This window comes from Streptomyces achromogenes (assembly GCF_030816715.1).
GTDB lineage: Bacteria > Actinomycetota > Actinomycetes > Streptomycetales > Streptomycetaceae > Streptomyces > Streptomyces achromogenes_A.
In genome coordinates this window covers 8,650,715-8,766,057 of sequence record NZ_JAUSYH010000001.1, presented here as the reverse complement: position 1 = coordinate 8,766,057, position 115,343 = coordinate 8,650,715, and the positions used below count along the sequence as shown (strand labels likewise).

Here is a 115,343-nt window from a genome sequence, read left to right as displayed (position 1 = left end):
CCACTCTGGCCGTCGCGCTGGCGCACCGCTACGAGCACACGCGGGAGATCGCCGATCTCGACCGTTCCGTCGGCCTGTTCGACACGGTCGCCGAGCTGCGCCCCGAGCGCCCCGGTCCCGCAGACCTCAACAACCGCGCGCGCGGCAGGATCCGGCGCCACCACCGCACCGGGGACCCCGGGGACCTGGCGTTCGCGCTGGACCAGCTGGAAGCGCTGGTGGCGGCCACGCCCGAACGGGCCCCCGGTCTCCCGCTGTACCTGGAGAACCTGGCCGAGGCCCTGCGGCTGCGGCACGAGTCCACCGGGGCGGCCGACGACCTGGAGCGGGCCGTGGCGGCGCTGCGCCGGGCCCTGCGGCTGCTGCCGCCGCGGGCTTCCCGGCGGCCGGACCTGCTGGGCGGTCTGGGCAACGCGCTGCTCGACCGGTTCGGCGTGACGGGCTCGGTCGTGGACCTCGACGAGGCGGTCGCCCTGCACCGCGAGGCAGTCGCCGCACTCCCCGCGGACGCGCCGGGCCGCGCCGGCGCCCTCAACGACCTGGCGAACGCCGTGCGGGAGCGCCATCAGCACCTCGACGCGCCGCACGACCTGGACGAGGCGGTCGCCCTGCTGAACACGGCGGTCGCCCTGGCCGGACGCACTACCCCCGACCGGCCGGTGTTCCTCGACAACCTCGGCAACGCCCTCATGGACCGCTACGAGCGCGACGCCGACCCGGGCGACCTCGAGACGGGCCTCGCCGCCCATGCCGAGGCCCTGGACCTGCTGCCCGCGTCGGCGCCGGAACGCGGCCGGATCGCCGCCAACACCGGGGGCGCGCTGTGGCGCCGCTGGCGGCTGAACGGCGCGCGGGCGGACCTGGACGAGGCGATCGCCCTGCTGCGGGAGGCGGTCGACGCGACGCCCCCGGCGTCCCCGGACCGTCCGCTGCGGCTGAACAACCTCGGCTGCTTCCTGCGCGACCTGCACGGCCTCACCGGGACGGAGGACGACCGGCGGACCGCCGCGGCGGCGCTGGAGGAGGCGTGCCGGTCGGGGGCGGAACGCGGACCGCGCTGGGCCCTTGAGGCGGCGCGCAACTGGGGTAGCTGGGCCACGGCGCGCGGGGCGTGGCCGGAGGCGGCCGCCGCCTACCGATTCGGTCTCGACGCCCTGCGCACGGCGTATCGCGGCCAGGGGATGCGCCTGCACCGGGAGAGCTGGCTGAGGATCGCCGACCGGCTGCCCGCGGACGCGGCCGAGGCGTATCTGCGCGCTGGTGACGTCCCGGGTGCCGTACGGGCCCTGGAGGCGGGCCGGGCGGTGCTGCTCAGCGAGGCGCTGCTGACCGGGGACGCCGCTCTCGAACGGCTGGTGGCCGCAGGACATGGCGCGGTGGCCGACCGCTACCGCCGTCTCGTGGACCGGCTCGCCCGCCTGGAGAACCCGCGCGACGACACCCGTTCACACCCAGCCGGACGCCCACGGTGAGCCGGCCGCCCACGACGGGCCGGACGCCCACGCCGGGTCGGCCGGACGCGGTGGGCCGGGCTGCCGCTGTCGTGCGGCGGCTTCGGGAGTGGCGTCCGGAGCGGCTGATGGACCGCTTCCTGTCCTGCGCGGACTGGGCGGGCGCCGAGCGGCTGGTGGCGTCGCGGCCGTGGCTGACCGGGGACAAGGCCCTGGCCCTGCTCGCCTCATGGGAGGAGGAGGCGCGGTCCGACGCCGACCACACCACAGCGGACACCTACGAGTACCACCGGCTGCTCCTTGAGCGGTGCCGGGGCTCGGGACCGACCCGGGTGTTCGGCGAACTGACGGCGGCCGACCCCGCGCAGGAGCGGTGGGAGGAGCTGGTGCAGGCCGCCCAGGACGCGCTCGACCAGGCGGCCGAATCCGGGCGCCGTGACGACCTCGACACCGCCGTGGACCACTGCGAGCGGGCCGCCGACCGCTGTTTCACCGCGCCGCAGCGCGTGGTGGCGTACGGCCACCTCGGTGTCGCCCTGCTGCGCCGCGCCGACCGCGTGGGCTCGGCGGAGGACGTGGGCCGTGCCGTCGGCCTCCTCGACACGGTGTACGCGCTGACCCCGCCGAGCACCTCCGAACGGCTCGACGCGGTCACCAACCTGGCCTGGGCGCTCGAACTGCGGCACCGGATCGACCGGCGCCCCGCGGCCCTGGACCGGGCGGCGGAGCTGCTGCGCCGGGTGGTGGAGCGCGAGGAGCCCGCGGACCCCGACGGTCCGTGGCCGTCCGGCGCGCGCAACGCCGACATGCTGACCACTCTCGCGTCCGTGCTGCGCACACGGTACTTCGCCACCGGCACCCCCGCCGATCTGGCCGACGCCGTCGTGTGGTTCGAGCGGGCGGTACAACACGACGGCAGGTCCGCGCGGGCGTTGGGCAACCTCGGGGTGGCCCTGTCCGAGTTCTTCGGGTGTACCGGCTCCGTCCGGGATCTGCGCCGTGCGGAGGAGTGTCTGCGGGAGTCGCTCGCCGGTACGGGCGCCCGCTCGCCCGAACGGCCGGCCCGGCTGGCGCACTTGGCTTCGGTGCTCGCCGACCGTTACCTCCACGAGGGCAGGAACGCACTGGACGAGGCCGTGGCGCTGTACACCGAGGCCGAGCGCGCCGCGCCGCCGGGATCGCCGGAGCACGCGGCCCACAGCAGCGGGCTGGGCACCGTCCTGCTGACCCGGCACGAACGCCAAGGCGACCTGGCCGATCTGCGGGAGGCGGTGCGCGCCCACGAGCGGGCGGCGACCTCGCCTGGACCCGAACGGGACGACGAGGCGCTGTACCTGGATCAGTGGGGGACGAGTCTGCGGCTGAGCGCCCGGCGTCTCGACGACGCGGCCGAGGCGCACCGGGCGGTCGGGATGCACGAGCGGGCCGTCGCCCTGACCGGCGACGGCTTGCCCGATCTGCCCCTGCGCCGGGCCAACCTCGCCGCGGCGCTACGGCTGCACGCCGAACTGGCCGGGGATCGCGCCTCCTTGGTGCGGTCGGTGGAGCTTCACGAGCAGGTCCGGCGGACGGTCGGCGAGGAGTCGCCGTACACGGCCACGGTGTTGACCAACCACGCCGCGGCGCTGCGTGCCACGGCGCAGCGGACCGGTCAGCGCGCGCCGCTCGACGAGGCGATCGGGGCACTGCGCCGTGCCCTCCGCGCCACTGCGCCCGACTCTCCCGAACGGGCCGGCAGGCTCAGCGAGTTGGGTCACAACCTCGTCGACCGCGGACAGTCGGGGGACGCAGCGGAGGCCGTGCGCGCCTACCGGGAGAGCTGTCGGCTCGCCGACCCGGACAACGTACCGGTGCGGCTGGTGGCCGGCCGCGCCTGGGGCGCCTGGGCGACGCGCCGGGAGGCCCACGAGGAGGCCGCGAAGGCGTTCGACCACGCGGTGGACGCCGTCGACCTGCTCGTCCGGACACAACTGACCCGCCCCGCCGCGGAGATCTGGCTGGCGCGGGCGACCGAGGTGGCCGCGGAGGCCGCGCACGCCCACGCGGCGGCGGGTGCCCCCGCGCGGGCGGTTCTGCGCCTCGAACGCGGCAGGGCCCGCCTCCTGTCCGCCGCGCTGCGCACCACCGACGCCGATCTGCGGCGGCTCCGCGGCACCGACGCCGACCTGGCCGGACGCTTCCGGCGCGCGGCGGCCCGGCTGCACGGCCTGGAGCACGCCGCCCTGCCCCGCGACCCGGAGCACGGCGGCCCTCCGCCCGCGCGCTGAGCACGGCCGCACCCCGGCCGCTCCTCCTGTCCGGCCTGCGTAACCATCTCGATGCAGGTGCCCGCGAAGGACGCCGACTCGAACCCGGCTCCGCCCTCGAAGGACGCCGAGTCGAACCAGGCGTCGCCCGCGAAGGACGCCGACCCGCACATGGCGTCGCCCTCGAAACACGCTTCTTCGAAGTCTGCGGCGCCGATGCGGGGGCGGCGGGTGGCGGGATCGTCGAGAGCCCAGAGAAGGTCGCTGATGAGATCGGGAGTGAAAGTGGTGCCACGGTGGTCGATGTCCGCGCCGGCTTCCATCAGCGCAGCGGCGCTCATTCAGGCGGTCTCGACACGGTCGGCGTACACCCGGTAGGCCTTGCGTCCGGCCGGGGCCGCCCCTCGGCCCCAAGCGCGGCGCACGCGCGCAGGGCCGCCCGGTGGGCGCTGAGCGGCGCGGCCACCCACAGCGAATACCCCTGGCCTCGCCGGATGGACCACCCGCCTCGCAGCCCATCGCGCACCGCGACCTCGGCGGCGTCCTGGAGATGCTCGGCGAGCAGGCCGGGCACCTCATGCTCACCACCGGATCCGCATCCGCGGCCACCGCGGCCTCCGGCTGCGCCACGCTCGCCCCACCTTCACACCCCCGCCCCGCATGCACCGCAAACGCCCCAGGTCCATCCTGAGAAGGAGGACCGAGACGGCCGCTCCTGCGCTTGAGGAGGCCTCGATGACCGCCACGCACCATCACCACACCCCCGACCTGTTCGCCCTGTCTGACGTGCGCGGCCCGGTGCTGCGCCCGGGGAACGAGGGCTACGACGCCGAGGTCGCCGCCTTCAACCTGGCGGCCCGGCACGCGCCCGACGTCGTCGTGGGTGCGACAGGTGCAGACGACGTCGTCAGAGCTATGCGCTGGGCCGCCGCCACCGGCACCCCCGTCGCCGTCCAGGCCACCGGACACGGCGCCAACTTTCCTGTGGACGGCGGACTGTTGATCAACACCGCCCGGATGACCGACGTACTCATCGACGTCGAGGCGCGCACTGCGACCGTCGGCGCCGGTGTGAAGTGGCGGCTGCTGCTGGAGGCCTCGGTCCCGCACGGCCTCGCCGCGCTCAACGGCTCCGCGACGGACGCCGGGGTGGTTGGATACATCCTGGGGGGCGGGCTGCCGCTGCTCGGCCGGGCCTACGGCTTCGCCTCCGACCTGGTCCACTCCTTCCAGGTCGTCACCCCGGACGGCACCCTGCACGAGACGGACGCCGACCACGAGCCCGACCTGTTCTGGGCGCTGCGCGGCGGCAAGGGGAACGTGGGCGTGGTGACGTCCCTGGTCACCGGGTTGGTACCACTGAGCCGCGTCGTCGGCGGGGGCATCTACTGCGCCGGCGAGCACGCCGAGTCCCTGTTGCGCGCCTACGCGGACTGGGCGCCCACTGTGCCACCCGAGATGTGCACCGGCTTCACCCTGCTGCGGCTGCCCCCGATGCCGATCATCCCCGAAGCGATGCGCGGCCGCTTCCTCGCCCGCGTCGCGGTCGCCTGGACCGGCGACGCGGCCGAGGCGGATGTCCTGCTGGCACCGCTGCGTGCGGCCGCGCCGGTCGAGTTCGACACGGTGGCCGACCTGGACTACCGCAAGGTCGACGAGATCTACCAGGACCCGCAGGACCCCATCCCCGCCCGCGAGTGCTGCGCGCTGCTGCGCGACCTGACCCCCGAGGCCGTGGACACCCTTCTGGAGCAGGCAGGCCCGGACGCGGGTGAGGACTACCCGCTTCTCATGGTCGAACTGCGTCACATGGGCGGCCGACTGGCCGAACCGGCTCCCGTCGAGGACGCGGTCTGCGCCCGCGACGCCGCGTACCTGCTGGAATCGGTCGGCGTCCTGGCAGGCCCGGAGGCCGCCGCCGCGGTGGAGGCGGCCACGGCCGCCCTGTACACCGCGATGACCCCGTACGGCACGGGCCGCACAATGGTCAACCTGCACGGCGCCCCGGGCGACGACACCGACCGCGCCCGTGCCTGGACCCCAGCGATCCACGACCGTCTGCGCCGCACGAAAACGACGTATGACCCACAGAACCTGCTGCGCTACGGCCACACCGTGCCCCTGCGATAGGACCTGGCCGCATGCGTGGTCGCCTTCAGCGTCACCGCCGGCCAGGCAGGCGATGCACCCGCCTTCGAGACCGTGATGTCAGGCATCCGAGTGTCCCGCTCCAGCCCGGGCGGACCCCGGCCCGCCCCTGGCCGTTCTGGCCGACCGCGCCTGTTCCTCACGCCATCCGCAGCCACCCGCGACGCAGGGCATCCGTGCAGTCATCCCGCAGCCGTCCGACCGAGTCGGCCACCGCCTGCGGCGAGGCCGGCTCGGCGGCCGTCCGCCCGGCTTCGACAGCGAGGCTCAAGCAGCGGAACACCGTCGAGCGGTGCGCCAACCGCCTTACGCGGTGGCGCGGCCCGGCCACACGAACCGACAAGCTCGCGATCGTCTACCAGTCGGCACTCCACCTCGGGGCATCCTCATCTGGACCCGACGCTGACCGCCGAAGGACAGAACCTAGCGGTGAACAACAGGGGCTGATGCAAGGCGTGGCCCCCAGTCCGGCGGCAACAAAGCCCATGAACCGTGGTCCAACCACTCCGAGAATTGGACGGGCCGGGCGCCAGTGACGTGGTCCAAAGAGAGCGGGACGATCCGATCACAAGTAGCCCGTCCGTCCCACCACACGGTGCCAGCCAGCGAGCCGGTCAGCGCCAACAGGGTGGAAAAGCCGCAGCCGTGCTCCTGGATGACCACCGCACCGGCCGTCTTCAGGTCCTCGAACCTGTCGGCCTCGTCGGCCCAGGAACGCCAGGCTGTCCCATGCTCGGCGTCGTCATCGAATGATTCAGCCTGTGGCTCACGCCCCATCAGTTCGTCGTCGCTCTCGGCATAGGAGTCGGGATGCGGAAAGGGAACGGCCAGCAGCTCGCGCCGCCACTTCTCATTGCCGGCCCACCACCAACCACGCCCCATCCGCTCAAGCCGGAAGAGCGCCCCGCCCGCGCTCACCTCGCGCAGATACGTCCGGTACTCCTCGGGAAAGGACACACCGAGATCACGTTCGGCCTCGACGATCTCAGCTTCAGTGAGAGGTGGCTCCGTCAGGGGGCGAGCCTAGGGTCCGTCTTCAAACGGATCTTGCCCAGAGCAGGAATGACGCGAGACTGACCGCTGCTTCGTAGGAGGTGGCGGTCTTGTCGTATCTGGTGGCGATGCCACGGAAGCTTTTGAGCTGGTTGAAGCAGCGTTCGACGACGTTGCGTCGGCGGTAGATCTGCCGGTCGAATGCCGGTGGCCTGCCTCCGTGACGGCCGCGGTTGTGGCGGTGTCGCCGCTGGTCGTTCTTCTCCGGGATGGTGCACGTGATGCCGCGTTTGCGCAGGTAGGCGCGGAAGCCGCGGGAACTGTAGGCCTTGTCGGCGACGATCTGGTCGGGTCTGCAGCGGGGCCGGCCCTGGCCGGTTCGCGGTACGCGGATGCGTTCCAGGAGGGGGCGTGCGCAGATGCTGTCGTGGCGTTGGCCTGGGGTCAGCAGAACGGCGAGGGGACGGCCGCGGCCGTCGCAGGCGAGGTGGATTTTGGTGGTCAGTCCGCCTCGGGACCGGCCGAGGGCGTGATCGTCCGGTTCGTCCGGGCTGTGGATCCCCCTTTTGGGCCGGTGGCGGCGGCGTGCTGGTGGGCCCGGACGATGGTGGAGTCGATCTGGACGAGCCAGTCGATGTCGCCGGCCGCGTCAGCGCACGCTTGGATCTGTTGGAGAGCCCGGGTGAACACGCCGTCCAGGGCGTAGCGGCGGAAGCGGGTGTAGACCGTCTGCCACGGCCCATAGCGTTCCGGCAGGTCACGCCAGGAGATCCCGGTCCGGATCTTGTAGACCATCCCGTTGATGACCTGCCGGTCCGACACCCGCGGACGACCTGTCGCGGCCCGCGGTATGAGTGGAGCGAGTAACTCCCACTCCTGATCGGTGAGTTCATGGCGGCGTATCACCCCACCATGATCCATCACATGATGATCTTTGAAGACGGACCCTAGTCCGCGTCATGCAGACCTTCGGTCCGCTCACGCGGCCCTCAGCACCATGGCTGAATCAGGCTGCTCCAAGAGACACGAACTGGAGCCGCCGTGCGGCGGGGCCGGTGACCGGCTCGTATGCGAGGGCTGTGCGGGCGGGTGATGCGCCTGCCGACCGCTCCTTGCGGGCTTCGAAGCCCTGGGCGACGGCCATCACGATTTCCAGCCCGTGCTGTGATGACGCTCTTTGAAATCGGCTCTGACCGCCATTGCGTGAGCTCGGTCCGGGAGCGGCTCAGTTGGGCGGCCGAGGTTCTACGCTGACGAGGTGATGACGTTGGAGGGGGGCCTCGTGCCGCGCCCGAGCGCCCGCGTGGTGCTGGTGGACCGCCGCGGAGTTGGTCGCGACGTCCGATGTTCTGCGACCGGCTGAGTTGCCAGAACTGCTGGCGTCTTTGCTGGTGGATGGCCCACCGGCCCAGCCGGTCACCGTGGACGGCTGAGCCTTGCCGGGCTGTCCGTGATCACGGCTGTGTGAGGATCCGGTTGCGGAGGAGCTGAAAACGAGGCCCGGCCACACATGGCTCTTCTGATGGTTTTCACCCGGTTTACTTGGCCCTCGACCACGCCGGAACTCCAGGACAAGGCGAGGTCGATGGAGTCGGCCACGTCGTCCCCGACGATCAGCCACCGACCCTGCCGTTGCCCGGGCTCGGGGCCGGCCAGACCACGGCTTTTCGCGGCCTGTTCAGGGTCTTCGGGGTCGGCCCGGCGCAGTTCGATGCCGGCCTGCCCGTATCCGCTCACCTGGCTAGATCTACGGGGACCCCGGTCGTCGGTGCCTTCGCCGATGCCCGTCGCACTGACGTCGTCGGCGAAGTGGTCCCCGAACCCGTCTCCCCACTCGCGGCGACCGCGTGTCGATCACAGGCGAGGGCGGTTCAGCAGCCGGGAGAGCACGATGGCGCTCTCGGTCCGCTCGACAGGAGCGGTGGCGCGCACGCGCTGGATGGCCTGCTCCAGGTGGGTGATGTCTCTGGCGAGCATGTGGACGACGGCGTCGGCGGCTCCGGAGACGGTACAGGCTTCGACGACCTCCGGAATATCCTCCATAGCGCGGCGCAGTTCGGCGGGGGTGGGGTTCCCGGTGCAGTAGACCTCGACGAAAGCCTCGGTGTGCCAGGCCAGCGCCTGAGGATCGACGAGAGCGGTGAAACCGCGGATCGCACCCGTGGCCACCAGGCGGTCGAGACGCCGCTTGGCTGCCGGCGCGGACAACCCGGCCGCCCTGCCGATCTGGGCGTACGTGGCGCGGGCGTCGCGCAGCACGCAGCGGACGATTGCTTGGTCGATGGCGTCCATGCCTTCCCTCCCGGTCTCAGAGTGGCCGAACAGGGCGCAAGAATTCGCCACAGCCTCGCCAATCTTGCAAGAAATCGGTGATGGAGAGAAGCAAATGGCGATTGTTTGCACCGGCTGCCGAACATAGTCTCCCGCTGTCCAGATGTCACGAGACGGGATCCTGCGGAGATGACGGCAAGCCTGAGCGATGTGGAAGCCACGGCGCTGGCCGCGGTGGATGAGGCGGCCATCGCCCACTTGCTGCTGGAACTTCTCGCTGTGCCCAGCGTGACGGGAAGCGCCGCGGAGTCCGAGCTCCAGCACGTTCTGGCCCGGCATCTGGAGCGTATGGATCTCGAGGTCGACCTGTGGTCCATGAACCTGCCCGAGCTGCGCGAGCATCCGCGATTTCCGGGCTGCGAGGCCCCCCGCACGGAGGCGTGGGGTCTGGTGGGAGGCACGCCGCAGGTCGGCGACGGGCCGAGCCTGGTCCTCCAGGGGCATGTCGACGTCGTCCCTCCCGGGGACCTGGCGCAATGGCCGGGTGACCCGTTCCAGCCGCGGGTCACCGGGGACGTGGTGCACGCCCGGGGAGCATGTGACATGAAAGCCGGCGTGGTGGCGATACTCGCCGCACTCGCCGCGATACGGGCCGCGGGCGCAAGGCTGCGCGGCCAGGTGTCCGCACACTTCGTCGTCAGCGAGGAGGACGGAGGACTCGGGGCGTTCGGCACCCTCCTGCGCGGCTACACCGGTGACGCCTGCGTCATCACCGAACCGACCAGCGGCGCGCTCATGACCGCGAACGCGGGCGCCCTGACCTTTCGCATCGACGTACCCGGCCGGGCCACCCACGGCAGCACCAGGTACGCCGGAGTGAGTGCCATCGACGCCTACTTGCCCGTCCACCGCGCGCTCGCCCGCCTGGAAGCCCGCCGCAACACCGGCGCCGATCCGCTCATGTCCCGATACCCCATCCCCTACCCGCTGTCCGTCGGCACCGTGCAGGCCGGCGACTGGGCCAGCAGCGTGCCCGATCTGCTGGTGGCCGAAGGAAGACTGGGCGTCCGGCTCGGTGAGGACCCGGCCCGGGCCCGCAACGAACTGGAGGCGTGCGTGGCCGAAGCCTGCGCTGCCGACCCGTGGCTGCGCTCCCGCCCCGCCACGGTGACGTGGCCCGGCGGTCAGTTCGCCAGCGGACGGCTCCCGGCCGGACACCCGCTGGCCTCGCTGGTCGCCGACGCCCACGTCGACGTCACCGGCGGCCCCCGGCCTGCCGAGCAGGGCGCCCCGTACGGCAGTGACCTGCGTCTGTACGCCGGGGCGGGCATCCCCACACTGCAGTACGGCCCCGGCGACGTCACCCTGGCCCATGGTCCGCGGGAAAGCGTTCACGTCAGCGAGGTCGTCACCGTCACTCGGACACTGGTACTCGCCGCACTGCGCATGGTCGGCACCAAGTAGCAGCCACCAGCGCCTCGCCCTCCTGTGCTGCCCGCAGCCGGTTCGGCGAATACGGGAACCTCACTGCAGCCGGCGCCAGGGTGGACGGCCACTGCCAGGACCCGGCCGGGCAAGGTCGCGGGGCCGGTCGAGCGGCATCGGCGAGGGGACGTCCGCCCCGACGGATGCCCTCTCGCTGCGGATGCGGGCACGCTCGCGGCGCGGGGCTGCCAGCACGTCGGAGTGACGGGCATTCGCTCTGCGCCGGCGCAGACAGGCGTGCAGGGCCCGGGTCTGCACGGTGTGGTTGCGGTGGTTGGAGTTGGCGATGGTGAACTGCCGCAGCAGCCCGAAGTGCGCCCCGATCGGGTTGGCCCACGACGCGTAGGCCGGCGAGAGGCAGAGCTCGACGCGGTTATGGGTCTGGCCGGGCTTAGTGGGGCGGGTGGTGGCCGTCTGAACGATCAAGTCCTCGTCGTCAGGACCGAGCGGCCGGCGAGCCTGCCCGCACTTCTCCATTCGGGGCGGGTGTCCGCACCGGAAGGCGTTCTGCCGATCCGAGGGCACCTGGTCGACGAGGAACGGCTCGTCCAGCCGTCCCGAGCGGATCCCCCAGCGCGCCGATGATCGCTTCGGCGATGTCGGCCGGCAGCAGCCCCCGGTCGCGATCGGCCCGCGTGGCCGCCTACTTGACCGCGGCCGGCGCCGTGATCATTCGGGGAACTCGGCGACGGCCGTTCCGGTGATCGCGAGCTTCTCCACGGCCCGCACCGCGTACACGCCGCAGTAGGCGTCGGCGGGAACTTCCTCGTCCCCGGATCAGATCACGCTCGACGCGTGTGACCTGCACCATCAGCTGCTGCTCCTTTTCGCCGCCGCCGGACGTGGGGCGGGCACCGGTGCGGGGCCTCTTGACAGGCCGGTGCTTCCGGCCTCAGTCTTACCGACCAACACGCAGAATGCAATATATTGCATATGGCGGAAGGTCTTTCATGGGCACCACACACACCCGCTCCACCAGCACGGAACTGCCGCTGGCACGACCCTCGGGCTTCGTGCGGCGATGCCTGAAGACGCCGATCGGCATCCAGTCGGTCATCGCCGTCGGACTGGGGGCCCTCATCGGATCCCTCGCCCCCGCCGCGGGCGAACAGATGAAACTCCTCGGAGACGTCTTCCTGAACCTCGTGCAGGTCGTCGTCCTGCCTCTGGTCTTCCCGCTCATCGTGCTGGGCATCGCCCGCATGGAGTCGGTCAAGAAGGTCGGCCGGATCGCCGGCAAGGCCATCCTCTACTTCGAACTCGTCACCACCGTGATCCTGCTAATCGCGGTAGGCCTGGCCAAGCTCACGGACATCGGCAAGGACGCCCCCGTGCACGGCGCCGACGCCGGGGACCTCAACGGTCTGAGCCAGGGCATCGACTTCCACGAACTGGTTCTGCACGCCGTGCCGAAGAACATCTTCGCCGCGTTCGGCGAGGGCAACCTCCTCGGCGCCATCGTCTTCGCCCTCCTCGTGGGCGTTGCCATGGCCGCGATCGGGGAGAAGTCCGCACCCTTCGCCGCCGTCCTGGAGTCCGTCGCCGCGGTGATGTTCCAGGTCGTCGGCTATGTCATCCGGACCGCACCGCTGGGCGTGCTCGGGTTCATCTCCTACGACGTCGCCCACTACGGCTTCGGCAACCTGCGCAGCCTGCTCGGCTTCATCGCCGTGGTCTACGCGGGGCTGGCTGTCGTCATCGGCGTGCTCTTCCCGCTCATCGCCGCCGTCTACCGCATCCGCTACGTCGAGCTGCTCAGGTGCGTCGGCGGACTGGCCGGGATCGCGTTCGTCACCCGCAGCTCCGAGTCGGTGCTGGCCCCGCTGATGGGCAGGCTCGAAGCGTTCGGCGTCAGCCGCTCCACGACCTCCTTCGTCGTCCCTCTCGGCTACTCCTTCAACACCGACGGCTCCGTCCTCTACCAGGCCGCGGCTCTTGTCTTCCTCGCCAACGCCTACGGCGCGGACACCTCACTGCCCGCTCTCCTGCTCATGGTCGGGGTGCTGGTGATCCTCTCCAAGGGCATGGCCGGCGTCGCCTCCGCCTCCATCGTCGTCCTCATCGCCGCCGGCAACTCCGTCGGGCTGCCCGCCGAAGGCATCGCCCTGCTCCTCGGCGTCGACTTCGTGGTCGACATGGCCCGCACCGGCGTGAACGTCATCGGCAACTCGCTGGCAGCCGCCGTCGTCGACAGCTCGGAGAAGCGGCGCGAGGCCAGGCGCGCCGACCACGACAGCACCCGGCCCCCGACCGCCCCCGAGGTCACGGCCCCGCAGAAGGAAACGGCGCGGTGAGGGGCCCCGCACGGTCGGCCGAGGTCATCGGCATCCTGGGCGGTATGGGCCCCGCGGCCACCGCCGACTTCTACGCCAAGCTGGTCGCGACCACCCCCGGCTCCAGCGATCAGGACCACCTGCGGACCGTCATCTGGTCCGACCCGACCATCCCCGACCGCACCGAGGCCCTGCTGGGCGACGGCCCCGACCCCACCCCCTGGCTCCTCGACGGCAGCCGCGTGCTGCGCGAGGCCGGCGCCACCGTCATCGCCATCCCCTGCAACACCGCGCACGCCTTCGTCCCGCGGATCGCCGGCCACGCCGGCCTGCCCATCGTCCACATGATCGGCGAAGTCGCCCGCCACCTCACCGTCCGGCGCCCCGGGATCCACACCGTCGGGCTGCTGGCCACCACGGGCACCGTCCGCGCGGGCCTGTATCAGGAGTGGCTGGACCGCTTCGGGATCCGCCTCGTCCTGCCGGACGGCGACAGTCAGGACCGGGATGTCATGACGGCGGTCCGCGCGGTGAAAGCCGGTGCCCGCGACGGCACGGCGTCCGAGCCGCTCGCCCGCGCCGCGCGGCGGCTGACCGATCGGGGCGCCCAGGCGGTGATCGCCGGCTGCACCGAGATCCCCCTGGGTCTTCCCGCCGACGCCGTGGACGTTCCGCTCGTCGACCCGTCGCTCATCCTGGCCCAGGCCCTGGTCCGCCTGGCCACCAACAGAAGCACCACGGGATAGGGCGTCGGCCGAGCAGCGATGTACTGTACGCAATATGTCACTCGACCGCCCTGTCTCCCGCCGACTTCTCAGCGACGAGGTCTTCCAGCGGCTGCGCGACTCCATCGTGCGCGGCGAACTCGTCCCCGGCGAGAAGGTCAGGGACGGTGAGCTCGCCGAGCGCCTCGGCCTCAGCCGCACCCCGGTGCGCGAGGCGCTCGCACGGCTCGCCGACATCGGCCTGGTGGAGGCCAAGCCCGGCGTCTACACGCGCATCACCACCCTCAACCGCCGCGATGTCGAGAAGACCCTTGCCGTCCTGCGCTCCCTCGACCGGCTCGCGATCGAGACGGCCGTGCCGGTCATGACCGACCAGGCCCTGCGGCTCATGCGCGAAGCCAACCGGGACTTCGAACGGGCCGTCGCCGCCAACGACATCGACGCCGCCCTCGCGGCCGACGACCGCTTCCACGCAGTCCCCCTCGCGGCCGCGGACAACCCCGTGCTCAGCCGGATCGTCGAGCAACTCCACCCGCAGATCCACCGCATCCTCTACCGCAAGTTCTCCACGCTGTTCGGCGGCCGCAACACCATCGAGCACCATGATCAGCTCATCGACGTCTGCGCGGACGGCGACGCGGTCGCCGCCGCCGAACTCTCCGCGCACCACTGGTCCGAACTCGGCGGACACATCAACCAGCTCTTCGACACCAACCAGTTCGCCGAGACGGCTACCGGTCAGCCGAACCGGCACCCGTGACGCGGCGGTCACCCGGGCGGTCACGGCCGGTCTGTCACGGCCGGTCTGTCACGGCCGGTCGGGGCCCCGGCCCGTGACCCGGTGGCGCGCCGGCGCGGGTGCGCCGCATCGGGCAGGACGGTCACGATGGGTGCGACCAGGTCCGCCGGCGTGACCTCGCCGCCCGGCCGCTCGCACCGGTGGAGTCTCCGAAGACGACCGGGGACGGGCCCGACCACCCCATCAGGCGCTGGACCGGGTGACCAGTCCGGTGGGCAGGATCAGCGGGGTCGGGTCCTGACCGTCGAGGAGTGCGATCAGCATGCGGGCCGTCTCCCGGCCGAGAGCCGTGATGGGTTGATGGACGGTGGTGAGCGGCGGGTCGGCGATTTTGGCGATCTCCAGGTCGTCGAAGCCCACCACGGCGACGTCGGCGGGAACCAGCCGGCGGGCTCCGCGCAGGCTGCGCAGGGCCCCCGCGGCCATGTTGTCGTTGGCGGCGAACACCCCGTCCACATCGGGGTGGCTCTCCAGCAGGGCGGCCATGACGGCGGCGCCGCTGGGCTCGGTGAAGTCCCCCTCCAGCGGTGGGAACGGATCGAGACCGGCCGCCAGCACGGCGTCGCGGTATCCGCGGTACCGGGCTCGGCCGGCTTCGGTGTCCAGCCGTCCGCAGATCGCGGCGACACGAGTCCGGCCATGGGAGAGCAGGTACTCGGTGGCCTCGCGCGCTCCCCCGACGTTGTCGACGTCCACGTACCACCGCGGAGCCGGCCCTACCGGGCGGCCGCCGAACACGACGGGTATCTCCGCCTCCTGGGCCATCCGGGCCAGCGGATCGTCCTCGCGCAGCGCCATCAGCATGACGCCGTCGGCGCCCCTGGACCGGAACAGCTCTTCCACCCGCTTGCGCCCCCGGTCGGAAGCGGCCAGGCAGAGCATGAGGTGCAGGTCGGCCTCCTCCAGGGCGGCCGACGCCCCCACGATCACCTGGGCGAAGAACGGGTCCGCGAAGATCGACGGATCCTCGCCGGAGACGACCAGGGCGGCCGCTCCCGTCTGACGGGTGGCCAGGGCACGGGCACGCGGGTTGGGCACGTAACCGAGCTGCCGGACGACCCGTTCGACCGCCTCCCGTTTGGCGCGGCTGACATGCGGAGCGTTGTTGAGGGCGCGGGAGGCCACAGATCGGGAGACGCCGGCGAGTGCGGCCACCTCGTCGAGCGTCGGCTGCCGCCGAGGCGCGGCTTCTGCCATGGACCGTGGGCCTTTCCGTCATGGCCCCGAAAAGCCGGAGAATCCGGTAACCGGAGCCCTTCGAGGTCGGGGCGAGAGCTGGAAGCGCTTCCAGTTCCAGGACTCTAGATCCTCTCCTTCGCCCTGGGAAGGCATCTGACGCTCTGCGGTCGCCCGCACGAGCACGTGACCAGTGCTTCTTGCATGGGCGCTTGACAGTTCTGACGCCCCGCCACACCATACCGACCACACCCCAAGGCTCTCCGCGTTACTGGGAACGCTTCCAGTGGGAGCGCTCCCAGGGGCACCAACCTCCGCACCTCCGCACCTCCGCACCTCCGCACCTCCGCAGCGCGTCGCATGCTCGGGACGAGCGCGTGCGACGCATCCCCGCCAGGAAACCGAGGTTCAGTCATGCGCCGCAGGCTCCGCGCCCTCGTGACAGCGTTCTTCGCTCTGCCGCTGGCACTCGCCGCCGCCCCGTCGGCACACGCCGCCGACCCGACCACCATGACCAGCGGGTTCTACGTCGACCCCGACGCCAGCGCGAAACGGTGGGTCGCCGCCAACCCCGGCGACGGCCGGGCCCCCGCGATCAGTGCCTCCCTCGCCAACACTCCGGCCGCCCGCTGGTTCGGCTCCTGGAGCGGGGCCATCGGCACCGCCGCCGGCTCGTACGCGGGGGCGGCGGACCGCGCGGACAAACTGCCCCTCCTCGTCGCGTACAACATCTACAACCGCGACTACTGCGGCGGCCATTCGGCGGGCGGCGCCGCCTCGCCGGCCGCGTACGCGAACTGGATCGCGCAGTTCGCCGGCAGCATCGCCAACCGCCCGGCGGTAGTGCTTCTCGAACCGGACTCCCTCGGGGACTACGGCTGCATGAACCAGGCCCAGATCAGCGAACGGCAGGGCATGCTCAGCGGCGCCCTGAGCCAGTTCAGCCGACAGGCCCCCAACACCTGGGTCTACCTCGACTCCGGCAACCCGGGCTGGGCCGACGCTGCGACCATGGCCCAGCGGCTGCACAACGCCGGTCTGCGGCAGGCCCACGGCTTCTCGCTCAACATCTCCAACTACTTCACCACGGCGGAGAACACCGCCTACGGCAATGCCGTCAACCGCGAACTGAGCTCCCGGTACGGCTACACCAAGCCGTTCGTCGTGGACACCAGCCGCAACGGCAACGGCTCCAACGGCCAGTGGTGCAACCCCTCCGGCCGCCGCATCGGCACTCCCACCCGGCTGGGCGGAGGCGCCGAGATGCTCCTGTGGATCAAGACCCCGGGTGAGTCCGACGGCAACTGCGGCGTCGGAGGCGGCTCCTCGGCCGGTCAGTTCCTCCCGGAGGTCGCCTACAAGATGATCTACGGCTACTGACCCCCCGCTCCCGTGGCCCGTGGCCCCCGGCCCGCTGTCCGTGGCCCGTTTTCCGGCGAACGGGCCACGGACGGCGGGCGTTCCTCCCCTGTCCCTCCATCCCCCAGATCAGGATCAGCCATGAAAGCACCTCGCCCGCCGCGCCGAGCTGTCGCCGTCGCCGTCGCGGCGGCGCTCACCGCCTGCGCCGCTCTCACCGCGACCCAGGCTCAGGCCCGGCCGGAGCCGCAGCCCCCGTCCCAGTCCCGGGCCGCACCGAGGCAGGACGCGATCACCGCCGGCACGAGGTTCTACGCGGACCCGCACAGCAAGGCAGCACAGCAGGCCCTCGTGGACCTCAAGCACGGCGACCTCGCGAACGCCGCGAACATGGCCCGGCTCGCGAGCTGGCCCCAGGCCGAATGGTTCACCGAGGGCACGCCCGGCGAGGTGCGCGCCAAGGTGCGCCGACTCGTCCACCGGGCCGGGGCCGCGCACCGGACGCCCGTCCTGGTCGCGTACGACGTGCCCGGCCGCGACTGCTCGCAGTACTCCAGCGGTGGAGCGGCGTCCTCCGCCGCCTACCGGCAGTGGATCGACGCCTTCGCCGCCGGCATCGGCCCGGGCCGGGCGTTGGTCGTCGTCGAGCCCGACGGCCTGGCCCTCCTCCCGAAGGACTGCGGCCCCGGCACCGACCCGACCGGCGCGCTCACGGCCGCCCGGATCGCCGACCTCGGGTACGCCGTCAGGACTCTCAAGGCCCTGCCGCACACCGCGGTCTACCTGGACGCGGGGAACGTCCTGTGGCGGCCGGTCGGCGACATGGCCCAGCGGCTCCTGGACGCCGGGGTCCGCTCCGCCGACGGGTTCTCCCTGAACGTCTCCAACACCCTCCCCACCGGCCACAACGCCAGGTACGGCGCCTGGGTGGCGAAGTGCATGTGGTTCGCCACCGAGGGACCGCAGCAGGCACGCGGCCACACCGACTGGTGCGCCAGTCAGTACTACTCCTCGGCCGCCCCCAACGACGGCGTCCCGGGCAACGCCGTCGACTCGACCGATCCCGCCACCTGGCGGTGGACCGACGCCTGGTTCGACCAGAACGCGGGCGCCCCGCCGTCCGGCCGTCTGCAGCACTTCGTGATCGACACGAGCCGCAACGGCCGAGGCGCCTGGACCCCGGAGCCGGGCAAGTACAGCGGGGATCCGGAGGTCTGGTGCAACGCGCCCGGACGGGGGCTCGGGCCGCGTCCCACGGCGGCCACGGGCGTTCCCCTCGTCGACGCCTACCTGTGGATCAAGATCCCCGGCGAGTCCGACGGCAGCTGCACGCGCAACACCGGCGGCACGATCGACCCCGAGTACGGCATCGTCGATCCCCCCGCCGGCGCCTGGTGGCCCGACCAGGCCCATTCGCTGGCCCGCAACGCGGCGCCCCGCCTCGTGTTCAACCGCTGAAGGGCCGGACCGCCCTGCCCGCCCGGCCGCGGGGCGGTCCGCTCACGTACCGGGACGAGGTTCTTCCTCCAGCTTCTCGAGGAAGAACTCGCGTTCGAGGAGGAGACGTCGTTCTCGTGACCGGCCTGGGGCGGCAGCAGCCGGGAGGCCTGGAACAGGCGTCGCCCGCCGCACAGCGCGGCGAGCCCGGCGGCGTAGGACGGCTCGTCGCCGTCACCGGTCGTCGGGCGGGTCCGGCCGGCGCGCTGCCGGCGCCAAGGTCGTCCAGTGGGCCGCCGGCAGCGGCGCAACCAGGAATGGCAGCCCGTCGGAGTCTGATGCCCCGGCCGCGCACGTCAACGACGACCAGGGCATCGGCGCCGGCACACCGCATTCGCCGGAGCCGGCCCGTTCGGGGGTGAAGCCGGTCAGCCGTGGAGGGGTCAGGGGGCGGCCACGACCACGTTGAACCAGGGGGTGCTGAGCGACCGCAGCGGCGAGTCGAGCTTCTGCATGCTCAGCCGGTAGGTCCCGGCCGGGAGAACTCCGCCGCCGGGCAGGGGGGCCAGCGGCAGGTACCGGCCGCCTGGGCGGGTCCCGCTACGGGGTTTCAGCCGGCTCGAGCAGTGCGGCCTTCACGCGCCGCGGTTGGAGACCCCGGACAGCCCGGCGGGCCGCGTCGTCATCGATGGGCAGTCGCCGTGGCTGCTTGAGACGCACCGTGCGCCCCCGCTGGCCGAGTAGCCCCAGAGACCCTCGCCAGGCTGCCCTGCGCCGCCGGCCTCCGGCAGTCTCACGCGCTGCCCCGTCCCGGGTGCTGACCGATGGGGGCAGGACCTGGTCATAGCCTTACGGCCGTACGGACCAGGCCGGCCAGGGCGAGGGAGCGGCTGTGCGCGGGCCAGGCGATGTGGGTCACGACGGGAGGTGCGTCGGTCAAGGGAACGGCCGCGTGCTCGGCCCACAGCCAGGAGCGGGCGGAGTCGGGGACGACCGCCACGGTGCGTCCGAGGGCGATCAACTGGGCCAGTTGTGTCTGGTTGTGGACCTCGGGGCCAGGGCCGGGGGCGTAGGCGCCGCGGGTGGGCCAGCGGGCGAGCGGCAGACCGGGGACGTCCCTGACATCGGCCAGGGACAAGGTCTCGTGAGCGGCGAGAGGGTGCCCGGCAGGCAGGACGGCGACCTGCCCCTCGGCCGCCAGTGCCTCGCTGTCGAAGCCGGCGAGGGAGTTCCACGGCGTGTGCATGAGCGCGACATCGGCGCGTCCGTCGCGCAGCAGTTCTTCCTGCTCGCAAATGCCGCACGGCAGCACCTCGATCTCGGCGCTGTCGGGTTCGGCCGCGTAGCCGTCGAGAAGCTTCCGCAGCAGTTCGTGAGACGCAGCGGCCTTCACCGCGAGGACCAGCCGGTCACGGGGGCCGCCGGGACTGTCGGCACCGCCGGCGCGCCGGGTGCGGCGAGCGGCGGCGGCGGTCGCGTCGAGGGCCGCCCGGCCCTCGTGCAGCAGCACCTCTCCGGCACCGGTCAGGCGGACACCGCGGCGGTTGCGCTGCAGCAGGCAGACCCCTAGGCGCCGTTCGAGCTGCTGGATCGCCCGCGACAGCGGCGGCTGGGCCATGCCGAGGCGCTCGGCGGCGCGCCCGAAGTGCAGTTCCTCGGCGACAGCCACGAAGTACCTCAACTCGCGGGTCTCCAGGGTGTGCACGGTCGCAGCATACGCGGTGATACCTGACAGGTATGACAGGGCACCGTATCGGTGTTGGCCGCGCTATTCGTCCGAGGGCCACCATCATCAGCATGAGCGAAACGATGATCGCGCTGGTGACCGGCGCGAACAAGGGCATCGGGTACGAGGTCGCGGCCGGGCTGGGCGGCCTCGGGTACCGCGTGGGCGTGGGAGCCCGTGATGCGTCCCGGCGTGAAACCGCCGTCGGAAAGCTGCGCGCCCTCGGCGTGGACGCGTTCGGGGTGCCGCTGGACGTGACCGACGACCGGAGCGTCACCGAAGCCGCGGAGCTGGTCGAAGGGTTGGCCGGGCGCCTGGACGCTCTGGTCAACAACGCCGGCATCTCGGGCGAGATGGGCCCGGGGTGGGAGCAGGACCCGACCGCGCTCGACCTGGAGGTGCTCCGCACGGTCGTGGACACCAACGTCATGGGTGTCGTCCGGGTGACCAACGCGATGCTGCCGCTCCTGCGGCGCTCGGCCTCGCCGCGTATCGTCAACGTCTCCAGCAGCGTCGGCTCCCTGGCGCGGCAGGCGGACCCGGACACCGAGATCGGGCCGATCATGGCGGCCTACGCGCCGTCGAAGTCGTTCCTCAACGCCCTCACCGTGCAGTACGCCCGGCAGTTCGCCGGTACGAACATCCTGATCAACGCGGCCTGTCCGGGCCTGGTCGCGACCGACTTCACAGGCTTTCACGGACCCCGCACCCCTGAACAGGGCGCGGCCACAGTTGTCCGGCTCGCCACACTGCCCGACGGCGGCCCGAGCGGTTCGTTCTTCGAGGACGACGGCGTCGTCCCCTGGTGATCACGAACTGCCCTCAGCCGACGAAGCCCCGGCGGGTCCACGAAGCGGCGCGGGCGGTCCGGATCAGATGAAGCAGCGGGAAACATCCATCCGACCGGGACCGAGCAAGAGCTGAGCACGAGATGCCCGCACTGCGGATCGATGAGGATTCTCGGCGGCCGCCTGACAGACTTTCTCCACTCTCGGGGCAGGCTGTCCTGCCGCCGGTTCTTCGAGGTCGCGATCGACGCCGTCGCACTTCGGTGGCTTCTACGGCGAGTGACCGGAGGCTGAGCACGTCCCGGGATGGCCGGGACAGGCATGGTCGCGGCCTAACGAGTCGTCACATGATTCACCCTCCGGCGAGACTGGTGCCGGACAGGTCCATGGGGACACATCGCCACCATGACAGGTGTCGACCCCTGTGCTTTCACGGAATTGAGCGACAGGCATTGACGATCGCGATGGGATGTCTATCATCCAAAGAGTCCGAAACACCGAGTGCTGTTCGATTTTTCGGACAAGGTGACAGGGGCCCGGTGCTGACCACTCCGGCTCCCGTACGGCGACGCAAGAGCGACAGCACCCCGCTGCACCAGCACCGTCCCCTCAGGTACGGCCCCTCTGCTCTACGCCGTGAGCACGGACCGGTTCCCCTCAGTGTTGAAGCAAGGCCGCTCACCACACCTTGGAGTCCGGCATGCCCCCAGCACCCCGACGCTCTGTCCTGCCCCTCTCCTTCATCCCCCACCGCGTCGCGCACGCAGCGCACGTCATTCGGCGGCCATGGCAGCCGCGTGCGTGGCGACTCTCCTGGTCACGCAGCGGGCCGCCCTGATCTCGCCGGGCCCGGCGTCGGCAGCCGCCGAAGGTCCCCGTGACCTCTACGCTGCCGGCGGGACGCCGTGCGTCGCGGCGCACAGCGCCGTGGGTGCCCTGTACGCGTCGTACCACGGCCCGCTCCACCAGGTCAGGCACTCCTCGGACAACGCGACCAGAAACATCGGGGTCGTGGCTGCCGGCGGTGTGGCGAACGCGGCGGTCCAGGACTCCTTCGGTGCGGGCTCGAGCTGCGTCATCACGGGGGTGTACGACCAGTCGGGTCACGGCAACACGGCGCCGCCATGACCTGGGTGCCGGGCGAGGTCTGGAGGTTCTTCACACAGTTGTGAAGCCCCTCCCCCGCATCGGGCGAGACAACCGACGCCGACGGAGCTCACTGATGCACAGGCATTCAAAGCTGCGTCCCGTGCAGCACGCACTGCAGAGTTCCCGGGACGACGACGGGAGCGTGCACATCCAACGCAAGGGCAAAGCGCACGTCCAGACACGCAGCCGGGAGCTTCACCCCGCCGGGCCACCGGCCCCGCCCCGGTGGCCACCGTGCCGCCGGGGCACGCGGCCCGACGGCACGGACCCTCGACAGAAACGGAGGCACCCCACCCATGAAGAGGTTACTTCCCGCGCTGACCGGGCTCGTCGCCATGTGCCTGACGGTCGCGGCAGGTGCGCTGACATCGCCCGTGCCGGCCTCGGCGGCGACGCCAGTCGCGGCGACACTGACCGAAGTCACCGGTTTTGGATACAACCCGTCGAACCTGAGGATGTACGAATACGTACCGCAGAACGTCGGTGCGCATCCGGCTGTCCTGGTGGCCAACCACTACTGTGGCGGCTCCGGACCGGCCATGTACTCGGGCAGCGAGTTCGCCTCGCTGGCCAACCAGCACGGGTTCATCGTCGTGTACCCGTCGGTCACCCGCAGCAGCAAGTGCTTCGACGTGTCGTCACCGCGCGCCCTGACCCACAACGGCAGCAGTGACCCGGCGGGCATCGTGTCGATGGTGCGGTGGGAGCAACAGCACCGGAGCGCCGACCCGAACCGGGTCTACGCCACCGGCTTCTCCTCCGGAGCGATGATGACGAACGTGCTGCTCGGCGACTACCCCGACGTCTTCAAGGCCGGCTCGGCATTGTCGGGCGTGCCCTTCGGCTGCTTCGCCACCACGAACGGCTCGGAGTGGAACAGCGACTGCTCCGCCGGCAGAATCACCAAGACGCCCCAGCAGTGGGGCAACCTCGTGCGCACCGCCTATCCGGGTTACGCCGGGCCCCGCCCGCGCATGCAGGTGTGGCACGGCACGCAGGACACCACACTGAGCTACGTCGACTTCGGTGAAGAGATCAAGCAGTGGACCAACGTTCTCGGTGTGAACCAGACGCCCGTCCTCACCGATCACCCCAAGTCGACCTGGACCCGAACCCGGTACGGCGGCACCGGCACCACCGCACCGGTCGAAGCGATCAGCGTCCAAGGCGTGGGCCACAGCCTGCCGCAGAGCGGCATGGTACCGATGGCCCTGCAGTTCATGGGCCTGATCTGACCGGCATCGGGACGGACACGGGGCGCTGCCACCCGCATACATGCCGGTGAAAGACGCCTCCGCCGATCTCCACGCTGCTCGTCGCCAATCCCGCCCATGGCGGCTCGACCCACCGTGTCGCGCCCTCCCGACTTGCCCACCTGGCGGACAGGGACCGTCACGCCGGTGCACGCGTGTGGGGAGAAGCCGTCTTGCCGTCGAGTCCGAGGAGGACGTTCAGCTGAACCGTGCTCGGCCGGGGAGCCGCGAACAACTGCTTCCGCGTGCCGAGCACATCAGCAGGGGGTGCGGACCGCCCACCGCGGCCGTTCAGCAGATCCCGGAGGCGAGCGCCGTCGAGGGGGTGAAGCGTGAAAGCACCACCGGCTTCCGCGCCGAGGCCGCGCTGGCACGGCATTCGGCGCCAGGTTCCTCCGGCTTCGGTGACCAGGCGGGTGGCGTTCTTGTTGAGGCAGCGGATTGTCTTCGCGATAGAGCGGCGCGCCATGGACGCGTAGTTGTGGCGAGCCCGGGAGAGGTAGCGTCCTCGACATGGACATTCGCACCACCGTTGAGCGCGCTCAACGACTCAAGCAACTCCATGCCGAGTACAAGCCGCTTGTACTGCCGACCGTCTGGGACGCCTGGTCCGCGCGGACGGCAGCGGGCGCCGGATTCCCCGCGCTCACCATCGGCAGTCATCCGCTCGCCGACTCCCGTGGAGCCGACGACCACGAGGGGCAGACCTTCGAGGAGGTACTCGCCGCCGTCAGGCCCATCATCGCGGCGGTAGACGTTCCGGTGTCCGTGGACCTGGAAGCCGGCTACGGACAAGAGCCCGCGGACCTCATCGCCGGACTCACCGAAATCGGCGGCGTCGGTCTCAACATCGAGGACACCGTCCACTCGGACGGCGGACGCGTGCGCACCACCCAGGAGCACGCAAACTACATCGCAGGCCTGCGCGCAGCGGCTGACGACGCCGGGATCCCCGTCTGGGTCAACGGGCGCACCGACGTCTTCCTCCACGCCGAGGACGCGTCCGCCGTCCTCGACGAGGCGATCGAGCGACTGCACGCCCTGGAGCAGGCAGGCGCCGACAGTGTCTACCCGGTGGGCATTCAGGACAACGACGACCTGCTGACCGCCGTGACCGACGCCGTCACCATTGCCGTGAACTCCACGGCGCATCCCGTCAAGCACGATCTTGAGCGCTTCCGCCGCCTCGGCGTCGGGCGGATCACCTACGGCCCGCTGCTGCAATTCGCCTTGACGGACGCGATGAAGGACATGCTCACGCCGTGGGCGCCCTGACCAACTCGTGCACAGCCGACGGTGGGACGACTCAGTGAGACGCTCTCCCGTCAGACTGAGTCACTACGTCCAGCCCTGGGTCACCTCGACCGTCCAACCCGAGTCCGGGCCGCTCGGCACGAGCGAGACTTTGACGACGAGGTCCGTGTCGGCGCGGAACTCGGCTCTGCTCACGAACCGTTCGGCGGCCTTCTGACCCACGGCCGGTGTGGACAACGGACAGAAGCACCTGGCGGCTTGGTCCGGAAGAGGCTCCTTCGGCGCGCCGGCCGTCGGTCTGCCCTGGCGTGTTCCGCGCTGAAGCGGGCAGTCGGTCGGTAGCAAGAGACGAGTCCGTGTGATGGCACGGAGTTGTGCCCCTTTCAGACCGGCCCAGGAGCTCCCATGATGATCGTCGGCGTGATCGCCTTCTGCGTTGTCCTCGCGATACTCGCTTTCGTCGTCCCGCGACTGAGCAGGCACCCCCAGAACGGCGCCCAGCGCACACTGGGTTGGGGGTCTCGTGCCGGTTCCAAGGCCCCTGGCCCGCTCGGTCGCTTGTTGAGCAAGCCTTTCCAGTCCAGCTCGCGCGCCGTCGGTCGCAGCGGCTCCGCAGGCCGCCGGGCACGTGGCCGCCTTCCCTTCTGATCTGACGCGGCGGTGCGGCGCCCCGACGCACCGTGATCCGTCCGATCCCTACCTCGGCTCTTTGAACTCGGCCCCGTCCGGCGTCCTCGCCGGCCGGGGCCGCACGCGCGTCCGCACGCAGCCGCCACGAGCGGCTTCTGCTCGCGGCCACCGTGCGGAAGCATGTCGGACAGCAGCCACGAAGAGAACGGGCGCCTTTTCCGGTGGGCCCGCCGTCCGAGCACGACCGGGAGACGGACAGCCACACCCTGTGTGAGCGCGCTGCCGGCTACGTCGCGGTACGGGCGCGCAGGCCATGACGATCGGCTGCCTTCTCGGAGTACGGCTCCGCCTCCGGGACAAGTCCACTGAGCCGCACCACCGGCCCGTCCGACGAGACTCCGCGCATGCCCCATCCTTCGCACCGGGCACCTGACGACATGCCTGGCGAGGGCCGCAACGCCGGGCAGAACAATCGCCGGACGGGTCTGCCACGATGTCTCGTCGAACCGGGGCATTGATCGACGCGGGCGCGCCCGACGCTCGGGGAGCCGGCCGCGGGAGGCCGGGGGGACCAACGCGCGCTGCGCCGCCGGATCGGCTATCTGCCGCAGGAGTTCGGCTACTACAAGCGCTTCACGGCGCGTGAGTTCGTCGAGTACATGGCGTGGCTGAAGGAGGTCCCCAAGGCGGACATACCCGCCGCCGTACAGCGCGCCGTGGAGAGGGTGGGCCTGGCGGACCGCGCCGACGAGAGGATGAAGGCCCTGTCGGGCGGCATGGTCCGCAGGGTGGGCATCGCCCAGGCCCTCGTCAACGACCCGGAGATCCTTCTCCTGGACGAGCCCACGGTCGGCCTCGACCCGGCTCAACGGCTGCGGTTCCGCGAGCTGTTGCAGCAACTGGGCACGGACACCTGCGTCGTGGTCTCCACCCATCTCGTGGAGGACGTCGCCGCCGCCTGCACGGATGTGGTGCTCTTCGCCGAAGGACGGCTGGTCTTCCAGGGCACCCCCGACCGGCTGGCCGCGGCGGGCGGACCCGAGCACGTGGGCGACAGCCCGCTCGAGCGCGGCTACTCCGCCCTGCTGCTCCACCCCGGACAGGCGAGGGGCAACTGGTGAACGTCCGAGTCCTGCGCACCGAGTTGAAGCGCTCCCTGGCCCCCTGGGCCGGCGTCGTGGCCCTGGTGACGGCGTCGACGCTGCTGTACCTGATCTCCGAACCGTGGTCGGAGACCACCACGGCGTGGACGGGCCAGTGGACGTCCATGGCCCTGTGGACCCGCACCCCGCTGTTCTACCTGTGGCCGCTCGCCATAGGACTCGGAGCACTGCAGGGCCTGCGCGACCACCGCTCGAAGATCTCCGACCTGCTGACGAGCACCCCGCGTCCCACATGGCACCGCGCAGCCACGCTGGCGGGCACGACGGCGTTCACCCTGGTCGCGGCGTTCGTGTCGCTGATCCTGGTGGGCGCGGTCCAGGTGTTCGCCCACGCCCGGTACACCCACCTGGGGTGGCTGCCCATCTCGCTGGTGGGCGTACTCGCCCTCGTCGCAGCGACCGTGCTGGGGATGGGGGCCGCACGGGCCCTGCCGTCCGTGCTCACCCCGCCCGCGCTGGCCATGGGCACCTTCGTCTTCACGGCCGTCCTGGCCCGGACGGAGACGGCCGCGGCGCCGGGAGCCACCGGCGCGGAGCCGAACCGGCTCGTCCTGCTGTCGCCCGCCGTGGAGAAGGTACCGAACGCGCTCGTGACGCTCTCCGCCCCCGTGCACCTCGGGCAGACGATCTGGATGCTGGGCGTGGCGTCGACCGGTTTCGCGCTGCTGGTCGCCGCGACACCGCACACCCGGCTGCTCGCGCTGGCGCCCGTCCTGGCGGGCGCGGCGCTCGCCCTGCTCGTCCTGCCCGCCGATCCGCGCCGGGTGTTCGTCGTCGACGAGGCCGCCGCGAGGCCGGTGTGCGACGGCTCCGTCTGCGTGAGCAGGGCGCAGCGGGCCCGACTCGCCGGCCTGGCGGGCCCCGGAAAGGAGGCGCTGCGCCTGCTGCACGGCGCGCTGGGCGGACGGGCACCGGAGACGGTCCGCGAGAACACCGCCATGCTGCCGGACGGCGCCAAGCCACAGTGGTCCCGCACGACCGTGCTCTTCGACTTCGACGACGGCATGCTCGCCGCCGCGGAAGGCGAGGAGGTGACTCGGGCTCTGATCGCTCAGGGCATGGTGCCGGGATGCAGTCCCGTCGGCTGGAACACGTTCGGAGGCGACCAATTCGCGCAGACCGTCGCGGCGGGCTGGGTGCTGGGGGATCTCGAGCCGCTGCCCGGCACCGGGTCGGCGGCGTTGAACCGCGACGTCATCGCCAGGGTCCGACCGGTGTGGGAGGAGCTCATGGCACTGCCACGGGCGCAACAGCTCGCACGCATCAACGCGATGCACGCCGCCGCTCTCTCCTGCGAGGGCGACGCGTTCGAGGTACTCAAAGGCGGTCCGTCCCAGTGAGATGGCTGACGCTGTACGCGCACTCGCGCCAGGTGCCCGCGTCGCTCGCCACGGTGCTGACCAGTGCCGCGGCCGTGTGGGCGCTCACTCGAGACGGCAGTGCCGCGCCCGGTGGGTCGCAACTGCCCGCGGTCGTCCTCACCGCGGGCGCCATGGCCCTCTCGACCGGACTCGGCGGGCAGGACCTCGACCTGGACCGCAGCGCCGCGATCCGATGGGCTCCCCGCAGAGCGGCGCACGTGCTGCTCGGCGGCGCGATCGTCGGCGCCGTGCTCCTGACCGTGCAGGCGGTGGGTCAGGACCTGGCCACCACCGAGTTCGTCGCCCGGGACTGCGCGGGTCTGGCGGGGCTGGCCGCCCTGGGTGCGGCGGTCGCGGGAGGACGGTACGCCTGGGCGTTCCCCTTCACCTGGCTCGCGTTCGCGTTCCTCGCTCCGCCCCCGGCGACCACGGTGCCCGTGAAGGTGGCGACCTGGATGCTGCTGCCGGCCGGCACGCCTGCGGCGACCTGGACGGCACTGTGCCTGGCGGTGGTCGGCACGGTGCTCTACGCCCTCGCGGGACCGGAGGCCCTCACACTGCCGCCCCGGCGAGTATTGCGAGATCGGAACGTCTCTGCGGCACGCGCTGGCTGAAAGGCGGGCTCACACCGGACCTTCGCCGGTCGGCCGGGCCCCGCTGTCGCGGCACCCACCTCGCACCGCAGTCGCGCGTTCGAAGGTTCCCCTGCCTCCTGACAAGGGCCCCGCGCGTGCCGACCACGACGGGTAGCCGCGTCAGCTCTGTCTGCGCCGCGCCGCCTGCGGCGACAGATGCCGGGCCAGCGTATCGAGCGCGTCGGTGACTTCCTTCATCGCCACAGGGTCCTCGTCTCCGAGCGCATCGGCGAGAGCGCCGTCGATAGTGGTCGCCCTGACCTGGACCATCCGGTCGGAGGGACGGGGCGCTTGACGAACCAGGAGGCGGCGGCGGTCGTTGGGGTCGTTCTCGGTGACGACCGCGCCGGCCTCCTTCAGGCGGGCCACGGCGGTGGAGACCTGGCTCTGCGGGAGTCCGGTGCGGGCGGCGATCTCGCCGACGGCACTGTCGGGGTGGGCGGAAAGGTCACTCACCACGATGAGCACGGACCGTACGCCACCGCCGTAGCGGGCCATGCCGCCCTCCGGCTCGGGCATGGCGCCTTCCCCGATCTTCATCAGGGTGCGCCCCAACAGGAACAGCTCGACTCCATCCATACCCGCACAGTACATCCGTCTCGATGCATCACCTAGAGATGCATCTCTATTGATGCATCTCTATTGATGCATTAGCGTGAGGGGCGACGCCGGGCAGACCGGCCCGCCATCCCCCGACGGACGAAGGAGACTGCCGTGCGCAAGTGGCGATCGAACCCCTGGGCGGTGCTGGTGACGCTCTCACTCGGGTTTTTCATGACCCTGCTGGATCTGACGATCGTGAACATCGCGATCCCCGACATGATCAGCGGCCTCGGCGCCACGCTGGATGAGGCCCTGTGGACGGTCAGCGGCTACGCCCTCGCCCTGTCGGTGTCCCTGATCACCGCGAGCAGACTGGGCGACCTGCACGGCCCGCGCACCCTGTTCGCCGCAGGCCTGACCGTGTTCACTCTGGCCAGCATCGCCTGCGGACTCGCCCCCGGCGCAGCGGCACTGATCGCCGCCCGCGCCGTGCAGGGCGTCGGCGCAGCCCTCCTCGTCCCCCAGACGATGACGCTGATCGTGTCGGTGTTCCCCGCCCACCGACGCGGCGCGGCGCTGGGGATCTGGGGCATGGTCGCAGGCGCGGCCACCCTGGCCGGCCCCACCCTGGGCGGCGTCCTCGTCTCCACCGTCGGCTGGCGCTGGATCTTCCTGGTGAATGTGCCCCTCGGCATCGCAGCGCTCGCCCTGACCTTCACGCTCGTCCCCGACATCCGCCCCGCCCGCACCCACCGCTTCGACCTGACGGGCGTGCTCCTGGCCACCGCCGCACTGTTCTGCCTCGCCTTCGGCCTCCAGGAAGGCCAGCGCTACCACTGGGGGGCGGGAATCTGGGGCCTGATCGCCGCGGGCCTGGCACTGGCCGGCGCCTTTCTGCTGCACCAGCGCGCCACCCAGGACCGCGAACCCCTCGTCCCCTTCGCCCTCTTCCAAGACCGCAACTTCACCGTCATGACCGTGCTGGTCGGCCTCATCTCCATCGCCATGCTGGGCCTCGTACTGCCCTTCAACCTCTACCTGCAGTCCGTACTGCACCTCAGCGCGATGAAAGCCGGCCTCGTCCTCGCCCCCTCGTCCCTGGTGTCCATGGCCCTCGGCCCCTACGCAGGACGCCTCGCCGACCGCATCGGCGGCAAACCCCTCCTCCTGACCGGCCTCACCCTCTACGCCTGCGGCATCGTCGCCATCGCACTCACCGCCGGCCCCGCGACACCCTGGCAGGCCTTTCTCCCCGCCACCCTCCTCACCGGCCTCGGCATCGGCTGCACCCTCGCCCCCATGACCGCCGAAACCATGCGCCACATCCCACCCCACCACGCAGGCGCCGCGTCAGGCATCAACAACACCATCCGCCAGACCGGCTCCGTCATCGGCGCCGCCACCGTCAGCGCCCTGCTCCAGAACCGACTCACCGCCGAACTCGCCACCGGCAAGACCTACGCGGCCGCCTTCCTGACCACCCTCCACACCACCACAGCCCTCCCCATCGCAGTAGTGACCATCGGAATCCTCATCTGTCTCCTCCTCCGCAACCACACCAAAACCCCCACCACCGCACCCGCACCGTCCACCACACCCACCGCGAACACCCGGAACGCGAGCCAAGGCCCAGCCGGCCACTGACCCACAGGAGACGCCACCCATGCACCGTCGGGTGCGCGTACCGTACGGAACCCCGAGTCTCAGGCGCAGATACCCACCAGCGCAGGGCGATTCGTCCTTTGCCGCGGCGCATGACACCGAGCTGTTCCAGTCTGCCTAGTTGGCATGCGAGGGATCCCGTGCTCAACGGCCACACGCCATGGCCGATGTCCCGCATCGTGGGTGCTTCTCCGTTCTCGGCCACCCAGACCCTGATGCACGCCCGGCCACCCAGACCCTGATGCACGCCAGGATCCGCCGCTGCTGATCTGTCAGGAGGTCTTCGGCTGCCTCCAGCTCCCGGACCCTCTGCCGGGGTCCGACCCTGGCCGCAGGCGATCGGCCGGCGCTCGTCTCCCAGAAGGGACGGGCGGCCAGCCGGACGGGCAGCTGCTGCAACCGTCGCCCCAGCGTGGTCTTCTCGACCGGCAAGCCGCGGCGGCGATCGAGTGCAGCGTAGGTGCGGTTCCCTTTGGGACGCGTGGCGCGAGGGTGCGGCATACCGGGTCGCAGACCTCAACGCTACCGTCGCCGGATGGAAGCTTGGGACGAGGACGGCGTACGCGCACAGATACATGCGATGGCAGCTCATGACCCGGGGCAGAAGCGCTTCGGAGCTCACACGCACCAGTACGAACTGGCACCTCGGTTGCCAGAGGCGGAGATCCGAGCATTCGAGGAATCGCACGGCATCGATCTGCCGATGGAATACCGGTCCTTCGTCGCGGAGGTGGGCAACGGCCCCGCCGGTCCCTGCCACGGATTGATGCCGTTGGCCCTCCCCCGCCCGGAGGCCGGCGAGGAGTGGGCCGTGGACGGCGAGTGGGAGGAAGACGGACTGCCGGGCCGACTCGCCGAGCCTTTCCCTCTCACCACACCCCTGCCCGGCCGGATCGGCGCACCGGCCGATGTGCTGACCCGGGGCACGCTCATGCTGGCCGAACGGGCATGCGGCATCTTCATCCGGCTGGTCCTGAACGGCCCGCGCGCCGGCCAGGTCTGGCAGATCGATCCGGACTGGGGCGGCTTCGTACCGGTGAGCCCCGGCTTTCGCAGCTGGTACACCGATTGGCTAGAGGGTCCGTAAACGCACGTCAAACCACCGCGAGAGACCGTCGCTGCCCACGGCTGGCGATCTTCGGGGGTCAGTAGTCGAGGTCGAGGTAGTCGATGTCATTGAGGGTGACGTCGGTGAGTCCGGTGGCGCGGGTTCCGCTGTCTTGGAAGTAGATGTCTTTGAGGCCTTCGGCGATGATCTGGCGCAGTTGTCGGTCGTCGGCTCCGGCGTTGCGGGCGTTGAAGAGGCGTTGTGCGTAGGCCGGGGGGAGGTGGACGGTCAGTCGTCGGAACCTTCCGTCGTCGGTGGTGCCGACGGGTGCGGTGTAGCCGAACCGGGCCCTGGTCTCCACGGTGATCCCGCCCGTGGTGGCGGCCCGCTTCTGTCGGCGTTTGCGGACCTGTGGCTGCCACCGTTGCCGTACGGCGGCCTCGATGCGGTCCGCGATCGCTTTGGGCGGGTGCTTGCGTTCGCCTTTGCGGTAGCGCTCCACCGAGCGCTGGCTGACTCCGAGTTCCGCGGCGACGGCTTTGGTCGTCTTGAGCTGCTTGATCAGGAAGTTGATACGGGCCTGGAGGGTCTTGGGCGGTTGGCGGGTGAAGGCTTCCAGGTCGGCGCGCTCGATGGCGTCCTCGATCTCTGCCACGGCTCAGCCCTTCTCGGCGGTGGGGTTGTTGCTGTCCGTGTCGGCCAGGCCCGGGAACCGGGTCCGGTGCGTGGGGCGCGGACGGTCGTGCGGGTGCCGCGCCGGCTGCACAGGGCGCGTGTGGCGTACTGCTGGTTCCTGAACGCCGGGGCGGGTCCGCGGTCGGCCTGTGGCCTGCAGCGACGGTGCGGTGCCGGTGCCGGTGTCCACGCCGCCTACTCTCCTTCGTCGAGGACGGCGTCGCCGCCTTTGATGTGCCGGGCCGGGTTGTAGCCCTTCTCCATCAGGTCGACCGCCCACAGCATCGTCTGGACGCCTTCCAGCTTGGCCAGGCCCGGGTTGGGCCCGAGGCGGAAGGCGCCGGGCTGGGGCTTGCCGGAGGCGGCGTAGGGCAGGAAGTCGAGCGGGCTGTCACCCGATGAGGGGTAGACGACGCAGTCGGAGAGCACGGCGAGCGGGTACAGGCCGGTCATCCTGGCCATGTTGGCGAGTTTGCGGTGCATGTTGACCCGGGCCTTGGAGATGACGGCGGCGCGGATGTCGGGGCGCCACGTCGGGCGCTGCAGGGCCGGCCACCGTTCGCCCTCCTTGTAGCGCTTGCCCTGGGGGCGCTCGCGCAGCTTGCCGATGCCGCCCTTGACCGTGGCCTTGATCGCGGCGAGGACGGCCGCCATGGCGGGGTCGGCATCCTTGTACCGCTCCATGGCGGTCAGAAACTCGACGTCCGTGAGCTCCTTGGTGACGCCGAGGTCGGCGAGAGTGTCGGCGTAGGCCTCCTTGAGGCGGTCGTGCCACGGATCGAGGTACGCGCCGGTCTCCCGGCGCAGATACGCCTCCAGCGGGGTGACGTTGTAGCCGAGTTCCTGGGCGTAGGCGACGGTGTGGGTCTGGTACCAGGCGGGGCCGGTCGGCCGGGTGCCGTCCGGGGTGAACGGCGAGGGCAGGCGCGGGTTCACCTCGATGTGGGAGAGGTCGACCAGCCAGGAGCCGGGGATCTTCGGGTTGAACGTCGGGGCGCGGAAGTGGTCGGGGGCGCTGAGGCCGACGACCAGGCGGGCTGCGGCGGCGAGGAAGGCGGTGTTGAGGTCGAGGCCGACGGCGTACGGCAGCGTGCACTCCTCGTCGCTGAGGAGCTCCACCGGCCGAACCCACTGGTACGCCTCCTCGTTGAGGAACCCGCCCCTCCAGCCGGAGTCCACGACGACGGGGTGCTCAGGGGTGGCCTCCGGCGGGGCCGGGTCCATCGGCTCCGTGCCGAGCGAACCGGGGTTGTGGCCGGGAACCCAGTTCCCGCTCGCTTCGTCCCGTACGGCGCGCGTCGGCGGGCGCAGCGCCGTCATCAGCTCCAGCCCGGAGACGGCCGTGGACCCTCGTGGGGTGATGACGCGGGTGGCGTAGACGCCCAGGACGCGGGCGATGTCGGCCGGTTCCATCTCCGTCACGCCGGGCCACGCCCGCTCGTCGAGGGCGTCCCAGGACAGGATGGCGAGCTGCACACACTGCCGCTCGCGCCCCTGGGCCTTGCGGTAGATCCTTGCCCACGGCCCGAACCCGCGCTGGGTGAGCCTCCACTTCGCCTTCACCACTTGCTTGACCACCGGGTGGTCCTCCGGCAGGCGCAGGGATCGGCGCTGTTCGTGGCCTTCCAGGCGCTCGGGGAGGCCGAGCTTCACGGCGGCCGCGGCGGTGAGCACGATCAGGGGGTCGGAGTCCTTGCCGTGGCGGTTCAGTTTCGGCGCGCCGAGGCCGGACTCGTGCAGCGTCCACTCCACCAGCTCCACCACCGTGGTCGCGGGGCAGTCCAGCACGATGCCGCCCGTGCCGTAGGCGGAGCCGTCACCGTCCAGCACGGCGAGCGGCCCGTGCGGAAAGCGCGGGTCGGCCGCGGACTGCACCGCCTTCCTCGGGGCCGGACGCCGCGATGCCGCGGCCGGCCGGTCAGCGGGCCGCGCCGGCGTCGCGGCTGCAACGGCGGGAGCATGCGGGACATCTGCTGTTTCCCCCGTGGACGCGGCAGGCTCGCCAGACGCCGCGGGCGCCATCGCCGCGACGGAGGCTGCCGGGGCGTTACCGGGGGCTGGGTACTTCGCCGCCCACCCGTTCAGCAGCCGTTGGTAGGCGTCCAGGCGCGGCGATTTCGGCTCGCTGCGGCCGTTCTCCCAGTTCTTCACCGACTGGGTCGTCGTCTTCAACGCCGTGGCGAGGCGGGCCTGGGTGATGCCGGCGGCCTCACGCAGCCGGGCACGCTCCGCCGGAGGCGGCAGATGCGGCTCCTCGTTCAACAGAGCGTCAACCGACGCGAACAACTCTTCCTCAGATGCCATTCCCTGCACCCTCATCTCAGCACCCGACATCACTTATCCAGAAACTTACCCCATCACTTAACCCAACCTGCGCATTCCCAGCCCGGTGCGGCGAGCCCGTCGCTGGGCGAGCCTCCCTCCCACAGCCACTGGAAGACATGCGGGCTGTGCCCGGCGGACCGTCACCGGCGTCGGCGCGGTCAGGCAAACCCGCTGATCGCGTTCGGCTCGACACGAGCACCTGGCCCAGCCGGGCCGCCGCCCGCACGATCTTCGGCTTCCCTCTCACCGATGGATGCCCGGAGTGTGTCTCTTTTCAGCCATACCCCTGTAACTTCCCGGCACGGAAAGGTACTTCCGCACAGGAGCACGCGTCTGACATCTTGCATCCACCACTCGTTTCGTACGGCCCGGCCGGTGCCCTCAGCACGGCCGGGCCGTCTCCGGAGGACGCATTGATACCCCACAGATCCAGCCGACCTCGACGCACACTGGTGCTGGCGGCCACGCTCGGCGCAGCCCTCGCGTTCGGTGCCCCCGGCGCCCTCGCGGGCACGCTCCCCGTCGCCCCCTCCACCGCGCCGGCCGCCAAGGCCCACGCTCCGGCCGCCGTGCCGGCCTCCCTGAGTGCGACCTGGGTGGCCGGCACGCGTGCCTACCTCGTGATCACCGCCCCCGGTGACAATTCGGCGGTCCGTTCCGCGATCGCCGCCAACGGCGGCACCGTCTTCTCGAACTTCGACGCCATCGGCGTGATCGTCGCCCACTCGGCGTCCAGCGGATTCGCCGCCAGCATGCGGGGCGTCGCCGGTGTGCAGCAGGTCGGCGCCACGCGCACCTCGGACGTCCCGGCCGACGCCTACTCCCCGGCGCTCCCGGCCAATCCGGCCCAGTCCTCGACCCCGGCCGGAGAACCGGTACGGGCCGACATGAGCCAGATCAAGGCCGACCAGGCCTGGGCCGTGAACCCGGGCTCCGCCTCCGTCAAGGTCGGCATCCTGGACACCGGTGTGGACGACCAGCACCAGGACCTGGCGCCCAACTTCGATGCGGCCGACTCGGTCTCCTGCGCCTACGGCAAGCCCGACACCCGCGCCGGCGCCTGGCGGGACGTCGACACGCACGGCACCCACGTAGCGGGCACCATCGCCGCGGCCAAGAACGGCAAGGGCGTCGTCGGCGTGGCCCCCGGGGTGAAGATCTCCGCCGTCCGGGTCGCCGAGCCGGGCAACGCCTTCTTCTTCGCCGAGAACACCATCTGCGGCTTCGTGTGGGCCGGTGACCACGGCTTCCAGGTCACCAACAACAGTTATTACACGGACCCGTGGCAGTTCAACTGCCCGGACAACATCGACCAGGCCGCCATCATCGAGGGCGTCAAGCGCGCCCAGGAGTACGCCGAAGGCAAGGGCTCCCTCCAGATCGCCGCCGCGGGCAACGAGAACTACGACCTCGCCCACAAGACGACCGACTCCGCGAGCCCGAACGACTCGACGCCGGTCACCCGCACCATCACCAACGCCTGCCTCGACATCCCGACCGAGCTGCCGGGCGTGGTCACGGTCGCGGCCAACGGCACGGGCGTCACCAAGGCCTCGTTCTCCAACTACGGGCAGGGCGTCATCGACGTCGCGGCGCCGGGCAGCAACGTGTACTCCACCGTCCCCGGCGGCGGCTACGGCAGCAAGAGCGGCACCTCGATGGCCACCCCGCACGTGGTCGGCGTGGCGGCGCTCATCGCCAGTGCCAACCCGGGCATCACCCCGGCGCAGATCCGCGCCAAGCTGGCCGCCCAGGCCAACGACATCGCCTGCCCCTCGGACAGCCGCTGCACGGGCACGACGGCCAGCAACTCGTTCTTCGGCGAAGGACAGGTCGACGCCCTCAAGGCCGTCGGGACCACTCCCCCGCCCGGCAAGTACTTCGAGAACCTCGCGGACTTCGCCGTCAACGACAACGCGACCGTGGAGAGCCCGATCGCCGTCACCGGCGTGACCGGCAACGCCCCGGCCACCCTCAAGGTCGGCGTGGACATCAAGCACACCTACATCGGTGACCTGAAGGTCGACCTGGTGGCACCGGACGGCACCGTCTACACGCTGCACAACCACGCCGGCGGCAGCGCCGACAACATCGCCCAGACCTTCACCGTGAACGCCTCCTCGGAGGTCGCGAACGGCACCTGGAAGCTGCGCGTCAACGACAACGCCACCTCCGACACGGGCAAGATCGACGCCTGGAACCTGACCTTCTAGCGCAGGGCCGGCAACGCCCGGGTACAAAACACGCATTGCGCCGGCGACGGCTCCCCGCCCGCGCGCGGACACGGCGGGTTGCGGTCTGTTCGACCAGGGCTGCGAACTGCTCGGCGGCTGAGGGCATACGGTCCTGGACGGCGGTGCCCGCCGCGGTCGAGGCCACCGTGCCGGAGGCGTCCAGGAAGGCCGCGGACGGCCTGGGGCCGGTGTCCAGCTCACCGTGCGCCTCCCCCTGAGGAACTGCGGGGCCGTGTCCGCGCTGCCCGTACGGGCAGCGCGGACACGGCTGCGCGCCGCGGCCCCCGACGAGCACCGGCCGGCCCGAGCGGTCCGGGCCACCGTCCCCGCCGGACCGCGAAGGCAGCCGCCGTCTCAACCTCCATTTGGCGCCAGGTCTCCGGTATATAGGGTGCGGAAATGACAAGAAGCGAGCGCCTCGCGGAGCAGTTGGACTGGTACTGGCACCAGAACCTGCGGCCGCGGCTGCACGGTCTCACCGATGAGGAGTACTTCTGGGAGCCGGTGCGCGGCTGCTGGAGCATCCGCCCACGTGGCGCGTCGGCGGCACCGAAGTCGGCAGGCTCGGGGGAATGGACGATGGACTCCGCGTCGCCTGACGCGGTGCCGGCACCGGCGCCGGTGACCACGATCGCCTGGCGGCTGGCGCACATCATCGTCTCGTGCCTGGGCTATCGGGTCGGATGGTACTTCGACGGCCAGGACGTCGACTCCGAGAAATTCGCCTATGCGGGGACCGCTGACGAGGCACTTCAACAACTCGACGAGATGTACGGGAGATGGAACGCGGGGGTCCGCGAACTCTCGGACGCTGACCTGGAGAATCCGCCCCCGGTGGGTCCCGAGCAGTTTCCCATGGAGAACAGGGTCCTGCACGTCAACAGGGAGCTGATCCATCACGGCGCCGAGATTTCCCTGCTGCGCGACCTCTACCGCTGGCAGGACGGAACCGGGTGATGCCCGCTACGGTGACCGACCAGGTGATCAGTGGGTCGCGCAGGTCCCGGGCGGCGGCCCGTGCGGCGAGCAGTTCGCGCGCCATGGCCTGCGCGGTGCTCGCTCCTGCCTCGTGTTCCCTTATTCAGGCGGCCGGCCCGTGTGCCGGCTTTCTCCGAGATTGTGTGCGGGTCGGCGTGGCGGCACTGTCTCTCGTCGTGGAGCTGGGTGGCTGTCAGTCATCAAGCAGTGTGGCCGGGAGCGTGTCGGGAAGCAGATGAGCGAGTTCAAGGGCGGGATTCACTTCAGTGGCGAGGAGCAGCAGCCGCAGCGGCTGGGACGCGACGTTGGTCACTGTCGTCTTGCGGGCCGGGCCCTCTGGTGACGGCTGTTCGAAGAGCAGGTGGAGGCCGGCGACGTCCATGAAGCGGGCGTCATGCAGGTCCCAGACCAGCTCTGCCACTTCCGGTGGCAGCTCGGCAGCAGCGGCGCGGAGCGTCGGCAGGGTGTCGTAGTCGATCTCTCCGTGCATGGTGATGTGAGCGACAGCGCCACAGATCCGTATGGTGAAACGCATGTGGGCCAGCCCCCTCTCCAGGGGGTGAGGAGCCCAAAGGCGAAGCGCCCCTGCGCGGGGCGGGCCGACGATGGTGGGAGGCCGGTGCCCTGGTAGGGGGCAACGCATAACGTCCCAAAGACCGGCCTCCGTAGCGCCGGTCGGTCCCGTGTCCGCCCATCGTCGCACAGCGAGGCCCGCGTGACGTCTGCGGAGGGAGCCGACGACGGCACGGCAATGGGCCAGGGAACAGCGCTGGGGCGCTACGGCCAGTCCTCCGTCTCCGGCGCGCGGATCCCCGGGTCCGCGCGGCGGCATGCTCGTCAGCGATGTGCGGTGTCGCTGCGGGGTGGATCGAGCAGGGGGATGCGGGCGGTGATGCGCTTGCCGACCGACTGCTGCTCGATGAACAGGGCCTGGCTGACGGCCTCGACGATCTCCAGCCCGTGCTGGCCGACCCGGTCGGGATCGGCGGCCCGGGCCGCGGGAACGACAGGGTCGCTGTCCCACACGATGACGTCCACGGCGTGGATGTTGATACCGAATTCCACCAGGACCGGGCCAGGGGCGTATTTACAGGCGTTGGTGACCAGCTCGCTGACGACAAGCTGGGTCAGATCCCGTGCGCGGGCGGGCACGGACAAGGGGTAGTCGGCTTCGGCCTGGTCGAGGAAGGCAAGGGCGTGCCGACGGGCGTCGGCGATGCAGCCGTCGTCTCCGCCGAGGGCGTAGCCGGCGCGGATCAGGTGCTCGACCGGTCTGGTACAGCCGTCACCGTCGGTATGGGATCCCCCTGGTGCCATCCTCATGCTCCATTCACGCGTGCCCCACTACCCGCCATCGCGTCATACATGCCTGAGCCATGCTGTTCCGCACAGCCGCCCGAGCGCATGTGGTCCACGTCAGCGATCACGCAGCGCCCCGTGGTCTCCCACCGCACCCGCCAGCACCGCTCGCTGAGGCGCCGCAGATCATCACTGCCGAGGCCAAGCGCCACACCACCGCGTAGCGATCTCCGGCTTCGGGCCGCGGCCCTCGCGCAGCCGGCGGCGGACAACGGGCCCGACGGAGTCATGTGACCTGTGGGGGTGTCTCAGTCCCAAGGGGTCTCAGGCGGCGCAGCTCCCGTAGACGAACCGTGACGGGCGTCGCGGGCCACGCGCCGCGCCGGCCGCTCAGAGGTGGCCGTCCAGGAACTTCCGTACCTCGGCGATGGTCATGGGCCCCGTGCCGTGCGCCACCGCCTCCCCCTGCTTCAGCAGGACGCAGGACGGGGCTCCGGTGATCCCGTATCGCTCGGTTGCGGCCGGACAACGCGTGATGTCGGTACGGACGACCGTCAGGCGGCCCGTGCAGTCGTCGGCGATGTCACCCACGACGAGGTCCATCACCCGGCAGGGCTCGATCGCCTTGGGCCATGTCCCGGTGAAGTACGCGAGGACCGGAACTGCGCTCATCCCGAGGATGAAATCGAACTCCGCGTCCTCACGGGGCCGGTGAACCCGCTTCGCCATGAGCCCTCCTGACCTCACGTTCCGTCATTGCGTCCCCATCATCCCTCGCACTCGGCCTGAGCGCGCAGTCCTGACCCCTGGCGCGGCTGGTCCGCGGCGTCAGGGCAGGAAGCGCTCGACTGCGGCCGAGGCCGATGGGCGGCTCAGTGCTTTCGCGCAGTCTGTCTGAGTGATCGTGGGTGATCTCGTCCCGGGCGCGGCGACTGCCAGGAACGTACACCGCCTCGGGCGGCAGACGTTCGTCTGTCAGGCGGGAGAGAGCCGGCCGGCCGGCACCGTGCTCGGCGTCGGGCAGGAAGAGGTTCCACAGGCCCTGGCTGCGCGTCTCGGCCTCGAGCGTTCCCGACCTCGGCGCCCTCTCTCACGCACTCCCCCCGCTGAGACGACCGACTGCCCACGGCATGAGCTCCTTCGCGACCGCAAGGCTGAACGGCCGCACCAGCGAGCACAGTTCGACGCAGGCCGTAGGACCGAGTGTGAGATACGGGAGGGCGGCCAGCCTGTCGGTGGTGTGCTCGATCTCCGCCCTGCGCCGCGCCCCCTCCTCGGTCAGGGCCGGCTGCGGCCCGTCGTCGAGCCATCCACGCTCACGTAGGCTCTGGACCGCCTGGCCCCACTGCTGAGGCGTCCATGCCCGCGAGTCGCGCAGGACCCCTGCGTCGACGTCGCCTGCGGCGGCATGCGTGACGAGAGCTTCGATCCCGCTCAGTCCGGCGGTCAGCAGTGCCCCCACATGACCGTCGCCCCGGAACTCCCTCAGCAGAGTCTGCGCATGCCAGAGCACGAGGTGCGGCGCGCTCGGCCACGGCAGTGCGGCGTGCGCGGCGAAAAGAGGGCGGCCCTGCGGGTGATCGACAGTCACTTCAGCTGCGGTACGGGCCAGTTCCGCGGCACGGGCCATCGCCGGCGAGGAGACCTCCGCGCCGAGGATGCGGCGGAGCGTGGCGTCGATCCCTGCGAGCCGGGCAGCGGCGAACTGCTGCGGCGTAGCGACCCCCCATGCCGCGGGTATGGCCCGGCGCACCAGTTGTGGATTGAAGTTGTAGAACGTGGCGATGACCAGATCCGCCGAGGCCGCGCCGAGCGCGGCCGAACGGGACGCGAAGTACCCCGTCCTGGCGTCCGCGCCCAACTCGTCGTACCGGCCTGCGGCTTCGGGCGAGAAGTAGACGGCCCCGTGGTAGGGCTCGAGGGTTCTCCAGGTCTCGCGCGCGAGGGCGAGGCTGTCGCGGTTCATCTTCTGCGTCATGAGCGGCTCTCCGGTCCTGTGGCGGATGAAACGCTGGTATTCATCGAGCACATGACGGCGTATGGGACGCCGCCCGACGTACCGCCTGGTCGGTACGCTACTGGAGAGCGGCTCCGGCGGCTACCGCCCTGCAGCCGGTTCTCCTCGCCGGTCCACGATGACCACGCCGCCCCGGCTCCTGCGAGGACAGGGCCCTGGGAGTGACGCACCGCACGGTCGACGCCATCGTCATCCACAAGGCTGGTACGCCGTACGGTACTCGGGCACGCTTCATGAAGGCGTCGGAGATCCAGTGCCAGCAACCGCTGGACCAGGACCTCAACCCACCTCGACCAGCCCTAGAACGCCGAGTTGGCGAACCAGTAGATCAGCAGGTCATCGTCTCCGTCACATGCGAAGACCGCCGCATCGTGGTGCAGTCGGCCGTAGACGAGCAGCAACAGATCGGCCGCGGTTCCGTGAACGGTTGCGTCGGCGGTTTCGGCAGCGCCGGGGTTCGCGTCGAGCCCGAAGCCGTCGGACCGCAGGCGGACCAGCCAGTTTCCCTCACCGTCGGTCGCATGGAACCGGATGGCCTTGTCGGGACCGCGCAACTTGGCGACGTGGGGCGCGAAGGAGGTGGCGAAGGGGAGATTGTCGAGGAACTCGTCGACCCCGTCCACCGCCAACGGCCGGTCGACGGTGGGTCGGCGACCCAGGGCCAGTTCGGCGTCGACCCGATGCAGCAGGGTCTCGAAGAGCATCCGGCGTGCCCAGAAGCGGGCGTGCTGATCGCCGCCCCATGCCCACATGGGAAGGTCCGGGTCGGTGGCGGCGAAGGCCTCCGCGGCCACGGTCGCACTGTGGGTCAGCCAGTCTGGGTACTCCTCCTGCCGTTCCGGGAGCCGCAGGTCCACCTCCCGCTTGCGCGGGGGCTCCTGGATGCGCGCGTGCAGAAGACTCGAGAACCAACGCTGGACGCTACCGGTGTGCCTGACCAGGTCTGCCAGAGTCCAACCGGGGCAGCTCGGCACGGCGGTCATCAGGTCGGCATCCTTGACGGCTGCGACGAGTCGGGCGGTCTCCACCGCGATCGCGGCCCGGTGGTCGACCGGAACGTGTCCGTTTGCGGGGCGGTCCAACGAGTTCATCGTGGGAGCCTTTCTCTGGTGTGCTTGGGGTACGGCGCGTCGGTCACCGGCAGTCCGCAGAACTTGTCGCGCTGCAGACAGTCAGCGGCAGGGCTGGCTGCCTCCGGCCTCACGACCCTCCGATGGTCGCACCCGCACGCATACCCCCGGGTACAGAGGGCTCCCTCGCCGTCCGCCTGACCCACTGCCCCTTGCCGGGACCTCCTCCCTGACCGGCCGGACGAATCTCACTCACCCGCGACGTGTCGCCCGCCGGAGCCCGCCGGTCCTGCTCACCGCCCAGGAGCCGAGCGCCGCGAGGAAGGCCGCCCCCAGCGCGTACACGGGCAGCCAGAGCGTCGTCGTGGAAGCCAGGCAGTCGTTGACAGCGCGCCGACTCTGGTCGCCCTGCGCGTACACCAGCGCGGCACTGTCGTGGCCCCCCAGGTCGCCCAAGGCGGCCTGCGCCTGGAGCGCCGCGTATCTGCCCAGGTGGGCGCATTCGGCCCGGGTGCCCGGCATCGGGAAGAACCAGGCCCACCGTTGCATGGCGGGCGCCACCGCGAGGGCCACACACAGGCCGACCACCAACGAGTAGGCGGTCAGGGCCCGCACATACTCCCGCCGCGCGCCGGGCGCGGCGGTCGGCGGGCGGGTGAAGGAGAGGATCACCGCGAGCAGTGTGACGCCGAGATAGGTGGAGAACCACTGCCATGAGCCGGAGGAGAGCGCGAAGGCGAGCACACCGGCGAGGGCGGTGCTCAGCACCCCGGCCCGGTTGCCGGTCCCCCGGTTCGCGCCGGTGGCCACGGAACTCTGGGAGCCTGAGCGGCTGCTTTCGTCCATGGTCTCTCCTGCCTGGCTCCGGAGCCACCAGTCTCCGGGGGCAGCCCCTTCGGGCCCGCCCACCATGCCGTTACACCCGCCCCGCTCGCCCGGTTGGCGGGCGTGCCGCGTCGACCCTGTGCGGGCGTGGCACGGCCCGGGCATGGGTCGAGGTGAGCCGGAGTGGGAGCCCGACCGCAGCGGTGGCCGTCCTGCCCGGGCTGCCGGGCTGCCGCCCGTGTCGCGAGCCGGCCGACGACATCGGTCAGGATTCGAGAAGCAACGGCCGCCGGCGGCATCTAGCGTGAAGTGCATGACCTCCATCGACTTCATCACCTTGGAAGTGGCCGACCCGGTGGCCGCCGAGCGTTTCTACGCGGAGGGCTTCGGCCTGGGCGAAGAGGTGCGCCTGCGGGCCTCGCAGGAACCGACCTCCGGCTTCCGAGGGTTCACCGTCTCGCTCGTGGTGTCCCAGCCGTCGATCGTCGACGGCCTCTACGGCACCGCTCTCGACGCCGGCGCCACCTCGCTGAAGCCCGCCAAGAAGTCGCTGTGGGGTTACGGCGGCGTCGTGCAGGCCCCGGACGGAACCGTCTGGCAGATCGCGAGCTCCTCGAAGAAGGACTCCGGGCCGGACAGCCGGCGGATCGACGAGATCGTCCTGCTGCTGGGCGTGGCGGACATGGCCGCGAGCAAGCGGTTCTATGTCGAGCGCGGCCTCAAGGTGGCGAAGAGCTTCGGAAGCAAGTATGTCGAGTTCGACGCCTCGGGGAGCCCCGTGAAGCTGTCGCTGTACGGGCGTCGGGGTCTGGCCAAGGTCGCCGGCGTACCGCCGGAGGGGGCGGGGTCGTCCCGGCTCGCGATCGGCGGCGACGCCGGATCCTTCACCGACCCGGACGGATTCGTCTGGGAGTCCGCGGACTGAAATCGACCACAGCGACCAGGTCCTCGCGGGCGGCAAGGTCTACATCAGCGGCGTCCAGGGGATCGGCGAGGATGCCTGGGGGGCATGCCCCGGGACAAGGCGCAGGCCCACTACCTGCTGCGGGCCCCGCTCAACTTCCCCGAGCACGTGCTGCAGCAGATCGCCGCAATGCGCAAGATCTCCCGGGCGGGCGAGGAGAACGTCCAGGGGGTGCGCGCAGTGCGCTGCCGAGGCATCCTCGGCCACCGGACCGTCACACCGCGCATGACCCCGGATGTCCGCAGGAAGACGGACCGAGCCCGCCACGCTCTCGGCCGTGTTGTCAGTGGCCTGCGGCATGATGACCGGCACGTGACGACCTGCCCCGCAGGGCTCCGAGGCCGTCCGAGACGAGGGGGCGCTGTGCGTAGGCCGGTTGCAGGCGAGGTACATGTTCATGACCGTCAGATCTACGTCGAGAGCGATCCGGACAGCCCCAGGCCAGACCTGTCCAAGGCGCTCGCGGGCCAGAACGGGGGGTTGTGCGGGGCTGCGGTCCCGGGTGTGATCCTCCTGTCCACCGCGCTGTACACGGGCGACGTCGGATTCGTCGTGGAAGTCCACGACGACGCCCCTGCGTTGGACCCGGTCTGGGAGGACGTGATGGAGGTGTCCTTCCGCCCCGCGTCGGAACGCACAAGGTTGGTGCAGTGGGACGGCGAGGCCGCGTGGGACCTGGGTCTCACGCGGACCGACTACCGGGTCCGGTACTGCGCCCGGGGGATGGACGAGGGAGGGGAACTCCCCACCAGAGTGACCGGGGAGCCCCAGGCGGACAGCTACCTGCTGCAGTTCTGGCCTGCCCCACCCCGCCCGGACCACGTGATCCGGCACACCTCGTGGACGGCCGGGCACCTGCACGACTACGCGCGTGCGACGGCTCGTACGCCCGAGCAGCTCGCCGAGGCCGAACGGCTGACTCGCCAGCTGTTCGAACGGGCCGCCGAGGAGCGGGCTCAGCGGGCCGCCGAGGAACGCCGACTGCACTACGAGAAGTGGGAGTGGGGCGGGCGGCTGCCGAGCGAGAGGCTGCGCGGTGCCCGCGAGAGCAACGTCCTCGGTCTGCTCCGCTTCGACAGCGACCTGGTGCATGCCCTCGATGCCGTGGGTCCCGAGGTCCAGCGTGCGGTGGCACTGCTGGCCGCGCGGCGAGCCTGCGAGGCTGCGGGCCTGACCGATGTGCCATGGGTCGCCCAGGCACTCTCCGAGTTGACAGAGAGGCGCCCCCTGCCGCCGCCGTTCGACGACCCGGACCTCATGCGGCAGACCCTGCGCTCCGATCCTCGCGTACCGGACAGGTCGGTACGCGAAGCCATACCTCCCGAGCGAACGCCGTACCTCCCACCGCCGTCCGCGAACACAGGGCACAAGGTCGTCGTGGTGGCACACCCTGCCGTCACGCCGCGTGCCCCTGGGCAGATCTCACAACCGCACTTCGCTCTTCCCGCCGTGCTCGCCGCCGCCAGTCCCGCCCCGCTCACAGCAGCACTGGACGCGGTGTGGCATGCACTGCAAACGTATGGCGAGCACTACCCCGCGCTGGTGGACGAGGTCAGGTCGGTGTGCGCCGAGCGGGCAGGGAGTATCGCCGCTGCCCTCCGCATCCGCACCACCCCGCCACGGCCGGTCGACGTCACCGCGGTCGTCCCGCAACTGGCCCCGCTGGCACGCACAGCGACCCGGCTGCACCCCCGCCCCGGGTCGCCCACTCCGTACGACAGCTCTGTCGGCGGGCCGCTGCTGTGGCCCGCAGACGAACCGTGGCCGCGCTGCGAGGGACCGCACGAGTGGGACGAGGTGAACGAGATTCTCTCGCCAGAGGACGTGCGACAGCAGCGACGCATCCGGGCAGCATCGGAGAACCGGCCGGGCGGTGATCCCCCGGCGACCGGGTACACGCCCGAGGTACCGGCGTTCGAGGAGCGGATCAAGGCCGGCCGCCCCTGGCCCGAGGGCCCGATCGCCATGCTGCCCGTGGCCCAGTTGTACGTACGCGACGTCCCCTTGCTGCGCCCGCCCGGGCAGGCCGAGGCAGACCTGCTCCAAGTGCTGTGGTGTCCCTTCGACCACCCCGCGCAGCCCGAGACCGCACTGTTCTGGAGGTCGTCCGCCACGGTCACCGACATCCTCGACACGCCCCCCGAGCCGCCCGCGATCCAGTTCGCCGGCTACCTGCCGGAGCCGTGCCTGCTCGCGCCTGAGCCGATCACCGAATACCCCAACATCATGGAACTGAGCAAGGAGCTCCAGCACCAGCTGGAAGACTGGCGCAGGTGGCAGGCAGCGGGCACCGCGCTGGACGGCTCTGCCACACCCCGTGCGAAGGCTTTCTACCATGGGTTCTACACCGACAGACTGTCCGTTGCTCCCGGCTGGAAGGTCGGTGGATGGACCCGGTGGGGCCTCACCGATCCCGTACCCCGGCTCTGCCCCTCGTGCGGCACCGAGATGGATCCGCTGCTGACCATCGCCTCGGCCGAATGGAACTCCCACAATCCCTGCTGGATTCCCGACGAGGACCAGGCCGGCTCCACGTTGTCCACCACCGATCCCGCACCGTGGAACCCGACCATGCTCGACCTCGCCCGAGGCTACGATCTGCAACTGCACGTCTGCCCGGCGTCCCCCGACCATCCGCACATCGAGCTGATCCAGTGAGCCGTTCCTGGATCGCGAGGGGCGGCCGGTGATACCGGCGCGAGTGGGACGGTGCGACGATGCCAGCGGCCCCGCCGCGGATGTCCGCGAAGAGCCAGACGGCTCGCTGACGTTGCTGCCGCGGCCGCGTGTCCTCGCCACGCTCGGCCCCTTCCCCCTCGCGCGCAAGGGCGTCATTTCCAACCCCGGATCGGGCGAAGGTGCCGTAGAGCGGGTCGCGTCGGCCCTGCGGGCGGCGTTCCCCGGCCGCTTCACGGATGACGCGCTCCTGCACTGGGGGCCCAAAGACAGCGCAGAAATCTTCGCCGAGGCAGTCGCCGGCACGGCGCGTGAGGGGACACCGGCCTCGGCGGCCGACGAACGCGTCTTCGTGGGCGAGGATCACCAGGAGCGCGCGTTCGCCAGGGAAGCCGGCCTGCGCACGGCGGCCCGCCCCGTGTTCACCGTCGCCGCCGTGGAGAACCGCCCCGTCTTCTGGGCGCGGATCGAGCTGCCCGAGGGCCGGGGGCTGCCCGACCTGAAGGCGGTAGCCGATCACAACGAGGTCGTCCCCGTGCACGTCGCCTCCGCCCGGCTCGTGCTGGCCATGGCAACTATGGTCGGTGCCGCGGCGCTCGAACAGGCCGGATTCCCGGTCGACTTGCGAGGGCCGGTGGAGGAGACAGCGGCCTTCTTGATCCGCGACGACCGCCCCCTCGCCCCTGACCATGCCTCCGCGGACATCCTGGGCGGAGCGACGACACGCGCCACTGCCGCCTTCGGCCTCGTCGCCGGAACCACCACCCGGCCTCTCCTCCCGCTGGGTTCCGCGCCGGGCGGTGTCTACCTCGCGGTACCCGCCGGCTCCGCGATCGACGACGTCCACCTACCGGGTGCGAAGCCCGGACACACCGAGCGGTTGTTTCCGGACCCGGCGCTCCTCTCCCGCCCCGGAGAAGCGTGGTCGCGAGGCCAGTGACGGCATTCCTTCCCCGGAGACGACGGCCGCGGTGCTCGCGGCCGTCACCCCCGAGGTGCTGCGGGGCCACGTCACCCGCATGGGCGTCGCGTGGGATGGGAGGGGGGTCAGGCGGGCCGGTCGGCGGCCGCCACCAAGGCGGTGAGTACGCGGCGGGTCTTGCTCTCGGGGTGCTCGGAGAGGGGCACCCCGCGTTCGCGTACCGCCTCCTGGAGTTTCCGCTGCTTGCGCTCGGCCCGTGCGGTGAACGTCTCCCGGTCGTCCTCGTCCTTGGGTTTCACCCGGATAGAGACCTCCAGGAACTCCAGGCCGGTCACCGACCACACCTCCAGATCGGCCTTCAGGTCGTCGAGCGGAACGTCCTCGATCTTCGTCGACAGGACCGGCCCCAGCGCGACCAACCCGTCGAGCGGGACGGAGGGCGCACAGGCATGCAGGAACTGGTCCTGCACCGCGTCCATCGCCGCTGCGGCATCGGCTCCCTGCTCCACCGCGTCGCCCAGCGTCCCAGGAGGGCAGTCGCGCAGCAGAGAGGCCGCCAGCACGCGGCCGTTGCTCGACCAGTCCTCCTCGATACGGTAGGTGAAGGGTCCCGCTTCGAAGGCGTCGGAGAACCGGCCGACCAACTGCTCGCGGTCGCACGGTCGCAGCTTGACCGTCAGATCCTCCGGTGCGCCGCCCAGTCTGAAGCGGACGATCACGCCGTTGTCCAACAACGCGACCCGCCCCTCGGCGGCCCCTCGCCGGTCTTCGGCGAACCAGATCCGGCGCGAGGTCAGCGCACCCCGCGAACTCTCGAGAGCCGACAGCGCACCGGACACATCGCCCTCGATGTTGACTTTGATCTCGGCTGGTATCAGGCCCATGACATCGCTCCTGCACGGGTTTCAAGGGGAGCAATCCTCACTTTTCAGAATATCACCGCGGGAAAGAATTCCCGGCGGCGTCCGCCAAAGGACACGGGCGGGACAGGGTATCGGCTTATCGACCGCCCGAACTGGACGGTATGCGAGCGATCAACAGTTGCGCCGACTGGAACCCGGCTTTCTGCCTGGCCCCTGAACGCCGGCAACAAGGACTGCCCCGCCCCGATTCGAGCGGCTGGTCTACCGACGACGCGGAGCTGACGGTCAGTCTGGAATCTTGTGGTGGGCGCGAATTGACCCTGGGCGTGTTATGTGAAGGCGCAACATTTGAGGCCGCTCCGCACCAGGGAAACGCCATGTGGCGCCGAGCCCGGAAAGTGCAATGATGGACGCGTGAGCCAGCTCACATCATGACGCTGCGATGGATGAAATGGATTACCGGCCCGGCGGGCCGTACACGGCCGGTTCTGGGCACATACGCCTGTCCGGCGCACGTGGACCGCGTGCGGGTTGGGCACCCTCGCAGCTGGGAACAGACTCCCCCTGGTTTCAAGGAGTGCAGCGATGACCAGCGAATTTCGACACCATTGCATGATCCCCCCGTATCTGCTCGAAAGACTGCTGAAAAGCGATGACGGCGAGGTCCGCCAGGCCGCGCTGAACACCATGCTCACCACTGCTCACCTGCGGGGTGAACGAGCGGTCCGAGCAGCCTTCCCCGGTGTCGCCACTCCCGGCAACGCTCGTAGGACGATCTTCGACTGCCGGAACACCACGTCTCTGCCTTTCGCGGTTCTGGCGCGGTCCGAAGACGGACCGGAGTCTGCCGACGTCTCCGTCAACCGGGCATTCGACATGCTCGGCAAGACGCGCGACTTCTTCCAACGGGTGTTCGCCCGGAACTCGATCGACGGTCACGGAATGCGCCTGGACGGATACGTCCACTACGGCCACGAGTTCGCCAATGCCTTCTGGGACGGGCGCCAAATGGTGTTCGGGGACGGGGACGGTCGCGTCTTCTCCGACCTCACGGGCTCCATTTCCGTGATCGCCCATGAACTGGGCCACGGGGTGACCGAGCACACCACGGGGCTCGAATACCACAACCAGTCCGGAGCCCTGAACGAGTCCATGTCGGACGTCTTCGGGGCGATGGTCGAGCAGTGGACGCTGAGTCAGACAGCCGAGCAAGCGGACTGGCTGATCGGCCGTGAGGTCTTCACGCCTCAGATCGAGGCCGACGCACTGCGGTCGATGAAGGCTCCCGGGCATGCGTGGAACACCGAGAAGTTCGGCAAGGATCCCCAACCGGACCACATGTCCAAGTACGTGAACATGCCGGACACCTACGAGGGAGACTGGGGTGCGGTGCACTACAACTCCGGCATTCCGAACAAGGCGTTCTACCTGACGGCGGCGACCATCGGCGGATACTCGTGGGAGGCACCCGGACTCATCTGGTACGAGGCTCTCAAGGCATCCAACAGCGAGACGCGGTTCCAGGAGTTCGCGGACACCACGTACCGGAAGGCCGGAGAGCTCTACGAGGCCGGCGGCGCCGAACAGACGGCCGTGCTGGGGGCGTGGCAGGAGGTCGGCATCTCGATCACCGGGGTCTCGACCGGGCTCGCAAGGAGGCTCAATCGCACGGTCGGCCAGAACGGGGACGCGACCGGGGCGATCAGAGCTCTGACGGCCCAGGTGCAGGAGCTGAGCCGGGACGTGGCCGCGCTCAAGGGACGTGTGACGTCCGGAGGTTGACGTCGAGGCGCCCGGCGGCCGACCGCCGGGCGCTTCTGCGGGTACAGCGGAACCGGCGGGAACGGCGGGAACGGCGGGAACGGCGGGAACGGCGGACGGCTGAGAGGTGCCATGAGGGTCACATTGGCGACGCACGGCGGACTGGCGGCACCGGTCCTCGCCGGCCTCCCGCCGGACGTGGTGGACAGCCACGCCCTGCCCGAGAGTGCTGCGGCCGAGCTGTCCCGGCTTGTGGCCGCTGCCGTTCCGGCGGCTGCGGCACCCGCGGCGGCTGCGGGAGACCCGGAGCCCCGCAGGCGCGCACCGGATGCCATGAGCTACTCGATCACGGTCGAGGAGGGCGGCCACTCGTCCGTCCTCGTCCAGTCGGACACGGACATGTCCCCGGAGTTCGCGGCGTTGCTGCGGTGGCTCAAAGAACATGTCGCGCGGGAGTGAGAGAAGAATCGAGGCACCCCGCCGCGCCGCGGATGGTGGAGTGCCGACGCGGCTGTCCGGGTGGGCTGTTGGCAGCACCACGACGCCGTCGGCCTCGGCGCCCTCGACAGTCCGGGTCCCAGGTGATCTGGCCGTGGACTCCTCGCCTGCGGCGGGAAGAGCGGGGCTCCCTCCGCCGTGTGCGTGACGACCTCGATCTCGATCTGTGGCCCCCTGCGCATCCTTCATGAACTGCGGTGTGGCGGCGGGTGAGAGGAGCGTGGGAGCGATGACGGCACCGCCGACGCCGCGGTCATAGGGCACCGACCGACTGCCGTTGCGCGTTCACGGGTCAGGTCGCGTTCACAGTCCACTCATCCAGCGGTTCCGCACGTGGGGTCGTCCTCTCCATGGTGTGTCGGGGACCGGAGATCCGAGATCGGCCGCGCGCCCTGCGAGTGACCTGGCGTCCGGCTTGTTGTGACGCCTTCGCGGCAGGAGTCACAACAAGCCGGACGCGCTCTCTTGGGCAGGATCCCCGGATACCGGGTGATCTGGACCCCCGGCGGACTCGGCGGCACGCAGCGCCGCCTCGACCCGGCGATTGCTGGTCATGGTCGCCGTTACGGCTGTCATGGCGAGGAGGAGGCCGGCGGCGGTGAAGAGCGGGGTGCGTGCGCCGTAGGCAGTGGCCAGCGAGCCGCCGAGGAAGGCGCCGAACGGGGCGGCGCACATGGCGAGCATGCGGGAGGTGGAGGCGACCCGGCCCATCAGGTGGGCGGGGACGATCGCCTGTCGGAGGGAGGGGCCGAGCACCATCGTGGCACCCATGCCCGCTCCGCAGACGGCGAGCGCGAGGCCGGCGCAGTAGGGGTTCGGGGCGACGGCAAGACCCAGGATGGCGAGTCCCTCGACTGCCGCCGTGGAGGTCAGTGCGGTGCCGGTGCCGAGTCGTCGGCCGAGGAGGGAGGCGATGCCCGCTCCGAGCAGACCGCCGGTGGCCTCCGCCGTGAGCAGCAGGCCGAAGCCGAAGGTCTCGATGCCGAGACGATCGTGCGCGAAGAGGACGAGTACGGTCTCCACGGCGAGGAAGGCGATGTTCCCCACCGCCGGACGCAGCGCGAGCCCGAGCAGCAACCGATCCTGGAATACGTACGAGGCACCGGCCCGCGCCTGCCGCAACAGCGACTCACGGGCCTGCGGTACGGGCCGGGGTGTGGCAGGCAGCGACCGTACGAGCAGTGCGGAGAACGCGAACGACACCGCGTCGGCGAGCAGCGGAAACGCCCGCCCGAGCGCGAGCAGGGCACTGCCCGCGGGCGGCCCCGCGAAGCCGGACGCGGCCGTCTGGGTGCCGCGCAGGCGGGAGTTGGCACGCTCCAGGAGCGCTGGGTCGCGGCCGAGCAGATCCGGCAGATAGGCCGTGGCCGCCGTGTCGAAGAAAAGTCCGCCGAGGCCGAGCAGGAAGGCGACGGCCGCGAGCAGTGGGATGCTCAGCATGTCGAGCGCGGCCAATGCCGCCGGTATCGCGAGCAGCACCGCACGCGCCGCGTCCGCGACCCACATCGTGCGCCGACGGTCCCAGCGGTCCACCAGCGCACCGCCGAGCACCCCGAAGAGCAGCCACGGCAGCGTCCCGGCGGCCGTGACGACGGCGAGCGCCATCGGGTTCCGCGTCAACGCCAGCGCGAGCAGGGGCAATGCGGCATGCGACACCCCGTCACCGAGCGAGGACACGGACTGCGCGGTCCACAGCCGTCCGAACCCGGCCGGCAACTTCCGAACGGCTGGGGTCACTTGGCGTCGCCTTCGGCCTGCTCGCGCGGTGCCGGGTGAAACAGTGCGAAGACGAGTGACGCGTCCGGCAGCGACGGATCGGACAGCTCCCGGTACTCGTCCGCCAGCGCCTCCAGCCGCACCCCCAGCTCCGCGAACTGCTCCTCGGTGAGCCGCAGATGCGCCATCCGTACGTGCCGCCCGCCTTCCGCCGGCGCTGCCTCCAGGTCGGCCACCGCATGCCGCATCAGCACATCGGGTCCTCCGTCGCCCGGATCCGGCAGCACGATCGCCCGCGCGGCCATTGCGTAGTACCGCTCCGTGACGCCCCGGACCTTCCGCGTTCGCACCACCTTCACCAGGCCGGCCCGTTCGAGCAGTCGTACGTGGTAGCTGGAACTCCCCTTCGCGAGGCCCACGCGCTCGGCGATCTGCGTGATCGTCGCGGGCTCGAAGCGGAGCGTGGCCATGATCCGGTGACGCGTGAGATTGGAGACGGCACGTAGCTGCTCGTCGGTGGTGACCTGGAACGTGTCGGGAAGATCATCGGTAGGCATGACTCTAATGGTCAACAGTTCTTGACCATTAGGCAAGGGGATTTCGTTCTGTCACTCGATGACCGGGTTCTCTTCGTCCTGCCTGAACCGCTCGGCCGCCTCCATCCTCAACTTCTCGCGGAAGGACCGCCGTTCGTCGGTCAGTCCCCCTTGCGCATACCCGGCAGACCCTCGGCGGCTGACTGGACCAGCCGAGCTGATACTGCATCAGCAGGGCTTGATCGACGCGTCAGGCCGTTCCGCTGATTCGCAGGCCTCATCGAGTCGGCGCGGAGCCTCGCCGAGGACCAAGTCCTGCGTGGCTGGGACATCGGTGCGAACCTGGCGGCCCTAGGTCCCAACGAGATAGATCTCACCTACTTCATCGATACCCAAGAGGGTCTGGCCGTGGTCCAACTCGCCGAGTGGTTGGGGATGTCGCCCGATCGCTTCGCCCCACCGGCACCCGTCGTCGACTTCGCCCCTTTTATGCTCCGCTGGAGGCGGAACCGCGCGGCAATGCCCTCGGTGCGCACACAGGTTTGGTCGTGCGTCCGGCCAGGACGCTTCGTGCATGATGAGCCATGACCGCGCGGGACTGCTTGATCTTCACATCTCGAGGACACGCGCGGCCGTCGTCACGTCACGGTCCACCCGGGAAGCTGGTCAGACCCGGTCCAGGGGTCGGTGCGGACCGTTGGGAAGTTCCATTTCGACCGTGTCACCAGGGCGCACCACGCCTCCTTCCCTCACGATGCTCATGATTCCGGCTTTGCGCACGATGTTCCCGGCCTCGTCGCGGCCGACGACCTGCTTCAGCAACCCGTTCTGGAAGTTGTCGATCTGCAGGCACGGATTGCGGAGGCCGGTGACTTCCAGGACCGCGGACTCGCCGATGCGCAGGAGTGTGCCGACCGGCAGACCGAGCAGATCGATGCCGCGTGTGGTGATGTTCTCGCCGAGTTCGCCCGGCGCCACTTGGAATCCGTCTTCGCCGACCTCGGCGAAGAGCTCTTCATGAATGAGGTGGACCTGGCGCAGATTCGGCTGGGTGGGATCCTGCGCCACGCGCGAGCGGTGCTTGACCGTCACACCGGCGTGCACGTCCCCCTCCACACCGAGTCCGGCGAGCAATCTGACGCTGTCCCGGTTCGGCTTGGTGAACGAGTACGCCCCGTTGCTGCTGACCGCCGTCACTCTCCCGCTCATACCTCGAAACCCCCTCGTCGGTAACCGTGATCACCCACGAGCCTAGCCCCGGCCCCTCAAGGCACACCATGCACAGTCAATCGCGGGTGGGGGCGATACCCGCGGGCGGGTCTCCTTCTTCTCCACCTCGACGGCATCGCCGTCGCCTTCGACGACCCGCCTGGCCGGCTGTTCCCGCCGCCTTTTCACTGGCAGGTATTGCCTGGCAGTCCCCCTGCCGGCTTTGCGGACTTCGGGTCGCGTTGAGCCGCGATTTCGAACTCTCGGCGGCGGAGCGCGATTTCCTCACTGATCACCTCGTGCACGACCGCTCCTACGCACCGGACCACCTGCTTCGCCACCACCTTCCGGACGGCGTGCGTGGCGGCATCGACCACCTGCAGTGACCCGGGCCGAGTCGCTTGCGATCGCAGGTGCCCTGGTCCGCGGACGTCAGCGACTGTGTGGTCCCACCGAGGTCGACCGGTGGCTCACTTTCCCGTCTGCGCGGCCAGTCGGGCGGCGCACAGGCTGAGGTGGTGCCGCTCCAGGAGGCTGGCGGTGCGACGGGCGGCGGTGCGGTAGTCGGCGACGGCGGCCTCCTGGTCCCCGGCGAGTTCGTGCAGATGGGCGCGGACCGCGTACAGCCGGTGGTGGCCGGTGAGCGCGGGGGGCGGGTCGGCGAGCAGGGCAAGGCCGGTGGCCGGGCCGTCCACCATGGCGATGGCGACCGCCCGGTTCAGGATGATCAGCGGGTTGTCGGAGATGCGGGCGAGCACCCCGTACAGGGCGAGGATCTGCGGCCAGTCGGTCTCGGCGGCGGTGGGCGCCTCGTCATGGACGGCCGCGATCGCCGCCTGCACCTGGTACGGGCCGACCGGACCGCGCGGCAGGGCGGCGGTGATCAGCGAGACGCCCTCGGCGATCGCGGCGGTGTCCCATCGGCCGCGGTCCTGCTCGGCGAGCGGGACGAGTTCGCCGTCCGGGCCGGTACGGGCGGGCCCGCGCGCCTCGGTGAGCAACATCAGCGCGAGCAGGCCGGCCACCTCGGCGCTGTCCGGCAGCAGCGTGTGGACGGCCCTGGTGAGGCGGATCGCCTCCCGGGAGAGTTCGACGCGCCGCAACGCGGCGCCGGTGCTGCTGGCGTACCCCTCGTTGAAGATCAGGTAGAGAACGTGCAGCACCGCGTCCAGGCGAGCCGGCCACTCGGCACCGTCCGGCATCCGGAACGGCACCCCGGAGTCCTTGATCCGATGCTTGGCCCGGCTGATCCGCTGGCCCATGGTGGCCTCGGGGACCAGGAACGCCGCGGCGATCTCACCCGTGGTCAACCCGCCGACCGAGCGGAGTGTGAGTGCGATCTTCGAGGCCGGCGACAGCACAGGGTGGCAGCACAGGAACAGCAGCGCGAGGGTGTCGTCGTGCGCGCCCTCGGTCCCGGCGTCGGCCCCGGGTGCGGACCGCCGGTCGGCCGGGACCTGACCGGCCACCAGTTCCTCGCGTCGGCGGCGTGCCTGCTCGCTGCGGACCTGCTCGGTCATCCGGCGTGTGGCGACCTGAATCAGCCAGCCGCGCGGGTTGCGCGGCACGCCCTCGGCCGGCCACTGCCTGGCGGCGTCCAGCAGGGCCTCCTGGACGGCGTCCTCGGCGGCGGTGAAATCCCCGTAGCGGCGGGTGAGCACGCCGACGACCTGCGGCGCCAGCGTGCGCAGCAGGTCGTCGACGGTTGGTTCGAAAGCCGTCATACGGAGATGTTCACAGCTCCGTGGGCGGGATCGCCATGATCTGGCGTACCTCGATCGGCATGTTGAGCGGCCGTCCACCCGGGCCGGGGGCGGCGGAGACGGCGGCGGCGATCTCGATGGCCCGCTGCTCGGTGTCGCAGTCCACGATCCACCAGCCGGCCACCCACTCCTTGGACTCCGGGAAGGGGCCCTCGGTGACGACCGGCGCGCCGCCGCTGTGGGAGCGCACGATCCGGGCGGTCTCCGGCATGGCCAGGCCCTGGGCGTCGACCAGTTCGCCGGCGTCGGTGAGGCCGGCGTTGGTCTCCTTCATGAACTGGATGTGGGCCTGGATCTCCTCGGGCTTCCACTCGTCGAGCTTGGGGAAGTCGACATTCTTCTCGCTGAACTGCATCAGCAGCATGTACTTCATGGTTCTGCTCCTCGATCGTCGTGGCCGCCCCGGACGGGGGCCGTCACAGGTAGGTAGAAGCACGCTCGGCGTTTTCGACATCCTCGACAGGGAATTCCACGAAAAACTTAGCGGCCGCCGAGCGACGAGCCCGCAGCAACCCGGTTCCCCCCAGCGCCTCCGCGGCCGCGGCGACCGTGCACCGGCTGGTGGCGGTCGGCGGGTCAACGGGTGCGGTTCACGGTTGCGGTCGAGGCGCGGCGCGGCGCGCGCACCGACGCGACGTCGTCGTACGCCGCTGCGACCAGCTCGAGGGCTTCCGTGGCATCACCACCGGATACGACAACACCGCCACCTCCTACATGGCGGCGCTCAGCTTCGCCTCATTCCCGCTCCGGGCGAGATCCGTTGTAAAGACGGACCTCGACCGGGACGGGCATATGCGCTCACCAGCAGTGTGTCGGTCCCGGACGGGGTGTCGGCGGACCGGGCCAGGCTCGCAGGCCGTTGTCGTCAGGGTGCCGCCCGGCCGGCCGGCGGCTCGGCCAGGGCGGTACGCGCCAGGTCGCGCAGCCACCGGTGTGCGGGGTCGGTGTCGTAGCGCTGGTGCCATGACAAGTAGACCGAGGCCGGCGGCAGGTCGAGGGGCAGCGGGAGCAGGGTCAGACCGAGCTGTGCGGCTGCCGGGCGCGCGGTGGACTCCGGGACGGTGACCAGCAGGTCGGAGTTCTGCACGAAGGTGAACGCGGCTCCTTCGGTGGGCGCCGTCGCCACCACGCGTCGGGTCAGACCGAGAGCGGCGAGGGTGTCGTCGAGGACATTGGAGAGCCTTCCCCGGCGTGAGACGCCGATGTGGTCGGCCGCCGCGTAGTGCGCTGCGGTGACGGTCTCGGCATGTGTGAGCGGGTGGTCCCGACGCACGGCGATGACGTGCATGGTCTCGGCCACTCGTTCGGCGCGGATCTCGGGTGCGGTGGGGCGGGCGGCGTTCGCGGCGAGGTCGACCTCGCCTCGGCGCAGTTCGGGAGTGTCGACGCTGGACTCCGCCAGGAAGCGCAGCCGTACTCCCGGCGCCTGCTCGCGCACGGCCGCCAGGAAGGCGGGGCCGGCGTGGGCGACGAGCGCGTCGTGCCAGCGCAGCGTGAAGGTGCGTTCCAGCGTCGCGAGGTCGAGTTCACGACTGGGCGCCAGCACGCCCTGGACCTGCTGCAGCAGGTCGTGGACCTGCTCCCGGACGGCTATGGCGTACGGCGTCGGCGTCATCGTGCGCCCTGTGCGCACCAGGATCTGATCCCCCGTCGTGCGCCGGATCCGGCCGAGACTCCGGCTCATCGCGGGGGCGGTGACGTGCAGGCGTTCGGCCGCGCCGGCCACGCTGCCTTCTTCCAGAAGGGCGTCGAGCGCGGCGAGCAGGTTCAGATCCAGTTGCATGGGAGTCATGTTATCCGTGTTTTACATGCACTTGCTGTTAATGACCGCGGATCCTAACGTCGAGGTACGGGCGCACCACACCAGGACTGCCGCCCGGTCGACCTCATCCCCGTCCCGATGGGAGTTCCGTCATGCCCGCAACACCCGCCGTCCCCGCCACACGCGCCGTCCCCGCCACACCCGCCGTTTCCGCCGATGACGCCGAGATACTGGCGCGGACCGCGGACGCCGTACGCGACGCGGCCTCGGCACTGCGCGAGCGCTTCGGCGACGTCGTCCGCCACGAGACCCGCGAGGAGCTCATGCGCGCGCTGGCCGTCAACGACGACCTGGCTCTCGGTATCCTGCGCCCCCGCCTCTCTCAGCTGCGCCCGAACGCCCGCTGGGTGGAGGAGGAACTCGAGGGCGGCGCTCTGCCCCCGGGCGAGTGGTGGGTCGTCGATCCGGCCGAGGGCAACGTCAACCATCTGCACGCGCTGCCGGAGTGGGCGGTCACCGCCACCCTCGTGCGCGACAACCTGCCGGTGCTCACCGCGGTCCACCTGCCGTCGACCGGGGAGACGTACACCGCGCTCGCCGGCGCAGGAGCCCGTGTCGACGGCCGTCCGCTGCGCGTCTCCCCGACTGCGGACCTCGGCCTGAGCATCGTGGCCACGAGCCAGGCGAGGCCGGACGAGCCCGAGGAGGTCGTGCGCCGCATCGGGGCGTCGATCACCGCGATGCTGCTGGACGCGCTCGTGGTGCGCACGGCCGTGCCCGCCACCCTGCATCTGCTGCATGTGGCGGCCGGCCGGATCGACGCGTTCTGGCAGTTCGCCGGAGCCCGCGCGGATCTGCTGCCCGGCGCGCTGCTCGTCACCGAGGCCGGGGGACGCATCTCCGACGTGGAGGGCCGTCCCTGGACCCCGCAGAGCGAGAGCTTCCTGGCCGCTGCGCCCGCCATGCACACCGCCGCCGTAGCCACGCTCGGCCGCTGACCCCCTCGCCCCCCCTCGCCCCCCATGGCCACCCCATGGGCACCCCGGACAACGGAAGGACTGGATCACATTGAGCAAGATCACTGTGCTCGGCAACGGCCGCGTCGGCGGCGGCCTGGCCGCGGCGCTGACCCGGGCGGGACACGAAGTGACCGTGCCGGGCCGCTCACCGGAATCGTCCGCGGAGGCCGTCCGGACAGCGCAGATCGTGGTCAACGCCACGCCGGGCGCCGGCTCGCTCGAGCGGCTCGCTGCGCTGCGCGAGGAACTGCGCGACAAGATCCTGGCGGACGTCTCCAACGCCACCGTCGACGGACCGGACGGGCTGCCGACTGCACTGCTCCATCCCGGCTCGAGCCTCGCGGAGCGACTCCAGGAGACACTCCCCCGCACACACGTCGTCAAGACGCTCAACACCATGCTCTACACGGTGATGACGGCGCCCGCCGCGCTCGCCCAGCCGCCGACCGTCTTCCTCTCCGGCGAGAGCCCGCAGGCCAAGCAGGTCGTCCGCGGGCTGCTCGCGGACCTCGGCTGGCGCTTTGAGTGGATCACCGACCTCGGCGGCATCGAATCCGCGCGGGCCACGGAGGCCGCGATCCTGTTCGTGCCGCACGTGATCCGTTCCAGCGGGTTCGCACCCTTCGCCGTCTCCATCGCCCGCTGACGAATCGGGACCGATCGAGACGACTGCTCACGCGGGCAGGTTCAGCTGCCAGGAGACGCCGAACCGGTCGTTGACCCAGCCGAACTTGGGGCTGAAGCCGTAGTCTCCCAGCGGCATGAGCACGGCTCCTTGCTCGGCCAGGGCCGCGAAGAGGCGGTCCAACTCGGCTTCGTCCTGACACTGGACGAAGAGCGAGACCGCGGGCGTGAAGGTGAAGTCGTGCTTCACCGGACTGTCGATGCACATGAACTGCTCACCGGCGAGTGCAAAGGTCGCGTGCTGCACGCTCCCCTCCTTGCCAGGGCCCGCGGCTCCGTAGCGGCTGATGCTGACCACCTCGGCGTCATCGAAGAGCGAGATGTAGAAGGTCATCGCGTCTTCGGCGTTCCCCTCGAACATCAGAAACGTGGTGATCTTCCGGGACGACACGATCTCCATGCGGGGCACTCCTTCGACGCTGTGAGGCGGCAGGTCGCCAGGCTAGCGCCAAGAGGCCGCAGGTCAGCGGAAGCGTCATCGTCATGCCTCCAGCCGGGTAGCGGGCGGGGCCGGTGCGGACCACCTGCGAACCGACGCCCGTCGCCGGCCCACCGGCCGTCGCCCGCCCCGCGGAATTCGAACACGGTAGCTCGGTGGTGTGAACCTGACCGAGCGGTCCAAGGAGGCCCCGTTGTCGTTGTTGTACGCGCTCGCGCCCGCAGACTTCAACTCGTCCGTCGTGTCGTGCGATTGCCTCGCGCACGTGTACGGCAACGCGGCAGATCATCCGGACCGGGTGCGCCGGTATCCCTCGGACATGAGCGACGAGGAGTGGACGGTGGTACGGCCGCTGTTGCCCACGCCGGCCTGGCAGGAGGGCCGGGCGGGCAGCCCGAAGGGCACTGCCACCGGCAGATGCTGGACGCGATCCGCTATCTCGTGGCGGGCGGGATCTCCTGGCGGTCAACGCCCGTGGACTTCCCCGGCTGGGACCGCGTCTACGGCTGGAGGTCAGTGCCCGTAGCGGTGCACGGTCTCCGGGTGGATGACGACGCGGAGTGGGTCAGCGGCCAGCATCATGGCGAGGTCGTGGGCCCGGCCCTGGTCGTCGAGGTCCCAGTAGCGAGCGGCGAGGCGGGAACACAGGTCGTGCGCTCCGTCGGCCGCCATCGTGGTGCGGCCGACGACGGACACCCAGCGCTCACGCTCACCTACCGGGGCCGCGACAACGATCGAGGCGCGGGGGTCGCGGTGCAGGCGCCGCACCTTCAGCGAGCCCGGCTCCGTGAAGAACTGGATCGTCCCCTCTGCGGTGGCCTCGAACCACACTGGCCGGGGCTGTGGCGGCTGCGTTCCCCCGGCCACGGACAGGAACCCGTGCAGGGGGCGTCCGAGGAACTCGAGATCCTCGGCGGTCAGCCGGCTGGTGGCGGTGCTCATTGCGGTCCTTTCAGAAGATGCTGGCGTGACGGTGGATGGAGGTTTCGCTCCGTTCGCTCACCGCGATCACGGCGGCCTGACAGCGCGGACCGGATGCGTGGCAACAACCGTTGGGAGACCACCCCGGCGCGCAACACCCCCACCGCCGGAGTCCGGCGCAGCCGCTGGACGGCCGCCCGAGAGGTCATGGCCGCCAGGCTCCCGCTGCCGCGGCCCGCACCACGTAGTCCTCGAAGTTCCGGGGCGCTCGCCCCAACACGGTGGCGATACCGTCCGTCGTTTCGGCAATCACCCCGCGCTCCATCAACACGAACATCTCGGCGACGTGGTGCGCGTCGTCCTCGCCCCACCCCTCCGCGACCAGCGCCGCGGTGTACTCGGCGGGGGAAAGCCGCTTGTAGGTCATGGGCAGTCCGGACGCCCGGGAGATCAGCTCGACGGCCTCCTCGAAGGTCAGCGCGCGCGGCCCGGTCAGCTCGTAGATCCGCCCGGCGTGCCGGCCGGGCTCGGCCAGCACCGCGGCCGCGGCGTCGGCGACGTCCTCCAGGTCGATGAACGGCTCGGGGACAGCACCGGCCGGGAGCGCCAGTTCGCCGGCGACCAGCGGGGCGTGGAAGAGGTCCTCGTCGAAGTTCTGGTTGAAGTTCGACGGCCGCAGGACGGTCCACTCCAGTGCCGAGCCGCGCACGGCGTCTTCGGCCGAGCGCATGTCCAGGCCGAACGTGGAGTCGCCCCAGGCGTCGGCGCCGTGCCCGGAGAGCAGAACAAGGCGCTGCACGCCGGCGGCCTCGGCCCGCGCCACGAACTCGTGTACCGGTCCGGGCACGGGCGGGGGTACCACGTAGGCGGAGGTGATGCCCTGCAGGGCCGAATCCCAGCCGTCGGGGTCGGACCAGTCGAAGCGGGTCCGGCTGGATCGGGAGGCGGCGCGCACCTGCGTGCCGCGCAGCCGCAACCGGGCGGCGACCCGTCGGCCGGTCTTGCCGGTGGCGCCGAGGACGAGGGTGGTGTCGTTGCTCATGACAGCGATTCAACGGCGTCTGATCGGACGAATACATAGGTGAAAAGCCGGATCGCATGTGTGATCGTCTAACCTCGGTGGGGTGGACGCGTTCGGTGACCTCTTCCGCGGGATGCGGGCCCAGGGCTCGTTGTTCGGCAACTCGATCCTGTCCCCGCCCTGGGCGTTGCACTTCGTGGACGGCGCGCCGCTGACGTTGTGCACCGTCCTCGGCGGGGCGGGCTGGATCGTGCCGGAGCACCGCCCGCCCGAACAGCTCCGCGCCGGCGAGACGGTCATCGTGCGGGGCCCCGCACCGTTCACCTTCGTCGACGAGGTCGGCACCCGGGCCGAACCGATCGCGTGCGGCGAGCACTGCGCGACGCCCGAGCAGGGCGGGACCCGGCACCGGCTCGGCTGGAACGACTGCGACGGCGACGCCGGCGACGGCGCGACGACGCTGATCGTCGGCGCCTACCCGGTACGCGGCGAGATCAGCCGCAGGCTGCTGGACGGACTGCCCGTCGTGCTGCACGTCGTGTCCGGCGGCGGGACCGACGCCGTACTCGACCACCTCGCCGCCGAGGTCGCCACCGACACCCCGGGCCAGCAGGTGGTCCTCGACCGGCTGCTGGACTGGATGCTGGTGTGCGCGCTGCGCGAGTACTTCGACCGGCCCGGCGGCGAGCCGCCCGCCTGGTACGCCGCCCAGCGGGACCCGGTGGTCGGCGACGCGCTGCGCCTGCTGCACGCCGAACCAGCGGCCCCGTGGACGGTGTCCTCGCTGGCCGACCGGACCGGAGTGTCACGTTCCACGTTGGCGAAGCGGTTCGCCGACCTGGTCGGCGAACCGCCGCTGACCTACCTCACCCGCTGGCGCATGACGCTCGCGGCGGACCTGCTGGCCGAACGTGAGGCGGCGACCGTCGCGGAGATCGGCCGCACCGTGGGCTACTCCGACGCGTTCGCGTTCAGCGCAGCGTTCAAACGGATCCGAGGCGTCAGCCCGAGCCGGTTCCGGCGCACCGGTACGGTCGTTCCCGAGCGGCCGACCGTCCCGCCCCTGCGGCCTCCGGGCACCGAACTGCCCGTCGTCGCCGCTCCTCCTCCCGGCGTTCGTGTGCGGTCCTGATGCCAGGACCGTAGACCTGGTATCAGGAAGTCCACGGAACCGGGATCAGTTCAGGGCCGCCGCCGATGGGCGGCGGGAAGCCGTAGCCCGAGCATCTGACACAGCGGCTTGGGGGTTTTGGCGGGCTGTCGCGGGAGCCGCCATGGGGATGACACCGCCCGCACCACTGCCCGCAGTGACCGGCCCGCCGGTCTGCTCCTCGGCGGCCGGCGCGGTCCCCTCGGCCCGGGCGGGGTCCTGCCCCCTCGTCCACAGGGGCCAGCACCTCGCCGACCCGCGAGCAGGCGATGGCCCACTCCTTCCATTCCCGCTCGGCCACGGCCAACTCGGCCTGGACACGGTCGGTTTCCTCCCGCAACTCGTCAACACGACGGCGAGCACCCAGCTCACGCTGTTCCAACAGCCCAACCGCCGATGGCATCCACGACCTCCCGGGCAGCAACAGCACGACAGGCCACCACTCCCACGGGATCGCCGACCCTATGCCCGACCAGCGGAAACGCAGTCCTCAAGTCCGGAAGGACTGTGAGCTTCTCACCGAATCTGATCCATGCTGAGCGGCGCTGAACTGCGGTGGATCAGATTCGGTGAGACATGAGGTAGCCGACCATATGTCCATGAAGTTGATCCGCCTCTGGTCAGACGGAAACAAGGCCTCAGCGGTCAGAGACGCGCCGAGCAACGTTGCGGATGGCCGGCACGGTTGTCGGCCGTCAGTGGGAATTCCCCAGCGGCGGCCACTCGGCGGGGAGCTATCCGGCCGCCGGTGGTCACTCTGCGTTCCCGGATGGTTCGTTGTTCTTGATCGGTCCCGGCGGCAGCTAGGGCCTGGCTCCGGTGGCACCTGGATGGGGTTGTTGCACATGCCGTAGCGGCATGTGGTGGGGTCGGGGCACCACAGCACGAAAGGCTCCGTCTGCGATGTACCCCTCCCTCACGCCTCCCCGGCAGGTCAAGATCGGTGACGCCGCTGCGTTCGCCGGGATCACCCCACGCGCCATCCGCCACTACCACGAGATCGGTCTGCTGCCGGAGCCCGAGCGCGGCGGGGACGGCCGCCGCCGCTACGGCTATGACGACATGACCCGCCTGCTGTGGATCCGCAAGATGGCTGATGCCGGTATCAGCCTGGACGACATGCGGGCCGCCTTCGGCGAAGCCCGGGACGAAGCTGGAGACGAAGCCCTGGACCAAGCCCCGGATATCGAGTCGGTCCTGAGCAGGCTGGAGGAAACCTTGGCGGCGCAGGAGGCCGCCATCAAACGTCGGCGCGCGGCTGTCCAGCGCCTGCAGGCGGTGGGCAGCCCGCTGGGGCTGCTCTCCGAACTGGTCACGGGCCGGCTCAGCCACCTGCCCCCGGGCGCGTTGCGCCCCTCCGATCTGGACGCCCTGCTAGTCACAGAACGGATCTTCGGGCCGCTGGGCGCCGCCATCCAGGCCGGCACGTTCATCGTGCTGGCCACCCACCCCGACCTGCGGGCCGAGGAGGACCGTCTTGAGGCGGCCGAGGCCGCCCTCGACGACGGCGTCGAACCCGACGACCCGCGCGTCGAAGAGCTCGCCGTACAGCGATGCGCTCACCAAATGGCCCTGAATCAGGCCATCGAGGCAGCTGGTCTCGACGCGGCCGAGGAGAAGATCTTCGAGATCTACGACGCCGACCTGAAAGGGGAGGAGGGCACAGAGATGAGTGCCGCCGCAGCGATCACCAAGATGCCTTACGACTTCTCTCCTGCCCGGATGCGCTGCGTGGAACTCGCCGGACGGCTCTTCGGCGAGGCCCTTGCCGACGCCCACTCCGCGGACAGCTGATCGCCTGTGCCTGGCACTGACGTGGCCCGACAACCGGTCGCGTTCCTCCGCATGTGACCGATCGGGTCGGACGTCGAGCCCGGGCCGTAGGCAAGAGTGACATCACACCTGGCCGTACGTGGTGATTCCGAACTGGCCGCTGACACACGGTCAAGCCTATTCCTGCCATCCGCTATACGGGTCCAGACGCCGACGCGGCGGCCTCGCGGGCGTAGTCGGTGAAGTCTTTTGGTTGGCGGCCCGGGGCCGCCTGGACGTGGATCTTTACCTCGCCGTCGACCGGCGGCCTCTCGACAACCAGTGTGCCGGTGTCGGCCTTGGGCACGCCCCGGGCGCTTCGTGACTACTTCAACCGTTGGCGGATGCGTTGCCGTGCCCAGAGCGCCGAGACCGTGGGCACGATCGCGGGGCGTTCATCGCGGCCGGAGGCTCAGGAACCAGCCACGTTTGTGGGCGCGGTCCAGCCGGTAGCTCGGATCCACTCGACCAGGTCCAGGGTGGCCGGCTCGATCGAGCGCACCACCGCGAGGTCCGAAGGATATTCCGGCGCCTTCGCGAACTGGCGGAACATCGCCTTGTCGAGGTCGTTGGGAAGCACGCTCAACGGGAGGGTCTCGTACCGTGCCGGGAGCCCGGCGCGCGCGCCGAACGCCGCGGCGATCTGGGGGCCCGTCAGCTCGTCGCCGACGAGCTCGACGGCTCCGCCGGGCGCCTCCGCGGTGCCGAGCAGGAGCGCGGCGGCGACCCGGCCGATGTCCCTGACCGAGATCATCTTCAGGGCGACGTCCTCCGGCAGCGGCAGCCTCAGCACGATCTCCCCATGCTCCAGGCTCGGTGCCATCACGCTCGCGAAGTTCTCCATGAATGCGGTCGCGCGAACCATCGCGGCCCTCAGGCCGGACTTCCTCAGGTGCTCCTCGATCCAGTGCTTCGAGTCGTGGTGCGGCACACCCGACTCCCGGTCCGCTCCGAAGACCGAGTTGAACACGACGTGCGGGACGCCCGCCTCGACCGCCGCGTCGACGAGCGCGGTACCGATGCGGATCTCCGCCTCGACCTCTTCGAGGCTGTTCGCCTCCGGGGTCATGAAGTAGAACCCCTCGACCGACGCCAGCGCGGCGGCCAGCGACGCCGGGTCGTCGGCCCGGATGGCCGCCAGCTCGACGCCGCGGACGGCCAGCGCCTGAGCCCGGTCGGACTGCGGGTTGCGGACCAAAGCCCGCACCCGCGCCTTGTGGTCCAGCAGCGCGTCGACCACCGCCCCGCCCTGTTGCCCCGTCGCGCCTAAGACTGCGATCGTGCCGGTCGTCTGTGTGCTCATCGCTGCCACCCTTCACTGGTTCACGGCATGAACGAAACTAGTTCATGGCATGAACTACGTCAACGTGCGGATGTAGCAACCTCACGGTGTGATGGGTTGGTTCGAGGTGGGCGAAGAGAGGTCCGAGGTGTCCACGATGGCGGTGGCCACGCGCTCGAAGTCGCGCTGATCGTCCGCGTCGAGGTTCCTCGCGATCTCGGGCAGGCGCTTGGCGACCTCGGCGTAAACGGCCTCGCCGAGCACCTTCCCCGTGGGCGTCGCTCTGAGCATGACGACCCGTCGATCCTGCGCCGAGCTTGCCCGGCCGACCAACTCGCGCCGCGCGGTGCGATCGACCAGCTGGCTCAATGCGTTCTTGGTCATACCCAACGACGCGGCGAGGTCAGCCATCTGCCGCGGCTCGTTCCTGACTGCGCAGAGCAGCGTGGCCTGCGAGGGGGTCAGGTCGAACTCGGCGCAGATCTGCGCGTACTTGCGTTGAATCACAACCGAGAGCCAGAAGAGCTTGTCCCCATAGTCCACGCCGGCCTCCCCGTCCGATGACGAACGATCAGCCTACTCGTCGCGGGCCGGCAGACCACGCCACTCACCAGGAGATGCACACCTCTGCGAGACCGGCCTGGCACTCTTACCCCAACCCCTTTGATCGACTTACCCCGTCCCTTCACCCTCAAGTGGCGCCTCTACCGGCGCGCGACGGGTCGCGCGCCGGTGCCATGTCACTTCTGTGCCGCGTCGAGGTGCGGTAGTCGGTGTATCCGGTGCGGTCGCCGCCGTAGAAGGTGGCCGGGTCGGCCGCGTTCAGCGGGGCGTTCGCCTGGACGTGCCAGACGCCACTCGCTGCCGGTGAGCCGGGACCAGACCAGGGCGGAGAAGCCGACGCGGACCCGAGCCCCTCCCTGGGAGCCGCCGACGATGAGTCGGCGTCTGCTGGGGTAGTTCTCGACGATCCTCTGCAGGTCCGACACGGGGAGAGTCCAGTTCTCGAAGCCTTTCCGTCGGGCGGCGTAGTCCACGGCCGGCTGGTCAGCGACGTGATCGGTGAGACGTTGGAACAGCATGGACAGTTCGGCTCGGCGACCGTACAAGCGCTCCTCCAAGGGGCGGAACCTCCCCCAGGCGGCCATCCAAGTAGGAGGGATGCGATGCCGAGATAGGCTCCCGCCTCGTTCAACGACATGCCCGTGGCCGGCTGGACGAGATGGACTGCGAGGCCTCTGCGGACCGCGACGTTCCCAGGGAACCCCGGGGTAGGGCCACTCCATCTCCTCGCCCCAGCCCTCCCGCACGGGCAGCGGCATCATCACGTCCCGCAGCAGCATCGCGATGTCCACCGAGGTGTCCGAGACCATCGTCAGGCGGAATGCGCAGCATGAGTGCGTGTAGACGTCCAGGGCCAGCGTGAGCATCACCGAGACCGGCTCGCCGAAGACGCTCTCGCGGAGCTTGACCGGCAGGGGCGTCGAGTCCAGCGCGACCACCTGGCCCGGGCGGTGCACCACCACCCGGGGCCCGGTGTCGTCCAGCATCTCCGCCGTCCCTAGATGCCGCTGGCGGGCGCCGCCCGGCCCGAACCACTCCCGCCGGATCCGGGTCAGGGTGTCGCAGCTGGAGATGTCCTTCGTCGGGAAGTCGGGGAACCGCTCGGCCATGTACTGGTGCAGCAGGCGGTGCTTGCCCCGCATGGAGATCCGGGAGCGCCGCACCGACTCCTGCCGAACGGCGAGGATCGCCTCCCGGATCTCCGGCCGGACGACCCGGCCGGTCCTGCGTCGTGTCCAGCGGCCGTCCGCGCAGGCAACCACCAGTTCGTCAACGTGCGGCGCTGACAGGCGGATCAGCGTGCGTTCACACACGCGTCGGAACGGACCTGGCCATCCACCTTCGGACTCACTGCCCCACATCACCAGCTCACGTAGCGTCCCCGCAGCAGATGATCACAACTGACCGCTCCGCAGAGTAACCACAGAGCAACGACAGCGTCGTCTGCCGACAAGCGTGCTGATTTGCCAACTGCGATGCGTCGTCACATTGCAGCGGCTGCACAGCAGGCTCGGCCACCAGACGCAATGGGTCGACAGAGTCTTGGCATTGAGTCCACAGATCCTGGTTTTGCGTCGACTGTCCCACTGGGCTCGGCACGAGCCCGCTAGGTTCGGTCTCCGTGATCGTCCATAGGAAACGCCTGGGTGCCGCAACCACGGCCCCAGCATGTTTGGGGGAAAGATGAACACTTCCATTCGCAAGCGGACCGTAACCGTCCTTGCCACTGCCGCTCTCGTGACGGGCACCGCATTGACGATGGGCGCGGGTTCCGCCTCGGCCGCCCCGAACGCCACGTTCTCCGTCGGTGCGCTGCAGAGTGACGGCTCTCGCACCATCACCATCAAATCCGGTGGCACCACCGCCGGCACCGTCAAGTGGACGGCCAACGGGGACACGCTGACTGCGACCGACTCCAAGGCCGACGGCTACGGCATCTCCGGCTACGTGACAGCCGACCCGTATCTCATCGCGAACACGGCCGGCCACGCGTCTCCGTACACCGCCACCGCGCACCGGGATCTCGCCGAGGACAAGTCCTACACGTACTGGGCTTGCATCGGAAACAACAGTGAGGGCCTGCTCTGCTCCGACGTCTACAAAGTCACTTCGTAAGCACCCCTGACGAAGCGGGCGACCGGAGCATCGTGGGCAGCGCTCGGGGCTGCCTCAGGGGCGGAGCGAATGCGTGGAGTTCCCGATAAGTAACATCACGCAGGTCCCGCGGTCGACCGGGTGACGGGTCGCCCCGTTGCGCGGATCCCGGCCTTCCGGCCGGGGAGGCGTGCGCCCTGCGCCGATGCGGTGCCGAGAAGAGTGTCGGCACCGCATCGGCCGTTCCATCATCCGTCGGCGCTCCTGGCGCTTCGCACCTGGGTATCGCGCCGAAGCACGATCCGGGGTCCTTGGCTTGTGGCGGTGCGCGCGGTGAGACCGGCAGTCGGCTTCCAAGCCCTTCCGAGAGACGCCGACAGCCGAACCTCACTGTTTGGTCTAGGAGTTCGGATGCATCTGTGCAAGCGGGCGATGGTCACTCTGTTCGTGGCTGCAGCGGCCTTCACTGCCGTCGGATCCCAGGCCATAGCCACACCCATGCCCTGGGAGACCAGCAAGGCTCCCGGTGCCGTCACCCACAGCACCCCTTCGGTCGGCGAGAGCGGCGCCGTCACCGTGTGGTGCGTAGGTGGCTGCTACCAGTAGTCGGCCGGGCGCCTCGAGCGCGCACAACGCCCGACTGCGGGCCGCTCCGGCCGGCACCGTCTACAACTCCGGCGGGTGCACGAGCTACTGCCTGGACGTCGACGGCCGCACAGCGTCGGCTGGCCTTGGTCCACCGGCCCGCTCCGCGCCGAGGTCGGCCGGATCGACGTGCGCGGCTTCACCGTCACCGGCGTCCCCGGCGGCGTCACCGGCCTGCGGCAGAGCCCCGCGTGACCAGGGTGCGGCCTGCGAAGCGCACGGTCCCTCGAGGTGTCACGGCACCCCGGCTTGACGTGCCGTCAGACGTCCACCAGGCCGGGGAGGTGCTCGGCGAGGTGCATCGAGTGCAGCCGCGCGAACTCGTCGTGCGTGCAGCGTCCATAGGCGGGGTGGGGGGCGTGCTCCGCGGTGTGACCGGTGAACAGGGTCACCGCATCCGTGAGGCCGGTCGCGGCCTCGGTCACCGGGAGTGCCGGATCCAGGGAGGGCGCTCCGTCGATCTCGGCAGCGAGCGAGTGCTTCATGGTGCCGCGGAGCAGGAAGACCCGTTTGGCCAGGGCGCCCGCCGTCGCCCGGAACAGGGCGGGCTTGAGCGCGGGGTAACCGGTCACGGAGTAGCGGACGGTCTGGGCACAGTGCTGCAGCGTCTGGGACAGGTTCCAGGAACTTCCCGGAGCCAGCAGCTCGCGCTCGGGGCGGCCGAGGTTGTGATGCAGTCGTTCAGCGAGCCGGGCGAGGTCGATCGGGGGCATGCCGTGAGCCTACAGTGATACAAAACGAAACTATCTCGTTCTCGCGAGCCCGCCGTTCCGAAGCCGGGGCCACTCCGTCACCCCCCGGCAATCCGGAGAGGTGCACACGGCCGAGCAGTGCCGTGGTCCCTGACGGCGACCTCGCCGAGGCTGCTTCAGGGCCTGATCGGTGGCAGGGGCGGCAGGAGTCGAACCTGCGGCATCCGGCTTTGGAGGCCGGCGCTCTGGCCATCTGAGCTACACCCCTTCGGTGGGTGACAGCTTGGCATGACCGACCGCGGCATCTCCAAGGGATTTCGCCGAGCGCCACCTTCACGGTTTACACACGAAAGGAACACCTACCGATCACTTCCGGTAGGCTCCAGGCGCTCCATTCGCACCACTGAGGGGGGAATCCTCATGCCTATACGCCTCGCCCTGGCCGCAGTTGTCGCCGCGGGCACGATCGCTGTGATCACCGCCGGACCGGCCCAGGCCACCGAGTACACGTCCGCGCTGAAGATCAAGGGTGTCCAGTACGACGCCCCCGGCAGCGACTCCAACCGGTGTACCGGCGGCAACACCAAGAACGAGTACCTGACGATCAAGAACTACTCCCGCACCGCGACCGTCGACCTCAAGGGCTACGTCGTCAAGGACGCCACGGGCAACAAGTTCACCTTCGCCGCCAGCCACAAGCTCGAGCCGGGCGACTACGTGAAACTGCGCGGCGGCCGGGGCACCAACTCCGACGCGGGCAACGTCGTATACCGCCAGAACTGCAACTTCATCTGGAACAACGACAAGGACACCATCTACCTGCTCAAGCCCTCCGGCGCCAAGGCAGACGTCCACTCCTACACCAAGCGCGCCAACGACGCCGACGGCAACGGATACATCAACTACCACGGCTGACTTCCCGCTGAGCCGATCCTTGCCCCGCGGGGCAGCACGAGGACCTGTCTGCCCGTGTGGTGGCAGTCAGGTCCTGGGAGCGGGCCGGCAAGGGCTCAGCCGGTGACCCAGTCCGTGCGTGTGTGGGTGAACTCGCGGAGGCCGGTGGCAGCCAGTTCGCGGCCTTGGCCGCTGCGCTCGGTGCCGCCGAAGGCCAGGCGCGGGTCGGATGCGACGGTCGCGTTGGCGAAGGCCGCGCCGCTGGTGATCCGGCGGGCGCTGACCGGACCGCGGGTGGCCACCGGGGGGATCAGCGCCGCCGACAACTCCGGGGTCAGGCCCGTACGTCGAGGCGGTGATCGCCCGCGTAGACATTCATGGTTCCGCCGCGCAGGAAGCCGACGAGGGTGAGTCCGGTCTCCTTGGCCAGGTCCACCGCGAGGGAGGACGGCGCGGAGACGGCGGCGAGCACGGGGATGCCCGCCATGACGGCCTTCTGGGCGAGTTCGAAGGACGCGCGTCCGGAGACCAGCAGAACGGTTCGGGACAGCGGGAGTTCACCGGACCGGAGCGCGCGGCCGACCACCTTGTCGACGGCGTTGTGCCGGCCGATGTCCTCGCGCAGGTCCAGCAGGTCGCCCTCGGGCGAGAACAGCCCGGCCGCGTGCAGTCCGCCGGTGCGGTCGAACACCTGTTGCGCGGCCCGCAGTCGGTCGGGCAGGCGGGCCAGCAGGCCGGGGGTGACCCGGACCGGGGGCGTGTCCGCGATGGGCCATCGTGCCGTGGTCCGCACGGCGTCGAGGCTCGCCTTCCCGCACAGGCCGCACGACGACGTGGTGTACACGTTGCGTTCCAGCGTGATGTCGGGCAGCGGCACGCCGGGGGCGAGACGGACGTCGACGACGTTGTAGGTGTTGCCGCCGTCCTGGGTGGCTCCCGCGCAGTACACGATGTTCGTCACGTCCGAGGCCCGGCTCACCACGCCCTCGCTCACCAGGAATCCCGCGGCGAGGGCGAAGTCGTCGCCGGGGGTGCGCATGGTGACGGCCAGGGGCCTGCCGTCGAGGCGGATCTCCATGGGCTCCTCGGCGACCAGCGTGTCGGGGCGGGTGCTCGGCGCTCCGTCCCTGATCCGCAGCACGCGCCGTCGTTCGGTGACCCGGCCCATGGCCTCACTCCCAGTTCTGTCGTCGTCGGGATCGCAGCCGCTGCTCTGCGGTGCTCAGCACTCGATGACGTTGACGGCGAGGCCGCCGCGGGCGGTCTCCTTGTACTTGACCTTCATGTCGGCGCCGGTCTCCTTCATGGTCTTGATGACCTTGTCGAGGGAGACGTGGTGACGGCCGTCGCCGCGCAGAGCCATACGCGCGGCGGTGACGGCCTTCACCGCGGCCATGCCGTTGCGCTCGATGCAGGGGATCTGGACGAGGCCGCCGACGGGGTCGCAGGTGAGGCCCAGGTTGTGTTCCATGCCGATCTCCGCGGCGTTCTCGACCTGTTCGGGGCTGCCGCCCATGACCTCGGCGAGGCCGCCCGCGGCCATGGAGCAGGCGGATCCGACCTCGCCCTGGCAGCCGACCTCGGCGCCGGAGATGGAGGCGTTCTCCTTGAAGAGGAGACCGATGGCGCCGGCGGCGAGCAGAAAGCGGACGATGCCGTCGTCGTCGGCTCCCGGTACGAAATCGAGGAAGTAACGCAGGACGGCGGGGATGATGCCGGCCGCGCCGTTCGTCGGGGCCGTGACGACCCGGCCGCCGGCGGCGTTCTCCTCGTTGACCGCCATCGCGTACAGCGTGATCCACTCCATGGAGCGGGCCTGCGGGTCGCCCTCGCTGCGCAGGGCGCGGGCTGCCGCCGCGGCCCGGCGACGGACCTTCAGACCGCCGGGAAGGATGCCCTCGCGGCCCAGGCCCCGGGAAATGCAGGCCTCCATGACGCGCCAGATCTCCAGCAGGCCCGCGCGGATCTCCGCCTCAGTGCGCCAGGCCCTCTCGTTCTCCAGCATCAGCGCGGAGATCGACAGCCCGGTCTCCCGGGCGAGCCGCAGCAGTTCGTCGCCCGTGCTGAACGGATGGGGCAGGACGGTGTCGTCGAGCTTGATGCGGTCCGCGCCGGCGGCCTCCTCGTCGACCACGAAGCCGCCGCCGACGGAGTAGTACGTCTTCTCCAGCAGGGGGACGCCATCGGCGTCGTACGCGAAGAGGATCATGCCGTTTGCGTGGTAGGGCAGTGACCGCCTGCGGTGCAGGACCAGTTGGGTCGAGGCGTCGAAGGCCACCTCGTGGGCGCGGCCGATCTCCACGCCGAGCAGCCGGATGCGCCCGGTGGCGCGGATCCGCTCGACGTCCAGGTCGGCCCGGGCGACGTCGACCGTGTGCGGCTCGTTGCCCTCCAGCCCGAGCAGCACCGCCTTGGGGGTGCCGTGGCCGTGGCCGGTGGCGCCGAGGGAACCGAACAACTCCGCCCGCACGGCGGCGGTCTGGGCCAGCACCCCGTCCTGCTTCAGCCGCCTGACGAACATCCCGGCGGCGCGCATCGGGCCCACGGTGTGCGAGCTGGACGGGCCGATGCCTATGGAGAACAGGTCGAAGACGCTGATTGCCACGCCACGCTCCGTGGAGTCGGAGGGGGTGTGCCGGTCGGTGACGGCACGCCCCCTGCGGGGGTTGTCGGTTACAGGCCGGGGTAGAGCGGGTGCTTGTCGGCGAGGGCCTTGACCCTGGCCTTGAGGGCTTCGGTGTCGTACGACGGCTTCAGCGCCTCGGCGATGACGTCGGCGACCTCGGTGAAGTCCTCGGCGGTGAAGCCTCGGGTGGCCAGGGCCGGCGTGCCGATGCGCAGGCCGGAGGTGACCATCGGGGGGCGCGGGTCGTTCGGGACGGCGTTGCGGTTGACGGTGATGCCGACCTCGTGGAGGCGGTCCTCGGCCTGTTGTCCGTCCAGTGCGGAGTTGCGCAGGTCGACCAGGATCAGGTGCACGTCCGTGCCGCCGGACAGCACGTCGACGCCGGCCTCCCGGGCATCGGGGGCCGTCAGCCGCTCGGCGAGGATCTTGGCGCCCTCCACGGTACGGCTCTGGCGCTCCTTGAACTCCTCGCTCGCGGCGACCTTGAAGGAGACCGCCTTCGCCGCGATGACATGCTCCAGCGGACCGCCCTGGAAGCCCGGGAACACCGACGAGTTGAGCTTCTTCGCGAACTCCGTGCTCCGGGCGAGGATGATGCCGCCGCGGGGACCCCCGAGGGTCTTGTGGGTGGTGGAGGTGACCACGTCCGCGTACTCGACCGGGTTCGGGTGAAGACCGGCCGCGACCAGCCCGGCGAAGTGGGCCATGTCGACCCACAGGAACGCGCCGGTCTCGTCGGCGATCCGGCGGAAGGCGGCGAAGTCCAGCTGCCGGGGGTAGGCGGACCAGCCCGCGATGATCACCTTCGGGCGATGCTCCTTGGCGAGCTGCTCGACCTCGTCCATGTCGACCAGGCCGGCGTCGTCGACGTGGTAGGGAACGACGTTGAACTGCTTGCCGGAGAAGTTGATGCGCATGCCGTGGGTGAGGTGGCCGCCGTGGGCAAGATCGAGACCGAGGATGGTGTCGCCGGGCTGGGCGAGGGCGAACAGCGCGGCCTGGTTCGCCGAGGCGCCGGAATGCGGCTGGACGTTGGCGTACTCGGCGCCGAAGAGGTCCTTGAGGCGGTCGATGGCGATCTGCTCGGTGACGTCGACGTGCTCGCAGCCGCCGTAGTAGCGGCGGCCGGGGTAGCCCTCGGCGTACTTGTTGGTCAGGACCGTGCCCTGGGCCTCCATGACCGCCACCGGAGCGAAGTTCTCCGAGGCGATCATCTCCAGGGTGGACTGCTGGCGGTTCAGCTCTGCGTCGACGGCGGCGGCGACCTCGGGGTCGAGGTCGTGCAGGGACTGGTTGAGCAGGGTCATCAGCGGTCTCCTGTGAGGGTTCCGGAGGGAGGAGGGAGAGAGCGGGACGCTCAGGGGACGGCGACCGCGGCGGCGGGGACGAGCGTGCGGCGGAGCCGGTTGAAGAACTTCGGCTGGTTGAGGGAGAGCACAGCCACGGGCTTGCCCTCGTGCCGGTAGACGGCCGTGAAGGTACGGCTGTCGAGGTCCCCCTCGACGACCTCGGGCTCCGCGCCGGGGACGACGTGACCGGCGAGCTGGATGCGCGTCCGGTACTGGTCGGACCAGAAGTAGGGGGCGGTGAGCGGGGCCGGGGCGGACACCCCGGTCAGCAGGGTCCGGGCGGCGGTCCTTGCCTGCTCGGTGGCGTTGCTCCAGTGCTCGATGCGGGCGTGGCGGCCGGTGAAGGGGTGGGGGCAGCGGGCCACGTCACCGACGGCGACGACGCCCGGGACGGTGGTCGCGCAGCCGGCGTCGCACACCACGCCGTCGTCCACCAGGACTCCGGAGCCGGCGAGCCAGTCGGTGTTGGGCCGGACGCCCACGCCGGCCACGACCACGTCGGCGGGCAGCACCCGCCCGTCCGCCAGCCGGACGCCGGTGACCCGGTCCTCGCCCAGCAGTTCGGCCACGCCGGTGCCGCACAGCAGATGGACGCCGTGATCGGTGTGCAGGGAGGAGCAGACCAGGCCCATCTCCCGACCGAGTTGGCGCTCCAGCGGTACGTCGGCCGCCTCGACGAGGGTGACGTGCAGGCCCAGCCGGTGGGCGGTCGAGGCCACTTCGGCGCCGATGAAGCCGGCGCCGATGACGACGACCCTGGGCAGGCCGTCCAGCAGCTCGGCCCGCAGGGCGACGGCGTCGTCCAGGGTGCGCAGGGTGTGGACGCCGGCCAGCCCGTCGGATCCGGGGAGCGTGCGGGGGCTCGCCCCGGTGGCGACGACCACGCCGTGGGTGCGCACCTGCTGCCCTCCGGTCAGGGTGACGGTCCGGGCGACGGGGTCGAGACGGACCGCGCGTTCGCCGAGCAGCCAGTGCACGTCCAGGTCGTCGTACTCGCCGGCGTCGCCGAGGGCGAGCGCGTCGGCGTCGATGTCGCCCTTGAGGAAGTCCTTGGACAGCGGAGGGCGGTCGTAGGGAGTGTGGCGCTCCTCCCCCACGACGACGATCTCGCCGTCGTAGCCCTCTGCGCGCAGCGCGCGGACCGTGCTCAGGCCCGCCAGTGACGCTCCGACGACGGTGATGCTCCTCATGCGGGCTCCAGACGAAGAAATGTCTCACATGGCACAACGAAACGCGTTATGCGCAACATGGTTTCGGTGGAATTCGGGAGTGTCAAGAGGGTGGACCACTGATCGTTCCTGATGACGCTCCAGGTTGCACTGATCGCAACGATTCCGTCGGTGGCCCGTCCACCTGCCGCAGGGACCGGAGCGGCAGGTGGACGGGGGTTCGGGGGGGGCGGAGGCAGGTCAGAGCGCGGGTCCTGCGTCCAGCTTGTTCTGGAGCCAGGTGTGGAACTCGCCTATGTGGTGCTCGCTGGGCACCAGCACACCGCCCTTGACGTACAGCCGTGAGCTCATGCCGGGCTGGGTGCGCTCACAGGCGTCGAAGTCCTGCCGGTTGACCCGGTCGAAGAGCTCCACGGACCGGCTGACGTCCTTGCCGCTCTCGACGACGTGCGGGAGGTACAGCCAGTCGCACTCGACGACCGTGCGGTCGGCCGCCATCGGGTACATGCGGTGGAAGATCACGTGGTCGGGGACGAGGTTGATGAACACCTGCGGCCGCACGGTGATCGCGTAGTAACGGCGGTCCTGGTCCTCGGCGACACCCGGGATGCGGTCCAGGCCCTCGGAGCCGTCCACAGTGAACCCCCGCACCTCCTCACCGAACTCCGCGCCGTGCCCCACGTAGTACTGCGCGGCGTACCCGTCCGCGAACTCCGGCAGCACCTCGGTCAGTTCCGGGTGGATCGTGGCGCAGTGGTAGCACTCCATGAAGTTCTCGATGATGAGCTTCCAGTTCGCCTTCACGTCATAGGTGATCCGACGCCCGACGGACAGGTTGTCGATGTCGTACCGCTCGATCGACTCCAGGTCGCCGAGCCGCTCGACGACCGCACCCAGCACGTCCGCCTCGAAGGACGGCGGCTCGTCGGCGAGGCACACCCACACATAGCCGAGCCATTCCCGCACATGGACGTCGACCAGGCCGTACTCGGTCCGGTCGATATCCGGCATCGAGGTCAGGTTCGGTGCGGCGACCAGCTTGCCGTCCAGGCCGTACGTCCAGGCGTGGTAGGGGCACTGGAAGGCCCGCTTGACCTCGCCGGACTCCTCGGTGCAGAGCTTGGCCCCACGGTGCCGGCAAATATTGAGGAAGGCTTTGACCGACCCGTCCCGGGAGCGGGAGACGAGGACGCTCTCACGTCCGACCTGGTAGGTGCGGAAGGCGCCGGGTTTGGCCAGCTCGGAGGCGCGGGTCACACAGAACCACATGGCCTCGAAGACCCGTTCCTGCTCCTGGGCGAAGACTCCTGGGTCCGTGTAGTACGCGCCGGACAGCGTGGGGATGAGGCTGGGCGGCAAATTGGTGAGGGTCATCGAGTCACCTTCCGGGGAATTCGTGAGTGGAGGCGGACCGCGCCGGGCGAGCGGCCGGGGGTGACGGGCGCTCGATGCGGGCGGTCACAGGACCACCACCGAACGCAGGACGTCGCCGTGGCGCATCGTGGCGAACGCGGCCTCGACGTCGTCCAGGCCGACGGTCTCGGTGACGAACTCACCGAGGGGGAAGCGGCCCTGGAGGTAGAGGTCGATCAGGGCGGGAAAGTCGCGGGAGGGCAGGCAGTCGCCGTACCAGGAGGACTTCAGTGCGCCGCCGCGCCCGAAGACGTCGAGCAGGGGCAGGTCGAGGGTCAGCTCCGGGGTGGGGACGCCCACCAGGACGGCCGTGCCGGCCAGGTCGCGGGCGTAGAAGGCCTGCCTGAACGTCTCGGGGCGGCCCACCGCGTCCACCACGACATCGGCGCCGAAGCCGCCGGTGAGTTTCCGGATCGCCTCGACGGCGTCGGTCCTGGAGGCGTCGACGGTGTCGGTGGCGCCGAACCGCTCGGCCCACTTCAGTTTCCGCTCGTCGACGTCGACGGCGATGATGCGGCCGGCGCCGGCGATCTTGGCGCCGGCGACGGCGGCCATGCCCACGCCGCCACAGCCGATCACCGCGAGGGAGTCACCGCGTCCCACGCCGCCGGTGTTGACCGCGGCGCCGAACCCGGCCGTCACACCGCAGCCGAGGAGGCCGGCCGCGGCGGGGGCGGCCATGGGGTCCACCTTGGTGCACTGTCCGGCGGCGACCAGGGTTTTCTCGGCGAAGGCGCCGATGCCGAGGGCCGGGGAGAGCGGGGTGCCGTCGGCCAGGGTCATCGGCCGGGTGGCGTTGTGGGTGGCGAAGCAGTACCAGGGCCTGCCCCTGCGGCAGGCCCTGCAGGTGCCGCAGACGGCGCGCCAGTTGAGGATGACGAAGTCGCCGGGGGCGACGTCCGTGACACCCTCGCCGACCGACTCCACCACACCCGCCGCCTCATGGCCGAGCAGGTAGGGGAACGCGTCGCCGATCCCGCCCTCCCGGTAGTGCAGGTCGGTGTGGCAGACGCCGCAGGCCTGCACCCGCACGAGCGCCTCTCCGGGGCCGGGGTCCGGCACCAGGACGGTCTCCACCGAGACCGGGGCGCCCTTCCTGCGGGCGACGACGGCGCGTACCTCGTGTGTCACGGTCGATCTCCTCGTCGGGGGACGGCCGAATCCGTGCTTCGGCCGGATGTGCTGGGCGGCGGGAGGACGCCGAACGCTCCCCGGAGCTGTCGGCGAGGAAGGGGAGGGAAGGAAGGGAGGGAGTGTCTTCATCGGCGCCAGGACGGAGGCCGTGGCCGGACCATCCGCTCCTTGCGTTCTATATAGCGCAACTGCTTTCGCCATGAGCAACGACGACCAAACTGTCTCCCCGGGGGCACCCACTGTCAAGAGGCCGGCCGCGCCGACTTGCCCGTACCCCCTCGGCACCGCCCTCTTCCCCGAACGGGAGGGGCCGTGCGACCATGCGGGCGACCGGTTCCGGCCAGGGCGCCCCGCACCGGGAACACCTCGGAACCTCCGGACGCGACTGCGTATAGTTGCACTATGAGCAACTACGCGGCAGAGGGCGCAACAAGTGGGCCTGCGGTGAACGGTGTGCAGTCCGTCGACCGCGCCGTCAGCGTCCTGGAGATCCTCGCCCGGCGCGGCGAGGCCGGTGTCAGCGAGGTCGCCGCCGAGATCGATGTCCACAAGTCCACCGCCTTCCGGCTCCTCGGGGCGCTGGAGGCACGCGGGCTGGTCGAGCAGACCGCCGAGCGGGGCAAGTACCGGCTCGGTTTCGGCGTCGTGCGGCTCGCAGGCGCCGTCACGGGCAGACTCGACATCACCCAGCAGGGCCGGCAGGTCTGCGAGCGGCTCAGCGAGGAGATCGGCGAGACCGTCAACATCGCGGTGCTGCAGGAGCACTACGCGGTCAACCTCCACCAGGTACGGGGACCGGGTGCGGTCGGCACCCACAACTGGGTCGGCCAGCTCACCCCCGTGCACGCCACGTCCAGCGGCAAGATCCTGCTCGCCCACCTGTCGCAGCGGCGGCGCTCCGAGGTGCTGGAGGCGTCCGGACTGCGGAAGCTGACCCCGCACACTCTGACCGCCAAGCCGAAGCTGGAGAAGGTCCTCACCGAGGCGCGCGAGCTCGGGTACGCGGTGACGCTGGAGGAGCTGGAGGTCGGACTGCACGCGATGGCGGCCCCGATCCGCTCGCGCGACGGCGAGGTCATCGCCGCGCTCAGCGCCTCCGGCCCGGCCTACCGCTTCACCGAGGAGCGCATGCGCGAACTCGTGCCCGTGCTGACGCGGGGCGCCGAGGAGATCAGCCGCAGGATGGGTTATCTGGGCTGACCGCCCGCGAAGAGCAGTCAGCCCAGCGGTGCCCGCGCCGCCACCGCCGTCTCCACGCCCCAACGGGCCGTCACCCGCACCGCGTCCAGTGTGGAGGCGACGTCGTGCACGCGCACGCACCAGACGCCCTGTGCGGCGGCGAGCACGGACACGGCGGTGGTCGCGGCGTCACGCTCGCGCGCCGGGCGCGGTTCCCCGGTCGCCCGGTCGGCCAGCAGCCGTCCCAGGAACGCCTTGCGGGACGCGCCCAGCAGGACGGGACGGCCCAGCGCGCGGACCTCCCCGAGACGGCCCAGCAGCTCCCAGTTGTGTTCGGGCGCCTTGGCGAAGCCCAGCCCCGGATCGACGATCAGCGATCCGGGCGGGACGCCTGCCTCCAGGGCGGCGTCGATCCGCAGCCGCACTTCGCCGAGCACCTCGTCGACCACGTCGCCGTACACGGCGTTCGCCTGCATGCCGGCGGAGTGGCCACGCCAGTGCATCAGCACGTACGGCACCCCCGCCCGCGCCATCAGGGGCAGCATCCCGGGATCGGCCAGGCCCCCGGAGACGTCGTTGACCAGCCGTGCGCCCGCCTCCAGGGCGCGGGCGGCGACCTCGGCCCGCATGGTGTCGACGCTGACGACCGCGCCCGCCGCCGCGAGGTGCCGGACGACAGGCAGCACCCGTCGCAGCTCCTCCTCGACCGGCGGACGCAGCGCGCCGGGGCGCGTCGACTCGCCGCCGACGTCCACGATGTCCGCGCCCTGCTCCAGCAGGGCGATCCCGTGTGTCACGGCAGCGTGCTCGGCGAACGACAGCCCGCCGTCGGAGAACGAGTCCGGCGTGACGTTCACGACGCCCATGACCAGCGTCCTGCCGGGCCGGGGAAGGCCGGGCGGGTGCAGGTCCGGCGTCCCCGGACGCGGGGGTCTGCCGGTGGCGGGGGCCGTGACGATCACTGGTGTCCGACTTTCGACGTGCTGACAGGACCGCGTGGGCAGGACGCGTTCACGGCCCTGCCCGGCACAGCCCTGCGGGAACCCCTCACCGGAGCTCCCACAGGGACGGCGGGGTCACCCCCGCCAGGGGGTGACTCAGACGTACTCCGTCGCCGCGTCGAGCAGCCAGTCCGCCAGATACCCGGCGAACGACGAACGGACCAGGACCCAGAAACCGGCGCTGGGCTCCTCACGCGCGACCAGGACGACCTGGGTGCGGCCCAGGGTCGTCTGGGCACAACGGCCGGAACGGAAGGCCCTCGGATGCAGGTCCAGCGAGCAGCCGTGGGCCAGCAGGTCACGGGCTCCCGCGCCGGCGACGAGGACCGTGGTGCGCTGCGCGGAGACATCGGTGACCGAGACGGGCTCCTCTCCCGCGGCCTCCCGGATCCTTCTCTCCAGTTCGCGCGCACCGCCCGGCGGCCCCACGAGCAGCCACTCGTCGGGGCCGAGCCACAGCGCGGTCGACTCTCCCGCGCGGACGACGGTGTCGGGTTCCAGGGGCAGCGTGAGGCCCAGCGCGAGGCCGACGGCGTCCGCCGCCGCCCCCTTCGCGTCGAGACGCACGTCGAGCTGGGTGAGGAAGGGGAGTTCGGCCAGCCGGATCGTGCCCCCGGAGGCACGGGTGACGGCGGCCAGCCGGTCGGCGGCCCCGGCCAGCGGACTGCGGGGCCGGGAGGTCAGGGCGGTGTCAGCCATCGCGGCGGGCTCCCTCGGGGTCGTAGAGGACGGGGCTCGCGACGGTCACCGGGACCAGTCGGTCGCCCACGGGGGCGTACAGCCGCTCGCCGATGCGGTCCCGGCCGCCCTTGACCAGGGCGAGCGCGAAGGTGCGGCCGAGGGCGGCGCTGCGGTAGCTGGAGGTGACGTGGCCGAGCATCCGCACGGGCGGGGCCGGCAGCACGCTGTCGGCGACCAGGTGGGTGCCCTCGGGGAGGAACGCGGCCGGGTCCTCGGGGAGCAGGCCGACCAGATGCTTGCGGTCCGGGCGCACCGTGTCGGCGCGGGCGAACGAGCGCTTGCCGATGAAGTCGGGCTTCTTCTTGGAGACCGCCCAGCTCATGCCGAGGTCCTGCGGGGTGACGGTGCCGTCGGTGTCCTGGCCGATGATCGGGTAGCCCTTCTCCGCGCGCAGGACGTGCATGGTCTCGGTGCCGTACGGGGTGATGCCGTAGGGGGCGCCGGCCTCGTACAGGGCCTCCCACAGGGCGAGGGCCTCCCACGGGGACACGTTGATCTCGTAGGCGAGTTCGCCGGAGAAGCTGATCCGGCAGACCCGGGCCTCGATGCCAGCGACGGTCGTCTCGCGCCAGGCCATGAACGGGAAGTCCTCGTTGGCGACGGCGAGCCCGGGTGTGAGGGAGCCGAGCACCTCACGGGACCTCGGGCCGACCAGGGCGACGGTGGCCCACTGTTCGGTCACAGACGTGCAGTGCACCTTCAGTTCGGGCCACTCCGTCTGGAGCCACTCCTCCATCCAGTCCAGGACGGCGGCGGCGTTGCCGGTCGTCGTGGTGACCAGGTAGCGGTCCCGGTCGACCCGGATGACGGTGCCGTCGTCGAAGACCATGCCGTCCGGGCGGCACATGACGCCGTAGCGGATCATGCCGACCTTCAGGGTGCTCATCATGTTGGTGTAGAGCAGGTCGAGGAAGACACCGGCGTCCGGGCCCTGGACGTCGATCTTGCCGAGCGTGGAGGCGTCCATGAAGCCCACGCCCTCGCGGGTCGCCGCGCACTCGCGCAGCACCGCGGTCTCCATGTCCTCGCCGCCTCGCGGGTAGTACCAGGGGCGCTTCCACTGGCCGACGTTCTCGAACAGCGCCCCGTGCCCGACATGCCACTCGTGCAGGGCCGTCGTGCGGACCGGGTCGCTCAACACGCCCCGGTCGCGGCCGGCGAGGGCGGCGAAGGAGACCGGTGTGTACGGCGGGCGGAAGGTGGTCGTGCCGAGGGCCGAGACGTCCACCCCGAGCAGTTCGGCGACGGCCCCGCTCGCCAGCACGCCCGAGGTCTTGCCCTGGTCGTTCGCCGTGCCGGCCGTGGTGTACCGCTTGGTGTGCTCCACCGAGCGCAGGCCGGCGCCGGTCGCGCGGGCCAGGTCCGCCACCGTGACGTCACGCTGGAGGTCCACGAACCGGGGAGCGTCCGACTCGCCCGGGACGACGTACACATGCATCGCCGGCGTCGGCCGTGGCTGCGCCGGCACGGCCGGGAGGCGGGGCTCGCCGGGCGTGTATCCCTCGGCCTCGATCGCGCGGGCACCGCCGGCGGCGCCCTGGGCGAGGACGGCGGCCGGGTCGAGGAGACCGCTCGCGCTGCCCACGACCTCGACGGCCTGGCGGGCGGTGTCGGGCACGAAGGAGCCCAGTGTCTCGTCGTGGCGCAGCTTGCCGCCGGACTGGCTGAAGAGGTGCGCCACCGGGTTCCAGCCGCCGGAGACCAGCAGCAGGTCGGCGGCGAACTCCCGCTGCCCGGCGGACTCGCCGTACGGGGCCACGGTCACGGCGGTGAGACGGGACTCGCCCTCCGTGCCGGTGACGGCGTGCCCGGCCAGGACCTCGATGCCGGCGGCCGCGGCGCGCTCGGCCCACTCCCCCGGTTCGGGGCGGGTGTCGACGATCGCCGTGACGGCCAGGCCGGCCGAGGCGAGGTCCAGGGCGGCCGCGTAGGCGCTGTCGTTGGTGGTGAAGACGACCGCGTGGCGGCCGGGCAGAGAGCCGTGGCGGTTGACGTGGGTGCGGGCCGAGGAAGCCAGCATCACGCCGGGGCGGTCGTTGTCGGCGAAGGCCAGCGAACGTTCGTGGGCGCCGGTCGCGAGGACGACGCGGCGGGCGCGGATGCGCCAGACGCGTTCCCGGGAGACGTTCTCGGGGGCCGCGCCGCCGAGGTGGTTGGTGCGGCGCTCGACGGCGAGGAGATGGTTGTCGTCGTAGTAGCCGAAGACGGTCGTACGGCGCAGCACCCGGACCTCCGGGGCGGCGTCGAGCAGGCCGGCGGTCTCGCCCACCCAGTCGAGGTGTTCGGCGGTGCCGAGGAGGCTGCCGCCGGGTTCCGGCTGGTCGTCGGCGAGGATGACGCGGGCGCCGCTGTTCGCCGCCGCGGCGGCGGCCGCGAGGCCGGCCGGGCCGGCGCCGACGACCAGGAGGTCGCAGTGGGCGTGTACGGCGTCGTAGCGGGCCGGGTCGGGTTCGGTGGCGAGGCGGCCCTGGCCGGGGAGGCTGGTGGCGGCCAGGCCGTCGTAGAGCTCGACGGTGGTCGCGGGGAGCATCGGCTCGGGGAAGGGTTCCTCGATCTGGATGACGGCGTTGGGCTCCTCGACGCCGGCGGAGAAGATGCCTCGGGGGCGGCCGAGCTTGATGCTGGTGCCCGCGTGGATGACGCCGTTGGCGAGGAGGGCGGAGGCGAGGGTGTCGCCCCGGTGGCCCTGGTACTCGGTGCCGTCGAAGGTGAAGGTGAGGAGGGTGTCGCGGTCGATGCGGCCTCGGGTGGGGTGGCGGAACGGTTGGGTTGTCCCGCCCCCGCCGCCCCTGCCCGTCCCGTCCCCGGGGGCTGTGCCCCCAGGCCCCCCTTCGGCCTGAACGGCCTCGTCCTCAAGCGCCGGACGGGCTGGAGGTACCGAGCTCGGCCGGGATGTGATCCCCTCGGGGGTCTCCGGGCGTTCCTCGCCCGTGCGGTACACCGTCAGGATCTCGTTCGTCGACGTGTCGCGAAGCGCGTTGAACCAGCGGCGGCAGCCCGCCGCGTGGCTCCAGCGTTCGGCGAACGGGCCCTTGGTGTTGTCGCGGAAGAAGAGGTAGCGGGCCCACTCCTCGTCGGTGAGGGCCGAAGGTGTCTCGGGGTAGGCCACGTGGGCCTGGCCGCCGTAGTGGAACTCGGCCTCGTCGCGGGGCCCGCACCACGGGCAGGGGATGAGCAGCATGGTTGGGCTCCCTAGTGGGCCACCGCGGCCGCGCCGTGCTCGTCGACGAGCGCGCCGGTGGTGAAACGGTCGAGCGAGAAGGGGGCGTTGAGGGCGTGCGGGGTGTCGTGGGCGATGGTGTGGGCGTAGACCCAGCCGACGCCCGGGGTGGCCTTGAAACCGCCCGTTCCCCAGCCGCAGTTGAGATAGAGGTTGTCGACGGGACTCAGCCCGATGATCGGCGAGGCGTCGGGGCTGACGTCGACGATGCCGCCCCAGGTGCGCAGGACGTGGGCGCGGGCGAACACCGGGAAGAGCTCCAGGGCCGCGGCCATCTGCTCCTCGATGATGTGGAAGGCGCCGCGCTGGGTGTACGAGTTGTACGCGTCGATCCCCGCGCCCATCACCAGCTCGCCCTTGTGCGCCTGGCTGACGTACACATGGACGGCGTTGGACATCACCACCGTGGGGTGCACCGGTTCCAGCAGTTCGGAGACCAGGGCCTGCAACGGGTGGGACTGGACGGGCAGTCGTATGCCCGCCATGGCGGCGAGGACCGAGGTGTGGCCCGCCGAGCAGAGCGCGACCTTGCCGGCCGCGATGCGGCCACGGGTCGTCCGTACGCCGACGACCCGGTTGTCGACCACGTCGAGGCCGGTGACCTCGCAGTTCTGGATGATGTCGATGCCGGCCGCGTCGGCGGAGCGGGCCAGGCCCCAGGCCACATGGTCGTGCTTGGCGATGCCCGCGCGCGGCTGGTAGGTCGCGCCGAGGACCGGGTAGCGCACGTCCTGCGAGATGTTGACGATCGGGCAGACTTCCTTGACGCCGTCGGCGTCGAGCCACTCCGCGTCCACGCCGTTGAGGCGGTTGGCCTCCACGCGGCGCACGCTGTCGCGGACGTCCTGCAGACTGTGCGCGAGGTTCAGCACACCGCGCTGGGAGAAGAGGATCGGGTAGTCGAGCTCCTCCTCCAGGCCCTCCCAGAGCTTGAGGGCGTGCTCGTAGATGCCGGCGCTCTCGTCCCACAGGTAGTTGGAGCGGATGATCGTGGTGTTGCGGGCCATGTTGCCGCCGCCGAGCCAGCCCTTCTCCAGCACCGCGACCTTGGTGATGCCGTGGTTCTTCGCCAGGTAGTGGGCGGTGGCCAGGCCGTGTCCGCCGCCGCCGACGATCACTACGTCGTACGACTTCGCGGGCTCGGGGTCACGCCACAGCCAGTCGGGGTGCTCGGGGAGGTCTGCGCCAGGGGTGCGGGGGCTCATCGGACGTCTCCGCCTTCCGAAAGGTACGGATACTGCGGGTGCTGGGGGGCGTGCGCGTTCATACGGCGGTGGCGTTCCTCTCGGCGGCCTCGACGACGTTGGCCAGCAACATCGCGCGGGTCATGGGGCCCACTCCGCCGGGCATCGGCGCGATCCAGCCGGCGACCTGGGCGGCGTCCGGGTGGATGTCGCCGACCAGGCCCTGGTCGGTGCGGGTGATGCCGACGTCCAGGACGGCCGCGCCGGTGCGCAGCATGTCCTTGGTGATCAGTCCGGGTGAACCGGCCGCCGCGATGACGATGTCGGCCTCGCGGGTGTGCCAGGCCAGGCCCTTGGTCCCGGTGTGGCACAGGGTCACGGTGGCGTTCTCGGAACGGCGGGTGAGCAGCAGGCCGATGGGGCGGCCGACCGTGATGCCCCGGCCGACCACGCAGACCCGGGCGCCGGCGAGCGGTACGCCGTGGCGGCGGAGGAGTTCGACGATGCCGCGTGGGGTGCACGGCAGCGGGGCGTCGACGCCGAGGGTGAGCCGCCCGAGGTTGACGGGGTGCAGTCCGTCGGCGTCCTTGGCCGGGTCCATGCGTTCGAGTACGGCGTTGGCGTCGAGGTGGCGGGGCAGCGGGAGCTGGACGATGTAGCCGGTGCAGGCCGGGTCGGCGTTCAGCTCGTCGATGACGTCCTCGACCTGCTGCTGGGTGGCGTCGGCGGGCAGGTCGCGGCGGATGGATGCGATGCCGACCTGGGCGCAGTCGCGGTGCTTGCCGCCGACATAGGCGTGGCTGCCGGGGTCGTCGCCGACCAGGACGGTGCCGAGGCCCGGCGGGCGGCCGCCGATGGCGGTCAACTTGGCCACGCGCTCCGTGAGTTCGCGGCGGATGTCGGCGGCGGTGGCCTTGCCGTCGAGCAGAGTTGCGTTCACCGGCGGTGTTCCTTCCCTCTTCGGGCGTGGCCGGGTGTCAGCCACGGAGGCGGGACATGGTGGGGTCGAAAAGGGGCTCCTCGCTGACGACCGCCTCGACGCGCCGGTCGAAGTAGCCGATGTGCAGCACGGTTCCGGGGGCCGTGAGTTCCGTCGGGAGCCAGGCGTAGGCGATGCCCTTGCCGATGGTGTAGCCGTGGGCGGCGCTGGTGACGTAGCCGACCGGCCGGTCGCCGTCGAAGACGGGTTCCTTGCCGAGCACGACCGACCGGGGGTCGTCGATGACCAGGCAGGACAGCTTGCGCCGGACGTTCTCCTTGCGGCGCAGCAGGGCGGCCTTGCCGACGAAGTCGTCCTTGTCGAGCTTGACGGCGAAGCCGACGCCGGCCTCGTAGGGGTCGTGCTCGTAGGTCATGTCGGTGCCGAAGGAGCGGTAGCCCTTCTCCAGGCGCAGGCTGTTGAAGGCTCCGCGGCCGGCGATGACGCCGCCGAGGGGCCGGGCCGCCTCCCACAGGGTGTCCCAGAGCTTCTGGCCCTGGTCGGCGGTGGTGTAGATCTCCCAGCCGAGTTCGCCGACGTAGCTCAGGCGCATGGCGGTGACGGGCACCGAGCCGATGTAGGCGTGCTTGGCGCGGAAGTACTTCAGTCCGTCGTTCGAGAAGTCGGCGTCGGTGAGGGGCTGGAGGACCTCCCGGGCGAGCGGGCCCCACAGACCGACGCAGCAGGTGCCGGGGGTGATGTCACGGACCTGGACCGTGCCGTCGGCCGGGAGGTGGCGGGTGATCCAGTCCAGGTCGAGGTTGCCGTTGGCGCCGATCTGGAAGGTGTCGCGGGACAGCCGGGCGACGGTGACGTCGCTGCGGATACCGCCGTCGTGGTCGAGGAAGAGGGTGTAGGTCACCGAGCCGACGGATTTGGCGACCTTGCCGGTGCACAGGCGCTCCAGGAGGTCGGCGGCGCCGGGGCCGCTCACCTCCAGGCGCTTGAGGGCGGTCATGTCGTACATCGCGACCGTCTCGCGGGTGGCCTGGGCCTCGGCGCCGACGATCGGCGACCAGAACCGTGCGGCCCAGTCGCCCGGGGTCGGGATGGAGCGGCCCTCGACTAGGCCGGCGTTGCCCTCGTACCACTGCGGGCGCTCCCAGCCGTTCGCCTCCAGGAAGAAGGCGCCGTGCTCCTGCTGGCGGGTGTGGAAGGGGCTGGTGCGGATCGGCCGCGGGTCCCCGGACGGCTGGAGGGGGTGGAGGATGTCGTAGACCTCGACGAAGTTCTGGCAGTCGCGGGCCAGGACGTACTCCGGGGCGAGCTGGTGCGGCTCGAAGCGGTTGACGTCGCACTCGTGCAGGTCGAAGGAGGAGCAGTAACCGTCGACCAGCCATTCGGCCATGGCCCGGCCCACGCCTGCGGAGTGGGTGACCCAGACCGCCTCGGCGACCCAGAAGCCCTTGACGTCCCGTGACTCGCCGAGCAGCGGGAAGTTGTCGGTGGTGAAGGAGAACAGTCCGTTGATGCCCTCCTCGATCTTCGCCTCCTTCGTGGAGGGCAGGAGCGCCTGGGTCTCGGTCCAGGCGTCCGCGAAGTCGTCCTCGGTGAACTTCAGGACCGACGGCATGTCGTCGGCCTCGCCCACGGAGAGGATGTCGTCGGCGGAGATCGGCATGGGGCGGTGGCCGTAGTAGCCGATGCCGATGCCGTCGAAGCGGTCGCGGTAGTAGAGGTCGGCGTCCTGGTGGCGCAGGATCGGGCGGACCGCTTCCTCGGTCTGGCCGGCGAGGGCCGGGATCGGTCCGGTCCAGGCGAGCTGGTGGGCGAGCGGGGTGAGCGGCAGGTTCATCCCGGCCATGCGGGCGATCTTCGGGCCCCAGATGCCGGCGCAGCACACGACGATGTCCGCCGGGATCTCGCCCTGGTCGGTCAGGACGCCGGTGACCTCGCCGTCCGCCTTCAGGACGTCGAGGACCTCGTGGCGGGCCAGGAAGGTCACACCGCGCTCGGTGGCCCGGCGGATCTGCGCCTCGACGGCGAGGACCGCCTTGGCGAGGCCGTCGGTGGGGACCAGGAGGCCGCCGAGGACCTTGTCGGGGTTGACCAGCGGGTGCTGCTCGAGGCATTCGTCCGCGGTGAGCAGGCGGGCGTCGATGCCCCAGGCGGTGATCCAGCCGTGCCGGCGCCGCAGCTCGGTCAGGCGCTCGGAGGTGGTGGCCACTTCGAGTCCGCCGACCTGGAGGAAGCAGGGCTTGCCGTCCACGTCGAGGGAGCAGAACTTCTCGACGGTGTACCTGGCCAGCTCGGTCATCGTCTTGGAGGAGTTCGTCTGGAAGACCAGGCCCGGGGCGTGTGACGTGGAGCCCCCGGTGGCGGGGAGCGGGCCCTGGTCGACCACGGTCACCTCGGTCCAGCCTCGCGCGGAGATCTCGTCCGCGAGAGCCGCTCCCACGACTCCCGCTCCGATGATGACCACTCGGGGTCCCGCCATCGCCGCACCTCCGGTCTGTTGATCAGTCGAGCCGATCGAGTTGCTGTTCACGCAACGCGATTCAGGTTGCGCAACTCAATGTGCCTTTCGCGCAGGTGGGTGTCAAGGGTCCCGAGACCTCGGAAAACAGGGGGGTGGCGGGCCCGGACACGGCGATGCCCGGTGGGCGGCGCGCATCTCGCGCACGCCGCCCACCGGGCATGGTCCGACCGGCTTCCCGCATCCGGTCTCCGCCCCTACTTGATCCAGGCGTCCACCTTGGCGCGGTTGGCCTCGACCCACTTCTTGGCCGCGGCCTCGGGGGTCATCTTGTCGACGGCGATGTACTTGGCCACGACGTTCTGGTCGTCGTTCGTCCAGTTGAACTTCTTCACGAGGTCGTAGGCCGGGCTGCCGGACTTGGCGAACTTCGCGCTGACGATCTTGTCCAGCGTGTAGACCGGGTAGTCGCAGGCGATCTTCTCGGCGTCGGCGTCGCAGCCCGCCTTGTACTCCGGCAGCTTGACCTTCACCAGCGGCACCTCGGACATGAACCACTGGGGCTCGTAGAAGTAGCCGATCACCCATTCCTTGTTCTTCTCGGCCTTGCGGAAGGTCTGGATGAGGGCCGTCTCGCTGCCCGCGTACACGACCTTGTAGTCCAGCTTCAGGTTCTTCACCAGCGCCTCGTCGTTGGTGACGAACGACGGGTCGCCGTCGAGGAGCTGGCCCTTGCCACCGGACTCGGACGTCTTGAACTTCGCCGCGTACTTGTCGAGGTTCTTCCAGTCGGTGATGTCCGGGTGCTCCTTGGCCAGCCACGGCGGCACATACCAGCCGATCAGGCCTTCGTTTCCGGTCGCGCCGGCGTCCACGGCGGTCTTCTGGCCGGTGATGTACTTCTTCTTCAGGTCGTCGTGGCCCCAGTTCTCGACGACCGCGTCGACCTCACCGGTCCCGAAGCCCTGCCAGGCGATCTCCTCCTTGAGGTCCTTCTTGGTGACCTTGCAGTGGAGGTCGTTCTCCGCGACGTACGCGATGACCGCCGCGTTGGCCTCGTAGCCCACCCACGGGTTGACCGCGAGGTTGAAGGTGCCGCACTTGGCGGAGCTGCTCGAGCCGCCCGCCTCCGAGGAGCTGTCACCGACCTTCGCACCGCCGCAGGCGGTGAGGGTGAGCCCGAGGACCGCCATGCCGGCCGCGCCGGCTCTCCATCGTCTTGCTTGCCTTGCCATGGTCAGTTGCTCCTTACGCGCTGGTTCGCCGCGCCGCGGCCTGAGTGATGCGGTCGAACATGACTCCGAGAAGGACGATGGCCAGCCCCGCGGCGAGCCCCTTCCCGAAGAGTTGGCCCTGCGAGAAACCGGCTACGACGTCGTAGCCGAGGGCGCCCGCGCCTACCAGGCCGCCCACCACAACCATCGACAGCACGTAGATCAGACCCTGGTTCGTTGCGAGGGTCAGGGCGCTGCGTGCCATCGGCAGCTGGACCTTGGTGATGATCTGCCAGGTGTTGCACCCGGCGGAGGTGGCCGCCTCCACGGTGGCCGCGGGCACGTTCCGCACCCCGTCCGCGATGATCTTCATGGCGACGGGGGCCGCGTAGACGATCGCGGCGACGATCGCCGTGAAACGGGTCGCGCCGAACAGCGCGAGGAACGGCACCAGATAGACGAACGGCGGCATGACCTGCGCCGCGTCCAGGCTCGGCCGCAGCATGCGGTCCACCAGCCGGCTGCGGCCCATCCACACGCCGAAGACGACGCCGAGCAGCATCACGAGAATGGTGGCGACCACCGTCGAGGCCAGCGTCGTCATGCTGTCCGACCACATCCCGGTGGCGACCAGCAGCCCTACGCACACCGCCGTGGTGATTCCGGCCCGACGGCCGCCGAGGACGACGCCGAGCGCGATCAGCACGGCGCCGACGAGCCACCACGGGGAGTCCGTGAGCAGCGACTGGAAAGGGTTGAGCAGCCCGTTGGTGATGAGGTCGCGGACGGTGTTGGTGACACCCGACAGGTTGTCCTGCACCCAGGTCGTCGTGGTGTCCGCCGCGCTCGCGATGGAACTGCCGAGACCGCCCTCGCCGGGGAACTCGGCCGCCCACACATAGGTGTGCGACATGAAGACCAGCACGGCCGTGACGACCGCGCCCGCGCCGAGCAGCGGCCGCCGCCAGGCGAGGAACCGGTTCTTCGAACGCCGGGCCTCCTCCTCGCGGGTGCTGGCCGCGGTCGTCACCCGGTCGAGCACGATCGCCATGACGACGATGGACAGGCCCGCGTTGAAGGCGGTGCCGACGTCGAGCGACTGGAGCGCCTGGACGACGGTCTTGCCGAGGCCCGGCGCGTCGATCAGGGCGGCGATGGTGACCATGGCCAGGGCGGCCATGATGGTCTGGTTGACGCCCATCACCACGGTCCGCTTGGACATCGGCAGCAGGACCTTCAGCAGGGCCTGCCGACGCGTCGCGCCGAGCGAGTCGGCCGCCTCGACGGTGGTCTCGGGGACGGACCGGATGGCGTGCGCGGTGATGCGGATGGCGGGTGGCGCCGCGTAGATCACCGTGGCGATGGTGGCGGAGGCTCCGCCGATGAGGAAGAACAGGGTCAGGGGGGCGAGGTAGACGAAGGTCGGCATGGTCTGCATGAAGTCCAGGAAGGGCGTCATGATCCGGTGGAACCGGTCGGACAGCCCCGCCCACACCCCGAGCGGGATCGCGAACAGCAGCGCCACAAGGACCGAGGACAGGGTCAGCGCCAGGGTGTCCATGCTCTCCTGCCACAGGCCCTGCAGCCCGAAGAAGGTGAAGCCGGCCACCGCCAGCAGGGCGACCCGCCAGTTGCCGAAGGCCCACGAGACGTAGCCGGCGATGCCGACCACGCCGAGCCAGCCGATCTGCGGGAGGGGCCGGGCGTCCGAGGGCTGGGAGATCAGCTCCCGGACGAAGGTCACCAGGGTGTCGATGACCAGGCGGATCTCGTTGAAGAAGTACAGGAACAGCGGGTTGGTGTCGCGGTTCGCGCCGATCGAGTCGTTGACGTCGTTGAACCACCGGTGCAGACCGGTCAGGTCCGCCGCCGCGAGCGCGAGGGTCTGTCTGCCGCGCAGGACGGCGAACAGCACCAGCCAGACGACCAGAATCACGCCGATCACCAGGGAGCGGCTGATCCTGCGGGGCTCCGCGGCCGGGGCCGGCTCCTCGACGGGCCGGGTCCTCTCCGGTCCACCCGGCGGCTCGGTCTTCTCCACGACGACGGTCATCAGGCGCCGCCTTCCTGTCCGGCGACCACGGCGAGGATCTCCTCGTCGCCGACGATGCCGAGGAGTCTGCCGTTCTCGACGACCTTGACGGGCCTGTCGGCCGCGAGCACCGCCCGGGTGGCCTCCCGCACCACGACGTCGGGGCCCAGTTCGGGGCCGTCCAGGGGGTCTCCGTCGGCCGGCGGGCGCATGATCCAGCGCAGGGTGAGCACGTCACCGCGGGGCACGTCCTTGACGAACTCGCGCACGTAGTCGTCGGCGGGGGCGCCCACCAGCTCGTCGCCGGTGCCGCACTGCACCATCTTGCCGTCGCGCATGATGAGGATGCGGTCGCCCAGCTTGAGCGCCTCGGACAGGTCGTGGGTGATGAACACCATGGTCTTGCCGACCTCGTGGTGCAGACGGATGACCTCGTTCTGCATGTCGCGGCGGATCAGCGGGTCGAGCGCCGAGAACGGCTCGTCGAAGAAGAGCACGTCCGGATCGCCCGCCAGCGCCCGGGCCAGGCCGACACGCTGCTGCATACCGCCCGACAGCTGGTCGGGGTAGGAGTTCTCGTAGCCGGCGAGGCCGACGAGTTCGACGACCTCCTGGGCCCGCCTGGTGCGCTCGGCCCGGCCCATGCCGCGGATCTCCAGACCGAAGGACACGTTGTCGACGACCCGGCGGTGGGGCAGCAGCCCGAAGTGCTGGAAGACCATGGAGAACTTGCGGCGGCGCAGATCACGCAGGCGCCTGTCGTCGGCCTGCCGGATGTCCTCGCCCTCGAAGACGATCTCGCCCGCGGTGGGCTCGATCAGCCGGGTCAGACATCGCACCAGGGTCGACTTGCCGGAGCCCGACAGCCCCATCACGACGAAGACCTCGCCGGGCGAGACGTCGAAGTGCACATCGCGTACGGCGGCCGTGCAGCCGGTGCGGTCCATCAGCTCACGGCGGGTGAGCCCGCACAGATCCTCGGACCCCGGCACCCGGTCGGCCTTCGGCCCGAACACCTTCCACAGATTGCGCACGGAGATGACCGGGGTGGGACCCGAGTCCTGGGGCGTGCCGCGCCGCTGCGGCACCTCGGTCTGGGTGGTCATGCTCGACCTCTTTTCGGCGTTCAGCCGCTGAACCAGCGCTGCGGCCGGGGTTGGATGTTCTGCCAGATGTGCTTGGGCTCTCGGTATTCGTTCAGGCCGGTCGGTCCCAGCTCCCGGCCCACACCCGAATGCCCGAAACCGCCCCATTCCGCTTGCGGCACGTAGGGGTGGTAGTCGTTGATCCACACCGTGCCGTGCCGCAGCCGCCGCGCGACCCGCTGGGCCCTGCCGGCGTCCTGCGTCCACACCGCCCCGGCGAGCCCGTACTCGGTGTCGTTGGCGATGCGCACGGCGTCGTCCTCGTCGGTGAAACGCTCCACGGTCAGCACCGGCCCGAAGGACTCCTCACGCACCACGCGCATGTCCTGCCGGCACTCGTCCAGCACCGTGGGCAGGTAGTAGTGGCCACCCGCCAGCGCCGGATCGCCCGGGCGTTCCCCGCCGCAGCGCAGCACCGCGCCCTCGGCCAGGCCCGCCGCGACGTAGGCCTCCACCTTCTCCAGGTGCCGCGCGGAGATCAGCGCCCCGGTCTCGGCCCGCGGGTCGAAGGGGCCGCCGAGACGGATCAGCCGGGCCCGGCGGACGATCTCGTCGACGAGACGGTCGTGCAGGCGGTCCTCGACGACCAGCCGGGCCCCCGCCGAGCACACCTGGCCCGAGTGCAGGAAGACCGCGGTGAGGGCGAAGTCCACGGCCGTCTCGAAGTCGGCGTCCGCGAAGACGACATTGGGGTTCTTGCCGCCCAGCTCCAGCGCGACCTTCTTCACCGTCGCCGCCGCCGAGGCCATGATGCGCCTGCCGGTGTCCAGGCCGCCGGTGAAGGAGACCATGTCGACACGGGGGTCCTCGCCGAGCGGTGCGCCGACCTCGGGGCCGGCGCCCAGCACCAGGTTCGCCGCCCCCGCCGGCAGCCCGGCCTCCTCCAGCGCCTTCATCAGCAGGACCGACGTCGAGGGCGTGAGCTCGCTGGGCTTCAGGACGACCGTGTTGCCCGCGGCGAGAGCCGGAGCGACCTTCCAACTCGCCTGCAGCAGCGGATAGTTCCACGGCGTGATCAACGCGCACACCCCGACCGGCTCGTACACGACACGGCTCACGGCGTCGTCACGGCCGGTGTCGATCACCCGCCCCGCGTCGGTGCCCGCGATCCCGCCGTAGTAACGGAAACAGGAGACGACGTCGGCGATGTCGTACTCGCTCTCCACCACCCGCTTACCGGTGTCCAGCGACTCCGCCCGGGCGAAGACCTTGGCATCCCGCTCGACGATGTCGGCGGTGCGCAGCAGCAGTGCACCGCGCTCCCGCTCGGGCGTGTGCGGCCAGGGACCGGCATCGAAGGCCTCCCGGGCGGCCGCGATCGCCGCCTCGGCATCGGGACGCGTACCCTCCGACACCGTCACCGCGAGCGTGCCGTCAGCGGGACACCGGATGTCCCGACGCCCACCCGCCAGCGCGTCCCGCCACTCACCATCCACATACAGGTCTGCCACGCCCCGAGCCTTCCGACTGAAATTCGTTGCGCATCGTGCACCCGATTGCTTGTGATGGAACACCCTGTCGGCTGGCCAGACGGACGTCAAGACATTGCCGTATGACGATTTGGCCATGCGGCCACTTACCCGCCCACTCTTGACCGCAGGCGGCACCGAGCCGACCATGTTGCGTATCGCTCACCATGTTGTGCATTACGCACCGACGGAGGCCGCACATGTCCCCTCGCCCGCAACCTGGCCGTGAGTTCGTCCTAACGCTTTCCTGCCCCGACAGCGCAGGGCTGGTCCACGCCGTGAGCGGCTTTCTCGTCCGGAACTCCGGCAACATCCTGGAAAGCCAGCAGTTCGACGACCGGCTCCAGGGCGGGTTCTTCATGCGGGTCCACTTCGACGTCTCCGACCCGAACGTCGACCTGGAGGGGCTGCGCCACCGCTTCGGGCCGGTCGCCGAGGCCTACGGCATCTCGTGGTCCCTCAGCGACGCCTCCACTCCGACCCGGACCCTGATCATGGTGTCCAAGTTCGGCCACTGCCTGAACGACCTGCTGTTCCGCCAACGGGCGGGCGCGCTCAACATCGAGATCCCCGCGATCGTGTCCAACCACCGGGAGTTCGCGAAGCTCGCGGAGACGTACGACATCCCCTTCCACCACGTCCCGGTGACCCGGGACACCAAGGCCGAGGCCGAGGCACGACTGCTCGAGCTCGTCCGCGACCTGGACGTCGACCTGGTGGTGCTGGCCCGCTACATGCAGATCCTCTCCGACGACCTGTGCAAGCAGCTCGAAGGCCGCGCCATCAACATCCACCACTCCTTCCTGCCCAGCTTCAAGGGCGCCCGCCCCTACGAGCAGGCCTACGACCGCGGGGTGAAGCTCATCGGCGCGACCGCCCACTACGTGACGTCCGACCTGGACGAGGGCCAGATCATCGAGCAGGACGTCGTCCGGGTGGACCACTCGCTGGACCCCGGCGAGCTCGTCACGGTCGGACGGGACGTGGAGGCCCAGGTCCTCGCGCACGCCGTGAAGTGGCACAGCGAGAGCCGCGTGATGGTCGAGGGCAACCGCACGGTCGTCTTCCGCTGAGCGCCACACGTCCGTGCACGAACGCCGGACGGGCCGAGAGCCCGTCCGGCGTTGTGCGTCCGGCGAGAAGCGGCGCGGGAGCGGTGTGCTCAGCCCTCCAGCCGGTCCAGCAGGGCCCGCCGCCACCGCTCCGTCTCCGCGATCTGGTTGAAGGTGAACAGGTGCAGCCCCGCCACCCCCGACGCGGGGTCGGTGAGGGCGTTCCGCGTGCGGGTGAGCAGCTTCTCCGGCGCGTAGCCGCCGGGCGCGGCGAAGCGCGCGAACCACGACGGGTGCCGGGTCAGGAAGCGGACCGACTCCCCCACCCCCGTCTTCGTCGCCATGGCCAGCAGCTTCGCCCGCTGCACGGGCCCCGCGACGCCCACGTGGACCGGCAGGGTCACGTCCCGGCGCCTGATACGAACGAGCCACTCCTCCAGCACCCGCGGGTCGAAGCAGAGGTTGCTCACGATGTACGTGGCGTGCTCGCGCTTGTCCCACATCGCCTGGACGGTGACGTCGTCGTGGATGAGCGGATGACTCTCGGGATAACCGGTGACCCCGACGCGGGCGAACGGTCCGCCCAGCTCGCTGAGCCGGCGGAGCACCGGCAGCGACCCGTCGTAGGGACCGGCCGGCGGGTCGGCGTCCCCCGCCGGGACGAACACGTCGTCCACCCCGGCCTCGCGCAGCCGGTCCACGACCTCCTTCAGGTGCAGGTCGTCCCGCAGGAGCCGGGCGGGGACGTGCGGGACCGTACGGTACCCGTGCGCGGCCAGCCGGCCGACGAGGTCGAGGGTCGGTTCCAGGCCCTTGACCGGTGACGCCGTCACGGTGACGACGACGTCACGCGGAACGTGGGCGAGGACCTTCTCCTCGGTGGTCCTCACCGGCAGCACCTCGTAGCGGACCCTCCTCAGCAGCGCGCGAAGCCCTGCGGCGGCCAACGTCTACTCCGCCGGCTTCTGCGCGTCGCGGTGACGGTAGTACGCGGCCTTCGACGGCGCCGCCGGCTTCTTGCCGAGGATGAGGTCGGCGGCCTTCTCGGCGATCATCATGACAGGGGCGTAGATGTTGCCGTTGGTGACGTACGGCATGACCGAGGCGTCAACCACCCGCAGGCCCTCCACGCCGTGCACGCGCATGCTGGTGGGGTCCACGACGGACATCTCGTCGGTGCCCATCTTGCAGGTGCAGGAGGGGTGCAGAGCGGTCTCGCCGTCCTTGGCGACCCAGGCGAGGATCTCCTCGTCCGACTCGACGGACGGTCCGGGGGAGATCTCCCCGCCGTTGTACGGGGCGAGCGCGGGCTGGTTGAGGAGCTGGCGGGCCACCCGGATCGCCTCGACCCACTCGCGGCGGTCCTGCTCGGTGGAGAGGTAGTTGAAGCGCAGGGCGGGGTGCTCCCTCGGGTCCCTGCTCTTGATCTTCACCGAGCCGATGGCGTCGGAGTACATGGGTCCCACGTGCACCTGATAGCCGTGGCCGCCGGCCGGCACGGAGCCGTCGTAACGGACCGCGATCGGCAGGAAGTGGAACATCAGATTGGGGTAGTCCACGTCCTCGTTGCTGCGGGCGAACCCGCCGGCCTCGAAGTGGTTGGTGGCGGCCGGGCCCTTGCGGAACAGCCACTGGAGCCCGATGAAGGGCGCCCGCCACTTCGCCAGGTAGGGCTGCATGGAGACGGGCTTCTCACATGCGTACTGGATGTAGACCTCCAGGTGGTCCTGCATGTTCTCGCCGACGCCCGGGAGGTCGTGGACGACGTCGATGCCGAGCGCCCTGAGTTCCTCGGCGTTGCCGACGCCGGAGAGCTGGAGCAGCTGAGGCGAGTTGATCGCGCCGCCGCAGAGGATGACCTCCTTGGCGCGGACCTGCTTCGCGGCGCCCTTGCCGCGCCGGTACTCGACGCCGACCGCCTTCTTGCCCTCGAAGAGGACACGGGTGACGAGAGCACGGGTGGTGACCGTGAGGTTGGGCCGCTTCCGGACGGGCTTCAGATACGCCTTCGAGGCCGAGAGCCGGCGTCCGCGGTGGACGTTGCGGTCGAACTTGGCGAAGCCCTCCTGGCGGTAGCCGTTGACGTCGTCCGTGGGGGCGTAGCCGGCTTCCTCGGTGGCCTTGAGGAAGGCGCCGAAGAGCGGGTTGGAGGCGGGGCCGCGCTCCAGGACGAGGGGGCCGTCGTGGCCCCGGAACTCGTCGTCGGGGTCGGCCGCGAGGCAGTTCTCCATGCGCCGGAAGTAGGGCAGGCAGTGCGCGTAGTCCCAGGTCTCCATCCCGGGGTCGGCGGCCCAGCGCTCGTAGTCCATGGGGTTGCCGCGCTGGAAGATCATGCCGTTGATGCTGCTGGAGCCGCCCAGCACCTTGCCGCGCGCGTGGTAGACACGCCGCCCGCCCATGTGGGGCTCGGGCTCGGACTCGTACTTCCAGTCGTAGAACCGGCTGCCGATCGGATAGGTCAGCGCAGCCGGCATGTGGATGAAGACGTCCCACGGGAAGTCCGACCGGCCCGCTTCCAGGACCAGAACTCGGTTCGCCGGGTCGGCGGACAGCCTGTTTGCCAGTGCACTGCCCGCGGATCCACCACCGACGATCACGAAGTCGTACTGCACAGGAGCCATGGTGCCTCGTCTCACTCGCGCCGTAGATATGCGTGGCATGCTAGACCGGTCGCGCTATACGCACCAGGTTGCGAACGACGCAACTTGGGGAACTTCGCCTCAGGACGGTTACTTGCAATCGCGTTGTTTACTGCGCGTATAGTTGCACTGTGAGCAACTACAGCCTTGACACAGAAACGTCGAACGCACCAGCGGGCGGGGTGCAGTCGGTCGACCGCGCCATCAGCGTCCTGGAGATTCTCGCGCAGCGCGGCGAAGCCGGTGTCAGCGAGGTGGCGGCCGAGATCGAGGTGCACAAGTCGACGGCCTTCCGTCTCCTCGGGGCCCTGGAAGCGCGCGGCCTGGTCGAGCAGGCCGGGGAACGCGGCAAGTACCGGCTCGGTTTCGGCATCGTGCGCCTGGCCGGCGCGGTCACGGGCCGTATCGACATCACGCAGCAGAGCCGTCCCGTGTGCGAGCGGCTGGCCGAGGAGATCGGCGAGACCGTCAACATCGCCGTGATGCAGGAGCAGTACGCGATCAACCTGTACCAGGTGCGTGGACCGGGGGCGGTCACCGCGCACAACTGGGTGGGCCAGTTGACTCCCCTGCACGCCACCTCGAGCGGCAAGATCCTGCTGGCCCACCTGTCGGCGAAGGAGCGCGCCACGCTGCTGACGACCGCGGGCATGAAGAAGGTCACCCCGCACACCATCACCGCGAAGACGAAGCTCGAGAAGCACCTCGTCACCGCTCGGGAGCAGGGTTACGCCTTCACCCTGGAGGAGCTGGAGATCGGCCTGCACGCCATGGCCGCGCCGGTGCGCAACCGCGACGGCGAGGTCATCGCCGCCGTCAGCGCCTCCGGGCCCTCCTACCGGCTCACCGAGCAGCGTCTGCACGAACTGTCCCCGGTGCTGGTCAAGGGCGCCGCCGAGATCAGCCACCGCATGGGCTTCCTGGGCTGATTCACCCCTGAGGAGTGCCGAGGCGCTCGTTCACCCAGTCGTGGAAGGCGCCTATGTGGTGCTCGCTGGGCACCAGCACACCGCCCTTGGCGTACAGCCGTGAGCTCATGCCGGGCTGGGTGCGCTCACAGGCGTCGAAGTCCTGCCGGTTGACCCGGTCGAAGAGCTCCACGGACCGGCTGACGTCCTTGCCGCTCTCGACGACGTGCGGGAGGTACAGCCAGTCGCACTCGACGACCGTGCGGTCGGCCGCCATCGGGTACATGCGGTGGAAGATCACGTGGTCGGGGACGAGGTTGATGAACACCTGCGGCCGCACGGTGATCGCGTAGTAACGGCGGTCCTGGTCCTCGGCGACACCCGGGATGCGGTCCAGGCCCTCGGAGCCGTCCACCGTGAACCCCCGCACCTCCTCACCGAACTCCGCGCCGTGCCCCACGTAGTACTGCGCGGCGTACCCGTCCGCGAACTCCGGCAGCACCTCGGTCAGTTCCGGGTGGATCGTGGCGCAGTGGTAGCACTCCATGAAGTTCTCGATGATGAGCTTCCAGTTCGCCTTCACGTCATAGGTGATCCGACGCCCGACGGACAGGTTGTCGATGTCGTACCGCTCGATCGACTCTACGTCGCCCAGGCGGGCCACGACCTCACCGATGACGTCCTCCTCGAAGGACGGCGGGTTCTCCGCGAGGCACACCCAGACATAGCCGAGCCATTCCCGCACGGCGACACTCACCAGGCCGTACTCGGTGCGGCCGACGTCGGGCATCTTGGTCAGGTTCGGTGCGGCGACCAGCTTGCCGTCCAGGCCGTACGTCCAGGCGTGGTAGGGACACTGGAAGGCCCGCTTGACCTCGCCGGACTCCTCGGTGCAGAGCTTGGCCCCGCGGTGCCGGCAGACGTTGAAGTACGCGCGGATCGAGTGGTCCCGGGCCCGGGTGACCAGGATGCTCTCGCGGCCGACGTCGACGGTGCGGAACGCACCCGGCTTCGCCAGCTCGGAAGCCCGGGCGACGCAGAACCACATGGTCTCGAAGATGCGCTCCTGCTCCTGGGCGAAGACCCCGGGATCGGTGTAGGAGGAGCCGGGAAGAGTGGCGATCAGGCTGTCGGGCAGGCTGGTCGAGGTCACGGGTCACTCCTCGGTGAACGTCGCGGAGGGGTCATTCGGACGCCGGGAGGACGACTCCGGACGGCGTTGTACATGGAGCAACGCTGCGCGCTGTGGGCAACCGCAGCATGGGGTGACGCGGGGATGCTGTCAAGACGTGCCGGCGGCCAGCTGCTTGCGCGCCCGCATGAACAGCCGCGGCTGGTTCATCCCGAGCACGGCGACCGGCCGGCCGTCGCGCCGGTAGACGGCGAGGACGTCGCGGTCGTCCGCCGCGCCCGCCTCGACGGTGATGCTGTCGGCCTCGGCCGCGTGGCCGGCGAACTGGATGCGGACGCCGTACTGGTCCGACCAGAAGTACGGCGGCCGGGGCACACCGGGCTCCACCGCACCCCCTGCCAGCAGGGTGGCGACGGCGGCCTCCGGGCGCTCGCGCGCGCCGGTCCAGTGCTCCACGCGGCGGTGGTGGCCGGCCCGGGGGTCGTACCAGTTGGCACAGTCGCCGACCGCGACCACGCCGGCCAGGCTGGTCCGGCCGTCCGCACCGCACTTCACGCCGTTGTCGAGGACGATGCCGGAACCCTCCAGCCACTCGACGCACGGGAGGGCCCCGACCCCGACGACGACGATGTCGGCGGGGACGCTTCGGCCGTCCTCCAGCAGGACGGCGTCCACTCGGCGCTCCCCGCTCAGTCCCTTGACGCCCACGCCGCACAACAGCCGCACACCGTGGTCGGTGTGCAGGCCGGAGACGACGGCGCCCATGGTGGCGCCGAGCGGCCCGGCGAGCGGGGTCGGGGCCGCTTCCACGACGGTCACGTCGAGACCGAGGGCGTACGCGGTGGAGGCGACCTCGGCGCCGATGAAACCGCCGCCGATCACCACCAGGCGTCCGCCGCCGGCCAGTTCGTCCCGTAGGGCGCGGGCGTCGTCCAGGGTGCGCAGGGTGTGCACTCCGGCGAGGCCCGCGGAGCCCGGCAGGGCGCGCGCCACGGCGCCGGTGGCGATGACGAAGCCGTCGGCGCGCACCTCAGGTCCGTGGGCGAGGCGGACGGAGCGCGCGGTGTGGTCGAGGCCGGTGGCGCGGGCGCCGAGCAGCCACTCCGCCGCCAGGTCCTCACCCTCCGCCTCCAGGGCGAGTTCGGCCTCGCCGAGGGTGCCGGACAGGAACTCCTTGGACAGCGGGGGCCTGTCGTAGGGGCGGTGCGGCTCGTCCCCGATGACGACCAGGCGTCCGTCGAAGCCCTGCTTGCGCAGCGAGCGTGCCGCCGACAGCCCGGCGAGGGAGGCGCCGACCACGGCGACGGTCCTCACGCGGGACCACCGGCGAGGCGGGCCGAGATGCAGGGCGGCAGGTTGGGCGCCTCCGTGGAGAGCCGCACGTAGATCATGCCGTCCTCGACGACGACCTCGTGCGTCCGGACCGGCAGCTTCGCCGGCGGGGAGTCCACCGCGCCGGTGCGCAGGTCGAACTTGGAGGCATGCAGCGGGCATTCCACCTCGCAGCCCTCCAGCCAGCCGTCGGCGAGCGAGGCGTCCTGGTGGGTACAGGTGTCGTCGATGGCGAAGACCTCGCCGTCGTCGGTGTGGAACACCGAGACCGGCGGGTCGGCGTCGAGCCGGAAGGCCTCACCTCGCGGGAGATCCGCGAGACGGCACGCGGGAATCATCATGACACCTCGGGTGCGTATAACGAAACGGTTTGCGGTAAGCGCAACATCAGTCTGGAGTCGCCCAGAACCCTTGTCAAGGCATTCAGAAGCCCCTTCGCACCCCGCAAGGCGTTGCGACATCCACAACTCACCTCACATAGAACAACTGAAGAAGCCCGCCTCGTCGGCTCGCGGCAACCGCGGGGCGAGGGCGGGCGCATGATCCCGGAGGCGGACGCGAAGGCCCGGCGGGCCCGTGGCCGCACCGGGCGGTGCCACGACCCCGCCGGGCGGCGGGTCCGGCGGTCTCAGACGGCGGAGGAGACGGACTGCGAGGACTCCCCGGCCTGCGTGGGCCCTGCACTCTCCTCGCCGGCCGTGGACGTGGCGGGGCCGATGCGGGGCTCGAAGTCCCCGTCGTATTTCTCGTGGCCGGCGATGACGGCCGTCTCGACGGCCTCCTCGCCCATGCGTCCGCGGATGATCAGCGGATCGTGACGCAGGTCCCGGTTGAGCGCGACGCACAACCCGATCACCACGAGGGTGAAGGGGGCCGCCGCGAGGATGGTGAGGTTCTGCAGCCCCGTGAGCGCGTCGCCCTTGCCTCCGCCGATGAGCAGCATGACGGCGGCGACAGCCCCGGTCAGCACACCCCAGAACACCACGACACCCCGGGAGGGTTCCAGGGAGCCCCGCTGCGAGAGCGTCCCCATCACGATGGAGGCGGCGTCCGCGCCGGAGACGAAGAAGATGCCGACGAGCACCATCACGACGATGCTCGTCACCGTGGCCACGGGGTACTGCTGGAGGATGTCGAAGAGCTGGCCCTGGGCGGTCGCGGCGTCGTTGAGGCGACCGGACTCCTGGAGGTGCATCGCCGAACCGCCGAAGACGGCGAACCAGAGCAGGCTGACACTGCTGGGGACCAGGATGACGCCCCCGACGAACTGCCGGATGATACGGCCGCGGCTGATCCGCGCGATGAACATGCCGACGAAGGGCGTCCAGGGGATCCACCACCCCCAGTAGAAGACCGTCCAGCTCGCCAGCCAGTCGGCGACACCCCTGCCGCTCGACGCCTCGGTACGGCCCGCCATCTGGGCGAGGTCGCCGAGGAAGGCGCCGACGGAGGTGGGCAGCAGGTCGAGGATGTGCGGCGCCCGACGCCCGCGGACGCCACCGCGAGCAGTCGGCGGGCCTTCAGACGGGTCGACGAGGAGGCGTCCTGTTCTCCTCGTCGGCCCTCAGGTCCCGGTGGGCGGGTCGACGGGGGCCGGTTCCAGGCGCACGACGATCGACTTCGAGGTGGGGGTGTTGCTGATCGCCGCCGTGGAGTCCAGGGGGACCAGGACGTTGGTCTCGGGGAAGTAGGCGGCGCAGCAGTCGCGGGGCGTCGGGTAGGGCACCACGCGGAAGGCCGGCGCCCTGCGTTCCACCCCGTCGTCGTACTCGCTGACGATGTCGACGAGGTCGCCGTCGGCCAGGCCCCGGTCGGCGAGGTCGTCGGGGTGCACGAAGAGGACGCGGCGTCCCTGGTGGATGCCGCGGTAGCGATCGTCCAGGCCGTAGACGGTGGTGTTGTACTGGTCGTGGGAGCGGAGCGTCTGGAGCAGCAGCCGGCCCGGCGGTACATGGGGCCGTTGCAGCGGGTTGGCGGTGAAGTTGGCCAGCCCCGTGGCGGTGGTGAACCGGCGTTCGTCGCGCGGCGGGTGGGGCAGCGCGAAGCCGCCCTGCCCTCGCACCCGCTGGTTGAAGTCCTGGAAGCCGGGGACCACGCGGGCGATGCGGTCGCGAATACGGTCGTAGTCCTCCTCGAACTCCTCCCAGGGCACGTGGGAGCCCGCTTCCCCGAGCGCGGCCCGTGCCGTGCGGCAGATGATCGCGACCTCGCTCAACAGGTGCTCGGACGCGGGGGCGAGTCGCCCCCGGGAGAGGTGCACCATGCCCATGGAGTCCTCGACGGTGACCAGTTGGGGCCCGGCGGGCCGCAGGTCGGCCTCGGTCCGGCCGAGGCACGGGAGGATGAGCGCCTGTTCCCCGGCGACGACGTGCGAGCGGTTGAGCTTGGTGGAGATCTGCACGGTGAGGCGGCAGTTGCGCAACGCCCGCTCGGTGAGGTCGGTGTCGGGGGCGGCGGCGACGAAGTTGCCGCCGAGGGCGACGAAGACCCGTACGTCGCCGTCGCGCATGGCACGGATGCTCTCGACCGCGTCGTGGCCGTGGCGCCTCGGGGGCGTGAACGCGAACTCGGCGCCGAGTGCGTCCAGGAACGCGCCGTCCGGTTTCTCGTAGATGCCCATGGTGCGGTCGCCCTGCACGTTGGAGTGGCCGCGCACCGGGCAGAGCCCGGCACCCGGGCGGCCGATGTTGCCGCGCAGCAGGAGGAAGTTGACGACGTCCCGGATGGTGGGGACGGAGTGCTTGTGCTGGGTCAGGCCCATCGCCCAGCAGACGACGATCTTCTCGGCGTCCAGCACCTCGCGGAACGCGGCCCGGATCTCCTCTTCGGGCAGGCCGGTGGCCGTAAGGATCTCGTCCCACGACACCCTGCGGGCGTGCTCGGCGAACTCCTGGAAGCCGTGTGTGTACCGGTCGATGAAGGGCGTGTCCAGACAGGAGCCTGGGTTCTCGTCCTCCGTCTCCAGCAGCATGCGGTTGAAGGCCTGGAACAGCGCCTGGTCCCCACCCAGTCTGATCTGGAGGAACTGGTCGGCCAGGCGGGTGCCGCCGCCGAGGACGCCGGACGGCCGCTGGGGGTTCTTGAACCGCAGCAGCCCCGCCTCGGGCAGCGGGTTGACCGCGATGATCCGCGCGCCCCGGCGCTTGGCGGTCTCCAGTGAGGACAGCATCCGGGGGTGGTTGGTGCCGGGGTTCTGACCGACCACGAGGATGAGGTCGGCGTCGTGGAGATCGTCCAGGGTGACGCTTCCCTTGCCGATCCCTATGGTCTCCGTCAGCGCCGAACCGCTGGACTCGTGGCACATGTTGGAGCAGTCCGGCAGGTTGTTGGTGCCGAGCATCCGGACGAACAACTGGTACAGGAACGCGGCCTCGTTGCTCGCCCTGCCGGAGGTGTAGAAGGCGGCCTGGCCGGGGTGGTCGAGGGCGGCGAGTTCGCGGGCGATCACGGCGAAGGCGTCGTCCCAGGAGATCGGCCGGTAGCGGTCGTCGCCGGCCCTGCGGTACATGGGGTGGGTCAGCCGGCCCTGCTGGCCGAGCCAGTAGTCACTGGCGGGAAGCAGGTCCTCCAGGGTGTGCCCGGCGAAGAAGTCCGGGGTGACCCGGCGCACGGTGGCCTCCTCGGCCACCGCCTTGGCGCCGTTCTCGCAGAATTCCGCGCGGTGCCGGTGCTCCGGCTCGGGCCAGGCGCAGCCCGGGCAGTCGAAACCCTCCTTCTGATTGACCCGGAGGAGGGTGAGCAGTCCCCGGCGGGCTCCCATCTGCTCGCCGGCGTGCCGGAGCGAGGAGGTGACCGCGGGGATGCCCGCGGCGTACTCCTTCGGAGGGCCGACCCGCAGCCGGGCGTCTCCGGGGTCGTCGACAGGTGCGTTGCGAGTCATCTGAGGCGCCGCTCCGGGTTGTAGGGGAATCAGGGCCGTTCCGTCGCCGGGTGTCCCGGCTCTCGTGCGGGGCCGTCACAGGACGGCAGGAAGTTGTGCACTACACAACAGTGCCGCTATATGCAACGACACCAAGAAAGCGTCATCCCGATCTCCTGTCAAGACCGCCGCGTCGCCGGATCCACGTGGTCGACACGGTGCGGGGGTGCCTTGGAACCGCCCCGTCGCCGGATCCACGTGGTCGACACGGTGCGGGGGTGCGTGGGTATGCGTAGGGGTGTACGCGGGTGCGTGGGGGATGCGCAGGGGTGCGGGGGTGCGCGGGGGGTGTGGGGGCGTGCCGACGTTCATGCATGATGACGGGGTGAACCATGGCGACCAGCGCTTCCACGTCATCGTGCTGTCGAACTTCGCGAGGGGCTTCGACAAGTACGCGTACGCGTACGGAAAGGCGGGGATTCCGGAGAGCACGTATCCCGACCGGTTCCACCTGCTGACCCGGGCGGAGCTGGGAATCGGCATCGGCAAGGCACGACGCCTGCTGGACCGCCTGGCCATTCCGGGCGATCGGCTGCTGGTGCTGGAAACCACGGTGGACCCCGACAAGCTGGTGCCCAACGTGTCGACCGGCCTCGGCACGGAACTGCACGAGGCGCGCATCCGGTTGTCGGCGGTCCACGAACTCGACCGCGTGGGCGACGAGTTCACTCTGCGCCCGACAACCGTCGAGGACGCGACGGCGGCCTCCCTGCACCTGCACGGATCGGCACTGCGTCACTACGCCGACACGCGACCGCGCTCGGTGTCGCTTCTGCCGGTCGCCTCCGCCTGCCAGGCCCGGTGCTCGTTCTGCTTCTCCTCAGCGTCGATCTCCAGCGACCAAGCGCCGGCACGGGTCCCGTGGGACGCGGTCGCCCACTGGCTGGAGCGCGCCCGCGCGGCGGGTGCCGAGCGTGCAGTGATCACCGGCGGCGGGGAGCCGACCCTCATACCCTTCGAACAGCAGCTTCGACTGGTGTCCGCCTGCTCGGCGGCCTTCCCGAAGGTCGTCCTGATCACCAACGCGCACACGCTGGCGAAGGGCCGGCACGCCGACCGGGCCGACCGCCTCGCAGCCCTCAGCGCCGCGGGCCTGAGCGTGCTGGCGGTCTCCCGGCACCATCAGGACGACGCCGTCAGCGAGCGGCTGATGATGCTGCGCACGCCGGTGAGCTCCGTCGTCGACACCTGGCGCGAGGAACGCGAGCGCTGGCCCGGGCTGCGGATGAGGTTGATCTGCGTACTCCAGCACGGCGGTGTCTCCGACGCGGCCGAGGTCGCCGACTACCTGTCGTGGGCCGCGGCTCTCGGTGTCGAGGAGGTCTGCTTCAAGGAGCTCTACGTATCCACCAGCACCGAGTCGCTCTACTTCGACCTCGCCGCCAACGTCTGGAGCCGACAGCACCAGGTTTCGCTGTCCCTCGTCACCCGGTTCGCCGAGCGGCACGGCTTCGAACTGGCGAGCCGCCTGCCCTGGGGCGCGCCGGTCTACCACGGCAGCTGGGCCGGACGGCCGATGCGGATTGCCGCCTATACCGAGCCCAGCCTGCTCTGGGAACGCACCAGCGGGATCGCGCGCAGCTGGAACGTCATGGCCGACGGACGCTGCTACGCCTCCCTGGAAGACCGCGCCAGCGAGATCCTGCGGGAAGGCGCGACGGCATGAGGTTCGACGAGTTCCAGGGATTCCGGCAGCGCCAACTGCGTGCCTCCTCGTCGCTTCTCGACGCCGGCGAGACCAACGTGTACCGGGCGCTTGCTCCGATGCGGCCCGAACCTCCGGCCGACATGGCCACGGTGCACCGTTGCGATCTCGCCCGCGCCTGGCTGCGGCGCTTCGAGCTGCCGCAGGAGTGGTCCGGCCACGCCATGGTCTGTCGAGGGGTCCGGCACGGGCTCGGTGTGGTGTTCCACCGGCTGCGCGTCGAGCAAGCCCGGTTGTGGCTGCCGAGCGACGTGTACCCGGTCTACTTCGAACTGGCTCGCGCCGCAGGCCTGGAGCCCGCGTCCTACCCCACGCTGCCGGCGCCGGCCCTGCCGGGATCGCCGGCGGACAGCCGGCCCGAATACCTGCTGCTCGCCAACCCCAGCAAACCCCTCGGCCGGTACCTGTCCGACGCCGAGTGCGAGGCGGTGATGGCGTGGCTGCGGGAGTCACCGCGCCGCGGCCTGCTCATCGACAGCGTCTACGACCTGGGAACCCCGTTCGCAGCCGGCACGCGGCGACTGCTGGACACCGGCCGTGCGGTCCTGTTGCATTCGGTCACCAAGGGGTGGCTGTGGCCGCGCACCTTCGGCGTGGTTCTGCTGAGTCCGGCGCAAGGCGAATGGGCCGAAGCCTTCCGGGCGGATCCGCCCACGTCGGCACAGCTGCACCTGGCCCACCGTCTGCTGACCGGACACGGCGACTTGCCCCGGAAGGTCGTCGACGAACTCGCCGCACGGGCCGAGCGGCTGTTCGAACGGTTGCCGGACGATGTGCTCGGGGCCATTCCCACGGCGAGCCGGACGTGCCCCGGCAACTACTTCTTCCCGGTGGAAATCCCCGCCGGGACGCTCCGGCGCCAATACGGCGTGCTCGCCGTACCGATCAGCGTGTTCGGGGACACCAACTGGCCCGGCTCCATCCTCACCAGCCTCGCCGACGCCTTCGGCCCGACGCCGACGGCGGCACGATGAACCGCTGAAGGACCTGGCCGTATACGAAGACCCGGCCCGGTGTACCTGCACGGTCACTGCACGAGCCGGGCCCTTCACCAGCCGTGTTGGGCATCCCCCAGTACGGTCCCGCCGAGGAACGCGGCGAGTTTCTCGGCGCGCGGAAGGTCGCCCCACTTGTCGACGTGGACGAAAACCGTGTGATGGTCGGCCGGCCTCGACCAGTTGACGTTGTCGCCGTTGAAGACGACCTCCACGCCGTCGTACGCGGCGACGCCACCCGAGTCCGTCTCCGCGTCGTCCGGCCACCTGCCGGACAGGCCGATCGAGGCGATGCCTCGTCCCAGCGCCCTGACGAACTCGTCTTCCACGGTGCCCGGTGGGACGTAGTGCAGGACGGAGAGGGGCAGCTCAGGCTCCAGCAGGGCGTCCTCCGTCGTGGCGATGTCCGAGCCGAAGTGCACGATCTCGGGTGCAGCCGGGTCCACCTGGGCTCTGGCGTGGTTGAACTCGGCCCGAGGCAGCACCGCCGCCATCCTCCGCGCGTCCTCGACGGTCATCAGGTCGGCCATCAGGGTCACCTCGTCGTCGTGCACCTCCAGCAGTGCGTTCAGGCGCAGTGCCTGCGTCCATGCCTCGACGGCGGCCCCAGTACGAAAGACCGGGTAGGCCCGTGAATTGCCCACCCGCCTACCCTCGCACACCGCGGCGTGGATGCTCCCGTGGATTTCGTCCCCAGCGCTGCTACCGGTAAGCCGTCAACGGGCCCCGACGACAATGACGCCCTGGTGCGGTGCCTCCTGGCGGGCGACGGCGAACGTGCCCGTGCACAGATCCAGATCGCGATGCCGCCGATGCTGATGGGCCCACTGGACTCTCTGCGTAGTGGATTGTGGATCCTCCGCCAACGACAGGAGGACAGCCGGCGGTGCATGGTGGTGATCGCCCCTGGAGACGCACAGACGACAGCCCACATAGCTGTCGTACCTGACAAGTTGCCGGACAGCGCTGCATTGGGGTGCGAGCCTGTGCCGGCTGCTGCTGCCAGTGGCCCTTGACCCACTCTACCGAGGAGAACCATGAAGTACCGATTGGCCGGGGCGCTTGCCCTGGCGGCAGCCGGCCTCCTGATCGGCGGAGGAACTTCCTACGCCGCCGACGCGGGTGTCTACACCGGCACCGGTGGCGGCTGGGCGGGATGGACGGAGAACGGCGACACCCTGACGGTGTGCGACCTGAGCTCGGACAGCCACGGGGTCCGCGGCTACATCTACACCCCCAATTCCAGCAGCGACCCGGGTAACGGCACCGTCCTCATCAAGGGCAACGACCCGAGCAACGACGGCAACTGCGCCACCTTCGCGAAGAACCTCAGCGAGACCAGCCACATCTCCATAAAGGTCTGCGAGTACGCGGGAGACGTGGTCACTGCCTGCAGGTACGCCGCCATCCGGTAGTCGAGCGCCGCTCGCCGGGTCCCGGCGCCCAGTGCGCCGGGACCCGGCCTCTCGCGTCGCCCTGAGTGCGTTGCGTATGGGGAAGGCTTGCGACGCTCTGCCCTACGCGACGACGTAACCGGCCGATGAGGCCGCCGAGTCGTCGGCTTCGCCCGGATGCCTACGTGTCCACCGCACGGCTCGGTGAACGGTCCCCTGCGGCCACGCGTCCTCGAAACACCGCAGCGCTGCGGGGACTTCCGGTGTCGGGAGCCGTCGTAGGTCACCGTGGACCGCAGTCGAAGCCGCCTCACCTTCCGTCGAAACGAGGATTCACAGAATGCGTAGAAACGGCCTGCGAGCCGCTGTGGCCACCGCCTGCCTGGCGGTGGCCACTCTGTTGGTGCCTGCGAACACCGCTGAGGCGGCCCCCGGCGACAACCCCGGAGCCCTGACCGCGCTGACCTCCTCCTCGGAGCTGGCGAAGCTCCGCCTGGTCGAGCACCGCGTTCCGACCGCCTCCCTCGACAACCTGGCGAACGCGATGGGCACGTCCCGCGGGGTCGACCAAGTCCTCGCGAGCGCCAACCACACGATGCGGAACGCGGCGAACTGCTCCGGCACAGAGACCGCCGCGCTGCCGGTGAAACCCACCGCGGAGTCCTCGTACTGCTGGGACACCGGTGACGCGGTGACACAGGACTGGCTGCCGCAGTCCGTGACATCCTCCGGAGACGCGGACAACGACGGCATATGGGGCAACAACAAGGTCATCCTGTCCGGTTGGGGGCAGAACGGCGCCACCACCACCGACCACATGGGCCGCATCGCCTTCATCGACGCCAACAATCCCAACGCCTTCAAGTACCGCTGGGTGCTGCCGGTCGTCCCGCTCAACGGGGGCACCGACTACCGCGCCCTCAAGACCCACCTGGGCGGCATGGTCTGGTACCAGGACAAGCTGATCGTCACGTCGTGGGAGAAGGACGCCGACCACAACGTGATGTACATCTTCGACATGAAGCGCATCCTCCAGGCGACCGTCAACAGCTCGATCATCGGCAAGGTGAGCGGCGGATGGTCGGCGGGCGGTTACCAGTACGTGATGCCGGCCATAGGCTCCTACAGCCTCGCCGGCGGGGCCTGCACCTCCGCCAACGACGACTCGCTCCCCTGCTTCGGATCCATCTCGCTGGACCGCAGCAGCGTGCCGGACAGTCTGGTCGCCACCGAGTGGTTCTCTTCCGGCGGCACACAGCCGGCCCGCATCTGGCGGTACGACTTCGGCTCCGACCCCGGCTACCTCGCCACGGACAGCAGCGGCCAAGTGAACGCCTCGCAGGCGTACGAGTCGAAGGCCGTCGGACTGCAGGGCGTGCTGTCCCACAGCGCCACCAGCGGCGGCACACCGAATTTCTACGTCGCCGACGCGCGCGGTGGGGTCGGTCAGCACGGCATCCTGTGGCGGCAGAACACCAGCGGAGCCAAGGCTGCCGCCAACTGCGGGCAGGACATCACGTATGCCTGCTGGGGCCAGCACACCGAGAGCATGTCCTACTGGTGGAGTACGGGTCGGGTATGGACGCTCACCGAATGGGCGGCTGACAGCGCGGGACACTGGTCGGGCACCGATACGGCGATTCCCCAGCGCGTACTGTTCTCCGTGCCGCTCTCATCGATCGACGCATCGCTCAGCTGACACCGGGGCCGGCCGGCACCGCGACAGCGGTCACCGGGACACACTCCTGCACGAGGGCGTTCGTTCGGCGCCTGCGGGGTCGCTCTGCGGTCCTCGCGGTCGCTACGCCCACGGGCGTGGCGTCGGCCGGATCCCCCTGCGCGCTGCGGCCACGGATGCTGCCGGGGCACGAGGAGGCAAGGCGCGGGTGGCCGGGGGAATCCTGGACCACGTATCCGCGTTGTCGCAGCATGGGCGAAGCATCCCGCTACAGCCAGGACGGGCCCGATCCGTCCACCCTCGCGAGTGCCCGCGCGCGCCTCGCGGCCGACCGGGCGGACACCCTCGCCCGGGCGGCCGCGCTGAGCAGGGACTTCGACGGGATCGTCGCGGCGAACGCGCTGATCGCGGTCGACGACGAGCACGACCCCGAGGGAGGCACCACCGCCTTCGAGCGGGCCCACGTGGCCTCCCTGATGGCGCAGGCGCGCGAACACCTGGAGGAACTGGACCGGGCGCTGGAACGTCTCGAAGAGGGATGGTACGGACAGTGTGAAGGCTGCGGCAGGATGATCCCGCCCGAACGCCTGGAGATCCGTCCGGCGGCCACCACCTGCGTCACCTGCGCCCGGGGCGGCCCGCGCCGACAGCCGCCCCGCGCCTGACTCCGGCCCCTCGCCGCCCATCGGCCGACCACCACGGCGCCCGCCGCGCCACCCCGCCGAGGACGACGGCAGAAGCTTCGTACTGGGCGGGAGGAACCACGGCGAAGACCTGCCGCACTGCGAGCATCGAGGACGCCCGCTCCCCCGCCGACGTCATCGCCGAGGGACTGCGCGACCAGGGCATGGCCGTGGACGCCGCGTGACGGTCCTGACGCCGACCGCCGCCGGCTCACCCGGCGACCGTGCCAGCGGCCTGACCATGGGCACCTACGACTACCTCGCCAACCCCTTCCACGTGGGGCGGCTCGCTCCGGCGCCTCCTTCGCGGGGTCAGGTCCCGCCCTCACCTGGACTCCATGGCGGCCCCCTCGTGGCTCGCCCGGGACACGGGCTCCCGCTTCGAGGACGGCGACGTGGTCGGGCAGGCGGAGACCGCGGTGGGCCGCACAGTGACAGCCGGCGGTCAGCCGGCGAATCCGCCATTGCTCTTCAGCAGCTGTCCATTGATCCACTGACCCTGCGGTGAGCACAGGAACTCCACGAGGTGGGCGGTGTCCTGCGGGTTGCCCAGCCGTGCCAGCGGTGTCCTGCGCACCACGTGGTCCCGAATGCCGTCGGACATCCATCCGGTGTCCACCGGCCCCGGGTCGATCACGTTGGCGGTGATCCCGAGTTCCCCGAGTTCATGGGCGGCGGCCAGCGTGATGCGGTCCAGCGCGCCCTTGCTGGCCCCGTAGGGCAGATTGCCGACGGTGTGGTCACTGGTGAGGCTGATCACCCGTCCGGTTCCGCGAGCTCCCTGGAAGCGACGACCGTACTCGCGGATCAACAGCCAGGTGGCGCGTGCGTTCACCGCGAAGTGGCGGTCGAAGCTTTCCAGCGTGGTGTCGAGCAGGCCGGAGTCGACCGACTCGCAGTGGCACATCACCAGGGCGGTGACGTCGCCGAGGCGGCTCCGGACCTCGTCGAAGACACGCGCCGGCGTATCCGGATCGGCGAGGTCCGCCTCGACGGACGCCGTCTCGGCGCCGCGTTGCGCCAGGGTCTCGGCGATGGTGTCCGCGGCATCGGCCTCCGCGCCCCACGCCATGCGCGCATCGTAGGGCGTCCAGTACGTGAAGGCGACGTTCCAGCCGCCCTGGGCCAGTCGGCGGGCGACGCCCGCGCCGATCCCGAGAGAGCGGCCGACGCCGGTCACCAGCGCAACCGGCCTGGCGGCACCGGACAAAGGCATCTCTTCCGTGGTCGTCACAAGATGTCATCGTTCGACCTACGGTGCGGACTCGGCAAGCGATATTCCTTCAGCCGGCCTACTGGTCGCGCGTGGGCCAGATGGGGCCCTGATCGGTCCAGGTGACACCCTTGTTGCGGCAGAGGCAGAAGGGGTGGCCGATGGGGTCGGTGTAGACGCGGAAACCGTAGCCCTCGGGGCCGGTGCAGTCCCGTTGCAGGGTCGCGCCGAGGGCCAGGACGCGGCGCTGTTCGGCCTCGATGTCGTCGACTTCGAAGTCGAGGTGGAACTGCTTGGGGTGCTCGCTGTCGGGCCACTGCGGGGCGCGATAGTCCTCCACCTGGATGAAGGCCAGTTCGATCGCGCCGAACCGGATGCCGGCCCAGTTCTCGTTACTGCCCTCCTTGACCGGGAGCCCCACCACCTCGGAGTAGAAGGCTGCCAGCTTCATCGTGTCCGGGCAATCGATGATGAAGTCGGTGAGTCGTAGCATCCTGAGATCTTGTCACAAGATCAAATGAGCCGGAACGGGAGACAGACGCGCGGCCGGCCCGGCTGGGTCGGCGCTGTCCCCGCCGGACGCCGAACGACGAGTTCAGTGCCGATACCGCAGTACAGATGTCCTACAAGGAGCCCGCACACATGTCCTGAGCAGCGCCCCGACGCATCGGGCGCCGCTCCATGCAGACAGCGCGACCGGACCCTCCCTTCCTTCTGCACCGTCTGGGGAGTCGGCGCCCGACTCTCACTCGGTCATGGGCGTTGTCGCGGCTGTCCCTGGAGGACCGGTCGATGCTCCGGCCCCGCGGACGTGAGCGGCTCCGCCGGGCGGCCCTCCCGTTCCCGCTGCCTGGCGGCCAGGGCCCTGGCCAGCATCTTCGACCGGTAGGGATTCGACGTACTGAGAGCCTCGGCCACCTCCACGGCCTCGTCCAGCAGGGCCGGCCGTCGATCGGGGGACTCCCCCACCAGGGGCGATGCGCTCGCCTCCACCAGGACGTACGCCAGCTTCGACCCGTACACCTCCGGCTCGACCCGCGTCAGAAGGCGGTAGATCCACAATCCCTCGGCACCGCGCACCACCCGCCGGTTGGCGCTGAGCAGCCTGACCCTCGCCAGCATCACCATGTCCTGATCCATCGATCCCCCTTCGTCCCGCCACCCCCCGGCCGGTGCACGTCACACGGCGAGACAGCACGGCGAACGCACCGACAGCCGAAGGAGGCTGGCGACACGTTGACCGGAGAGTGGATGACGACGAGTCTGGCGCGCGGAATCAGCCGCCACAAGGCCGAACGGACGTGCGCTGGGTCCTACCGAAAACCGCCTCCGAGCAGGCATGATGGACCTGACACTCTCTCAAGTCCCCTTGTCGCCACTCGTGTGGACGCAAGCCCGGCCTCCCTTCGCAAGGTTTTCGCAAGGTCCGTGGCGCACTGTTCGGTGGGCAACGCGGAATGCCGCTGAGCGGACTCGAGATGACGACGCACTTCGTCGCGGGCTCTCGGCCTCTCCAGCGCAGCCGTAGGCCCACCCG

The 115,343-nt window shown here is 70.4% G+C and carries 99 protein-coding genes, 1 tRNA gene and 5 pseudogenes (1 of these 105 cut by a window edge); 44 read left to right on the top strand and 61 right to left on the bottom strand.

Going from position 1 to position 115,343, the window contains the following annotated elements; translation table 11 throughout:
* The 4 genes and pseudogenes from QF032_RS38530 to QF032_RS38515 form a co-directional block, all read left to right on the top strand.
* A protein-coding gene (locus QF032_RS38530; RefSeq protein ID WP_307059738.1) for a tetratricopeptide repeat protein crosses the window boundary here: on the top strand, positions 1–1,472 show its 3' portion. Its footprint begins 1,189 nt before the window's first position; 1,472 of the gene's 2,661 nt are visible here — the last part of the coding sequence; its start codon lies beyond the left edge, outside the window; it ends in the stop codon at positions 1,470–1,472.
* Between the two features lie 107 nt (positions 1,473–1,579).
* A complete protein-coding gene (locus tag QF032_RS38525) occupies positions 1,580–3,718 on the top strand; it encodes a hypothetical protein (RefSeq protein WP_307059736.1) in 2,139 nt (712 codons plus the stop codon).
* 714 nt (positions 3,719–4,432) lie between these two features.
* Positions 4,433–5,827 (top strand): FAD-binding oxidoreductase, encoded by a 1,395-nt coding sequence (locus QF032_RS38520; RefSeq protein WP_307059734.1) that lies wholly within the window; start codon positions 4,433–4,435, stop codon positions 5,825–5,827.
* Positions 5,828–5,845: 18 nt separating this feature from the next.
* Positions 5,846–6,251 (top strand): annotated as a pseudogene (locus QF032_RS38515) (IS5/IS1182 family transposase); the annotation flags it as partial.
* A 17-nt stretch (positions 6,252–6,268) separates the two neighbouring features.
* On the opposite strand, the gene QF032_RS38510 reads toward QF032_RS38515, so the two are convergent.
* From QF032_RS38510 to QF032_RS38500, 3 genes are all read right to left on the bottom strand, one after another.
* A complete protein-coding gene (locus tag QF032_RS38510) occupies positions 6,269–6,859 on the bottom strand; it encodes an SMI1/KNR4 family protein (RefSeq protein WP_307060530.1) in 591 nt (196 codons plus the stop codon).
* Positions 6,860–6,881: 22 nt separating this feature from the next.
* Positions 6,882–7,741, bottom strand: a protein-coding gene (locus tag QF032_RS38505; RefSeq protein ID WP_373430513.1) for an IS5 family transposase whose coding sequence is annotated in 2 segments (ribosomal slippage) — positions 6,882–7,382 and positions 7,385–7,741 — 858 coding nt in all. Because the reading frame shifts where the segments join, the coding sequence is not laid out codon by codon here.
* Between the two features lie 951 nt (positions 7,742–8,692).
* Positions 8,693–9,130, bottom strand: a complete 438-nt coding sequence (locus tag QF032_RS38500) for an Lrp/AsnC family transcriptional regulator (protein ID WP_307049297.1) — start codon at positions 9,128–9,130, stop codon at positions 8,693–8,695.
* A 168-nt stretch (positions 9,131–9,298) separates the two neighbouring features.
* Between QF032_RS38500 and QF032_RS38495 the strand changes: the two genes are divergently transcribed.
* Positions 9,299–10,573 (top strand): ArgE/DapE family deacylase, encoded by a 1,275-nt coding sequence (locus tag QF032_RS38495; RefSeq protein ID WP_307049295.1) that lies wholly within the window; start codon positions 9,299–9,301, stop codon positions 10,571–10,573.
* 148 nt (positions 10,574–10,721) lie between these two features.
* Here the strand turns inward: QF032_RS38495 and QF032_RS38490 are convergent.
* Positions 10,722–10,969: pseudogene (locus QF032_RS38490) on the bottom strand (IS630 family transposase); the annotation flags it as partial.
* A gap of 575 nt (positions 10,970–11,544) precedes the next feature.
* On the opposite strand from QF032_RS38490, the gene QF032_RS38485 reads away from it, so the two are divergent.
* Genes QF032_RS38485 through QF032_RS38475 form a run of 3 tightly spaced genes read left to right on the top strand, consistent with a single transcriptional unit; the run spans position 11,545 to position 14,352 of the window.
* A complete protein-coding gene (locus QF032_RS38485) occupies positions 11,545–12,888 on the top strand; it encodes a dicarboxylate/amino acid:cation symporter (RefSeq protein WP_307049293.1) in 1,344 nt (447 codons plus the stop codon).
* Positions 12,885–13,613: an aspartate/glutamate racemase family protein gene (locus tag QF032_RS38480; RefSeq protein WP_307049291.1), complete on the top strand. Its 729-nt coding sequence runs from the start codon at positions 12,885–12,887 to the stop codon at positions 13,611–13,613. The genes QF032_RS38485 and QF032_RS38480 overlap by 4 nt, the downstream gene beginning before the upstream one ends.
* A 34-nt stretch (positions 13,614–13,647) precedes the next feature.
* Entirely contained in the window at positions 13,648–14,352 is a 705-nt protein-coding gene (locus QF032_RS38475) for a GntR family transcriptional regulator (RefSeq protein ID WP_307049289.1), read from the top strand.
* Between the two features lie 222 nt (positions 14,353–14,574).
* Here QF032_RS38475 and QF032_RS38470 read toward each other — a convergent pair whose 3' ends face one another.
* Entirely contained in the window at positions 14,575–15,588 is a 1,014-nt protein-coding gene (locus QF032_RS38470) for a LacI family DNA-binding transcriptional regulator (RefSeq protein WP_307049287.1), read from the bottom strand.
* 393 nt (positions 15,589–15,981) lie between these two features.
* Between QF032_RS38470 and QF032_RS38465 the strand changes: the two genes are divergently transcribed.
* Complete coding sequence (locus QF032_RS38465; RefSeq protein WP_307059732.1) at positions 15,982–16,947, top strand: glycoside hydrolase family 6 protein; 966 nt, start codon at positions 15,982–15,984, stop codon at positions 16,945–16,947.
* A gap of 120 nt (positions 16,948–17,067) precedes the next feature.
* A complete protein-coding gene (locus QF032_RS38460) occupies positions 17,068–18,384 on the top strand; it encodes a glycoside hydrolase family 6 protein (RefSeq protein WP_307059729.1) in 1,317 nt (438 codons plus the stop codon).
* An 820-nt stretch (positions 18,385–19,204) separates the two neighbouring features.
* Here QF032_RS38460 and QF032_RS38450 read toward each other — a convergent pair.
* Complete coding sequence (locus QF032_RS38450; protein WP_307049283.1) at positions 19,205–20,068, bottom strand: LysR family transcriptional regulator; 864 nt, start codon at positions 20,066–20,068, stop codon at positions 19,205–19,207.
* Positions 20,069–20,160: 92 nt separating this feature from the next.
* Here QF032_RS38450 and QF032_RS38445 point away from each other — a divergent pair, with 92 nt between their 5' ends.
* From QF032_RS38445 to QF032_RS38430, 4 genes and pseudogenes are all read left to right on the top strand, one after another.
* The gene (locus tag QF032_RS38445; RefSeq protein WP_307049281.1) at positions 20,161–20,898 is read left to right on the top strand and encodes an SDR family oxidoreductase; all 738 of its coding nucleotides are present in this window, start codon (positions 20,161–20,163) and stop codon (positions 20,896–20,898) included.
* Positions 20,899–21,663: 765 nt separating this feature from the next.
* Entirely contained in the window at positions 21,664–22,005 is a 342-nt protein-coding gene (locus QF032_RS38440; RefSeq protein WP_373430439.1) for an arabinofuranosidase catalytic domain-containing protein, read from the top strand.
* Positions 22,006–22,322: 317 nt separating this feature from the next.
* Positions 22,323–23,255: pseudogene (locus QF032_RS38435) on the top strand (extracellular catalytic domain type 1 short-chain-length polyhydroxyalkanoate depolymerase); the annotation flags it as partial.
* Between the two features lie 537 nt (positions 23,256–23,792).
* Positions 23,793–24,554 carry an isocitrate lyase/PEP mutase family protein gene (locus tag QF032_RS38430; RefSeq protein WP_307049277.1) on the top strand — a complete coding sequence of 254 codons (762 nt, stop codon included), beginning with the start codon at positions 23,793–23,795 and terminating at the stop codon, positions 24,552–24,554.
* A 63-nt stretch (positions 24,555–24,617) separates the two neighbouring features.
* Here the strand turns inward: QF032_RS38430 and QF032_RS38425 are convergent, their stop codons facing one another.
* Positions 24,618–24,770: a hypothetical protein gene (locus QF032_RS38425; protein WP_307059728.1), complete on the bottom strand. Its 153-nt coding sequence runs from the start codon at positions 24,768–24,770 to the stop codon at positions 24,618–24,620.
* 168 nt (positions 24,771–24,938) lie between these two features.
* Between QF032_RS38425 and QF032_RS38420 the strand changes: the two genes are divergently transcribed.
* From QF032_RS38420 to QF032_RS38405, 4 genes and pseudogenes are all read left to right on the top strand, one after another.
* On the top strand, positions 24,939–25,181 hold the full coding sequence (locus tag QF032_RS38420) for a DUF6411 family protein (RefSeq protein ID WP_307049275.1): 243 nt from the start codon (positions 24,939–24,941) through the stop codon (positions 25,179–25,181).
* Between the two features lie 521 nt (positions 25,182–25,702).
* A pseudogene (locus QF032_RS38415) lies at positions 25,703–26,284 on the top strand (ATP-binding cassette domain-containing protein); the annotation flags it as partial.
* Complete coding sequence (locus QF032_RS38410; protein ID WP_307059726.1) at positions 26,281–27,666, top strand: hypothetical protein; 1,386 nt, start codon at positions 26,281–26,283, stop codon at positions 27,664–27,666. The pseudogene QF032_RS38415 and the gene QF032_RS38410, both read left to right, overlap by 4 nt.
* Positions 27,663–28,301: a hypothetical protein gene (locus tag QF032_RS38405; protein WP_307059724.1), complete on the top strand. Its 639-nt coding sequence runs from the start codon at positions 27,663–27,665 to the stop codon at positions 28,299–28,301. The genes QF032_RS38410 and QF032_RS38405 overlap by 4 nt, the downstream gene beginning before the upstream one ends.
* Positions 28,302–28,442: 141 nt before the next feature.
* On the opposite strand, the gene QF032_RS38400 is transcribed toward QF032_RS38405, so the two are convergent.
* Entirely contained in the window at positions 28,443–28,901 is a 459-nt protein-coding gene (locus QF032_RS38400) for a MarR family transcriptional regulator (protein ID WP_307049271.1), read from the bottom strand.
* Positions 28,902–29,036: 135 nt separating this feature from the next.
* On the opposite strand from QF032_RS38400, the gene QF032_RS38395 reads away from it, so the two are divergent.
* Positions 29,037–30,509 carry a DHA2 family efflux MFS transporter permease subunit gene (locus QF032_RS38395; protein WP_307059722.1) on the top strand — a complete coding sequence of 491 codons (1,473 nt, stop codon included), beginning with the start codon at positions 29,037–29,039 and terminating at the stop codon, positions 30,507–30,509.
* A gap of 553 nt (positions 30,510–31,062) precedes the next feature.
* Positions 31,063–31,614 carry an SMI1/KNR4 family protein gene (locus QF032_RS38390; protein ID WP_307059720.1) on the top strand — a complete coding sequence of 184 codons (552 nt, stop codon included), beginning with the start codon at positions 31,063–31,065 and terminating at the stop codon, positions 31,612–31,614.
* Positions 31,615–31,672: 58 nt separating this feature from the next.
* Here the strand turns inward: QF032_RS38390 and tpg are convergent, their stop codons facing one another.
* Both tpg and tap read right to left on the bottom strand, forming a co-directional pair.
* Entirely contained in the window at positions 31,673–32,230 is a 558-nt protein-coding gene (tpg, locus tag QF032_RS38385) for a telomere-protecting terminal protein Tpg (protein ID WP_307049266.1), read from the bottom strand.
* A 215-nt stretch (positions 32,231–32,445) separates the two neighbouring features.
* Entirely contained in the window at positions 32,446–34,554 is a 2,109-nt protein-coding gene (tap, locus tag QF032_RS38380; RefSeq protein ID WP_307059719.1) for a telomere-associated protein Tap, read from the bottom strand.
* A gap of 473 nt (positions 34,555–35,027) precedes the next feature.
* Here tap and QF032_RS38375 point away from each other — a divergent pair, with 473 nt between their 5' ends.
* Together QF032_RS38375 and QF032_RS38370 are read left to right on the top strand one after the other, a co-directional pair.
* Positions 35,028–36,788, top strand: coding sequence for a S8 family peptidase (locus tag QF032_RS38375; RefSeq protein ID WP_307060527.1), 1,761 nt, complete (start codon positions 35,028–35,030; stop codon positions 36,786–36,788).
* 420 nt (positions 36,789–37,208) lie between these two features.
* Positions 37,209–37,766, top strand: a complete 558-nt coding sequence (locus QF032_RS38370) for a DinB family protein (protein WP_307049263.1) — start codon at positions 37,209–37,211, stop codon at positions 37,764–37,766.
* Positions 37,767–37,980: 214 nt separating this feature from the next.
* On the opposite strand, the gene QF032_RS38365 is transcribed toward QF032_RS38370, so the two are convergent.
* The 6 genes from QF032_RS38365 to QF032_RS38340 form a co-directional block, all read right to left on the bottom strand.
* Positions 37,981–38,322 (bottom strand): STAS domain-containing protein, encoded by a 342-nt coding sequence (locus tag QF032_RS38365; RefSeq protein ID WP_307059717.1) that lies wholly within the window; start codon positions 38,320–38,322, stop codon positions 37,981–37,983.
* 302 nt (positions 38,323–38,624) lie between these two features.
* Positions 38,625–39,104 (bottom strand): ATP-binding protein, encoded by a 480-nt coding sequence (locus QF032_RS38360; RefSeq protein ID WP_307049258.1) that lies wholly within the window; start codon positions 39,102–39,104, stop codon positions 38,625–38,627.
* A 372-nt stretch (positions 39,105–39,476) separates the two neighbouring features.
* Complete coding sequence (locus QF032_RS38355; protein ID WP_307059715.1) at positions 39,477–39,815, bottom strand: thioredoxin family protein; 339 nt, start codon at positions 39,813–39,815, stop codon at positions 39,477–39,479.
* A gap of 361 nt (positions 39,816–40,176) precedes the next feature.
* Positions 40,177–41,064 (bottom strand): SCO6745 family protein, encoded by an 888-nt coding sequence (locus tag QF032_RS38350; RefSeq protein WP_307049254.1) that lies wholly within the window; start codon positions 41,062–41,064, stop codon positions 40,177–40,179.
* 338 nt (positions 41,065–41,402) lie between these two features.
* On the bottom strand, positions 41,403–42,194 hold the full coding sequence (locus QF032_RS38345; RefSeq protein ID WP_373430438.1) for a maleylpyruvate isomerase family mycothiol-dependent enzyme: 792 nt from the start codon (positions 42,192–42,194) through the stop codon (positions 41,403–41,405).
* Positions 42,195–42,425: 231 nt separating this feature from the next.
* Positions 42,426–43,019 carry a hypothetical protein gene (locus tag QF032_RS38340; protein ID WP_307059712.1) on the bottom strand — a complete coding sequence of 198 codons (594 nt, stop codon included), beginning with the start codon at positions 43,017–43,019 and terminating at the stop codon, positions 42,426–42,428.
* Positions 43,020–43,311: 292 nt separating this feature from the next.
* Between QF032_RS38340 and QF032_RS38335 the strand changes: the two genes are divergently transcribed.
* From QF032_RS38335 to QF032_RS38325, 3 genes are all read left to right on the top strand, one after another.
* Positions 43,312–43,923 (top strand): glyoxalase, encoded by a 612-nt coding sequence (locus tag QF032_RS38335; protein ID WP_307049249.1) that lies wholly within the window; start codon positions 43,312–43,314, stop codon positions 43,921–43,923.
* 1,641 nt (positions 43,924–45,564) lie between these two features.
* A complete protein-coding gene (locus tag QF032_RS38330) occupies positions 45,565–46,620 on the top strand; it encodes a hypothetical protein (protein ID WP_307060525.1) in 1,056 nt (351 codons plus the stop codon).
* A 28-nt stretch (positions 46,621–46,648) separates the two neighbouring features.
* Positions 46,649–47,578 carry a hypothetical protein gene (locus QF032_RS38325; RefSeq protein WP_307059710.1) on the top strand — a complete coding sequence of 310 codons (930 nt, stop codon included), beginning with the start codon at positions 46,649–46,651 and terminating at the stop codon, positions 47,576–47,578.
* A 107-nt stretch (positions 47,579–47,685) separates the two neighbouring features.
* Here QF032_RS38325 and QF032_RS38320 read toward each other — a convergent pair whose 3' ends face one another.
* The gene (locus QF032_RS38320; protein WP_307059708.1) at positions 47,686–48,444 is read right to left on the bottom strand and encodes a hypothetical protein; all 759 of its coding nucleotides are present in this window, start codon (positions 48,442–48,444) and stop codon (positions 47,686–47,688) included.
* Positions 48,445–49,008: 564 nt separating this feature from the next.
* Here QF032_RS38320 and QF032_RS38315 point away from each other — a divergent pair.
* Positions 49,009–50,205 (top strand): M4 family metallopeptidase, encoded by a 1,197-nt coding sequence (locus tag QF032_RS38315; protein WP_307049243.1) that lies wholly within the window; start codon positions 49,009–49,011, stop codon positions 50,203–50,205.
* 111 nt (positions 50,206–50,316) lie between these two features.
* Entirely contained in the window at positions 50,317–50,643 is a 327-nt protein-coding gene (locus QF032_RS38310; RefSeq protein ID WP_307049241.1) for a protealysin inhibitor emfourin, read from the top strand.
* 480 nt (positions 50,644–51,123) lie between these two features.
* On the opposite strand, the gene QF032_RS38305 is transcribed toward QF032_RS38310, so the two are convergent.
* From QF032_RS38305 to QF032_RS38295, 3 genes are all read right to left on the bottom strand, one after another.
* Entirely contained in the window at positions 51,124–52,419 is a 1,296-nt protein-coding gene (locus QF032_RS38305; protein ID WP_307049239.1) for an MFS transporter, read from the bottom strand.
* On the bottom strand, positions 52,416–52,955 hold the full coding sequence (locus tag QF032_RS38300; RefSeq protein ID WP_307059706.1) for an ArsR/SmtB family transcription factor: 540 nt from the start codon (positions 52,953–52,955) through the stop codon (positions 52,416–52,418). The genes QF032_RS38305 and QF032_RS38300 overlap by 4 nt, the downstream gene beginning before the upstream one ends.
* Positions 52,956–53,600: 645 nt before the next feature.
* Positions 53,601–54,143 (bottom strand): MOSC domain-containing protein, encoded by a 543-nt coding sequence (locus QF032_RS38295; protein ID WP_307049234.1) that lies wholly within the window; start codon positions 54,141–54,143, stop codon positions 53,601–53,603.
* Positions 54,144–54,385: 242 nt separating this feature from the next.
* On the opposite strand from QF032_RS38295, the gene QF032_RS38290 reads away from it, so the two are divergent.
* Positions 54,386–54,529, top strand: coding sequence for a hypothetical protein (locus QF032_RS38290; RefSeq protein WP_373430437.1), 144 nt, complete (start codon positions 54,386–54,388; stop codon positions 54,527–54,529).
* An 84-nt stretch (positions 54,530–54,613) separates the two neighbouring features.
* Here the strand turns inward: QF032_RS38290 and QF032_RS38285 are convergent, their stop codons facing one another.
* The 3 genes from QF032_RS38285 to QF032_RS38275 all read right to left on the bottom strand — a co-directional run bounded on the left by QF032_RS38285 (position 54,614) and on the right by QF032_RS38275 (position 57,689).
* Complete coding sequence (locus tag QF032_RS38285; RefSeq protein ID WP_307059704.1) at positions 54,614–55,867, bottom strand: RNA polymerase sigma factor; 1,254 nt, start codon at positions 55,865–55,867, stop codon at positions 54,614–54,616.
* A 10-nt stretch (positions 55,868–55,877) separates the two neighbouring features.
* A complete protein-coding gene (locus QF032_RS38280; RefSeq protein WP_307049230.1) occupies positions 55,878–56,279 on the bottom strand; it encodes a YciI family protein in 402 nt (133 codons plus the stop codon).
* A gap of 492 nt (positions 56,280–56,771) precedes the next feature.
* On the bottom strand, positions 56,772–57,689 hold the full coding sequence (locus tag QF032_RS38275) for a LysR family transcriptional regulator (RefSeq protein WP_307059701.1): 918 nt from the start codon (positions 57,687–57,689) through the stop codon (positions 56,772–56,774).
* A gap of 131 nt (positions 57,690–57,820) precedes the next feature.
* Here QF032_RS38275 and QF032_RS38270 point away from each other — a divergent pair, with 131 nt between their 5' ends.
* Both QF032_RS38270 and QF032_RS38265 read left to right on the top strand, forming a co-directional pair.
* The gene (locus QF032_RS38270) at positions 57,821–58,666 is read left to right on the top strand and encodes an inositol monophosphatase family protein (RefSeq protein WP_307059699.1); all 846 of its coding nucleotides are present in this window, start codon (positions 57,821–57,823) and stop codon (positions 58,664–58,666) included.
* 70 nt (positions 58,667–58,736) lie between these two features.
* On the top strand, positions 58,737–59,333 hold the full coding sequence (locus QF032_RS38265; protein ID WP_307059697.1) for an NADPH-dependent F420 reductase: 597 nt from the start codon (positions 58,737–58,739) through the stop codon (positions 59,331–59,333).
* A 27-nt stretch (positions 59,334–59,360) separates the two neighbouring features.
* On the opposite strand, the gene QF032_RS38260 is transcribed toward QF032_RS38265, so the two are convergent.
* The 4 genes from QF032_RS38260 to QF032_RS38245 form a co-directional block, all read right to left on the bottom strand.
* On the bottom strand, positions 59,361–59,771 hold the full coding sequence (locus QF032_RS38260) for a VOC family protein (RefSeq protein WP_306955764.1): 411 nt from the start codon (positions 59,769–59,771) through the stop codon (positions 59,361–59,363).
* Between the two features lie 324 nt (positions 59,772–60,095).
* Positions 60,096–60,221, bottom strand: a complete 126-nt coding sequence (locus QF032_RS38255) for a hypothetical protein (protein ID WP_307059695.1) — start codon at positions 60,219–60,221, stop codon at positions 60,096–60,098.
* A 102-nt stretch (positions 60,222–60,323) separates the two neighbouring features.
* Positions 60,324–60,752 (bottom strand): pyridoxamine 5'-phosphate oxidase family protein, encoded by a 429-nt coding sequence (locus QF032_RS38250; RefSeq protein ID WP_307049220.1) that lies wholly within the window; start codon positions 60,750–60,752, stop codon positions 60,324–60,326.
* A gap of 184 nt (positions 60,753–60,936) precedes the next feature.
* Positions 60,937–61,773: an NAD(P)H-binding protein gene (locus QF032_RS38245; protein WP_307049218.1), complete on the bottom strand. Its 837-nt coding sequence runs from the start codon at positions 61,771–61,773 to the stop codon at positions 60,937–60,939.
* A gap of 82 nt (positions 61,774–61,855) precedes the next feature.
* Here QF032_RS38245 and QF032_RS38240 point away from each other — a divergent pair, with 82 nt between their 5' ends.
* Complete coding sequence (locus QF032_RS38240; protein WP_307059693.1) at positions 61,856–62,884, top strand: AraC family transcriptional regulator; 1,029 nt, start codon at positions 61,856–61,858, stop codon at positions 62,882–62,884.
* A gap of 921 nt (positions 62,885–63,805) precedes the next feature.
* Positions 63,806–64,696, top strand: a complete 891-nt coding sequence (locus QF032_RS38235; protein WP_307059691.1) for a MerR family transcriptional regulator — start codon at positions 63,806–63,808, stop codon at positions 64,694–64,696.
* Positions 64,697–64,868: 172 nt separating this feature from the next.
* Here the strand turns inward: QF032_RS38235 and QF032_RS38230 are convergent, their stop codons facing one another.
* From QF032_RS38230 to QF032_RS38215, 4 genes are all read right to left on the bottom strand, one after another.
* A complete protein-coding gene (locus QF032_RS38230; RefSeq protein WP_307059689.1) occupies positions 64,869–65,021 on the bottom strand; it encodes a hypothetical protein in 153 nt (50 codons plus the stop codon).
* Positions 65,022–65,126: 105 nt separating this feature from the next.
* Positions 65,127–66,017, bottom strand: coding sequence for an NmrA family NAD(P)-binding protein (locus tag QF032_RS38225; RefSeq protein WP_307059687.1), 891 nt, complete (start codon positions 66,015–66,017; stop codon positions 65,127–65,129).
* A gap of 81 nt (positions 66,018–66,098) precedes the next feature.
* Entirely contained in the window at positions 66,099–66,539 is a 441-nt protein-coding gene (locus QF032_RS38220; RefSeq protein WP_307059686.1) for a MarR family winged helix-turn-helix transcriptional regulator, read from the bottom strand.
* Between the two features lie 197 nt (positions 66,540–66,736).
* Positions 66,737–67,873 (bottom strand): hypothetical protein, encoded by a 1,137-nt coding sequence (locus QF032_RS38215; protein WP_307059684.1) that lies wholly within the window; start codon positions 67,871–67,873, stop codon positions 66,737–66,739.
* Between the two features lie 370 nt (positions 67,874–68,243).
* Between QF032_RS38215 and QF032_RS38210 the strand changes: the two genes are divergently transcribed.
* The 3 genes from QF032_RS38210 (at position 68,244) to QF032_RS38200 (ending at position 69,494) form a co-directional block, all read left to right on the top strand.
* On the top strand, positions 68,244–68,675 hold the full coding sequence (locus QF032_RS38210; RefSeq protein ID WP_307049214.1) for a hypothetical protein: 432 nt from the start codon (positions 68,244–68,246) through the stop codon (positions 68,673–68,675).
* 390 nt (positions 68,676–69,065) lie between these two features.
* Positions 69,066–69,260 carry a hypothetical protein gene (locus tag QF032_RS38205; RefSeq protein ID WP_307049211.1) on the top strand — a complete coding sequence of 65 codons (195 nt, stop codon included), beginning with the start codon at positions 69,066–69,068 and terminating at the stop codon, positions 69,258–69,260.
* 75 nt (positions 69,261–69,335) lie between these two features.
* A complete protein-coding gene (locus tag QF032_RS38200) occupies positions 69,336–69,494 on the top strand; it encodes a hypothetical protein (protein ID WP_307049209.1) in 159 nt (52 codons plus the stop codon).
* A 65-nt stretch (positions 69,495–69,559) separates the two neighbouring features.
* On the opposite strand, the gene QF032_RS38195 is transcribed toward QF032_RS38200, so the two are convergent.
* Positions 69,560–70,012, bottom strand: coding sequence for a DUF1569 domain-containing protein (locus tag QF032_RS38195; protein WP_307049207.1), 453 nt, complete (start codon positions 70,010–70,012; stop codon positions 69,560–69,562).
* A gap of 170 nt (positions 70,013–70,182) precedes the next feature.
* Positions 70,183–70,259: transfer RNA gene (locus QF032_RS38190), tRNA-Trp, on the bottom strand.
* A gap of 152 nt (positions 70,260–70,411) precedes the next feature.
* Here QF032_RS38190 and QF032_RS38185 point away from each other — a divergent pair.
* On the top strand, positions 70,412–70,906 hold the full coding sequence (locus QF032_RS38185) for a lamin tail domain-containing protein (RefSeq protein WP_307049205.1): 495 nt from the start codon (positions 70,412–70,414) through the stop codon (positions 70,904–70,906).
* 95 nt (positions 70,907–71,001) lie between these two features.
* Here the strand turns inward: QF032_RS38185 and QF032_RS38180 are convergent, their stop codons facing one another.
* The 7 genes from QF032_RS38180 to QF032_RS38150 all read right to left on the bottom strand — a co-directional run bounded on the left by QF032_RS38180 (position 71,002) and on the right by QF032_RS38150 (position 78,573).
* Positions 71,002–71,187, bottom strand: coding sequence for an aldehyde dehydrogenase family protein (locus QF032_RS38180; RefSeq protein ID WP_307049203.1), 186 nt, complete (start codon positions 71,185–71,187; stop codon positions 71,002–71,004).
* A 32-nt stretch (positions 71,188–71,219) separates the two neighbouring features.
* Positions 71,220–72,053 (bottom strand): formate dehydrogenase accessory sulfurtransferase FdhD, encoded by an 834-nt coding sequence (fdhD, locus tag QF032_RS38175; RefSeq protein ID WP_307059682.1) that lies wholly within the window; start codon positions 72,051–72,053, stop codon positions 71,220–71,222.
* 54 nt (positions 72,054–72,107) lie between these two features.
* Complete coding sequence (locus QF032_RS38170; protein WP_306955752.1) at positions 72,108–73,490, bottom strand: L-serine ammonia-lyase; 1,383 nt, start codon at positions 73,488–73,490, stop codon at positions 72,108–72,110.
* A 68-nt stretch (positions 73,491–73,558) separates the two neighbouring features.
* Positions 73,559–74,818, bottom strand: coding sequence for a serine hydroxymethyltransferase (gene glyA, locus QF032_RS38165; RefSeq protein WP_307049201.1), 1,260 nt, complete (start codon positions 74,816–74,818; stop codon positions 73,559–73,561).
* 50 nt (positions 74,819–74,868) lie between these two features.
* Complete coding sequence (locus tag QF032_RS38160) at positions 74,869–76,050, bottom strand: NAD(P)/FAD-dependent oxidoreductase (protein ID WP_307049199.1); 1,182 nt, start codon at positions 76,048–76,050, stop codon at positions 74,869–74,871.
* Positions 76,051–76,269: 219 nt separating this feature from the next.
* On the bottom strand, positions 76,270–77,403 hold the full coding sequence (locus QF032_RS38155; RefSeq protein WP_307049197.1) for an aromatic ring-hydroxylating oxygenase subunit alpha: 1,134 nt from the start codon (positions 77,401–77,403) through the stop codon (positions 76,270–76,272).
* An 84-nt stretch (positions 77,404–77,487) separates the two neighbouring features.
* Positions 77,488–78,573, bottom strand: coding sequence for an S-(hydroxymethyl)mycothiol dehydrogenase (locus QF032_RS38150; RefSeq protein ID WP_307049195.1), 1,086 nt, complete (start codon positions 78,571–78,573; stop codon positions 77,488–77,490).
* A 405-nt stretch (positions 78,574–78,978) separates the two neighbouring features.
* Between QF032_RS38150 and QF032_RS38145 the strand changes: the two genes are divergently transcribed.
* Positions 78,979–79,776, top strand: a complete 798-nt coding sequence (locus QF032_RS38145) for an IclR family transcriptional regulator (protein ID WP_307049193.1) — start codon at positions 78,979–78,981, stop codon at positions 79,774–79,776.
* A 17-nt stretch (positions 79,777–79,793) separates the two neighbouring features.
* On the opposite strand, the gene folP is transcribed toward QF032_RS38145, so the two are convergent.
* The 10 genes from folP to QF032_RS38095 all read right to left on the bottom strand — a co-directional run bounded on the left by folP (position 79,794) and on the right by QF032_RS38095 (position 95,138).
* Positions 79,794–80,621 carry a dihydropteroate synthase gene (folP, locus tag QF032_RS38140; protein ID WP_307049191.1) on the bottom strand — a complete coding sequence of 276 codons (828 nt, stop codon included), beginning with the start codon at positions 80,619–80,621 and terminating at the stop codon, positions 79,794–79,796.
* A 231-nt stretch (positions 80,622–80,852) separates the two neighbouring features.
* Positions 80,853–81,455, bottom strand: coding sequence for a sarcosine oxidase subunit gamma (locus QF032_RS38135; RefSeq protein ID WP_307049188.1), 603 nt, complete (start codon positions 81,453–81,455; stop codon positions 80,853–80,855).
* On the bottom strand, positions 81,448–84,678 hold the full coding sequence (locus tag QF032_RS38130; protein ID WP_307049186.1) for a sarcosine oxidase subunit delta family protein: 3,231 nt from the start codon (positions 84,676–84,678) through the stop codon (positions 81,448–81,450). The genes QF032_RS38135 and QF032_RS38130 overlap by 8 nt, the downstream gene beginning before the upstream one ends.
* A gap of 11 nt (positions 84,679–84,689) precedes the next feature.
* Complete coding sequence (locus QF032_RS38125) at positions 84,690–85,922, bottom strand: sarcosine oxidase subunit beta family protein (RefSeq protein WP_306955740.1); 1,233 nt, start codon at positions 85,920–85,922, stop codon at positions 84,690–84,692.
* A gap of 58 nt (positions 85,923–85,980) precedes the next feature.
* A complete protein-coding gene (locus QF032_RS38120) occupies positions 85,981–86,841 on the bottom strand; it encodes a bifunctional methylenetetrahydrofolate dehydrogenase/methenyltetrahydrofolate cyclohydrolase (protein WP_307049184.1) in 861 nt (286 codons plus the stop codon).
* Between the two features lie 37 nt (positions 86,842–86,878).
* A complete protein-coding gene (locus tag QF032_RS38115; protein WP_307049182.1) occupies positions 86,879–89,317 on the bottom strand; it encodes a GcvT family protein in 2,439 nt (812 codons plus the stop codon).
* 236 nt (positions 89,318–89,553) lie between these two features.
* Positions 89,554–90,531 (bottom strand): ABC transporter substrate-binding protein, encoded by a 978-nt coding sequence (locus QF032_RS38110; protein WP_307049180.1) that lies wholly within the window; start codon positions 90,529–90,531, stop codon positions 89,554–89,556.
* A gap of 13 nt (positions 90,532–90,544) precedes the next feature.
* Complete coding sequence (locus tag QF032_RS38105) at positions 90,545–92,563, bottom strand: ABC transporter permease (RefSeq protein WP_307059680.1); 2,019 nt, start codon at positions 92,561–92,563, stop codon at positions 90,545–90,547.
* Positions 92,563–93,648: a quaternary amine ABC transporter ATP-binding protein gene (locus tag QF032_RS38100; protein ID WP_307049176.1), complete on the bottom strand. Its 1,086-nt coding sequence runs from the start codon at positions 93,646–93,648 to the stop codon at positions 92,563–92,565. Before QF032_RS38100 ends, QF032_RS38105 begins: the two co-directional genes overlap by 1 nt.
* Positions 93,649–93,668: 20 nt before the next feature.
* Positions 93,669–95,138 (bottom strand): aldehyde dehydrogenase family protein, encoded by a 1,470-nt coding sequence (locus QF032_RS38095; protein WP_307049174.1) that lies wholly within the window; start codon positions 95,136–95,138, stop codon positions 93,669–93,671.
* A gap of 218 nt (positions 95,139–95,356) precedes the next feature.
* On the opposite strand from QF032_RS38095, the gene purU reads away from it, so the two are divergent.
* Positions 95,357–96,229, top strand: coding sequence for a formyltetrahydrofolate deformylase (gene purU, locus QF032_RS38090; protein WP_307049172.1), 873 nt, complete (start codon positions 95,357–95,359; stop codon positions 96,227–96,229).
* Positions 96,230–96,318: 89 nt separating this feature from the next.
* On the opposite strand, the gene QF032_RS38085 is transcribed toward purU, so the two are convergent.
* Both QF032_RS38085 and betA read right to left on the bottom strand, forming a co-directional pair.
* Positions 96,319–97,155, bottom strand: coding sequence for a 5,10-methylenetetrahydrofolate reductase (locus QF032_RS38085; protein WP_307049170.1), 837 nt, complete (start codon positions 97,153–97,155; stop codon positions 96,319–96,321).
* A gap of 3 nt (positions 97,156–97,158) precedes the next feature.
* Complete coding sequence (gene betA / locus QF032_RS38080; RefSeq protein WP_307049168.1) at positions 97,159–98,829, bottom strand: choline dehydrogenase; 1,671 nt, start codon at positions 98,827–98,829, stop codon at positions 97,159–97,161.
* A 200-nt stretch (positions 98,830–99,029) separates the two neighbouring features.
* Here betA and QF032_RS38075 point away from each other — a divergent pair, with 200 nt between their 5' ends.
* Positions 99,030–99,776 carry an IclR family transcriptional regulator gene (locus QF032_RS38075; RefSeq protein WP_307050520.1) on the top strand — a complete coding sequence of 249 codons (747 nt, stop codon included), beginning with the start codon at positions 99,030–99,032 and terminating at the stop codon, positions 99,774–99,776.
* Position 99,777: 1 nt separating this feature from the next.
* On the opposite strand, the gene QF032_RS38070 is transcribed toward QF032_RS38075, so the two are convergent.
* From QF032_RS38070 to QF032_RS38050, 5 genes and pseudogenes are all read right to left on the bottom strand, one after another.
* Positions 99,778–100,908 (bottom strand): aromatic ring-hydroxylating oxygenase subunit alpha, encoded by a 1,131-nt coding sequence (locus QF032_RS38070; protein WP_307049166.1) that lies wholly within the window; start codon positions 100,906–100,908, stop codon positions 99,778–99,780.
* 129 nt (positions 100,909–101,037) lie between these two features.
* Positions 101,038–102,201 carry an NAD(P)/FAD-dependent oxidoreductase gene (locus QF032_RS38065; protein ID WP_307049164.1) on the bottom strand — a complete coding sequence of 388 codons (1,164 nt, stop codon included), beginning with the start codon at positions 102,199–102,201 and terminating at the stop codon, positions 101,038–101,040.
* Positions 102,198–102,560 carry a bifunctional 3-phenylpropionate/cinnamic acid dioxygenase ferredoxin subunit gene (locus tag QF032_RS38060; protein WP_306955717.1) on the bottom strand — a complete coding sequence of 121 codons (363 nt, stop codon included), beginning with the start codon at positions 102,558–102,560 and terminating at the stop codon, positions 102,198–102,200. Before QF032_RS38060 ends, QF032_RS38065 begins: the two co-directional genes overlap by 4 nt.
* Before the next feature lie 287 nt (positions 102,561–102,847).
* Positions 102,848–103,690: pseudogene (locus tag QF032_RS38055) on the bottom strand (BCCT family transporter); the annotation flags it as partial.
* Positions 103,691–103,783: 93 nt separating this feature from the next.
* Positions 103,784–106,099 carry an FdhF/YdeP family oxidoreductase gene (locus QF032_RS38050; protein ID WP_307059678.1) on the bottom strand — a complete coding sequence of 772 codons (2,316 nt, stop codon included), beginning with the start codon at positions 106,097–106,099 and terminating at the stop codon, positions 103,784–103,786.
* Positions 106,100–106,463: 364 nt separating this feature from the next.
* Between QF032_RS38050 and QF032_RS38045 the strand changes: the two genes are divergently transcribed.
* Together QF032_RS38045 and QF032_RS38040 are read left to right on the top strand one after the other, a co-directional pair.
* Entirely contained in the window at positions 106,464–107,804 is a 1,341-nt protein-coding gene (locus QF032_RS38045; protein ID WP_307059676.1) for a radical SAM protein, read from the top strand.
* Positions 107,801–108,817 (top strand): aminotransferase class I/II-fold pyridoxal phosphate-dependent enzyme, encoded by a 1,017-nt coding sequence (locus QF032_RS38040; protein ID WP_307059673.1) that lies wholly within the window; start codon positions 107,801–107,803, stop codon positions 108,815–108,817. The genes QF032_RS38045 and QF032_RS38040 overlap by 4 nt, the downstream gene beginning before the upstream one ends.
* A 74-nt stretch (positions 108,818–108,891) precedes the next feature.
* On the opposite strand, the gene QF032_RS38035 is transcribed toward QF032_RS38040, so the two are convergent.
* Positions 108,892–109,482 (bottom strand): hypothetical protein, encoded by a 591-nt coding sequence (locus QF032_RS38035; RefSeq protein ID WP_307059671.1) that lies wholly within the window; start codon positions 109,480–109,482, stop codon positions 108,892–108,894.
* A gap of 393 nt (positions 109,483–109,875) precedes the next feature.
* Between QF032_RS38035 and QF032_RS38030 the strand changes: the two genes are divergently transcribed.
* The 3 genes from QF032_RS38030 to QF032_RS38020 all read left to right on the top strand — a co-directional run bounded on the left by QF032_RS38030 (position 109,876) and on the right by QF032_RS38020 (position 112,575).
* Positions 109,876–110,253 (top strand): hypothetical protein, encoded by a 378-nt coding sequence (locus tag QF032_RS38030; protein ID WP_306955710.1) that lies wholly within the window; start codon positions 109,876–109,878, stop codon positions 110,251–110,253.
* Positions 110,254–110,572: 319 nt separating this feature from the next.
* The gene (locus QF032_RS38025) at positions 110,573–111,931 is read left to right on the top strand and encodes a hypothetical protein (RefSeq protein WP_307049143.1); all 1,359 of its coding nucleotides are present in this window, start codon (positions 110,573–110,575) and stop codon (positions 111,929–111,931) included.
* A 230-nt stretch (positions 111,932–112,161) separates the two neighbouring features.
* On the top strand, positions 112,162–112,575 hold the full coding sequence (locus QF032_RS38020; protein ID WP_307049142.1) for a TraR/DksA family transcriptional regulator: 414 nt from the start codon (positions 112,162–112,164) through the stop codon (positions 112,573–112,575).
* A gap of 463 nt (positions 112,576–113,038) precedes the next feature.
* Here the strand turns inward: QF032_RS38020 and QF032_RS38015 are convergent, their stop codons facing one another.
* The 3 genes from QF032_RS38015 to QF032_RS38005 all read right to left on the bottom strand — a co-directional run bounded on the left by QF032_RS38015 (position 113,039) and on the right by QF032_RS38005 (position 114,946).
* Positions 113,039–113,809: an SDR family oxidoreductase gene (locus tag QF032_RS38015; protein WP_307059670.1), complete on the bottom strand. Its 771-nt coding sequence runs from the start codon at positions 113,807–113,809 to the stop codon at positions 113,039–113,041.
* Positions 113,810–113,885: 76 nt separating this feature from the next.
* A complete protein-coding gene (locus QF032_RS38010) occupies positions 113,886–114,299 on the bottom strand; it encodes a VOC family protein (RefSeq protein ID WP_306955705.1) in 414 nt (137 codons plus the stop codon).
* 260 nt (positions 114,300–114,559) lie between these two features.
* Positions 114,560–114,946: a hypothetical protein gene (locus QF032_RS38005; protein WP_307059668.1), complete on the bottom strand. Its 387-nt coding sequence runs from the start codon at positions 114,944–114,946 to the stop codon at positions 114,560–114,562.
* Positions 114,947–115,343: the final 397 nt, after the last annotated feature.

Coding starts and splice junctions, on each gene's coding strand:
- QF032_RS38335 (WP_307049249.1), top strand. CDS start 43,312: ATGACCTCCATCGACTTCATCACCTTGGAAGTGGCCGACCCGGTGGCC.
- QF032_RS38340 (WP_307059712.1), bottom strand. CDS start 43,019: ATGGACGAAAGCAGCCGCTCAGGCTCCCAGAGTTCCGTGGCCACCGGC.
- QF032_RS38315 (WP_307049243.1), top strand. CDS start 49,009: ATGACCAGCGAATTTCGACACCATTGCATGATCCCCCCGTATCTGCTC.
- QF032_RS38125 (WP_306955740.1), bottom strand. CDS start 85,922: ATGAGCCCCCGCACCCCTGGCGCAGACCTCCCCGAGCACCCCGACTGG.
- QF032_RS38020 (WP_307049142.1), top strand. CDS start 112,162: ATGGGCGAAGCATCCCGCTACAGCCAGGACGGGCCCGATCCGTCCACC.
- QF032_RS38365 (WP_307059717.1), bottom strand. CDS start 38,322: ATGCGTTTCACCATACGGATCTGTGGCGCTGTCGCTCACATCACCATG.
- QF032_RS38030 (WP_306955710.1), top strand. CDS start 109,876: ATGAAGTACCGATTGGCCGGGGCGCTTGCCCTGGCGGCAGCCGGCCTC.
- purU (WP_307049172.1), top strand. CDS start 95,357: ATGTCCCCTCGCCCGCAACCTGGCCGTGAGTTCGTCCTAACGCTTTCC.
- QF032_RS38300 (WP_307059706.1), bottom strand. CDS start 52,955: ATGCCTACCGATGATCTTCCCGACACGTTCCAGGTCACCACCGACGAG.
- QF032_RS38250 (WP_307049220.1), bottom strand. CDS start 60,752: ATGAGCACCGCCACCAGCCGGCTGACCGCCGAGGATCTCGAGTTCCTC.
- QF032_RS38195 (WP_307049207.1), bottom strand. CDS start 70,012: ATGCCCCCGATCGACCTCGCCCGGCTCGCTGAACGACTGCATCACAAC.
- QF032_RS38525 (WP_307059736.1), top strand. CDS start 1,580: ATGGACCGCTTCCTGTCCTGCGCGGACTGGGCGGGCGCCGAGCGGCTG.
- tap (WP_307059719.1), bottom strand. CDS start 34,554: ATGGCATCTGAGGAAGAGTTGTTCGCGTCGGTTGACGCTCTGTTGAAC.
- QF032_RS38205 (WP_307049211.1), top strand. CDS start 69,066: ATGCATCTGTGCAAGCGGGCGATGGTCACTCTGTTCGTGGCTGCAGCG.
- QF032_RS38155 (WP_307049197.1), bottom strand. CDS start 77,403: ATGACCCTCACCAATTTGCCGCCCAGCCTCATCCCCACGCTGTCCGGC.
- QF032_RS38260 (WP_306955764.1), bottom strand. CDS start 59,771: ATGGAGATCGTGTCGTCCCGGAAGATCACCACGTTTCTGATGTTCGAG.
- QF032_RS38280 (WP_307049230.1), bottom strand. CDS start 56,279: ATGAAGTACATGCTGCTGATGCAGTTCAGCGAGAAGAATGTCGACTTC.
- QF032_RS38185 (WP_307049205.1), top strand. CDS start 70,412: ATGCCTATACGCCTCGCCCTGGCCGCAGTTGTCGCCGCGGGCACGATC.
- QF032_RS38445 (WP_307049281.1), top strand. CDS start 20,161: ATGAGCGAAACGATGATCGCGCTGGTGACCGGCGCGAACAAGGGCATC.
- QF032_RS38025 (WP_307049143.1), top strand. CDS start 110,573: ATGCGTAGAAACGGCCTGCGAGCCGCTGTGGCCACCGCCTGCCTGGCG.
- QF032_RS38110 (WP_307049180.1), bottom strand. CDS start 90,531: ATGGCAAGGCAAGCAAGACGATGGAGAGCCGGCGCGGCCGGCATGGCG.
- QF032_RS38040 (WP_307059673.1), top strand. CDS start 107,801: ATGAGGTTCGACGAGTTCCAGGGATTCCGGCAGCGCCAACTGCGTGCC.
- QF032_RS38105 (WP_307059680.1), bottom strand. CDS start 92,563: ATGACCGTCGTCGTGGAGAAGACCGAGCCGCCGGGTGGACCGGAGAGG.
- QF032_RS38210 (WP_307049214.1), top strand. CDS start 68,244: ATGAACACTTCCATTCGCAAGCGGACCGTAACCGTCCTTGCCACTGCC.
- QF032_RS38460 (WP_307059729.1), top strand. CDS start 17,068: ATGAAAGCACCTCGCCCGCCGCGCCGAGCTGTCGCCGTCGCCGTCGCG.
- QF032_RS38400 (WP_307049271.1), bottom strand. CDS start 28,901: ATGGATGGAGTCGAGCTGTTCCTGTTGGGGCGCACCCTGATGAAGATC.
- QF032_RS38475 (WP_307049289.1), top strand. CDS start 13,648: ATGTCACTCGACCGCCCTGTCTCCCGCCGACTTCTCAGCGACGAGGTC.
- QF032_RS38420 (WP_307049275.1), top strand. CDS start 24,939: ATGATGATCGTCGGCGTGATCGCCTTCTGCGTTGTCCTCGCGATACTC.
- QF032_RS38115 (WP_307049182.1), bottom strand. CDS start 89,317: ATGGCGGGACCCCGAGTGGTCATCATCGGAGCGGGAGTCGTGGGAGCG.
- fdhD (WP_307059682.1), bottom strand. CDS start 72,053: ATGGGCCGGGTCACCGAACGACGGCGCGTGCTGCGGATCAGGGACGGA.
- QF032_RS38005 (WP_307059668.1), bottom strand. CDS start 114,946: ATGGATCAGGACATGGTGATGCTGGCGAGGGTCAGGCTGCTCAGCGCC.
- glyA (WP_307049201.1), bottom strand. CDS start 74,818: ATGACCCTGCTCAACCAGTCCCTGCACGACCTCGACCCCGAGGTCGCC.
- QF032_RS38010 (WP_306955705.1), bottom strand. CDS start 114,299: ATGCTACGACTCACCGACTTCATCATCGATTGCCCGGACACGATGAAG.
- QF032_RS38500 (WP_307049297.1), bottom strand. CDS start 9,130: ATGGACGCCATCGACCAAGCAATCGTCCGCTGCGTGCTGCGCGACGCC.
- QF032_RS38440 (WP_373430439.1), top strand. CDS start 21,664: ATGGCAGCCGCGTGCGTGGCGACTCTCCTGGTCACGCAGCGGGCCGCC.
- QF032_RS38235 (WP_307059691.1), top strand. CDS start 63,806: ATGTACCCCTCCCTCACGCCTCCCCGGCAGGTCAAGATCGGTGACGCC.
- folP (WP_307049191.1), bottom strand. CDS start 80,621: ATGGGCGTCGTGAACGTCACGCCGGACTCGTTCTCCGACGGCGGGCTG.
- QF032_RS38135 (WP_307049188.1), bottom strand. CDS start 81,455: ATGGCTGACACCGCCCTGACCTCCCGGCCCCGCAGTCCGCTGGCCGGG.
- QF032_RS38370 (WP_307049263.1), top strand. CDS start 37,209: ATGACAAGAAGCGAGCGCCTCGCGGAGCAGTTGGACTGGTACTGGCAC.
- QF032_RS38430 (WP_307049277.1), top strand. CDS start 23,793: ATGGACATTCGCACCACCGTTGAGCGCGCTCAACGACTCAAGCAACTC.
- QF032_RS38130 (WP_307049186.1), bottom strand. CDS start 84,678: ATGCTGCTCATCCCCTGCCCGTGGTGCGGGCCCCGCGACGAGGCCGAG.
- QF032_RS38350 (WP_307049254.1), bottom strand. CDS start 41,064: ATGACGCAGAAGATGAACCGCGACAGCCTCGCCCTCGCGCGCGAGACC.
- betA (WP_307049168.1), bottom strand. CDS start 98,829: ATGGCTCCTGTGCAGTACGACTTCGTGATCGTCGGTGGTGGATCCGCG.
- QF032_RS38270 (WP_307059699.1), top strand. CDS start 57,821: ATGCCCGCAACACCCGCCGTCCCCGCCACACGCGCCGTCCCCGCCACA.
- QF032_RS38310 (WP_307049241.1), top strand. CDS start 50,317: ATGAGGGTCACATTGGCGACGCACGGCGGACTGGCGGCACCGGTCCTC.
- QF032_RS38390 (WP_307059720.1), top strand. CDS start 31,063: ATGGAAGCTTGGGACGAGGACGGCGTACGCGCACAGATACATGCGATG.
- QF032_RS38050 (WP_307059678.1), bottom strand. CDS start 106,099: ATGACTCGCAACGCACCTGTCGACGACCCCGGAGACGCCCGGCTGCGG.
- QF032_RS38275 (WP_307059701.1), bottom strand. CDS start 57,689: ATGCAACTGGATCTGAACCTGCTCGCCGCGCTCGACGCCCTTCTGGAA.
- QF032_RS38320 (WP_307059708.1), bottom strand. CDS start 48,444: ATGGGCCTGATACCAGCCGAGATCAAAGTCAACATCGAGGGCGATGTG.
- QF032_RS38345 (WP_373430438.1), bottom strand. CDS start 42,194: ATGAACTCGTTGGACCGCCCCGCAAACGGACACGTTCCGGTCGACCAC.
- QF032_RS38060 (WP_306955717.1), bottom strand. CDS start 102,560: ATGATGATTCCCGCGTGCCGTCTCGCGGATCTCCCGCGAGGTGAGGCC.
- QF032_RS38355 (WP_307059715.1), bottom strand. CDS start 39,815: ATGGCGAAGCGGGTTCACCGGCCCCGTGAGGACGCGGAGTTCGATTTC.
- QF032_RS38225 (WP_307059687.1), bottom strand. CDS start 66,017: ATGAGCACACAGACGACCGGCACGATCGCAGTCTTAGGCGCGACGGGG.
- QF032_RS38015 (WP_307059670.1), bottom strand. CDS start 113,809: ATGCCTTTGTCCGGTGCCGCCAGGCCGGTTGCGCTGGTGACCGGCGTC.
- QF032_RS38360 (WP_307049258.1), bottom strand. CDS start 39,104: ATGGCACCAGGGGGATCCCATACCGACGGTGACGGCTGTACCAGACCG.
- QF032_RS38160 (WP_307049199.1), bottom strand. CDS start 76,050: ATGAGGAGCATCACCGTCGTCGGAGCGTCACTGGCGGGCCTGAGCACG.
- QF032_RS38520 (WP_307059734.1), top strand. CDS start 4,433: ATGACCGCCACGCACCATCACCACACCCCCGACCTGTTCGCCCTGTCT.
- QF032_RS38485 (WP_307049293.1), top strand. CDS start 11,545: ATGGGCACCACACACACCCGCTCCACCAGCACGGAACTGCCGCTGGCA.
- QF032_RS38495 (WP_307049295.1), top strand. CDS start 9,299: ATGACGGCAAGCCTGAGCGATGTGGAAGCCACGGCGCTGGCCGCGGTG.
- QF032_RS38285 (WP_307059704.1), bottom strand. CDS start 55,867: ATGACGGCTTTCGAACCAACCGTCGACGACCTGCTGCGCACGCTGGCG.
- QF032_RS38470 (WP_307049287.1), bottom strand. CDS start 15,588: ATGGCAGAAGCCGCGCCTCGGCGGCAGCCGACGCTCGACGAGGTGGCC.
- QF032_RS38100 (WP_307049176.1), bottom strand. CDS start 93,648: ATGACCACCCAGACCGAGGTGCCGCAGCGGCGCGGCACGCCCCAGGAC.
- QF032_RS38145 (WP_307049193.1), top strand. CDS start 78,979: ATGAGCAACTACGCGGCAGAGGGCGCAACAAGTGGGCCTGCGGTGAAC.
- QF032_RS38295 (WP_307049234.1), bottom strand. CDS start 54,143: ATGAGCGGGAGAGTGACGGCGGTCAGCAGCAACGGGGCGTACTCGTTC.
- QF032_RS38465 (WP_307059732.1), top strand. CDS start 15,982: ATGCGCCGCAGGCTCCGCGCCCTCGTGACAGCGTTCTTCGCTCTGCCG.
- QF032_RS38245 (WP_307049218.1), bottom strand. CDS start 61,773: ATGAGCAACGACACCACCCTCGTCCTCGGCGCCACCGGCAAGACCGGC.